General features: G+C 73.2%; 98 protein-coding genes and 2 tRNA genes (1 of these 100 cut by a window edge). 51 read left to right on the top strand and 49 right to left on the bottom strand.

Going from position 1 to position 114,688, the window contains the following annotated elements; all coding sequences use genetic code 11:
• Positions 1-147 precede the first annotated feature (147 nt).
• The 3 genes from ACWHYA_RS05400 (at position 148) to ACWHYA_RS05390 (ending at position 3,402) form a co-directional block, all read left to right on the top strand.
• Positions 148-1,242, top strand: coding sequence for an ABC transporter substrate-binding protein (locus ACWHYA_RS05400; RefSeq protein ID WP_425943330.1), 1,095 nt, complete (start codon positions 148-150; stop codon positions 1,240-1,242).
• An 82-nt stretch (positions 1,243-1,324) separates the two neighbouring features.
• Complete coding sequence (locus ACWHYA_RS05395; protein WP_425943331.1) at positions 1,325-2,410, top strand: FecCD family ABC transporter permease; 1,086 nt, start codon at positions 1,325-1,327, stop codon at positions 2,408-2,410.
• Positions 2,407-3,402, top strand: a complete 996-nt coding sequence (locus tag ACWHYA_RS05390) for an ABC transporter ATP-binding protein (RefSeq protein ID WP_425943332.1) — start codon at positions 2,407-2,409, stop codon at positions 3,400-3,402. Before ACWHYA_RS05395 ends, ACWHYA_RS05390 begins: the two co-directional genes overlap by 4 nt.
• Before the next feature lie 115 nt (positions 3,403-3,517).
• Here the strand turns inward: ACWHYA_RS05390 and ACWHYA_RS05385 are convergent, their stop codons facing one another.
• The 3 genes from ACWHYA_RS05385 to ACWHYA_RS05375 are packed head-to-tail and all read right to left on the bottom strand — an operon-like array spanning position 3,518 to position 4,370.
• Positions 3,518-3,907: a type II toxin-antitoxin system VapC family toxin gene (locus ACWHYA_RS05385; RefSeq protein WP_448095561.1), complete on the bottom strand. Its 390-nt coding sequence runs from the start codon at positions 3,905-3,907 to the stop codon at positions 3,518-3,520.
• Between the two features lie 8 nt (positions 3,908-3,915).
• Positions 3,916-4,140 carry a type II toxin-antitoxin system Phd/YefM family antitoxin gene (locus ACWHYA_RS05380; protein ID WP_425943334.1) on the bottom strand — a complete coding sequence of 75 codons (225 nt, stop codon included), beginning with the start codon at positions 4,138-4,140 and terminating at the stop codon, positions 3,916-3,918.
• A 32-nt stretch (positions 4,141-4,172) separates the two neighbouring features.
• The gene (locus tag ACWHYA_RS05375) at positions 4,173-4,370 is read right to left on the bottom strand and encodes a hypothetical protein (protein WP_425943335.1); all 198 of its coding nucleotides are present in this window, start codon (positions 4,368-4,370) and stop codon (positions 4,173-4,175) included.
• 149 nt (positions 4,371-4,519) lie between these two features.
• Here ACWHYA_RS05375 and ACWHYA_RS05370 point away from each other — a divergent pair, with 149 nt between their 5' ends.
• From ACWHYA_RS05370 to ACWHYA_RS05345, 6 genes are all read left to right on the top strand, one after another.
• On the top strand, positions 4,520-5,071 hold the full coding sequence (locus ACWHYA_RS05370; protein WP_425943462.1) for a bifunctional adenosylcobinamide kinase/adenosylcobinamide-phosphate guanylyltransferase: 552 nt from the start codon (positions 4,520-4,522) through the stop codon (positions 5,069-5,071).
• A complete protein-coding gene (gene cobT / locus ACWHYA_RS05365) occupies positions 5,068-6,168 on the top strand; it encodes a nicotinate-nucleotide--dimethylbenzimidazole phosphoribosyltransferase (protein ID WP_425943336.1) in 1,101 nt (366 codons plus the stop codon). Before ACWHYA_RS05370 ends, cobT begins: the two co-directional genes overlap by 4 nt.
• Before the next feature lie 7 nt (positions 6,169-6,175).
• Positions 6,176-7,060, top strand: coding sequence for an adenosylcobinamide-GDP ribazoletransferase (locus ACWHYA_RS05360; protein WP_425943337.1), 885 nt, complete (start codon positions 6,176-6,178; stop codon positions 7,058-7,060).
• Positions 7,061-7,274: 214 nt separating this feature from the next.
• A complete protein-coding gene (locus ACWHYA_RS05355; RefSeq protein WP_431473284.1) occupies positions 7,275-7,550 on the top strand; it encodes a DUF4212 domain-containing protein in 276 nt (91 codons plus the stop codon).
• Positions 7,550-9,292, top strand: a complete 1,743-nt coding sequence (locus tag ACWHYA_RS05350; RefSeq protein WP_425943339.1) for a sodium:solute symporter family protein — start codon at positions 7,550-7,552, stop codon at positions 9,290-9,292. Before ACWHYA_RS05355 ends, ACWHYA_RS05350 begins: the two co-directional genes overlap by 1 nt.
• A 194-nt stretch (positions 9,293-9,486) precedes the next feature.
• A complete protein-coding gene (locus tag ACWHYA_RS05345) occupies positions 9,487-9,900 on the top strand; it encodes a hypothetical protein (protein WP_425943340.1) in 414 nt (137 codons plus the stop codon).
• 248 nt (positions 9,901-10,148) lie between these two features.
• Here the strand turns inward: ACWHYA_RS05345 and ACWHYA_RS05340 are convergent, their stop codons facing one another.
• Positions 10,149-10,514 carry an ArsR/SmtB family transcription factor gene (locus ACWHYA_RS05340; protein WP_425943341.1) on the bottom strand — a complete coding sequence of 122 codons (366 nt, stop codon included), beginning with the start codon at positions 10,512-10,514 and terminating at the stop codon, positions 10,149-10,151.
• A 54-nt stretch (positions 10,515-10,568) separates the two neighbouring features.
• On the opposite strand from ACWHYA_RS05340, the gene ACWHYA_RS05335 reads away from it, so the two are divergent.
• Positions 10,569-11,720 (top strand): cation diffusion facilitator family transporter, encoded by a 1,152-nt coding sequence (locus ACWHYA_RS05335; RefSeq protein WP_425943342.1) that lies wholly within the window; start codon positions 10,569-10,571, stop codon positions 11,718-11,720.
• An 85-nt stretch (positions 11,721-11,805) separates the two neighbouring features.
• Here ACWHYA_RS05335 and ACWHYA_RS05330 read toward each other — a convergent pair whose 3' ends face one another.
• Entirely contained in the window at positions 11,806-12,771 is a 966-nt protein-coding gene (locus tag ACWHYA_RS05330; protein ID WP_431473287.1) for a succinylglutamate desuccinylase/aspartoacylase family protein, read from the bottom strand.
• Between the two features lie 53 nt (positions 12,772-12,824).
• Positions 12,825-13,313 carry an ATP-dependent zinc protease family protein gene (locus ACWHYA_RS05325; RefSeq protein WP_425943344.1) on the bottom strand — a complete coding sequence of 163 codons (489 nt, stop codon included), beginning with the start codon at positions 13,311-13,313 and terminating at the stop codon, positions 12,825-12,827.
• 25 nt (positions 13,314-13,338) lie between these two features.
• Here ACWHYA_RS05325 and ACWHYA_RS05320 point away from each other — a divergent pair, with 25 nt between their 5' ends.
• Complete coding sequence (locus tag ACWHYA_RS05320; RefSeq protein ID WP_425943345.1) at positions 13,339-14,538, top strand: RimK family alpha-L-glutamate ligase; 1,200 nt, start codon at positions 13,339-13,341, stop codon at positions 14,536-14,538.
• Positions 14,539-14,642: 104 nt separating this feature from the next.
• Here ACWHYA_RS05320 and ACWHYA_RS05315 read toward each other — a convergent pair whose 3' ends face one another.
• The 3 genes from ACWHYA_RS05315 to ACWHYA_RS05305 form a co-directional block, all read right to left on the bottom strand.
• The gene (locus ACWHYA_RS05315; protein WP_425943346.1) at positions 14,643-15,245 is read right to left on the bottom strand and encodes a hypothetical protein; all 603 of its coding nucleotides are present in this window, start codon (positions 15,243-15,245) and stop codon (positions 14,643-14,645) included.
• A 102-nt stretch (positions 15,246-15,347) separates the two neighbouring features.
• The gene (locus ACWHYA_RS05310) at positions 15,348-17,075 is read right to left on the bottom strand and encodes a GMC oxidoreductase (RefSeq protein ID WP_425943347.1); all 1,728 of its coding nucleotides are present in this window, start codon (positions 17,073-17,075) and stop codon (positions 15,348-15,350) included.
• A 4-nt stretch (positions 17,076-17,079) separates the two neighbouring features.
• The gene (locus ACWHYA_RS05305; protein WP_425943348.1) at positions 17,080-17,544 is read right to left on the bottom strand and encodes an SRPBCC family protein; all 465 of its coding nucleotides are present in this window, start codon (positions 17,542-17,544) and stop codon (positions 17,080-17,082) included.
• A gap of 63 nt (positions 17,545-17,607) precedes the next feature.
• Between ACWHYA_RS05305 and ACWHYA_RS05300 the strand changes: the two genes are divergently transcribed.
• On the top strand, positions 17,608-17,886 hold the full coding sequence (locus tag ACWHYA_RS05300) for a DUF7218 family protein (protein WP_425943349.1): 279 nt from the start codon (positions 17,608-17,610) through the stop codon (positions 17,884-17,886).
• A 195-nt stretch (positions 17,887-18,081) separates the two neighbouring features.
• On the opposite strand, the gene ACWHYA_RS05295 is transcribed toward ACWHYA_RS05300, so the two are convergent.
• Positions 18,082-18,258: a hypothetical protein gene (locus ACWHYA_RS05295; protein ID WP_425943350.1), complete on the bottom strand. Its 177-nt coding sequence runs from the start codon at positions 18,256-18,258 to the stop codon at positions 18,082-18,084.
• Between the two features lie 145 nt (positions 18,259-18,403).
• Between ACWHYA_RS05295 and ACWHYA_RS05290 the strand changes: the two genes are divergently transcribed.
• Positions 18,404-19,339 (top strand): LysR family transcriptional regulator, encoded by a 936-nt coding sequence (locus ACWHYA_RS05290; RefSeq protein WP_425943351.1) that lies wholly within the window; start codon positions 18,404-18,406, stop codon positions 19,337-19,339.
• Positions 19,340-19,374: 35 nt separating this feature from the next.
• Here the strand turns inward: ACWHYA_RS05290 and ACWHYA_RS05285 are convergent, their stop codons facing one another.
• On the bottom strand, positions 19,375-21,723 hold the full coding sequence (locus ACWHYA_RS05285) for an excinuclease ABC subunit UvrA (protein ID WP_425943352.1): 2,349 nt from the start codon (positions 21,721-21,723) through the stop codon (positions 19,375-19,377).
• 44 nt (positions 21,724-21,767) lie between these two features.
• Here ACWHYA_RS05285 and ACWHYA_RS05280 point away from each other — a divergent pair, with 44 nt between their 5' ends.
• The gene (locus tag ACWHYA_RS05280) at positions 21,768-22,214 is read left to right on the top strand and encodes an iron chaperone (RefSeq protein ID WP_425943353.1); all 447 of its coding nucleotides are present in this window, start codon (positions 21,768-21,770) and stop codon (positions 22,212-22,214) included.
• Between the two features lie 177 nt (positions 22,215-22,391).
• Here the strand turns inward: ACWHYA_RS05280 and ACWHYA_RS05275 are convergent, their stop codons facing one another.
• Together ACWHYA_RS05275 and dnaB are read right to left on the bottom strand one after the other, a co-directional pair.
• The gene (locus ACWHYA_RS05275; RefSeq protein WP_448095558.1) at positions 22,392-22,640 is read right to left on the bottom strand and encodes a fibronectin type III-like domain-contianing protein; all 249 of its coding nucleotides are present in this window, start codon (positions 22,638-22,640) and stop codon (positions 22,392-22,394) included.
• 361 nt (positions 22,641-23,001) lie between these two features.
• Complete coding sequence (dnaB, locus tag ACWHYA_RS05270; RefSeq protein ID WP_425943354.1) at positions 23,002-25,776, bottom strand: replicative DNA helicase; 2,775 nt, start codon at positions 25,774-25,776, stop codon at positions 23,002-23,004.
• 487 nt (positions 25,777-26,263) lie between these two features.
• Here dnaB and ACWHYA_RS05265 point away from each other — a divergent pair, with 487 nt between their 5' ends.
• Together ACWHYA_RS05265 and ACWHYA_RS05260 are read left to right on the top strand one after the other, a co-directional pair.
• A complete protein-coding gene (locus tag ACWHYA_RS05265) occupies positions 26,264-26,770 on the top strand; it encodes an Hsp20/alpha crystallin family protein (RefSeq protein ID WP_425943355.1) in 507 nt (168 codons plus the stop codon).
• A gap of 76 nt (positions 26,771-26,846) precedes the next feature.
• Complete coding sequence (locus ACWHYA_RS05260; RefSeq protein ID WP_425943356.1) at positions 26,847-28,175, top strand: MATE family efflux transporter; 1,329 nt, start codon at positions 26,847-26,849, stop codon at positions 28,173-28,175.
• Positions 28,176-28,239: 64 nt separating this feature from the next.
• Here ACWHYA_RS05260 and mnhG read toward each other — a convergent pair whose 3' ends face one another.
• From mnhG to rpsF, 10 genes are all read right to left on the bottom strand, one after another.
• Entirely contained in the window at positions 28,240-28,641 is a 402-nt protein-coding gene (mnhG, locus tag ACWHYA_RS05255) for a monovalent cation/H(+) antiporter subunit G (protein WP_425943357.1), read from the bottom strand.
• Positions 28,638-28,946: a monovalent cation/H+ antiporter complex subunit F gene (locus ACWHYA_RS05250; RefSeq protein ID WP_425943358.1), complete on the bottom strand. Its 309-nt coding sequence runs from the start codon at positions 28,944-28,946 to the stop codon at positions 28,638-28,640. The genes mnhG and ACWHYA_RS05250 overlap by 4 nt, the downstream gene beginning before the upstream one ends.
• A complete protein-coding gene (locus tag ACWHYA_RS05245; protein ID WP_425943359.1) occupies positions 28,943-29,506 on the bottom strand; it encodes a Na+/H+ antiporter subunit E in 564 nt (187 codons plus the stop codon). The genes ACWHYA_RS05250 and ACWHYA_RS05245 overlap by 4 nt, the downstream gene beginning before the upstream one ends.
• A complete protein-coding gene (locus tag ACWHYA_RS05240) occupies positions 29,503-31,056 on the bottom strand; it encodes a Na+/H+ antiporter subunit D (protein WP_425943360.1) in 1,554 nt (517 codons plus the stop codon). Before ACWHYA_RS05240 ends, ACWHYA_RS05245 begins: the two co-directional genes overlap by 4 nt.
• The gene (locus ACWHYA_RS05235) at positions 31,053-31,598 is read right to left on the bottom strand and encodes a Na(+)/H(+) antiporter subunit C (protein ID WP_425943361.1); all 546 of its coding nucleotides are present in this window, start codon (positions 31,596-31,598) and stop codon (positions 31,053-31,055) included. The genes ACWHYA_RS05240 and ACWHYA_RS05235 overlap by 4 nt, the downstream gene beginning before the upstream one ends.
• Entirely contained in the window at positions 31,595-34,501 is a 2,907-nt protein-coding gene (locus tag ACWHYA_RS05230; RefSeq protein WP_425943362.1) for a Na+/H+ antiporter subunit A, read from the bottom strand. Before ACWHYA_RS05230 ends, ACWHYA_RS05235 begins: the two co-directional genes overlap by 4 nt.
• Before the next feature lie 179 nt (positions 34,502-34,680).
• Positions 34,681-35,127, bottom strand: coding sequence for a 50S ribosomal protein L9 (gene rplI / locus ACWHYA_RS05225; protein WP_425943363.1), 447 nt, complete (start codon positions 35,125-35,127; stop codon positions 34,681-34,683).
• Positions 35,128-35,144: 17 nt separating this feature from the next.
• Entirely contained in the window at positions 35,145-35,381 is a 237-nt protein-coding gene (rpsR, locus tag ACWHYA_RS05220; protein ID WP_075959211.1) for a 30S ribosomal protein S18, read from the bottom strand.
• 140 nt (positions 35,382-35,521) lie between these two features.
• Positions 35,522-36,151: a single-stranded DNA-binding protein gene (locus tag ACWHYA_RS05215; RefSeq protein WP_425943364.1), complete on the bottom strand. Its 630-nt coding sequence runs from the start codon at positions 36,149-36,151 to the stop codon at positions 35,522-35,524.
• 49 nt (positions 36,152-36,200) lie between these two features.
• Positions 36,201-36,488 carry a 30S ribosomal protein S6 gene (gene rpsF, locus ACWHYA_RS05210; protein ID WP_425943365.1) on the bottom strand — a complete coding sequence of 96 codons (288 nt, stop codon included), beginning with the start codon at positions 36,486-36,488 and terminating at the stop codon, positions 36,201-36,203.
• A gap of 243 nt (positions 36,489-36,731) precedes the next feature.
• Here rpsF and ACWHYA_RS05205 point away from each other — a divergent pair, with 243 nt between their 5' ends.
• Positions 36,732-37,898, top strand: a complete 1,167-nt coding sequence (locus tag ACWHYA_RS05205) for a nucleotide sugar dehydrogenase (RefSeq protein WP_425943366.1) — start codon at positions 36,732-36,734, stop codon at positions 37,896-37,898.
• A gap of 107 nt (positions 37,899-38,005) precedes the next feature.
• Entirely contained in the window at positions 38,006-39,628 is a 1,623-nt protein-coding gene (locus tag ACWHYA_RS05200; RefSeq protein WP_425943367.1) for a hypothetical protein, read from the top strand.
• 28 nt (positions 39,629-39,656) lie between these two features.
• On the opposite strand, the gene ACWHYA_RS05195 is transcribed toward ACWHYA_RS05200, so the two are convergent.
• On the bottom strand, positions 39,657-40,709 hold the full coding sequence (locus ACWHYA_RS05195) for a glycosyltransferase (protein ID WP_425943368.1): 1,053 nt from the start codon (positions 40,707-40,709) through the stop codon (positions 39,657-39,659).
• A 7-nt stretch (positions 40,710-40,716) separates the two neighbouring features.
• Positions 40,717-41,190: a GtrA family protein gene (locus ACWHYA_RS05190; protein WP_425943369.1), complete on the bottom strand. Its 474-nt coding sequence runs from the start codon at positions 41,188-41,190 to the stop codon at positions 40,717-40,719.
• Positions 41,191-41,229: 39 nt separating this feature from the next.
• Here ACWHYA_RS05190 and rffA point away from each other — a divergent pair, with 39 nt between their 5' ends.
• The 5 genes from rffA to ACWHYA_RS05165 all read left to right on the top strand — a co-directional run bounded on the left by rffA (position 41,230) and on the right by ACWHYA_RS05165 (position 49,377).
• Complete coding sequence (rffA, locus tag ACWHYA_RS05185) at positions 41,230-42,384, top strand: dTDP-4-amino-4,6-dideoxygalactose transaminase (RefSeq protein ID WP_425943370.1); 1,155 nt, start codon at positions 41,230-41,232, stop codon at positions 42,382-42,384.
• The gene (locus ACWHYA_RS05180) at positions 42,381-43,202 is read left to right on the top strand and encodes a GNAT family N-acetyltransferase (protein ID WP_448095556.1); all 822 of its coding nucleotides are present in this window, start codon (positions 42,381-42,383) and stop codon (positions 43,200-43,202) included. The genes rffA and ACWHYA_RS05180 overlap by 4 nt, the downstream gene beginning before the upstream one ends.
• Before the next feature lie 88 nt (positions 43,203-43,290).
• Positions 43,291-45,393, top strand: coding sequence for an acyltransferase family protein (locus ACWHYA_RS05175; protein WP_425943372.1), 2,103 nt, complete (start codon positions 43,291-43,293; stop codon positions 45,391-45,393).
• 109 nt (positions 45,394-45,502) lie between these two features.
• Positions 45,503-47,164: a glycosyltransferase gene (locus ACWHYA_RS05170; RefSeq protein WP_425943373.1), complete on the top strand. Its 1,662-nt coding sequence runs from the start codon at positions 45,503-45,505 to the stop codon at positions 47,162-47,164.
• 14 nt (positions 47,165-47,178) lie between these two features.
• Positions 47,179-49,377: a glycosyltransferase family 4 protein gene (locus ACWHYA_RS05165; protein ID WP_425943374.1), complete on the top strand. Its 2,199-nt coding sequence runs from the start codon at positions 47,179-47,181 to the stop codon at positions 49,375-49,377.
• A gap of 18 nt (positions 49,378-49,395) precedes the next feature.
• On the opposite strand, the gene ACWHYA_RS05160 is transcribed toward ACWHYA_RS05165, so the two are convergent.
• From ACWHYA_RS05160 to ACWHYA_RS05145, 4 genes are read right to left on the bottom strand one after another with little or no spacing between them, the layout of a single operon-like run.
• The gene (locus tag ACWHYA_RS05160) at positions 49,396-50,604 is read right to left on the bottom strand and encodes a glycosyltransferase family 4 protein (RefSeq protein WP_425943375.1); all 1,209 of its coding nucleotides are present in this window, start codon (positions 50,602-50,604) and stop codon (positions 49,396-49,398) included.
• Positions 50,601-51,452 (bottom strand): ABC transporter ATP-binding protein, encoded by an 852-nt coding sequence (locus ACWHYA_RS05155; protein ID WP_431473303.1) that lies wholly within the window; start codon positions 51,450-51,452, stop codon positions 50,601-50,603. Before ACWHYA_RS05155 ends, ACWHYA_RS05160 begins: the two co-directional genes overlap by 4 nt.
• 22 nt (positions 51,453-51,474) lie before the next feature.
• Positions 51,475-52,389: an ABC transporter permease gene (locus ACWHYA_RS05150; protein ID WP_425943377.1), complete on the bottom strand. Its 915-nt coding sequence runs from the start codon at positions 52,387-52,389 to the stop codon at positions 51,475-51,477.
• A complete protein-coding gene (locus tag ACWHYA_RS05145; protein ID WP_425943378.1) occupies positions 52,386-53,645 on the bottom strand; it encodes a nucleotide sugar dehydrogenase in 1,260 nt (419 codons plus the stop codon). The genes ACWHYA_RS05150 and ACWHYA_RS05145 overlap by 4 nt, the downstream gene beginning before the upstream one ends.
• Positions 53,646-53,725: 80 nt before the next feature.
• Here ACWHYA_RS05145 and ACWHYA_RS05140 point away from each other — a divergent pair, with 80 nt between their 5' ends.
• The 4 genes from ACWHYA_RS05140 to ACWHYA_RS05125 all read left to right on the top strand — a co-directional run bounded on the left by ACWHYA_RS05140 (position 53,726) and on the right by ACWHYA_RS05125 (position 59,384).
• Complete coding sequence (locus ACWHYA_RS05140; protein ID WP_425943379.1) at positions 53,726-54,811, top strand: glycosyltransferase; 1,086 nt, start codon at positions 53,726-53,728, stop codon at positions 54,809-54,811.
• Positions 54,808-55,467: a hypothetical protein gene (locus tag ACWHYA_RS05135; protein ID WP_425943380.1), complete on the top strand. Its 660-nt coding sequence runs from the start codon at positions 54,808-54,810 to the stop codon at positions 55,465-55,467. The genes ACWHYA_RS05140 and ACWHYA_RS05135 overlap by 4 nt, the downstream gene beginning before the upstream one ends.
• A gap of 91 nt (positions 55,468-55,558) precedes the next feature.
• Entirely contained in the window at positions 55,559-56,653 is a 1,095-nt protein-coding gene (gene wecB / locus ACWHYA_RS05130) for a non-hydrolyzing UDP-N-acetylglucosamine 2-epimerase (protein WP_425943381.1), read from the top strand.
• Between the two features lie 7 nt (positions 56,654-56,660).
• The gene (locus ACWHYA_RS05125) at positions 56,661-59,384 is read left to right on the top strand and encodes a hypothetical protein (RefSeq protein ID WP_425943382.1); all 2,724 of its coding nucleotides are present in this window, start codon (positions 56,661-56,663) and stop codon (positions 59,382-59,384) included.
• On the opposite strand, the gene ACWHYA_RS05120 is transcribed toward ACWHYA_RS05125, so the two are convergent.
• The 3 genes from ACWHYA_RS05120 to ACWHYA_RS05110 are packed head-to-tail and all read right to left on the bottom strand — an operon-like array spanning position 59,347 to position 65,230.
• A complete protein-coding gene (locus tag ACWHYA_RS05120; protein ID WP_448095555.1) occupies positions 59,347-62,502 on the bottom strand; it encodes a glycosyltransferase in 3,156 nt (1,051 codons plus the stop codon). The two genes, ACWHYA_RS05125 and ACWHYA_RS05120, sit on opposite strands and share 38 nt — an antisense overlap.
• The gene (locus tag ACWHYA_RS05115; RefSeq protein WP_425943384.1) at positions 62,489-62,845 is read right to left on the bottom strand and encodes a hypothetical protein; all 357 of its coding nucleotides are present in this window, start codon (positions 62,843-62,845) and stop codon (positions 62,489-62,491) included. The genes ACWHYA_RS05120 and ACWHYA_RS05115 overlap by 14 nt, the downstream gene beginning before the upstream one ends.
• A gap of 9 nt (positions 62,846-62,854) precedes the next feature.
• Positions 62,855-65,230 carry a glycosyltransferase gene (locus ACWHYA_RS05110; RefSeq protein ID WP_425943385.1) on the bottom strand — a complete coding sequence of 792 codons (2,376 nt, stop codon included), beginning with the start codon at positions 65,228-65,230 and terminating at the stop codon, positions 62,855-62,857.
• Positions 65,231-65,313: 83 nt separating this feature from the next.
• Between ACWHYA_RS05110 and ACWHYA_RS05105 the strand changes: the two genes are divergently transcribed.
• Positions 65,314-66,522 (top strand): hypothetical protein, encoded by a 1,209-nt coding sequence (locus ACWHYA_RS05105; RefSeq protein WP_425943386.1) that lies wholly within the window; start codon positions 65,314-65,316, stop codon positions 66,520-66,522.
• A 39-nt stretch (positions 66,523-66,561) separates the two neighbouring features.
• Here ACWHYA_RS05105 and ACWHYA_RS05100 read toward each other — a convergent pair whose 3' ends face one another.
• Both ACWHYA_RS05100 and ACWHYA_RS05095 read right to left on the bottom strand, forming a co-directional pair.
• Positions 66,562-68,652, bottom strand: coding sequence for a glycosyltransferase family 4 protein (locus ACWHYA_RS05100; RefSeq protein WP_425943387.1), 2,091 nt, complete (start codon positions 68,650-68,652; stop codon positions 66,562-66,564).
• A gap of 65 nt (positions 68,653-68,717) precedes the next feature.
• Positions 68,718-69,785 (bottom strand): inositol-3-phosphate synthase, encoded by a 1,068-nt coding sequence (locus ACWHYA_RS05095; protein WP_425943388.1) that lies wholly within the window; start codon positions 69,783-69,785, stop codon positions 68,718-68,720.
• A 190-nt stretch (positions 69,786-69,975) separates the two neighbouring features.
• Here ACWHYA_RS05095 and ACWHYA_RS05090 point away from each other — a divergent pair, with 190 nt between their 5' ends.
• Positions 69,976-72,375: a transglycosylase domain-containing protein gene (locus ACWHYA_RS05090; RefSeq protein WP_425943389.1), complete on the top strand. Its 2,400-nt coding sequence runs from the start codon at positions 69,976-69,978 to the stop codon at positions 72,373-72,375.
• Positions 72,372-73,745 carry a glycosyltransferase 87 family protein gene (locus ACWHYA_RS05085; protein WP_425943390.1) on the top strand — a complete coding sequence of 458 codons (1,374 nt, stop codon included), beginning with the start codon at positions 72,372-72,374 and terminating at the stop codon, positions 73,743-73,745. Before ACWHYA_RS05090 ends, ACWHYA_RS05085 begins: the two co-directional genes overlap by 4 nt.
• Here ACWHYA_RS05085 and ACWHYA_RS05080 read toward each other — a convergent pair.
• Genes ACWHYA_RS05080 through ACWHYA_RS05070 form a run of 3 tightly spaced genes read right to left on the bottom strand, consistent with a single transcriptional unit; the run spans position 73,660 to position 78,567 of the window.
• Entirely contained in the window at positions 73,660-76,152 is a 2,493-nt protein-coding gene (locus ACWHYA_RS05080) for an acyltransferase family protein (protein WP_425943391.1), read from the bottom strand. The two genes, ACWHYA_RS05085 and ACWHYA_RS05080, sit on opposite strands and share 86 nt — an antisense overlap.
• Positions 76,149-76,793, bottom strand: a complete 645-nt coding sequence (locus ACWHYA_RS05075; protein WP_425943392.1) for a hypothetical protein — start codon at positions 76,791-76,793, stop codon at positions 76,149-76,151. The genes ACWHYA_RS05080 and ACWHYA_RS05075 overlap by 4 nt, the downstream gene beginning before the upstream one ends.
• Positions 76,786-78,567, bottom strand: a complete 1,782-nt coding sequence (locus ACWHYA_RS05070) for an HDIG domain-containing metalloprotein (protein ID WP_425943393.1) — start codon at positions 78,565-78,567, stop codon at positions 76,786-76,788. The genes ACWHYA_RS05075 and ACWHYA_RS05070 overlap by 8 nt, the downstream gene beginning before the upstream one ends.
• A gap of 80 nt (positions 78,568-78,647) precedes the next feature.
• Here ACWHYA_RS05070 and ACWHYA_RS05065 point away from each other — a divergent pair, with 80 nt between their 5' ends.
• The 7 genes from ACWHYA_RS05065 (at position 78,648) to trxA (ending at position 89,108) form a co-directional block, all read left to right on the top strand.
• Entirely contained in the window at positions 78,648-79,130 is a 483-nt protein-coding gene (locus tag ACWHYA_RS05065) for an NUDIX domain-containing protein (RefSeq protein WP_425943394.1), read from the top strand.
• Between the two features lie 7 nt (positions 79,131-79,137).
• Positions 79,138-82,038, top strand: a complete 2,901-nt coding sequence (locus tag ACWHYA_RS05060) for a DUF6049 family protein (RefSeq protein WP_425943395.1) — start codon at positions 79,138-79,140, stop codon at positions 82,036-82,038.
• A complete protein-coding gene (gene murJ, locus ACWHYA_RS05055; protein ID WP_425943396.1) occupies positions 82,035-85,760 on the top strand; it encodes a murein biosynthesis integral membrane protein MurJ in 3,726 nt (1,241 codons plus the stop codon). Before ACWHYA_RS05060 ends, murJ begins: the two co-directional genes overlap by 4 nt.
• A 57-nt stretch (positions 85,761-85,817) precedes the next feature.
• On the top strand, positions 85,818-86,339 hold the full coding sequence (sigM, locus tag ACWHYA_RS05050) for an RNA polymerase sigma factor SigM (RefSeq protein ID WP_425943397.1): 522 nt from the start codon (positions 85,818-85,820) through the stop codon (positions 86,337-86,339).
• Between the two features lie 217 nt (positions 86,340-86,556).
• Positions 86,557-87,501: a hypothetical protein gene (locus ACWHYA_RS05045; RefSeq protein WP_425943398.1), complete on the top strand. Its 945-nt coding sequence runs from the start codon at positions 86,557-86,559 to the stop codon at positions 87,499-87,501.
• A 185-nt stretch (positions 87,502-87,686) separates the two neighbouring features.
• The gene (gene trxB / locus ACWHYA_RS05040) at positions 87,687-88,697 is read left to right on the top strand and encodes a thioredoxin-disulfide reductase (protein ID WP_425943399.1); all 1,011 of its coding nucleotides are present in this window, start codon (positions 87,687-87,689) and stop codon (positions 88,695-88,697) included.
• Between the two features lie 87 nt (positions 88,698-88,784).
• Positions 88,785-89,108, top strand: coding sequence for a thioredoxin (gene trxA, locus ACWHYA_RS05035; RefSeq protein WP_425943400.1), 324 nt, complete (start codon positions 88,785-88,787; stop codon positions 89,106-89,108).
• A gap of 111 nt (positions 89,109-89,219) precedes the next feature.
• Here the strand turns inward: trxA and ACWHYA_RS05030 are convergent, their stop codons facing one another.
• From ACWHYA_RS05030 to rpmH, 8 genes are all read right to left on the bottom strand, one after another.
• Complete coding sequence (locus ACWHYA_RS05030; protein ID WP_425943401.1) at positions 89,220-90,350, bottom strand: ParB/RepB/Spo0J family partition protein; 1,131 nt, start codon at positions 90,348-90,350, stop codon at positions 89,220-89,222.
• On the bottom strand, positions 90,347-91,126 hold the full coding sequence (locus ACWHYA_RS05025) for a ParA family protein (RefSeq protein WP_425943402.1): 780 nt from the start codon (positions 91,124-91,126) through the stop codon (positions 90,347-90,349). The genes ACWHYA_RS05030 and ACWHYA_RS05025 overlap by 4 nt, the downstream gene beginning before the upstream one ends.
• Before the next feature lie 748 nt (positions 91,127-91,874).
• A complete protein-coding gene (gene rsmG, locus ACWHYA_RS05020) occupies positions 91,875-92,642 on the bottom strand; it encodes a 16S rRNA (guanine(527)-N(7))-methyltransferase RsmG (protein WP_425943403.1) in 768 nt (255 codons plus the stop codon).
• 17 nt (positions 92,643-92,659) lie between these two features.
• Positions 92,660-93,751 (bottom strand): Jag family protein, encoded by a 1,092-nt coding sequence (locus tag ACWHYA_RS05015; RefSeq protein ID WP_425943404.1) that lies wholly within the window; start codon positions 93,749-93,751, stop codon positions 92,660-92,662.
• A 90-nt stretch (positions 93,752-93,841) separates the two neighbouring features.
• Positions 93,842-94,816, bottom strand: a complete 975-nt coding sequence (gene yidC / locus ACWHYA_RS05010; RefSeq protein WP_425943405.1) for a membrane protein insertase YidC — start codon at positions 94,814-94,816, stop codon at positions 93,842-93,844.
• A 7-nt stretch (positions 94,817-94,823) separates the two neighbouring features.
• Positions 94,824-95,207 carry a membrane protein insertion efficiency factor YidD gene (gene yidD / locus ACWHYA_RS05005; protein WP_425943406.1) on the bottom strand — a complete coding sequence of 128 codons (384 nt, stop codon included), beginning with the start codon at positions 95,205-95,207 and terminating at the stop codon, positions 94,824-94,826.
• On the bottom strand, positions 95,204-95,617 hold the full coding sequence (rnpA, locus tag ACWHYA_RS05000; protein ID WP_425943407.1) for a ribonuclease P protein component: 414 nt from the start codon (positions 95,615-95,617) through the stop codon (positions 95,204-95,206). Before rnpA ends, yidD begins: the two co-directional genes overlap by 4 nt.
• Positions 95,618-95,643: 26 nt before the next feature.
• Complete coding sequence (gene rpmH, locus ACWHYA_RS04995; protein WP_425943408.1) at positions 95,644-95,781, bottom strand: 50S ribosomal protein L34; 138 nt, start codon at positions 95,779-95,781, stop codon at positions 95,644-95,646.
• 367 nt (positions 95,782-96,148) lie between these two features.
• On the opposite strand from rpmH, the gene dnaA reads away from it, so the two are divergent.
• The 9 genes from dnaA (at position 96,149) to ACWHYA_RS04950 (ending at position 108,710) form a co-directional block, all read left to right on the top strand.
• Entirely contained in the window at positions 96,149-97,732 is a 1,584-nt protein-coding gene (dnaA, locus tag ACWHYA_RS04990) for a chromosomal replication initiator protein DnaA (protein ID WP_425943409.1), read from the top strand.
• 670 nt (positions 97,733-98,402) lie between these two features.
• On the top strand, positions 98,403-99,533 hold the full coding sequence (gene dnaN, locus ACWHYA_RS04985) for a DNA polymerase III subunit beta (RefSeq protein ID WP_425943410.1): 1,131 nt from the start codon (positions 98,403-98,405) through the stop codon (positions 99,531-99,533).
• Positions 99,534-99,633: 100 nt separating this feature from the next.
• Positions 99,634-100,725 (top strand): phosphogluconate dehydrogenase (NAD(+)-dependent, decarboxylating), encoded by a 1,092-nt coding sequence (gene gnd / locus ACWHYA_RS04980; protein WP_425943411.1) that lies wholly within the window; start codon positions 99,634-99,636, stop codon positions 100,723-100,725.
• Between the two features lie 24 nt (positions 100,726-100,749).
• Positions 100,750-101,973, top strand: coding sequence for a DNA replication/repair protein RecF (gene recF, locus ACWHYA_RS04975; RefSeq protein WP_425943412.1), 1,224 nt, complete (start codon positions 100,750-100,752; stop codon positions 101,971-101,973).
• A 59-nt stretch (positions 101,974-102,032) separates the two neighbouring features.
• Positions 102,033-102,317 carry a hypothetical protein gene (locus ACWHYA_RS04970; protein WP_425943413.1) on the top strand — a complete coding sequence of 95 codons (285 nt, stop codon included), beginning with the start codon at positions 102,033-102,035 and terminating at the stop codon, positions 102,315-102,317.
• Positions 102,271-102,819 (top strand): DUF721 domain-containing protein, encoded by a 549-nt coding sequence (locus tag ACWHYA_RS04965; protein WP_425943414.1) that lies wholly within the window; start codon positions 102,271-102,273, stop codon positions 102,817-102,819. The genes ACWHYA_RS04970 and ACWHYA_RS04965 overlap by 47 nt, the downstream gene beginning before the upstream one ends.
• A 228-nt stretch (positions 102,820-103,047) precedes the next feature.
• Positions 103,048-105,102, top strand: a complete 2,055-nt coding sequence (gyrB, locus tag ACWHYA_RS04960) for a DNA topoisomerase (ATP-hydrolyzing) subunit B (RefSeq protein WP_425943464.1) — start codon at positions 103,048-103,050, stop codon at positions 105,100-105,102.
• 108 nt (positions 105,103-105,210) lie between these two features.
• Positions 105,211-107,931 (top strand): DNA gyrase subunit A, encoded by a 2,721-nt coding sequence (gene gyrA, locus ACWHYA_RS04955; protein ID WP_425943415.1) that lies wholly within the window; start codon positions 105,211-105,213, stop codon positions 107,929-107,931.
• A complete protein-coding gene (locus ACWHYA_RS04950) occupies positions 107,928-108,710 on the top strand; it encodes a DUF3566 domain-containing protein (RefSeq protein WP_425943416.1) in 783 nt (260 codons plus the stop codon). The genes gyrA and ACWHYA_RS04950 overlap by 4 nt, the downstream gene beginning before the upstream one ends.
• A 19-nt stretch (positions 108,711-108,729) precedes the next feature.
• Here the strand turns inward: ACWHYA_RS04950 and ACWHYA_RS04945 are convergent, their stop codons facing one another.
• From ACWHYA_RS04945 to ACWHYA_RS04935, 3 genes are read right to left on the bottom strand one after another with little or no spacing between them, the layout of a single operon-like run.
• Positions 108,730-108,969 carry a helix-turn-helix transcriptional regulator gene (locus tag ACWHYA_RS04945; RefSeq protein ID WP_425943417.1) on the bottom strand — a complete coding sequence of 80 codons (240 nt, stop codon included), beginning with the start codon at positions 108,967-108,969 and terminating at the stop codon, positions 108,730-108,732.
• A 4-nt stretch (positions 108,970-108,973) separates the two neighbouring features.
• Positions 108,974-109,861 (bottom strand): ABC transporter permease, encoded by an 888-nt coding sequence (locus tag ACWHYA_RS04940; RefSeq protein WP_425943418.1) that lies wholly within the window; start codon positions 109,859-109,861, stop codon positions 108,974-108,976.
• The gene (locus ACWHYA_RS04935; RefSeq protein WP_425943419.1) at positions 109,858-110,871 is read right to left on the bottom strand and encodes an ABC transporter ATP-binding protein; all 1,014 of its coding nucleotides are present in this window, start codon (positions 110,869-110,871) and stop codon (positions 109,858-109,860) included. The genes ACWHYA_RS04940 and ACWHYA_RS04935 overlap by 4 nt, the downstream gene beginning before the upstream one ends.
• Before the next feature lie 69 nt (positions 110,872-110,940).
• Between ACWHYA_RS04935 and ACWHYA_RS04930 the strand changes: the two genes are divergently transcribed.
• The 5 genes from ACWHYA_RS04930 (at position 110,941) to ACWHYA_RS04910 (ending at position 113,488) form a co-directional block, all read left to right on the top strand.
• On the top strand, positions 110,941-112,251 hold the full coding sequence (locus ACWHYA_RS04930; protein ID WP_425943420.1) for an MFS transporter: 1,311 nt from the start codon (positions 110,941-110,943) through the stop codon (positions 112,249-112,251).
• Complete coding sequence (locus ACWHYA_RS04925; protein ID WP_431473325.1) at positions 112,248-112,979, top strand: PIG-L deacetylase family protein; 732 nt, start codon at positions 112,248-112,250, stop codon at positions 112,977-112,979. Before ACWHYA_RS04930 ends, ACWHYA_RS04925 begins: the two co-directional genes overlap by 4 nt.
• Before the next feature lie 118 nt (positions 112,980-113,097).
• Positions 113,098-113,174: transfer RNA gene (locus ACWHYA_RS04920), tRNA-Ile, on the top strand.
• A gap of 30 nt (positions 113,175-113,204) precedes the next feature.
• A complete protein-coding gene (locus ACWHYA_RS04915) occupies positions 113,205-113,336 on the top strand; it encodes a DLW-39 family protein (protein WP_425943422.1) in 132 nt (43 codons plus the stop codon).
• 79 nt (positions 113,337-113,415) lie between these two features.
• Positions 113,416-113,488, top strand: a tRNA-Ala gene (locus ACWHYA_RS04910).
• Positions 113,489-113,708: 220 nt separating this feature from the next.
• On the opposite strand, the gene ACWHYA_RS04905 is transcribed toward ACWHYA_RS04910, so the two are convergent.
• Positions 113,709-114,688, bottom strand: the 3' portion of a protein-coding gene (locus tag ACWHYA_RS04905; RefSeq protein WP_448095551.1) for a Fic family protein. It continues 70 nt past the right edge of the window; 980 of the gene's 1,050 nt are visible here — the last part of the coding sequence; its start codon lies off the right edge, out of view; it ends in the stop codon at positions 113,709-113,711.

Genomic DNA, 114,688 nt, shown 5'->3' with positions numbered 1-114,688 from the left:
AGCAGTCGGAGGCCGAGTCCGGTCGAACTGCACGGTGATCCGCACCACACGCCCTCGAGGACCCAGGGCCGGTTCGGACGACGGCCCCGGAACCGCAGGGCCCTGTCGCTCGAGCGAAACCCCACCTCGACCGACAGGAGGACCCCCATGACCGACGCACGCACACCGCATACCCCCGTCCCTCCCCGCTCCGCACGCGCCCATCGCGCACCCCGGACCCTGGCCGCCGCCGCAGCCCTGGGGCTGCTGCTGGCCGGGTGCGCCACCGACGACCCGGACGAGGGTGCGGGTGCACCGGCGACCTCCGCCGGGGACGACACCGAGGACGACGCCACTGGTGAGGCCGCGGGGGCGACCGCGGCGCAGGACGGGAACACCGCCACGGCCGGCGCCGGGGCCGCCGAGGGCGGTGGCGACTTCCCCGTCACCGTCGACACCCCCACGGGTGAGCTGACCCTGGATGAGCGGCCCGAACGGATCGTGTCGCTGTCCCCGGCGGCCACCGAGATCCTCTTCGCGATCGGCGCCGGCGACCAGGTGGTCGCGGCCGACGAGTTCTCGACCTACCCGGCGCAGGCCCCGACGACCGACCTGTCCGGCTTCGAGCCCAACGTGGAGGCGGTCGCGGCCTACGAGCCGGACCTCGTCGTCGTCGCCTACGACCCGGGCGACCTCGTCGCCTCGCTCGACGCCCTGGACATCCCGGTCTTCGTCAACGCCCCGCCGGCCGACGTGGAGAGCGGCTACGACGACATCGCCGCCCTCGGCCTGCTCACCGGGCACGTGGACGAGACCGCCGACGTGGTCGCGCAGATGCGCGCGGAGATGGACGATGCGTATGCCGCCGCGCCGGAGGGTGCGCAGGTGCGGGTGTACCACGAGGTGGACGACACCTTCTTCGCCGCCAGCAGCTCCAGCTTCATCGGCTCGGTCTACGCCGAGCTGGGTGCGGAGAACATCGCCGACGAGGCCGACACGGACGCCAGCGGCTACCCCCAGCTCACCGAGGAGGCGGTCGTCGCGGCGGACCCGGAGCTGATCGTCATCACCGACGAGATCGGCTACGGGCCCGAGGAGGTCGCCGCCCGTCCCGGGTGGTCGGAGGTGACCGCGGTGCAGCAGGACGCGGTGGTCGTGGTGGACGCCGACATCGCCTCGCGCTGGGGACCCCGTCTGCCGCAGCTCGTGCAGACCCTCGCCGAGGCGCTCTCCGAGGCCGCCGCCGTGCCGGCCGGTCGCTGACCGGGCGAGACTCGACCACCTCGACGATCACGACCATCACGACGATCACGACCAACCCCACGCGACCACGACGAGCTCCCCGATGACCTCCACCACCACCGCTCCCCGACCGGGCGACCCGCTGGACCAGGCAGCCGCCCGGGCCTTCCGGCTGACCTGGCCGGCCGTCCTGGGCGCGACCGCACTGCTGGCCCTGGCGGCGCTGGTGTCGGTCACCCAGGGGGCCGCGGGGCTGTCGGTGGAGGGCGTCGTGCGCTCGCTGGTCGGCGCGCTGCCGGGCGTCACGGTGGAACAGACCCTCACCGCCCAGCAGGAGGCCGTGCTGTGGCAGATCCGGCTGCCGCGCACGGCGCTGGCCGCGCTGGTCGGCGCGTCCCTGGCGGTGGCCGGCGCCGGCTACCAGGGGGTCTTCCGCAACCCGCTGGCCGACCCCTACCTGCTGGGCGTCTCGGCCGGGGCCGGGCTCGGCGCCGTGCTGGCGCTCGGCTTCGGGCTCGACCTGTCCTGGGGCCCGGTGGGCGCCCTGCCGGCGGCGGCGTTCCTCGGGGCGCTGCTGGCGGTGACCGGGTCGGTGATGGTGGCCCGCGGCTCGTTCCGCGACCCCGCCACGCTGCTCCTGGCGGGGGTGGCCATGGCCGCCCTGTTCTCCGCCTCGCAGACCTTCGCCCTGCAGCGCCTCGACCAGACCGCGGCCCGGGAGGTCCTCTCGTGGCTGTTCGGCCGGCTGGCCACCCACGGCTGGGCACCGGTCCTGCTGCTGCTGCCCTACGTCCTGCTCGCCGGGCTGGTGCTGGTCCTGCACGCCCGCCACCTGGACGTGCTGCGGCTCGGCGACGACGAGGCGCGGGCGCTGGGCCTGCGGCCGGCCCGCTCCCGCCTCGTCGTCGTGGGGGCCGCCACCCTCATCACCGCCGCCGCGGTGTCGGTCAGCGGCCTCATCGGCTTCGTCGGGCTGGTGACCCCGCACGTGGTGCGACTGCTCGTAGGCCACTCCTACCGGGTCCTCGTGCCGCTGTCGGCCCTCGTGGGCGCCGCGTTCCTCACGGTCGCCGACGTGGGGGCCCGCACCCTGGCCGCCCCCGCGGAGCTGCCCGTCGGCGTCATCACCGCCTTCGTGGGCGCCCCGTTCTTCTCCTTCGTCCTGTGGCGCGGAAGGCAGGATCCATGACCCCCCGTCCCCCTCCACCTCCGACCGCCCGGTCCCTGCCGCTGTCCTCCCGGCTGTCGGGACGGCGGGCGCCCGGGTCGACCTCCGGGGCCACCTCCGGGTCGACCTCCGGGTCGGCCTCCGGGGCCTCGGCCCGGTCGGCCGCGGCACCCCTGCGCCCGCTCGACGCGCTGCGGGTCCGGGACCTGCGGGTCGTCCACGACGGCACCGAGGTGCTGCGGGGCACCGACCTGGACCTGCGCACCGGCGAGTGGCTGGGGCTCATCGGTCCGAACGGCTCGGGCAAGTCGACACTGCTGCGGGCTCTCGTGGGCCTCGTCCCGAGCACCGGCACGGTCGAGCTGGGCACCGGGTCGCTGCCCGGCCCCACCGACCTGTCCCTCATGCCGCAGAGCCCCGAGCTGCCTCCGGGCATGAGCGTCGTGGAGTACGTCCTGCTCGGGCGTACCGCGCACGTGGGCTGGCTGCGCTCCGAGTCGGCCGTCGACCGGCGGGTCGCCACCGACGTCCTGCGCCGTCTGGGCCTCACCTCCTTCGCGGAGCGCTCCGTGCGCCGGCTGTCCGGCGGGGAGGCCCAGCGGGTGGTCATCGCCCGGGCGCTCGCGCAGCAGTCACCGGTGCTCCTGCTGGACGAACCGACCAGCGCCCTTGACCTGGGTCACCAGGTCGAGGTGCTGGAGCTGGTCGACGAGCTGCGCCGTCAGGACGGCCTCACCGTCGTCGCCGCCATGCACCACCTCGACTCCGCGGCCCGGTACGCCGACCGCCTCGCTCTGCTGGACCGCGGCCAGCTCGCGGCGCTCGGCACGCCTGTGGAGGTGCTCGAGCCGGAGCTGCTCTCGCGCGTCTACGGGCACCCGGTCCACGTCCACGAGGTCGCCGGCGACCTCGTCGTCGTGCCCGCCCCCCGGGCGCGTCCGACCCGTCGCAGCGCCGACCCACCGGTGGTGCTGGACGAGCGCCGGGGAGGGCGGACCCGGACCGTCTCCTGAGAGGACCCGCATGCGCTGTCTTCCAGCGCGACGGTAGGCGCTCTCCCCAGCACGGCGGGCGGCCTCTCCCAGCTCGACGGCGGGCGGCCTCTGCAGGTCAGGACCGCCGGCGCTGTCACCAGGCTGTGCGGACCGCCTCCAGCGCCGTGAGCGCCGGGTCTGCCGTCACCAGCACCGCGGAGCGGGTCACCGCCTGGGCGGCCAGCATCCGGTCGAAGGGGTCGCGGTGGCTCCACCCGAAGCTGCCAGCGAGGATCGCGTCCTCCGTCGTGATGTCGACGAGCTCCGCCCCCAGATCCTGTGCCTGCTGAGCGAAGGTGGCCACGAGCAGGGCTCCGCCCGGGAGCTTGCCCACCCGGTGCTTCGTGGCCAGCTCCCAGCCGGAGACGGCCGAGACGAGCAGCTGGCGACCGGGGTCGGAGACGAGCGCCCGGGCGTCGTCGGACAACCGGCCCGGCTCGTGGACCGCCCAGACCAGGACGTGCGTGTCCAGCAGGAGAGGCACGCCCGAGGTCACCGTCCCTCCCAGGCGTCCAGCTCCTCGGCAGGCAGGTCGTCGAAGAAGCTGTCAGGGAGGCGGTAGGACCCGGAGCCGAGCCGTCGGGGACGCGGGTCGACGGGAACGAGCCGGGCCACCACGCGGTCACCCCGGGCGAGCAGGATCTCCTCCCCGACCTCCACGCGGGCGAGCAGGGCCGACAGGTGGGTCTTGGCCTGCTGCACCTTCACGACCTCCACCCTCAGGAGACTAGGCTGGTCGACCGGGTTGGTCAACGTGGCTGTTCAGTCATCGCCCCCATGCGGTTGTCGCGACAGCGCGGCCATCGCGAGGGTGTCGTCGACGTGACAACGTCGTTCGACGTCTCGTCGAACCTCACGCCCGCCATCCGGTCGCCGGGGCGGATGTTCTCCGTCATCGTCCGACGCTCCCCTTCCAGGAACGCCGCCGTGTCGGGCGTGCTCTCCAAGGTCCCTCCCCTCCCGCGCACCGCACGCACCGCGCCTCGCGCCGCGTGCCCCGGCACCTCCGGCCGGTGCACGCGAGGCACGGTACGCCGACCCGCCGCGCGGACGGTCGGTCCGTCCACAGGTCCGCGATAGGTTGCCCAGCGTGCCGATGACCTTCCTCACCGGCGGCGCCCGCAGCGGCAAGTCGTCCCTCGCCGTCCGCCGCGCCCGCAGCACCGGGGCCCCCGTGGTCCTCGTCGCGACCGGACGGGCCGACGAGGGTGACACCGAGATGGCCGACCGCATCGCCCGGCACCGGGCCGAGCGGCCCGGTGACTGGCGCACGGTCGAGGAGCCCACCGAGCTGGTCGCCGCGCTGACAGACCTCGACCTCGACCTCGGCGCCGGACCAGGTCCCCGCCCCACGGTCGTCGTCGACTGCCTCTCGCTGTGGGTCTCCCACCTCATGGCGCGCGGCGACGACGAGGCCGGCACCCTCGAGCAGGCGCACGCCCTGGGCCGGTGGGGCGCGGCATACCCCGGGACCGTGCTGGTCGTGACCAACGAGGTCGGCTCGGGCATCGTCCCCATGCACCCGGTCGCGCGTGAGTACCGCGACCGGCTCGGCCGGGTCAACGCGACCGTGGCCGGGTACGCCGACCTGGCCCAGCTCGTGGTGGCCGGGCGCACCCTGACCCTCGACCCCGTGGAGGAGACATGACCCGCCCCGAGCACGACCGGGAGGCGCTGGCCGTCGTCGAGCAGGCCGTGGCCGCGATCCGTCCGCTGGACGCCGACGCCGCAGCCGCTGCGGCGGGAGCCATGGACGGGAAGGTCAAGCCGCTGCGCAGCCTCGGCGAGCTGGAGCGGCTGGCCGCCCGCCTCGCCGGCATCCAGGGCACCGCGCAGCCCCACGTGGACGCTCCGGCGATCGTCGTCTGCGCGGCCGACCACGGCATCGCCAGGAGCGGGGTGAGCGCCTACCCCCAGGAGGTCACCGGGCTGATGCTGCAGGGGTTCGCGGCCGGCACGGCGGCCGTGGGGGTGCTCGCCCGCCAGTCCGGCGTCCGGCTCGTGGTGGCCGACCTCGGTGTCGTCGACCCGCCGCGGATCGAGCCCGGCCAGAACCAGGTGCTCGACCGCCGGGTGCGCGCGGGCACCGCCAACAGCCTGGAGGGGCCGGCGATGAGCGTCGCCGAGGCCCAGCGCGCCGTGGCCCACGGCGTCACGCTCGCCGCCGACCTGGTGGACGAGGGGGCCGACCTGGTCGGCCTGGGGGAGATGGGGATCGGCAACACCACCACCGCGAGCGCGCTGACCGCTGCGCTGCTGGGCCGCGACCCGGCCCGCGTCACCGGACCGGGCACGGGGGTGACGGGCGAGGTGCTCGCCGCCAAGGTCCGTGCGGTCGACGCGGTCCTGCGTCGGCACGAGGGGGCCGGCGGGACCTGGGAGGTGCTGGCCCGGATGGGCGGGCTGGAGATCGCGGCGCTGGCCGGGGTGGCGCTCGGCGCGGCGGCCCGGCGGGTGCCGGTGCTCCTCGACGGGTTCATCAGCACCGCGGGGGCGGTGGTCGCGACCCGGCTGGCCCCGCGGGCCGTCGACGCGATGGTCGCCGCCCACCTCTCCCCCGAGCCCGGGCACGCCGTCCAGCTGGAGGAGCTCGGTCTGGAGCCGGTCCTGCGGCTGGGGATGCGGCTGGGCGAGGGCACGGGGGCGGCGCTGGCCGTGCCGGTGCTCCGGTCGGCGGTCGCGGTGCTGCGCGAGATGGGCAGCTTCGCCGACCTGGGCCTGGCCCAGGACCGGCCGACGGTCTGACCCGGCGGTGGGCACCGGGTTCCTCGACGCCGTCGCGTTCCTGACCCGCGTCCCGGTCCGGCGACGGGCGGGAGGCGGTGGCACGGCGGGTGGGGGCGGGAGCGGTACCGCGGGTGCGACCAGGGGCGGCAGCTCGGGCGAGGGCACGGACCGCGCGGCTCCCGTCGACCTCGCCCGGGCGGCGGTGTGGTTCCCGGTCGTCGGGGCCCTGCTCGGTGCGACGGCCCTGCTCCTGGGCCTCCTGCTGGCGACGTGGACCGGGGTCCTCGTCGCGGTGGTCCTCGTGCTCGTCGTCGAGCATCTGCTCACCGGCGCGCTGCACCTCGACGGCCTGGCAGACCTCGCGGACGCCTCGGGCGGCCGGGACCGCGCGGCGCGCCTGCGGATCATGAAGGACCACGCCACCGGCGTCTACGGGACGACCGCCGTGGTGCTCGCGCTGCTGCTCGAGGGGGCTCTGCTGGTCGAGGTCCTGACGGCCGGTGCGGTCACGGGCCCGGCGTCCGGGATCCTGGGCACCGGCCGGGGTGCGGACGGCCCCGCCGGGTGGCTCGCGGCCGCCCTGCTCGGCGCGACGGCCTGGTCCCTGTCCAGGGCGGCGATGCTGCCGGTCGCCCTGCTGCTGCCCTACGCCCGAGAGGACGGGACCGGCCGGGCGGTGGTGCAGGGACTGGCGCTGCGCCATACCCTCCTCGCCTGGGTCGTGCCGGTCCTGCTCTGCGCGCTGCTGGGGTGGACCGGGGCGGCGATGCTCCTGGCGGCGCTGGGAGCGGCGCTCGTGGTGGGCGCCCACGCCCGGCGGACCCTCGGCGGTGCCACCGGCGACGTGCTCGGCGCCACCGCCCAGCTGGCGCTGCCGGCCGCTCTGCTGGCCGCCGTGCTGACCCTCTGAGGCGCCTCCGCCCCCGACCGTTCGTCCCGCCAGGACGACCGTTCGTCGTCCGGTGGGCGCCGTCGGACGACCCGCGGTCCGGCGGTACTCACCAGGGGGGTGACCCTGGCCCTACCGTGGCGCGGGTCACACCGCCGGGACGTCGGCGGGCCGTCCCCGTCGAGGAGGAGATCACCGTGAGTCCCACCTTCCCACCAACGCCCGAGGTCACCTGATGGACATGGCACAACGCAAGGCCTACTGGCGCCGCAACCTGCGCCTGATGGCGGTCCTGCTCACGATCTGGGCCCTCGTCTCCTTCGGGGCGGGGATCCTGTTCGTCGAGCCGCTGAACGCCGTCAACTTCCTGGGCATGCCGCTCGGCTTCTGGTTCGCCCAGCAGGGTTCGATCCTCACCTTCCTGATCCTCATCGCCGTCTACGTGTGGCGGATGGACAAGCTGGACAAGGCGTTCGGGATCACCGAGTACGAGATGGAGGTGCACCACTGATGGGCGCCGTGCAAGCCTGGACCCTCGTCTTCGTCGTCATCACGTTCAGCCTCTACATCTACATCGCGTACGCCAGCCGGGTGTCCGACACCGCTGGCTTCTACGTCGCCGGCGGCGGCATCCCCGCACCGGCCAACGGGGCGGCGATCGCCGCCGACTGGATGAGCGCCGCGTCGTTCATCTCGATGGCCGGGATCATCGCCTTCAGCAGCAACGGGTATGCCGGTTCGGTCTACCTCATGGGGTGGACGGGTGGCTACGTGCTGCTGGCCCTGCTGCTGGCGCCCTACCTGCGCAAGTTCGGCAAGTTCACCGTTCCCGAGTTCGTCGGCGACCGGTTCTCCGAGACCGCCCGGATCATCGCCGTCATCTCGGCGATCGTCGTCTCCTTCGTCTACGTCGCCGGCCAGATGGCCGGTGTCGGCCTGGTCTTCCAGCGGTTCCTGGGCGTCAACCAGACGCTGGGCGTCATCATCGGCATGGCGATCGTCTTCGCCTACGCCGTCTTCGGCGGCATGAAGGGGATCACCTGGACCCAGGTGACCCAGTACTCCGTGCTGATCGTGGCCTACCTCATCCCCGCGGTGGCCATCTCGCAGAGGCTCACCGGGATCCCGATCCCGCAGATCGGCTTCGGCCAGATCATGGGCGAGCTCAACGCGCTGCAGACCGAGTTCGGGCTCAACGCCTACACCGGGGCGTTCACCCAGATGAACATGCTCAACATGCTGCTCATGACGGCCACGCTGATGTTCGGCACCGCCGGTCTGCCCCACGTCATCGTGCGGTTCTACACCGCCCGCAGCGTGCGCGCCGCCCGGTTCTCGGCCCTGTGGGCGCTGTTCTTCATCTCGCTGCTCTACCTGACGGCTCCGGCCATCGGCGCGTTCAGCAAGTACAACGTGCTCAACCAGATCCCCGGCACGGGCGTCGACGACGTCCCGGCCTGGTTCGCCTCCTGGCGCGACGTCGGCCTCATCACGGTCAACGACCTGAACGGCAACGGCACGATCGACGTCGCCGGCGGCCTGGGCGAGGGCTTCGAGCTCGCCATCAACAACGACATCGTGGTGCTGGCCGCGCCGGAGATCGCGGGCCTGCCGGCCCCGATCATCGGCCTGGTCGCCGCCGGCGGTCTGGCGGCGGCGCTGTCCACCGCCTCGGGCCTGCTGCTGGTCATCAGCTCGGCGGTCGCCAACGACGTCTACTACAAGCGGATCAACCCGCAGGCGACCGAGGCCCGTCAGCTGATGGTCGGGCGGTTCGCCATGGGTGGAGCCATCATCATCGCCGGTTACCTGGGCATCAACCCGCCCGGGTTCGTGGCGCAGGTGGTCGCCCTGGCCTTCGGGCTCGGGGCCGCCAGCTTCTTCCCGATCCTGTTCCTGGGGATCTTCTGGAAGAAGTGCACCGCCAAGGGTGCCGCGGCCGGCATGGCCGCCGGTCTGATCATCACGTTCGCCTACATGATCTGGACGATCCCGATCTACGGCGGCAGCGAGGGCATCTTCGGCATCGCGGCCACCAGCTTCGGATTCGTCGGCATGCTCATCAACTTCGCCGTCACGATCGTGGTGTCGCAGTTCACCGAGAAGCCGACCGAGGTCATGCAGCAGCTGGTCGAGGAGGTCCGCTACCCCGGGCGCAGCGAGCTCGTCGCCGCGCACGCCACGGGCGCCCTGGACGACGAGCTCCTCCACGGGGAGCACCACGACCACGACCCCGACACCCGTCACCCCTGACGGACGTCACCGCCGGTCACCGTGGACCGGCACCATCCGCAGGCCGGCACGGTCGGGGCACCCGCCCCGGCCGTGCCGGGCCGGACCGGCAGGGCGGCGGAGGACCCCCGTCCCCGCCCACCCGCCGGACGGGCCCTCCGGCCCACAGCACACTCCATACCCCTGCAGCACCCTTCGCGTTAGGCTGACTCCCGATGGCGACCCAGACCGCCCCCGTTCGCACCCGCCGCGGCAAGATGCCCGGCCAGATGCGCCTGCTCGCCGCCAGCCTGATGATCCTCCTCGGCGCGTTCGTCCCCTGGCTCTACACCCCGCTCGGCACCATCACCGGCATGCGCGGCCCGGGTCTGTGGACCGCGACCGTCGCCATGCTCGCCCTCGCCGGGGCCCTCGTGCCCGCCCGGTTGCGCCTCCTGGCGATCGTCCAGGCCCTGGCCGCCGCGGCCATCTGCGTCGTGCTGCCGGTCTGGCAGTTCTTCCACATGTTCAGCCTGGTCGGCATGGCCGGCTGGATGCCCGGCCCGGGCCTGCTCCTCACCTTCGCCGGCGGCATCCTCTGCGGCGTGGCCGCCTGGCAGCTCTGGACCATCCGCCCCGTTCAGGCCTGAGCCGGACTGTCGGCCCGGGCGGCCGGCCGCCGCACGGTCACCCGTCGGCAACGGACGCCCCGTGGGCACTGTGCGGCCGAGTGTCGTCCGGTTCGTCCACGAACCTCGGACACCGACCTGCGGAAACGCGCGCCGGGCCCGCACGAACCGGACGACGGTGGGCTCCCGGCGCCCGGCTCGGCCGTCGACGCCATCCGGCGGAGCGCCCCAGGCCACCCGACCCTCGGTCCGGCACCGTTCGGTCCCGCTCAGGCGCGGTAGCGGTGCTGGCCGGGCTCACCCTCGCCGGCGGTGCCGGTCGCGTGCTCGGCGTGCGAGAGGGCCTCGGTGAGGAGCCGCCGCACGTGGTCGTCCTCGGCCCGGTAGAAGACGTAGGTGCCCTCGCGGCGGGTGTGCACGAGGCCGGCGAGGCGCAGCTTGGACAGGTGCTGGCTGACGGCCGTCGGACCGGCCTCGACCAGCTCGGCGAGCGCTCCCACGCTGTGCTCCCCGTGCAGCAGGGCCCAGAGGAGCTTGACCCGGGTCGGGTCCGCGAGCAGCCGGAAGGTGTCCGTCACGGCCCGTGCGTGCAGGTCGTCGGGGACCTGGACCGTCTGGATCGGTTGCTCGTGCACAGGTCCACCTTAGCGAATTCACTATCTTCGCAGATATGCAGATATGCTGGCCTCGTGCGCGAGGACCAGGAGCAGCCCGGTGCGGGATCCGTCCGTGCCCAGGACCCGACCCAGGAGCAGGCGCAGAACCAGCCCCGGCGCGAGGGCCAGGGGCGGCCCCGGCGAGAGGGCGTGATGGGAACCACCACCCGTGGACGCGACGACCACGACCACGACCACGACCACGACCACGACCACGACCACGACCACGACCACGACCAGAGTCTGCTCGGCCGGCTGAGGCACGCGCTCACCCCGCACAGCCACGACCACGCGGAGGCGATCCAGTCGGCGGAGGAGTCCAGCGCCGAGGGCATCCGGGCCGCCTGGATCAGCCTGATCGGGATGGGCGCCACCGCGGTGGTCCAGGTGTTCATCGTCTGGATCTCCGGGTCGATCTCCCTCCTGGCCGACACGGTGCACAACCTCGGGCACCTGGCGACGACGATCCCGCTGATCATCGCCTTCCGGCTGGGGCTGCGCGCCCCCACCCGCCGCTACCCCTACGGCTTCCGACGCGCCGAGGACCTCGTCGGGCTCTTCATCGGTCTCATCATCGCCCTGTCGGCCGCCCTCATCGTCTGGGAGTCGGTGCGGGCGATCGGGGAGCCCCGTGAGCTGACCAACCTGGGCTGGGTGGCGGCCGCGGCGCTGGTGGGGGCGGCCGGGAACGAGGTCGTGGCGCGCTACCGGATCCGGGTGGGGCGCCGGATCAGCTCGGCGGCCCTCGTGGCCGAGGGTCAGCACGCGCGCACCGACGCGCTCACCTCGCTCGCCGTGCTGCTCGGCGTCGGCGGGGCGATGCTCGGATACCCCCAGGTGGACGCTGTCGTCGGACTGCTCATCGCGGCCGTCATCCTTCTGGTGCTGTGGGCCTCGATGCGCACGACCGTGCACCGGCTGATGGACGGGATCGAACCCCAGGTGCTGACCACGCTGGAGGAGGTCACCGCGGCGGTCCCCGGCGTGCGGGCCGTCCGGCAGGCCCGCGCCCGCTGGTCGGGTCACCGGATGGAGGCCGACCTGGAGGTCGACGTGGACCCGGGCCTGACCGTCGGTGAGGCCGACGCGGTCGCTCACGAGGTCAGGAAGGTCCTCACGGCCACGGTGCCGAACCTCGACGGGGTCGCGGTCCACACCTGCGCCGCCCGGGCCGTCCAGTCCTGAGACCCGCCGGGGCAGCGCAGTCGATCGTGGCCCCACCCGGGGCACTGGTCGACTGCACTCCGGCGGGGCCGCGCGAGCGGGCCGCTCAGACGATGACCGGCACCTCGGCCCCGTCGGGTTCGTCGTCGGGGTCGCTGGAGGCGATGTGGACGAGCGCGTCCCCGCTGTTGACCAGCGGGGCCTCCGTCCGGCCGATGACGATGCCGTCCCGGTCTGCCTTGACGATCGCCAGCCGTCGGCCGAACGAGTCGTGCAGCTCCCCCAGCCGCTCGCCGGCGACCACCCGCTGGCCCAACGACACCTCGAGGCCGAGGATCCCCGTGCGCCGGGCGCGGACCCAGCCGCTGCGCCAGCACACCACGCTGGGCCCACCTGGAGGGACCACCTGCTCGTCCTCGGGCAGCATGCCGAGCGCGTGCAGGACCCGCAGCACCCCGTCGACGCCCGCGGTGATCGCCCACTCGTCGAACCGCCAGGCCTCCCCCGCCTCGTAGAGCAGCACCCGGGCGCCTCGCTCGCGGGCCGCCGAGCGCAGGGAGCCGTCGCGCAGCCGGGCGTGGTAGAGCACCGGGGCGCCGAACGCCTCCGCCAGCTCGCGGGTGCGCGGATCCTCCAGGTCGCACCGGATCTGCGGCAGGTTCGACCGCCGGTCGGAGGCGGTGTGCAGGTCGATGCCGACGTCGCACTTGGCCACGATCTCGGTCATCATCAGGTGCGCGATCCGGGCGGCCAACGATCCACGGGCGGCGCCCGGGAAGCTGCGGTTGAGGTCGCGCCGGTCGGGGAGGTACCGGTCGCGGGACATCACCCCGAGGACGTTGACGATCGGCACCGCGATGAGCGTCCCCCGGATCCGACGGGCGGACACCTTGGCCAGCACCCGCCGGATCACCTCGATCCCGACGACCTCGTCACCGTGGATCGCCGCGTCCAGCCACACGGTCGGCCCGTCCTCGCGGCCGTGCAGCACGTGAACCGGCAGGCTGACCTCGGCCCCGGTGACGAGCCTGCTGATCGGCAGGGACACCTCCTGCCGGGACCCCGCACGCACCCGGACGGTGCCGATGGCGAAGGAGGGTCGGGGGCGCCGGCGGGCGGGGGCCACTAGCGGCCCCAGTTCCGCCGGCGCACGGCCCGCTCGGGTCGACCCCCCGCGTAGGAGAGCGCCGGATCGACGAGGAACCCCTGCACGAGCGCCTCCCGGCCGACGAGCATGCGGAAGCCCATCTCGTCCCGGTCGGTCAGGGTCACCTCCGCGTCGACCGAGCGACCGCACAGGAGGAGCTGCAGGAGCACGACATACCTCGTCTCGGTGTGGCCCGAGCTGCTGCGCACGGTGCGCTCGTCGTGCACCGGCAGCTCCACGGTCACCGCGTCCTCGGGGCCGGCCTGCCAGGGGTGGACGTCGAAGCGGACCCACGGCCGTCCGTCCACCGAGACGGGCTGCAGGTCGAACGCGTGCAGCGAGGAGGTGCGCGCCCCGGTGTCCACCTTGGCCTTGACCCAGGGCACGCCGACCGCGTCGAGGCGTACCCACTCACGCCAGCCGACGACGACCTTCGACGGGGTGGTTTCATGGGTCTGCCCAGGCACGTCCCCATCTTGTCAGGAACACCCGATGAAGCTCGCCATCCTCTCGCGGTCGCTGCGCGCCTACTCCACGCAGCGGCTGCGCACGGCCGCCCTCGACCGCGGCCACCAGGTCAAGGTCCTGGACACGCTGCGCTTCGGCATCGACCTGTCCGGACCCGAGCCGGACCTGCACTTCCGCGGCCGGCCGCTGTCGACCTACGACGCCGTGCTGCCGCGGGTGGGGGCGTCGGTGACCTACTTCGGCACCGCGGTCGTGCGGCAGTTCGAGCAGATGGACGTCTACACGCCGAACACCGCCAACGGCATCATGAACAGCCGGGACAAGCTGCGTGCCAGCCAGATCCTGTCGCGCCACGGCATCCCGATGCCGGCGACCGTGCTGGTGCGCAACCGCTCGGAGATCCCGCACGCGATCGAGATGGTCGGCGGCGCGCCCGTCGTGCTCAAGCTGCTGGAGGGCACCCAGGGCATCGGCGTCATCCTCGCCCCCGAGGCCAAGGTCGCCGAGGCCATCGTGGAGACGTTGCACGGCACCAACCACCAGGTCCTCATGCAGAGCTTCGTCAAGGAGAGCAAGGGCACCGACGTGCGCGCCCTCGTCGTCGGCGACCGGGTCGTGGCCGCGATGCGCCGCCGGGCCCAGGGCGAGGAGTTCCGCTCCAACGTGCACCGCGGCGGGACGGTCGAGGCCGTCGACCTCGACCCGGAGTACGCCGAGATCGCCGTCCGCAGCGCCCACATCATGGGGCTGCGGGTGGCCGGCGTGGACATGCTCGAGGGGCGGGACGGACCGCTCGTCATGGAGGTCAACTCCTCCCCCGGGCTGCAGGGCATCGAGGCGGCGACCAAGCTCGACGTCGCGGGCGCGATCGTGGACTACGTCGCCGACCAGGCCGACTTCCCCGACATCGACGTGCGGCAGCGGCTCGCGGTCTCCACCGGCTACGGCGTGGCCGAGATCGCGGTGCTCGCCGGGTCCGAGATGGTCGGTCGCACGATCGGCGACTCGGGCCTGCGCGAGCGGGACGTCCAGGTGCTCACCCTGCACCGCGGCACCCGCGTGATACCCAACCCGGGGGCGAGCAAGGTGCTGGAGGAGGGTGACCGGCTGCTCTGCTTCGGGCGCCACGAGAGCATGCGCTCCCTCATCCCTGCCCGGCGTCGGCGGCCCAAGCGGGTGCGGCGGCTCCCGAAGGAGCCGATCCACGACGTCGTGGAGGCGTGACCGGGACACGGGGAAACCGCGGGCGGGCCCCTGGTGGCGCGCCTCAGGAGGCGCACCGCTACCTGGCCCGTCCGAGCCCGTGGGTGCTGCTCGGACGTGCGACCTCAGTCGGCGGCCCCTCCGCACACCGCCGGGATCGAGACCTCCAGAGGGGAGCCGAGCATGCCGTCCTTGTCGAGGTCGATCCCGTGCACGACGACCTGGAAGCGCTCGGCCATCTGGACGTTGGCCGCGGTGGTCCGGAACGTCCGCTCGTAACGGATCCGGCCGCGCGAGTCCGCCACCGCGTAGTCACCCGAGCCGTCGGTGGCACCCGTGGTGTTCAGGTGCACCTGCACGGGGCCGTAGTACGGAGCCCCCTCGCCGACGCTGATCAGACCGTCGCCGTTCGCATCGGCCATGGGCGTGGTCTTCATGGAGGGGCACCCCATGTCGGGCGCGCCCGGGAACCCGTGGAGGTGCTGCATGTGGAGCACGCTGCCCGGGGTCAGGCCCTCGACACGCACCCGGACGTGCATCATGTCGTTGGGCAGGGTCCGGATGCGAGCCTCGCCGGAGGCCTGGCTGACGGAGGCCTTCTGCACCGCTATGAGCTCGTGGTCGACCCGCACGCTCTCGAACCCCCTGTCGTGGGCGAGAGCCGGGGCGGCGGCCGCGAGCACCAGCGCGGTCGAGGCGAGGGCCAGGGTCCTGGTGACGTTCCTCATGGATGTCCTCCTCGTGCGTGGGCCGGCCGGGGTGGCGGGTCCACAAGGTTGTTCGTCCACGGAGCCCTCAGGGATTGCTCAGGGCAGGGCCGGGTGTGACGGTCAGCCCGCGTCAGGGTCGGTCTCGGTGTCCAGGCGCCGGTATGCCGCGCCGGGCGCGGGGCGGGGGTCGGGCGCCCCCTTGCTCGGCCACATCGACATCGCCCGCTCGGCCTGCGCGGTGATCGTCAGCGACGGGTTGACGCCGAGGTTCGCCGAGATCGTCGACCCGTCGACGACGTGCAGCCCCGGGTGGCCGTGGACCCGGTGGTAGGGGTCGACCACGCCCGTGGCCGGCGAGTCGCCGATGACGCAGCCGCCGAGGAAGTGGGCCGTCATCGGCACGTTGACGACGTCGCCGACGGCGCTGCCGGGTCGTCCGGACAGGTGCCGGGCCATCCGCCGGACGGCCTGGTGGGCGACCGGGATCCAGGTCGGGTTGGGCGCCCCGTGGCCGGGGCCCGAGGTGAGCCGGTAGCGGCCGAGCAGCCCGCGCGCCGCCCGGACGGTGATCGAGTTGTCGAGGGTCTGCATGACCAGCGCGATCGTCGTGCGCTCCGACCAGCGGGACAGCCCGAGCACGTGGTCGACGAGCCCACGGGGGTCGGCGGCGGCGGCCCGCAGCCACCGGCCCGCCCGGCGGACCCGCGCGGGAAGGCCGGCCGCACCGGGGTCGGCGTCCCCGTCGGCGAGGTAGGGGGTGCTGAGCAGGCCCATCGCGTTCTGTCCGCGGCCGTAGCGGCACGGCTCGACGTGGGTGTGCTCGTCGGGGTGGAAGCTGGAGGTGATGGCCACGCCGCGGGTGAGGTCCGGCCCGGCGGCGCCCCGGGGGCGGGTGGCGCCCAGGAGGGCCTCGGAGTTGGTCCGGGTCAGCTCGCCCAACCGGTCGGACAGGTGGGGCAGGTCCCCGTCCCGCCGCAGGCGGTGGAGCAGGTGCTGGGTCCCCCAGGCGCCGGCGGCCAGGACCACGTGGTCGGCGGTGCGGGTATGCCGTGCTCCCGGGCGCAGGCGGGCCAACCGGGTGCCGGTGGGGACGGTGGTGACGGCGTAGCCGCCCTCCGGGCGGGGCCGGACCCGGGTGACCGTCGTGTCCGGCACGATCCGGGCACCCGCCCGCTCGGCGAACCACAGGTAGTTCTTGACCAGCGTGTTCTTGGCACCCACCCGGCATCCGACCATGCACCCGCCGCACTCGGTGCACCCGGTGCGTCGCGGCCCGTCGCCGCCGAAGTAGGGGTCGGCCACCTCGACGCCGGGCTCGAGGGCCCCGTCGCGCCCGAAGAAGACGCCGACGGGGGCGCGGCGGAAGGTGTGGCCGACCCCCATCTCCTCGGCGACCCGGCGGTAGAGCGCGTCCACGGGGGTGAGGGTCGGGTTGGTCACGACGCCGAGCATCCGCTCCGCCGTGCCGAAGTGGGGGTCGAGCTCGGCCCGCCAGTCGGTGATGTGCGCCCACTGGGGGTCGCGGAAGAAGGCGTCCGAGCGGGGCCGGTAGAGCGTGTTCGCGTAGTTCAGCGAGCCGCCACCAACCCCGGCGCCGGCCAGGACGAGCACGTCGCGCAGCAGGTGGATGCGCTGAATCCCCCGCAGTCCCAGCGCGGGCGCCCAGAGGAAGCGGCGCAGGTCCCAGGACGTCGCGGCGAAGTCCTCGTCGGCGAACCGGCGCCCCGCCTCCAGGACCGTGACGGCATACCCCTTCTCCCGCAGCCGTAGCGCGGCGACCGAGCCCCCGAAGCCGCTGCCGACCACGAGGACGTCGCTGTGCTCGGGCTGGCGGCCCTCGGCGACCACGTGTTCAGCGCCCGTCGGCCACGACGGTCTCGAGGCGCTCCAGCGTCTTCTCCATGGACCGGCGCGTGTAGCCCGCGAGCCGACGCACGGCCGGACGGCCCAGGGGCGCCTCGGTGCTCACGTCCCACGTCTCGGTGACCCGGGTGCCGTCCTCGACGGGGACGAGGTCGTAGCGCCAGGTCCGTCCGGTGAACAGCAGCCGGAGGGGGAAGGGGGCCAGCGTGCGCCAGGCGATCGTCCGGTCGGGGTCGAGCGCGACGACCTCGTTGCGGGTGGCGTAGCGCACGCCCCACCGCATGTCCATGCCGAAGCTGTCCCCCTGGCGGAGGGTGCGCGAGCCCCCGCGCGCCGTGGTCACGGTGCCCGATCCGTCGATCTCGGCGTGGCGCGACGGGTCGGCCAGGACCGCGAAGATCTTCTCGGCAGGAGCGGGGATGGTGCGGGTGACGCTGACGCGGTCGGTGCTCATGGGTCAAGGGTCGCACCGCCCTCCCGGGTGGAGGGCAGGGGGCCGTTGCGCGACAGTGGATCCATGGCTGAGAAGCAGAAGGACCAGGACCCCGGACCCAGCGTCAAGGACCCGGAGATGTACGAGGCCCTGCGTGACGACGGGGCCAGCAAGGCCAAGGCTGCCGCGATCTCCAACGCGGCGGCCAACAGCTCCCGGGAGGAGGTGGGGCGCCGGGGCGGGGAGAGCGAGGCGTACGAGGAGTGGACCGTCGAGGAGCTGCAGGAGCGGGCGCGTGAGCTCGACGTCGAGGGCCGGTCCTCGATGACCAAGGACGAGCTGATCGAGGCGCTGCGGTCCTAGCAGCGGGCACGACCGGTCGACCTGCGACCGCCGGCACGCGACAGGACGGAAGACCGGACCGCGGCCACCCCGGCCCCAGGACGACCGGACCGCGGCCACCCCGGCCCCAGGACGACGAGACCGGCGCCGCCCTCGTGAACGAGGACGGCGCCGGTCGGGTCGTGCAGGGCCGGTTCGCAGAACCGGGGGCTGGGATCAGCCGCGCAGGTGCTCCACCGGGCGCCAGGAGGAGCCGGTCTGGGTCAGCACGCGGGTCCCGCGGGCGACACCACGCCCGAGACCGGCCGGCGAGAGCTCACGCGCACCGGCGGCACGGCCGATCACGAGCAGGGTGATGAGGGCCAGGGCGACCAGCAGGGTCAGTTCGAGCATGGGGTCAACCTCCTTGGAGATGATCGGGGGTACGGGGCGACCACCTCCGGCAAGGGATCCGGCTGGTGATCTGTCCCCTACCTTGACAGGGACGTTTCATAAGGACAAGTCACGTTTTCTGGTCGATACCTGTCAGTATTGCTACATGTTCAATCCCGAGCACCTGGTCACCCTCCGCGCCGTGGTCGAGGAGGGGACGGTGCTCGCGGCCGCCGACCGCCTGCGCCTGACCCCCTCGGCGGTGAGCCAGCAGCTCACCCGGCTGCAGCGGCAGGTCGGCCAGCCCGTCATGGTGCGGCAGGGCAGGGGCCTGGTCCCCACCGACGCGGCCGACGTCCTCGTCCGGCTCGCCGAGCGCGTCGTCGACCTGGACGAACGGGCGCGGGCTGAGCTCGAGAGCCTCCGGGAGGAGGTCTCCGGCCCCCTGGTCGTCGCGGCGTTCGCGACGGCGCTGCGCGGACTGGTCAGCCCGGCCGTGACGCTCCTGACGGACCGCCATCCCCACCTGCAGATCACCCTGCGCGAGCACTCGCCCGAGGAGTCGATGCCCGCCCTGCTGCGCGGCGAGGTCGACCTCGTCGTCGTCCACGACTGGACCGACCGGCAGGCCTCGCCGCGCACCGGTCTGCAGGCCCACCTGCTGGGCCTGGACCCCGTCGACCTGGTCACCCTGCGCGACGAGGACCTCACGACCGGTCCCGACGGTGTCGACCTGGACGACCTCGGCGGCCGGGTGTGGATCGACGACACCCCCGGGGTCTACAGCGACTGGCTCCTCGCCGCCCTGGCCCAGCGGGCGCTGCCCCACCGCATCGGGGCGACCGTCGACAGCACCGGGGCCCGGGTGACCCTGGTGGCCCAGGGCTTCGGCATCTGCCTCCTGCCCCGGCTGGGCCGTGACGTCCTGCCCGAGGAGGTGGTGGCCACCCCGCTCGTCGAGGCACCCACCCGGCGCATCCACGCCGTCCACCGCGACGCCAGCACCCGCCGACCCGCGGTGGAGGCCGCCGTGGAGGCCCTGAGCGAGGTCTGGCGGGCGCGGGAGGAGCTGCCCAACTCCCCGGCGGTCGCGCAGGCCTGACCCGCCGGACGGTGGGCCAGCACGGCCACGACGGCTCAGGTCCTGGCCACCGACCCACCGCCGACCGCGGCCCGCAGGTGCTGCGCGGTCAGGGTGTCGGAGCCGTCGACCATCGCCTGCGGGGTGCCCTCGAAGACGATCCGGCCACCCTCGTGACCGGCCCCCGGCCCCAGGTCGACGACCCGGTCCGCCTGGGAGACCACAGCCAGGTTGTGCTCCAGGACGATGACCGAGGTGCCGCCGTCGACGAGCCCGTGCAGCATCTGCACCAGCCGGTGGGTGTCCGCCAGGTGCAGGCCGCTGCTCGGCTCGTCGAGCACGACCACCTCGGCCTCGCGCAGCTGGGCGGCCAGCTTCAGCCGCTGGCGTTCGCCGCCGGACAGCGTGGTCAACGGCTGTCCGAGCCGCACGTAGCCCAGGCCCACGTCGAGCAGGCGGCGCAGCACGGTCGCCGCCTTGCCGGTCGTGAACACCGCCGAGGCGTCCTCGACCGACAGGTCCAGCACCTCGTCGATGGTCAGCCCGTGCAGGCGGTGCTCCAGCACCTCGGGCCGGAAGCGCCGGCCCCCGCACTCCTCGCAGGGCGTGCTCACCCCGTGCACCATGACCAGGTCCGTCCAGATGACCCCCTGGCCCCGGCACACCGGGCAGGCACCCTCGGAGTTGGGGCTGAACATCGAGGCGGGCACCCCGTTGGCCTTGGCGAACGCCGTCCGGATCGGGTCGAGCAGTCCGGAGAAGGTCGCCGGGTTGGACCGTCGTGACCCGCGGATGGAGGACTGGTCGACGATGAGGATGCCGTCGCGTCCGGCCAGCGAGCCGTGCACGAGCGAGGACTTGCCCGACCCGGCCACCCCCGTGACCGCCACCAGCACCCCCAGGGGGACGTCCACGTCGACGTCGCGCAGGTTGTTGGTGCTGGCCCCCCGGATCTGCAGGTATGCCGTGGGCTCGCGCACCTGGGTGCGCAGGCTCGGGCGGTGGTCGAGCCACTCCCCCGTCACCGAACCGGAGGCGGACAGGCCCCCGGGCGCACCGGCATACACCACCTGTCCTCCGTCGCCGCCGGCTCCGGGGCCGATGTCCACGACGTGGTCGGCGAGGGCGATGACCTCGGGCTTGTGCTCGACGACGAGCACGGTGCTGCCGCTGTCCCGCAGCTGGAGGAGGAGCTGGTTCATCCGGGCGATGTCGTGCGGGTGCAGGCCGACCGTGGGCTCGTCGAAGACGTAGGTGACGTCCGTGAGGGCCGAGCCGAGGTGGCGCACCATCTTCACGCGCTGACCCTCGCCGCCGGAGAGGGTGCCGGTGGCCCGGTCCAGCGAGAGGTAGCCCAGGCCGACGTCGATCATCGAGCGCAGCACCCCGGCGAGCCCCCTGGTGACCGGTGCGACCGACGGCTCCTCGAGCTCCTCCACCCAGGCCAGGAGGTCGCCGAGCTCGTCCGAGGAGCACTGGGGCAGGGTGCGGCCGTGCACGGTGGCGGTGCGCGCGGCCTCGTTGAGGCGGGTGCCGTCGCACTCGGGGCAGGGGCCGGTGGTGGCGATCCGCTCCTTGAACCGCAGCACGTGCGCCTGCTTGGGCTCCACGTCGCCGAACCAGCTGCGGCGGAAGCGGGTGACAAGGCCCTCGTAGGTCATGTTGATGCCGGCGACCTTGACCTTGGTGGCCGGCTGGTGGAGGAGCCAGTCCCACTCCTCCTGGGTGTAGTCCCGCAGCCGCTTGTCCGGGTCGATCCGCCCGCTCTCGGCGTAGCTGCGCCACATCCAGCTGCCCACCCCGAGGTTGGGCGCCTCGATCGCCCCCTCGTTGAGCGAGCGGTCCCGGTCGAGGAAGGTGTCCGGGTCGATCCGGGCGACCGTCCCCAGACCTTCGCAGGCCGGGCACATCCCCCCGACCACCGAGAACTCGCGCACCTCGGCCTGGGCGCCGCCCTTCTCCACGGTCATCGTGCCGCGGCCGGAGGCGGAGGCGAGGTTGAACGAGAAGGCCGAGGTGGGGCCGACGTGCGGGACGGACAGCCGGCTGAAGATCACCCGCAGGTAGGTGAGGGCGTCGGTGGCCGTGCCGACGGTGGACCGGGCGTTGGCGCCGATCCTCTCCTGGTCGACCACGATCGCGGCGGTGAGGTTCTCCAGGTGGTCCACCTCCGGCCTGGCCTGCGGAGGCATGAAGGACTGCACGAAGGTGGAGTAGGTCTCGTTGATGAGCCGCTGGGACTCGGCCGCGATCGTGCCGAAGACCAGGGACGACTTGCCCGACCCGGACACGCCCGTGACGACGGTCATCCGTCGCTTGGGCAGGTCGACGTCGATGCCGCGCAGGTTGTTGACACGGGCGTTGCGGACGCGGATGGTGTCGTGGGAGTCGGCCGGGGTGGTCATCCCCCGATCATGGCAGCCGGCACTGACGGGCGAGGAGCCACGACATGACTGCGGACAGCGACCGGACCGGAGGCTTCAGCGAGGCCGAGCGGGGGGCGATGAAGGCCCGGGCCGAGGAACTGCGGGCCGAGAAGGGCGGCCGGAAGAAGGCCACGGACCTGGAGAAGCTGTTCGAGGTGATCGAGGCGATGCCGGAGCAGGACCGCGCGATCGCGGCAGGACTGCACACCCTCGTCTCCGAGACCGCCCCGGGGCTGGACGGTCGCACGTGGTACGGCATGCCGTCGTGGGCGAGGGACGGGGAGATCCTGATGTTCATGCAGCCGGCGGGCAAGTTCGAGACGCGGTACGCCACGGTGGGCTTCAACGACGGGGCCGCGCTGGACGACGGGGACATGTGGCCGACCTCGTTCGCCGTCACCCGGCTCACGCCCGAGGTGAGGAAGCGGGTCGTCCAGCTCCTGGAGCGGGCGGTGGGCCAGGACTCCTGACCCCTGCCGCTCGCTCAAGGGGGGACGAGCTCCGACGCCGGGGTCGTAGCCCCCGAGAGCGCAGACACCTCGGCCATCGTCCGGCGCTGCGCCCTCCGACCGCACGAGTGCACGACTTGCTCGGCAGATTCCCTCGATCGGGCCGAACGGTGCGTGCAGTCGTTCCCTACCCCCTCGTCAGCCAGCGACCGCGAGGGTCAGCTCGTGGGGCGTGTCCTCGCTGGAGGTGCCGACCAGCACCCGGTGGTCACCGGTTGCGACCCGGAAGGAACCTGTCGCGTAGTCCCAGACCGACAACGGCTTGGCCGTGGCCCGCGGGTCGATGGTGACGGCCACCTCGGCAGACTCCCCGGGCTCGAGCCACACCTTCTGGAAACCGACGAGCCGCTTGGGCGGCTGGCCCGTGGCGGGGATCGCGACGTACACCTGAACCACCTCGGCTCCCCGCCGGTCACCGGTGTTGGTCACCCGGGCCCGGACGTGGACCGGCTCCGTCCCGTCCGTCGTCGCTGCCGACAACGACACGTCCCCGACCTCGAAGGTCGTATAGGAGAGCCCGTAGCCGAAGGGGAACACCACGAAGCCCTCCGCGCCCTGGGCAACCGCTGGATCGGAATCCTGCACGGCTGCCTCAAGCACCGCACCCCCTACGACGAACACACCGCCTGGGCCCACCGCCACGCCACGGCAGCTTGACACGTTAGACCCCTGGGATATCTAGGGGAGCGCGGCAGGAACCTTCAGGTCGCGGCACCGCCGTCCCGGGCTGATCGCAACCTAGGAGCAGTCAGAAGTTGCTGGCCATGTTGGTGAAGCGGGAGTAGTGACCCTGGAACGCCACGACCACGGTATCCGTGGGGCCGTTCCTGTGCTTGGCCACGATGACGTCGGCCTCCCCCTCCCGGGGTGATTCGCGCTCGTACATCGACTCGCGGTGGAGCAGGATGACGACGTCGGCATCCTGCTCGATCGAGTTGTGGACGGCGATGCCGTTGGCCACGAAGTTGTGGTTGCCCAGGACCGTCGCGTCGAAGACCTCCTCGACGCCGTCCAGCTCGACGGACACGACGTCGTCGAAGAGGACGTCGTTGACGGCGGCGAGATCCAGGTCCTCGGTGTCCAGCACGTCCACCACGGTCGCGAGAGCACCGCCCGTCGTCTCCCGCTGCAGGACCCGGGCCATCTCCTGCCACAGTGGCGCAGGCTGATCGAGGACGGCACGCGGCTCCGTGCGGACGTCGCCCGCTTCGACCAGGGCCAGCGCACGAGCGACCTCCGGGCCCAGGTCCACCTGCGGCGCGATCTCGCGGAGGAACCGCCGCTGGTCGTCCTTCTCCACCACGGCCAGAGTCACCGTCGCGGCCATGCCCCACTGGCGCGTACTGATGCCGAACCGGAGCAGCTGCCGGGACATCTGGTCGGCAAGGGCAGAAGGCCCTGTCCAGTCGATCACGACACCGCCGTCAGTGACACGCACGGCACCTCCGAGCTTCCAGAGCGAACCGACGAACAGGCCGATCTGGCGCTTCGACATGTGAGCGGCGCTGTCGGGCGGCGAGTCGAGCTTCCCGCTGTCGAGGTCTCGGGCCATGGCCCGCACCTGGTTGTCGTCGCTCCACGGCTCGTGCTTCTCCGGGGCGGGCACGTGCCTGGGCACCGCGATCCTGTCACCGGCGCGGAGGTCGCCCAGCTGCTTCCACCCGTCGTAGGTCAGGAACGGGTGGTTCTCGGTGGCCCGGACGGTCTTGCCGGAGGTCAGCGTGAGACGGAAGACCGGCCGGGTGCCTGTCGGGAAGACATGGGTCAGGTGCCGCCGCACGTAGCGCAGCGACTCGTCCAGCGACCACACGGGCACGTCCCGCTCACCGGTCTCATGGAGATCGCCCATGGTCACCTCGGCCCCGGTGTCGGCCCGCAGGACCCTGGTGTCGGCCGTCAGGCAGCCCGACTCGCGAAGGTCGCTCATCTGCGGCTTCTTGTCCGTCCGCTGCTCCGGCCCACGGTTGAGCTGGGACAGGGCGATGAGCGGGACCTCGAGCTCTTTGGCGAGCAGCTTCAGGGCCCGGCTGAACTCGGCGACCTCCTGCTGACGGGACTCCACGCGCTTGCCCGAGCTCATCAGCTGCAGGTAGTCCACGACGACCAGCTTGAGGTCGCTGCGCTGCTTGAGACGGCGACACTTGGCACGGATCTCCATCAACGACATGTTCGGCGAGTCGTCGATGAACAGGGGCGCGTCGTGGATGCGTCCCTGCGTCTCCGCCAGTCGGGTCCAGTCGCGGTCGCGCATGTTGCCCTTGCGCATGTTCTGCAGCGGGATCTCCGACTCCGCCGAGAGCAGTCGCATCGTGATCTCGGTGCGGCTCATCTCCAGGGAGAAGACGACGGTCGGCAGCCGGTGCTTGATCGCTGCCGCCCTGGCCACGTCCAGGGCGAAGGTCGAGTTGTGGGTCGGAATCATCGAACGACCCGCGAGGTAGAGGTGCTTCTCGTCGTCGACCTGCACGCACCGCACGGGGACGGTGTCCACCGTCTCGACCCTCGTCACCGTCCAGGCCGCCGCCTCCTGCGCACCCCCGGGCCGCGCAACGGTGACAGTGGCTCCCGACGCGACGGCCCGATCCACCTCGGTCGTCGTCACGGTGGAGGCAGCAGCTCCCTCGGTCAGGCTCAGGTGCCAGAGGTGTTCGGCGTCGGCCGTGATGACCGACCCGTCGGAGAACTCCACCTCGTAGCAGGGACGGTCGAGCATGACCTCCGTCGCCGCCACCACGGTGGTGGGTCGGCCGTCGGCACCCAGCAGCTGGTCGCCGACCCGGACCTCGCCCATGGTCGTCCAGCCCCTCGGCGTCGGCAGCGGCGTGTCCAGCGCCAGGGCCTTCCCCACAGCCGGCCTGGCCGCCACGATCACCATCTGCCCGGGGTGCAGCCCGTTCGTCAGCTCGTCGAGCTCGGTGAACCCCGTCGGCACCCCCACCATCTCCCCGGTGGAGGAGGCGTTGTGCTCGATCTCGTCCGTCGTGGGCTGGATGAGGTCGGCGAGCGCGTGGTAGTCCTCCCCGCCCCGCTTGTCGGCGACCGCGTAGATCTCCGCCTGGGCGGTGTTGACGCTCTCCTCGACGTCCCCGCCGCCGTAGCCGATCTGCACGATCCGCGTCCCCGCCTCCACCAGGCGGCGCAGCACCGCCCGTTCGGCGACGATCTCGGCGTAGAAGGAGGCGTTGGCCGCGGTCGGGACGCCCGCGATGAGCTGGTGCAGGTATGCCGTGCCGCCCACCCGGGCGAGCTCGCCCCGCTTGGTCAGCTCGTCGGCGACGGTGATGGCGTCCACCGGCTCGCCGCGGGAGAAGAGGTCGACGACGGCCTCGTAGATCCGCTCGTGCGCGGGCCGGTAGAAGTCGACGGGCCGGATGAGCTCGGAGCACTCGCCGATGGCGTCCTTGGACAGGAGCATGGCCCCCAGGGCGCTCTGCTCGGCCGCCACGTCCTGCGGCGGCAGCCGTTCCTCGGGCGAGCCCTCCCCCGGAGGCCCGTACGTCCGTTCCAGCTCGCTCAGCGACATACGCCCTCCTGCTCTCTCGCCCCGACAGGTCCCAAGGTCACCACGGCCCACCGACAGACCATCGACGCGTCACGGTACGCCGCCCGGGGACCTCCCCCAAGACGCCCCTGTGGACAGACTGTGGAGCACGTGTGGACCCGCGGTGGACGACACGCGACGGCGAGGGCGGCTCCTGTGGACGGACCTTGTGGACAACGGTGCGACACAACGGTCGCAGCCCCCCTGACCTGCAACTCCTTCAGCCACATCCTGTGGAGGAAAGATCGTTCCGACAATCTTCTGCGACCCCTCCCGGACCACCCCCGGGCGTGTCGCCGGTCTCGCGCGAGGTGTCGGGAAGAGATGCGGACCCCGCCGACGTTTGGCACTCTAGAAGCAAGAGTGCTAATCCTGGAACGAACCAGCAGGTGAGGCACTCGCCCACCAGGACCGAGGGCGGATCCGGTGCCGCCGGACCACCTCCCTCGACCGCACAGAAGGAGGAAGCATGAGCCGTTTCGACCCGTTCCGTGACCTGGACCGCCTCATGTCGGAGACGATGCGCACCCCCGCGGCCTCGGCGATGCCGATGGACCTCTTCCGCGCCGGAGAGACCTTCGTCGCCAGGGTGGACCTGCCCGGTGTGGACCCCGGTTCCATCGACGTCGACGTCGAGGACCGGACCCTGACCATCCGCGCCGAACGGCGCGAGGAGTCCGACGCCGAGCAGTGGCTCTCCCACGAGCGCCCCGCCGGGACGTTCGCCCGCCAGCTGACGCTCGGCTACGGCGTTGCCCTGGACCGCATCGAGGCCGACTACACCGACGGGGTGCTCACCCTGACCATCCCGGTGGCCGAGGAGGCAAGGCCGCGCAAGATCCAGGTGGCGCACCGCTCCGGCCTGGGCGGCGGCGACAGCGTCCGCGGCGAGGTCACCCAGCACGGGGACCGCTCCGAGGACGAGTCCGGCGAGCAGTCCGACCGCTCGGGCGAGGAGCAGGCCCGGAGCGCCTGATCCCACGCCCGGCGCGACCCCGGGCCCGGCACCGCACGGTGCCGGGCCCGTCGTCGTGCTGGCACACTTGCCGCTCGTGAGCAGCGCCCCCGATCCCGCCGCCCTGCGCCGGGAGGTGCTGCGTCTGGCGGTCCCGGCGTTCCTGGCCCTGGTCGCCGAGCCGCTCTTCCTGCTGGCCGACTCGGCGATCGTGGGCCACCTGGGGACCGCCGCCCTGGCCGGCCTGGGGGTCGCCAGCGCGGTCCTGCTCACCGCCGTCAACATCTTCGTCTTCCTGGCCTACGGCACCACGGCGGTCGTGGCCCGCCGCCTCGGTGCCGGTGACCAGCGGGGTGCCCTCAGCGCCGGCATCGACGGCATGTGGCTGGCGGTGCTCCTCGGGGTGCTCGCCGCCGCCGCGACGGCCCTGTGGGCCCAGCCGGTCGTCGAGATCTTCGGGGCGACCCCGACGGCCACCGCGGAGGCGGTGACCTACCTGCGGGTCTCCACGATCGGCATACCCCCGATGTTGCTGGTGCTCGCTGCGACCGGGGTGCTGCGGGGGCTGCAGGACACCCGGACCCCCCTCGTCGTCTCCGTCGTCGGCTTCACCGCCAACGCGCTCCTGTCGCTGCTCCTGGTCCACGGCGTCGGCTGGGGCATCGCGGGCGCGGCGTGGGGCACGGTGATGGCCCAGACCGGGATGGCCGTGGCCATGCTCGCCGTCGTCGTGCGCGCCGCGAGGCGGCTGGACGCCCCGCTCGGTTTCGCCGCCTCGGGCGTGCTGCGCGCCGCCGCGGGAGGGGTGCCCCTCCTCGTGCGCACCCTGTCCCTGCGGGCGGTCCTGCTCGTCACCACCTGGGTGGCCGCGGGGCTGGGGGAGCCGGAGCTGGCGGCCCACCAGGTGGCGATGACGGTATGGAGCTCGCTCGCCTTCGCGCTCGACGCGCTGGCGATCGCGGCGCAGGCCCTGGTCGGCAAGGCGCTCGGCGCCGGCGACGTGGCGGGGACCCGGGCGGCGACCGCAATGATGGTCCGCTGGGGGGTGTGGTTCGGGGTGCTCCTCGCCGCCGTCATCGTGGCCACGCACCGCGTCGTCCCGCTCGCCTTCTCCACCGACCCGCAGGTGCACGCCGCCCTGGGCGCCGCGCTGCTCGTGGTCGCCCTCGGCCAACCGGTCGCCGGGATCGCCTTCGTGCTCGACGGGGTGCTCATCGGGGCCGGGGACGCCCGCTGGCTCGCGTGGGCCCAGACCGTCTTCCTGCTGGCCTACCTGCCGCTGGCGCTCGCCGTCCGGGCCCTCGACCAGGTCGGGGTGACCGGGCTGGTGTGGCTGTGGCTGGCCTACACCGCCTGGATGGCCGTCCGCGCCGCCGGGCTGACGTGGCGCTCCCGGCAGGACGCCTGGATGGTCACCGGCGCCTGACCGACGCGGGGGGTGGTGCGGGGTGCCGGCGCCCGTGCCAGCCTCGCCGCCGGCGCCGCGCGGCTCACCCCTCGTCCAGCTCCCGTCGCGGCTGCGGCGGGCCCGGCTCGGCACCCTGCACGCCGGGCACCGGTCCGGCCGACCGCCGGGCCAGGTGGATGTCCGCCGGCTCGACCTGGCCGGTGCGGAAACCGGCCCGACCGGCCATGTGGGCCCCGGCGGGGATCGTCAGCAGCTGGAAGACGCCGATGAGCAGCAGCATGCCCACGTCGAGGCCGGAACGGGTGCGCAGGCCCACCCCCAGCAGCACGAGCAGCACGCCGAGCACCTGCGGCTTGGTCCCCGCGTGCATCCGGGTCAGCAGGTCGGGGAAGCGCAGCAGGCCGATCCCGGCGGCCAGGCACAACAGCGCGCCGGCCAGGAGCGCGACCAGGCCGAGCAGGTCGGCGACGTCGGTCCAGCTCATGGCTCCAGCCGCCCTTCCTGGGACGTGGGATCGCGGTCCCGGGCGACGAACCGCGCCACGGCGACCGAGGCCAGGAAGCCGACGAGGGACAACGAGATGAGCAGGGGCAGCGTCGTCGACCCGCTCGTCAGCGCGGCGTGCGCACCGAGCGCGCAGACGACCACCGAGACGAGCACGTCGGTGGCCACGACCCGGTCGAGCACGCTGGGGCCGATGGTGATCCGCACGAGCGTCAGCGCCGCCGCCACCGCCAGGACGCCCCCGACCGCCCAGGCGAGCACGCTCTCCACCACGTCCAGGGTCATCGGGGCTCCTTGCGGGTCCGGGGGTTCAGCAGCTGCTCGGCACGGGGGTCGAAGGCCCGCAGCACCCGGGCCTCCTGGGCCAGCACCCGCCGGCGCACCGCCTTGGCCTGCCGGGGCGTGGACACGTCCAGGGCGTGCAGCGTCAGCAGCCGCTCCGACGGCTCCAGGTCGATGACCACCGTCCCGGGCACCAGCGCCGTCATCTCCGCGGTGATCGTCTGCAGCAGCTCGTCGTCGCCGGCGAGCTCGAGGTCCATCACCACGCCGCGCACCGGTGGTCCGGGCCGCACCGTCAGCCAGGCCACCTGGAAGGAGGCCGCCACCACGTCGGCGAGGAACCGGCTGACGAGCACGGTGAAGGCCCAGGGCTTCAGGCGCAGCCGTACACGCACGCGGGGCAGGGGGAAGACCACGAGCACGAGCACGGCCGTCAGCACCCCGCCCGCGAGGACGACCGGGGAGGGGTTGCCCCACAGCAGCACCCAGACCACCGTCAGCCAGGTCACCGACCACCACGACAGGCGCCGAGGGGTATGCCGTCGCGTCACCGGGGGACTCACGGGCTCACCCCCGATCCCAGCACCGCGTCGAGGTAGGGCGTGCGCAGCATGAGGTCGACGGCCGCCCGGGTGGTGACGTCGTAGAGCGGACCCGCGACGACCACGAGCGCCACCCCGAGGGCCACGAGCGCTCCCGTGGGCAGGAGCACGCCGAGCCCCAGCGCGCCGTGGTGCCCGCCGCGCAGGGGTCCGCTGCCGGTGATCCCCTCGGGGTTCTCCGACCAGAACGCGCGCCCCCAGACCCGCGCGACGGCATACAGGGTGAGCAGGGAGGTGACCACGGAGGCGACGACGAGCGCCCAGGCCAGCCAGCGCCCGTCGTCCACGCCCGCCTGGATGAGGCCGACCTTGCCCAGGAAGCCGGTGAACGGCGGGATGCCGGCGAGGTTCATCGCCGGGATGAAGAACAGCACGCCCACGATCGGGCTGATCCGCGCCAGGTCGCCCAGGCGGGCGGTGTCCGTGGAGCCTCCGACGCGCTCGACCAGGCCGGTCACGAGGAACAGGGTGGTCTGGACGAGGATGTGGTGGGCGACGTAGAAGATGGCCGCGGCCAGGCCGATCGTGCTGCCGAGCGCGATGCCGAAGAGCATGAAGCCGATGTGGCTGACGAGGGTGTAGGACAGCATCCGCTTGATGTCGTCCTGCACGATCGCGCCCAGGATGCCCACGACCATCGTCAGCAGCGCCGCCCACAGCAGCAGGTCGTCGAAGCGGGTGTCGGGGAACAGCAGCGTCTGCGTGCGGATCATGGCGTAGATGCCGACCTTGGTCAGCAGGCCCGCGAAGACCGCAGTCACCGGCGCGGGCGCCGTGGGGTAGGAGTCCGGCAGCCAGCCGGACATCGGGAACACGGCGGCCTTGACCGCGAAGCCGATGAGCAGCATGACGTGCAGCAGGGCGGCGGTGCCCGGCTGGATCTCCCCGAGCCGCTGGGCGAGCAGGGCCAGGTTCACCGTCCCCGCGGCGGCGTAGACCAGGGCGATGGAGGTCAGGAAGATCATCGAGGAGAGCAGGCTCACCAGGACGTAGGTGGTGCCCGCCCGCACGCGCTCGGCCGTCCCGCCGAGGGTGAGGAGGACGAAGCTCGCGGCCAGCAGCATCTCGAAGCCGACGTAGAGGTGGAACAGGTCCCCGGAGACGAAGGTCGTGGTCACCCCGGCCGCCAGCACGAGGATCGAGGGGTGGAAGACCGGCAGCGGGGAGTGGCCGTCGGACTCGTCGTCGAAGGAGCTCGCACCCTGCCCCACGGAGTAGGCGAGCACGCCCATGGTCACCGTCGTGGAGACGATGATCATCAGGGCCGCCAGGCGGTCGACGATCAGGACGATGCCCTCCCACGGCAGCCAGCCGCCCACCATCATGACCTGGGGGCCCTGGGTGTCGGCGGCCCAGAGCAGCCAGCCGGCCAGGACGAGCATCGCGGTCAGCACGCTCATGCTCACCACGCGCTGGACGGCGGTGCGCCCGGTCGCGGCCAGCGTGATGCCCGCGCCGATGAGCGGCAGCACGACGAGCAGGGGCACCATCCAGGCCCAGGGGGTCGTCATCGGCGCTCCCCCCGCTCCTGGTCGGCGTCGCGAGGGTGGTCGTCGTCGTCGTCCTCGTCGAACTCGTCGTGCGCGTGGGCGGGCGGCACCTCGGAGTGGTGGGAGCTCTCGGTCCGGTACCCCTCGGCCTCGATCTCCTCGCTGGTCTCCCGCGCCGACGGTCCCGAGCCCACGTCGTCGGCCTCGGCCCGGGCGTGGATGCGGGCGGACTCGGTGTCGTCGTCCACGAGGTCGACGCCGGAGAGCTGGCGGCCCCGGTGGGCCAGGGCGAGCACGAACGCCGTCATCGCCAGCGTGATGACGATGGCCGTGAGCACCAGGGCCTGGGGCACCGGGTCCGACATCTGCTCGCCCGGCTCCGCCGCGCCGACGATCGGGGGCGCCCCGGGAGGACCGGAGGCGACGATGAACAGCAGGTTGATCCCGTTGCCCATGAGCAGGAAGCCCATGAGCGCGCGCACCAGCGACCGCGACAGGAACAGGTAGGTCCCGGTCCCGACGAGCGCCGCCGAGGTGAGCACGAGGGTGAGGTTGGGGATCATCGGCCGGCCACCCGCTTCTTCTCGTCGAGGGCGATCTCGTCGATCCCCGAACCGAAGCTGCGCAGGATGTCGAGCATGAGGCCCAGCACGACCAGGTAGACGCCGACGTCGAACAGGAGCGAGGTCACCACGTGGACCTCCCCCAGGAGGGGCACGTGGACGTCGGTGATCCAGGTGCGCAGGGCGGGGGAGCCGAAGAGCATCGGCAGCACGGCGGAGCCGCCGGCGATGAACAACCCGGTGCCCAGCAGCGACGCCGGGCGGACCGGCAGCGCGGCGCTGAGCTCGGCGCCGTAGCCGGCGAGGTAGCGCAGGCACAGGGCCAGCCCCGCCACGATGCCGGCGGCGAACCCGCCTCCGGGCTGGTTGTGTCCGGAGAGCAGCAGGTAGATCGACCAGACCATGATCGTGTGGAAGACCAGGTGGGTGACGATCTCCAGGATGGTCGAGCGCCGGTCCGGGTCGAGCAGGTCCACCCGTGCGATCCACGGGGTGACCGGCGCCGGCTCGTCCTTCCCGACCTCCAGGGGCTCCCCGCCCGGACGGGCCCACTGGTCCCGGGCGCGCAGGATGCCCTCGGCCGCGCGGCGCAGGTTCTCGTCGCGCAGGAAGATCAGGCTGGCCACGCCGGTCGCGGCGGCCAGGATGACCGACAGCTCACCCATCGTGTCCCAGGCGCGCACGTCGACGAGGATGACGTTGACGATGTTGTAGCCCCCGCCGTAGTCGACCGCCCGTTCCGCCAGACCCGCGCCGGCCGGCTCCTGCACGCGCGACCCGGCGGCGATCACCGCCGCGGTCCCGACGACACCGGCCGCCGCCGTGCCGATGAGCGCGCGCACCCGGCGGTTGGTCCGGGTGGGGTCGTCGGGGAAGCGTCCGGACAGGCGGCGCAGGACCAGGACGAGCACGACCAGCGTGACGGTCTCCACGAGCAGCTGGGTCAGCGCGAGGTCCGGGGCGCCGTGCAGGAGGTAGAGGTAGGCCGTGCCGTAGCCGGTCACCCCCACGAGGAAGACCGCCCGCAGCCGGCGCCGGGCGCGGGTGGCCAGGTACGCGGCGGAGACGACGAGCACGGCCGTCGCGACCTGGGCGGCGGAGTCCGCGAACCGCACCGAGGGCCAGGAGACCTGCCGGGTGAACATCGTCACCGTGGGGACCACGACGATCACGGCCACGATGGTGCCGAGCAGGACGGGCAGCGAGCCCCGCTGCAGGAAGCCGGTCACCTCCAGGGCGACCCGGTCGGTGCCGCGCATCAGGTGGTGGTAGCCGCGCCCGGCGTCGAAGGGCGACAGCGGCACCGGCACCTCGACGGGGCGGCGCGACTGCACGCCCCACCAGAGGGCGCCCAGCACCCACACGAGCACCGAGACCCCCAGCGCCGGGGTCAGCCCGTGCCACAGCCCCAGGTGCACCTCGGGGCCGGGAACGTGCGCGACCAGCGCCGTGTGCGGGGCCAGCACCTCCTCGAGCGCGGTCGAGGTCACCCCGAGCACCAGACCGCCGACCCCCAGGACGACCGGCACGGCGACGAGCACCCACGACGGCCGGTGCCAGTGCGGCGGGGACGGGTCCCCCAGGGGCGGGCGCGAGCGGTCGGTGAACGCCCCCCACAGGAAGCGGAAGGAGTATGCCGCGGTGAGGACCGAGCCGAGCACGACCGCCACTGCGGCGCCCCCCTGCAGCGAGACCCAGCCGTCGGCCGGGTCGAGCACCGCGGTGAGCGCGGCCTCCTTGCCGACGAAGCCGAGGAGCACGGGCAGCCCGGCCATCGACAGCGCCGACAGGGTCGCGCCCGCCGCGAGCCACGGCATACGTCCGCGGACCCCCGTCAGACGGCGGATGTCGCGGGTGCCGGTGGCGTGGTCGATGGTCCCCACCGCCAGGAAGAGCGAGGACTTGAACAGCGCGTGGGCCACGAGCAGGGTCAGCCCGGCGAGGGTGGCCCCCGTGCTGCCGTAGCCGAGCAGGATGACGAGGAAGCCCAGCTGGCTGACGGTGCCGTAGGCGAGGAGCAGCTTGAGGTCGTTCTGCCGGGTGGCGCGGAAGGCTCCCAGCAGCATGGTGGCGCTGCCCAGGACCAGCACGGTGACCTGCCAGGCCGGCAGGTCGGCGTAGGCGGGGGCGAACCGCGCGACCAGGTAGACGCCGGCCTTGACCATCGCGGCGGCGTGCAGGTAGGCGCTGATCGGGGTCGGCGCGACCATGGCGCCGGGCAGCCAGAAGTGGAAGGGCACGAGGGCCGACTTGGTCACCGCGCCCACGAGCAGCAGGACCACGCCGACGCTGGTGGCCGTCCCCGCGGTGGGGAAGGCGACCAGCTCGCTGATCCGGTAGGTCCCCGCGGCGTTCCCGAGCAGGACGATGCCCACGAGCATGGTCAGGCCGCCCGCGGTGGTGACGATGAGCGCCTGCTTGGCCGCGCGCGTGCTCGCGGGACTGCGCGAGAGGTAGCCGATGAGCAGGTAGCTGAGGATCGTCGTCAGCTCCCAGAACACGTAGAGCACGAGCAGGTCGTCGGCGGTGACCAGCCCGAGCATGGCCCCGGCGAAGGCCGTGAGCGAGGCCGCGAGCAGACCGACGTTGCCGCGGGTGTCGTCGCGCAGGTAGGAGGCGCAGTAGACGAGGACGAGCGTGCCGACGACGGAGACGACGAGGGTGAGCACCCAGGCGAGGGTGTCCATCCGGAAGGACAGGTCCATCCCGAGGTCGTCGACCCAGCGGATCCGTTCGGTGTGGGGCTGCGCACCGCCGGCGGTGCCGATCTGGGTGGCCGCCCAGACCGCGGTGAAGGAGGGAGCCAGGGCCAGGCCCCAGAAGACCCGGGTGCCCAGCCGCCGGACCAGGCTGGGCGCCACCAGCGCCGCCGCCAGGTGCAGCACCAGCAGGGCAGCGATCATGCGACGGCCCTCCCGGGGTCTGACGTGTGCGGTCCGGCGAGTCTACCGGCGGGCGCGGACGGCCCCGACCCTCCTGGGGGTCCGGGGGAGGCGGCCGCACCACGCTGACGGCCCCGGACCGCTGCTGCGGGGCCGGGGCCGTCCGGTGGTGCGGTGGTGCGTGGTGGTGGCGTCCCGCCTCAGGAGGCGACGACGGTCACCGTGACGTCGGCGGAGACGTCGTCGTGCAGGCGCACGTGCACCGGGTGGTCACCGACGGTGCGGATCGGGGTGGGGACCTCGATCTTGCGCTTGTCGACCTGCGGGCCGCCGGCCGCGACGATCGCCTCGGCGATCTCCGCGGGCGTCACGGCGCCGAAGAGCCGCCCGCCCTGGCCCGCCCTGGCCGAGACGGTGATCTCGGCGGACTGCAGCCTGTCCTTGGCGGTCGAGGCCTCCTCGGCGGTCTTGACGGCGCGCTTCTCGCGGCCGCGGTTGATCGCGTCGACCTGCTTCTGGCCGCCCTTGGTCCAGGCCATGGCGACCTTGCGGGGCAGCAGGAAGTTGCGGGCGTAGCCGTCCTTGACCTCGACGACGTCGCCGGCGGTCCCGAGTCCGGAGACCGGCTGGGTGAGAATGAGCTTCATCAGTTCTCCTCGTCGTCTCAGCGGGCGGAGCTGGAGTAGGGCAGCAGCGCCATCTCACGCGCGTTCTTCACGGCGTTGGCGATACGGCGCTGCTCCTGCACGGTCACGCCGGTGACGCGCCGGGCACGGATCTTGCCGCGGTCGGAGATGAACTTGCGCAGCAGCGCGGTGTCCTTGTAGTCGATCGCCTCGATCTTGGCGGCCTTGAGAGGGTTCGCCTTCTTCTTGGGCTTGCGCACAACGGGCTTGGCCATCGTGGTGCTCTCCCCTTTCGTGAGAGCCCGAGCAGAGCTCGGGATGGTGTGGTTCTTCAGGTATGCAGCGGGCGGGCGGCGGACCGTCCGTCCGGTGCGGAGCGGGCCGGGTCAGGTGCTCCCGGCCCAGGTGCGGGCGGTCAGAACGGCGGCTCGTCGTAGGACGGCGCGCCGCCCCACCCTCCGCCGCCGGACTGCTGACCACCGCTGGTAGCGCCACCGGTGGCCCACGGGTCGGAGTCGGGCTGGCCGCCGGCCTGCTGGCCGCCACCGGGCTGGGCCGGCTGTGCAGCCGGCTGTCCGCCCTGCTGGCCCCAGCCGGGCTGCCCACCCTGCGGGGCACCGCCGGGCGCTCCGCCCTGCTGGCCCCAGCCGCCGCCTCCGCCGCCCTGGCCGGAGCCGCCGCGCTGGGTCTTGGTGACCTTGGCGGTGGCGTAGCGCAGGGAGGGGCCGACCTCGTCGACCTGCATCTCCATGACGGTGCGGTTCTCGCCCTCGTTGGTCTGCCAGGAGCGCGAGACGAGCCGACCGGTGACGACGACGCGGGCGCCCTTGGTCAGCGACTCGGACGCGTTCTCCGCCGCCTCGCGCCAGACCGAGCAGCGCATGAACAGCGTCTCGCCGTCCTTGAACTCGTTGGCCTGGCGGTCGAACTGTCGCGGGGTGGACGCCACCGTGAAGTTGGCGACGGCCGCACCGCTGGGGGTGAAGCGCAGCTCGGGGTCGGCGGTGAGGTTGCCGACGATGGTGATGGGGGTCTCTCCGGCCATTCAGATCATCCTTGGTCCGTGGTCCTCGATGGGGGTGTGCGCGCGCGACTCAGGCGTCGCGACGCAGCAGCTTGGTCCGCAGGACGGACTCGTTCAGGCCCAGCTGGCGGTCCAGCTCCTGGGCGGTCGCGGGCTCGGCGGTCATCTGGACCACCGCGTAGATCCCCTCGGCCTGCTTCTTGATCTCGTACGCCATCCGGCGACGACCCATGACGTCGATGCTGTCGACGGTGCCACCGTCCTTCGGCACCACGGCGAGCATCTTCTCCAGCGTGGGCTGGAGGTTCCGCTCGTCGGTCTCGGGGTCGAGGATGATCATCAGTTCGTACTGACGCATGCGTGAACCCACCTCCTTCGGTCTCGTGCGGTCACGGTCTCTCCGTGACAGGAGGGCTTCATACGTCCCACCTCCCCGAGCCTGCCACGGTCGCAGCGACCGGGACCGGCGTCGTCCACAGGCGGGGCCTGCGACGGGGCGGTGAACCCGTCCACGGTACCGGGCACCGCGGACGGTGGCCTAATCCGCCCGCGCCGGGGCGCACGTCATACTGGGGCGGTTCGTCCGAGCTAGGGAGACCGTATGAAGATCGCCATCGCCGGGACCGGGTACGTGGGCCTGTCCAACGCCGCCGTGCTGGCCCAGCACCACCAGGTCGTGGCCCTGGACATCGACCAGGCCAAGGTCGACCTCATCAACGAGCGGCGCTCCCCGATCGTGGACCCCGAGCTGTCGCAGCACCTCGCGACCAACCATCTGGACCTGCGCGCGACCACGGACCCCGCCGACGCCTACGACGGCGCCCAGGTCGTGGTCATCGCCACCCCCACCGACTACGACACCGAGACCAACTTTTTCGACACCTCCACCGTGGAGAAGGTGGCCACCGACGTCCTGGGCCACGCCCCGGGCGCCACCATCGTCATCAAGTCGACCATCCCGGTCGGGTTCACCGAACGGCTGCGCTCCGAGCACCCCGGGGCGACCATCCTCTTCTCCCCCGAGTTCCTGCGCGAGGGCCGCGCCCTGCACGACAACCTGCACCCCTCCCGGATCATCGTCGGCGACACCGGCGAGGCCGGCCGCCTGGTCGCCGACCTGCTCCTGGAAGGCGCCCTGGACAAGGACGTGCCCGTCCTCCTCACCGGCTCCACCGAGGCCGAGGCCATCAAGCTGTTCGCCAACACCTACCTGGCCATGCGGGTGGCCTACTTCAACGAGCTGGACACCTACGCCGCCACCCGCGGCCTGGACACCCGCCAGATCATCGAGGGCGTGGGCCTGGACCCCCGCATCGGCGCCCACTACAACAACCCCTCCTTCGGCTACGGCGGCTACTGCCTGCCCAAGGACACCCGCCAGCTGCTGGCCAACTACGGCGACGTCCCCCAGACCCTCATCACCGCCATCGTGGACGCCAACACCACCCGCATGGACTTCATCACCGCCGACATCCTCGACCGCCACCCCCAGACGGTCGGCATCTACCGGCTCATCATGAAGGCCGGCTCGGACAACTTCCGGGCCTCCTCCATCCAGGGCGTCATGTCCCGCCTGCAGGCCCGCGGCGTCGACATCGTCATCCACGAACCCGCCCTGGCCGAGGACACCTTCCAGGGTGCCCGTGTCCTCGGCGACATCGACGAGTTCACCACCACCGCCGACGTCATCATCGCCAACCGCCTCGACGAGCACGCCCGCTCCTTCGGCGACAAGCTCTACACCCGTGACCTCTACGGCCGGGACTGACCGACGACGACCGGTCCCGGGACCCTGCACGGGGGGGCCGGTCCGGCATCTCCCGGGACCACGTTGCTGACGGGCCCGGGGCCCTCGGAGGCATAGGCTCCTGCTCCATGCGTCCTGACCACCGCCCCACCCCGCTGCTGGTCCTGCTGGCGGCTCTGGTCCTGGGGGCGGGGCTGCTGGTCATGTTCTGGCCCGTGCTCACGAACCCGATCGTGGCCGACGACCGCTACTGGTACCCGGACGCCGCCGGCCTGACCGACGGGTCCTACGTGGGGGTGGTGGCCTACCACCTCGCGGACCTCGACCGCACGGCGACGACCTTCGGCCGGGTCACGGTCCTGGCCTTCATCGCACGGTCCCTGACGATGCTGCTCGTCATGGACCTGGCGGTGTGGTCGGGCACCCCCCTGGTCGTCGGCCAGGCTCTGCTGAAGATCGTCCTCCTGGCCCTGATCGTGGCGACCATCGTGGCGTTCCTCCGGGTGCTGCGGCACCGTGGCCCCGACGGGTCCCTGCGCAGACTGTCGTGGCGGACCGTGGCGACCGTGACCCTCCTCGCGACGGTGCTGACGGGCGCCGGGGCGCAGGCGCACGGCCAGTTCCGCAACGGGTGGACCTCCTACGCCGTGCTCACCTGGGGCGCCGTGCTCGTGCTGATCGGGACCGTGGGCCTGATGCTGTGGCTGACCGGACTGGTCGCACGACGGGGGAACGCCGCGAAGGTCCTGGCGGTCACGACGGCGGTCCTGGTCGGCCTGTTCCTCAACACCAGCTACGAGCTCTACTACGTGGCGGTCCCGCTGGTCCTCGTGGCGCTGCTCCAGCAACCGGTGCTCGCCACGGACGCCGACCCGCGGGGGAGGCGGAGCCGGCATGCCAGGCTCTGGGTCGGCGGCGCGTTCCTCGCCAGCTTCGCGGTGGTCTTCGTGGGGATCCGCGCATGGATCGCCAACCTGTGCGCGGACCGGAGCTGCTACGAGGGCTCCCAGCTGGACCTGGGACCGCAGACCCTCGTCACGGCCACCCGCAACCTTCTCACCGCCGTGCCGGGCGGTGCCCGCACCGAGGTGAGGGCCGACCTGCGGGAACAGGGCCTGGCGGACCAGTTCCCCGGGTGGGTGACCCCGGGATCGGTGCTGCTCGCCGTCCTCATCGCCGTCGCCCTGGTCGTGCTGGTCCGGGTCACCGAGTCCCGGGACCACGAACCGCAGCAGCGCCGGGCGGAGGCCCGCCTCCTCCTCGTGACGGCCGTGGTCCCGGGCGCGGCGGCGGTCGGCACGGCACTGGTCATGGGACTGTCGAGCCTCTCCCACGAGATCGTCGTCTCGGTCGGCAGTCCTTACCGCAGCACGATGGTCACCTGGACGATGATCGCGCTCACCCTCGCCATGGTCGCCACGGCCCTGCAGACGGCACGCCCCCGGCGCCCAGCACCGACGCTGGTGGCCGCCGCGCTCGTCGTCGTGCTGTGTTCTCAGACGCTCGCCCTCAACTACCCGGCGCTGCGCGCCTCCCACATCGACCCGGACAACCAGGCGGTGGGCGCGGTGCACCGGGAGATCGTCCTAGGAGATCCTTCGCAGCAGGCCGACGAGCGGCGCTGCCGGACGGTGAAACAGCTGCGCAGCACGATCGGTTCGCAGTTCAGCCGGGACCGCATCCTGGCGGCGGCCGAGTCAGCCTTCCGGCACTACCACGGTGGGCCCTACTGCAGCGAGGCACCACCGTAGAACGACCCAAGACCGTCTCGGGGCACGTTCAGTCCCCCGGGAGGGTCTCGGCATTCGGGTAGCGGCGCCGCAGGGCGGTGGCCACGGCGTCCGGTGGTTGCGACCCCGCCGGGTCCAGCCGTCCGCCGCGGCGCGGGTCGTCCGCCCGTCCCGGCTCCCCGTCCACGCGGACGAGGAAGGTCGGCTTGTGCATGCTGCGGAAGTGCAGGCGCCCCACGTACTCCCCCAGGATCCCCACGGAGAGCATCTGCGCCCCCGAGAAGAGGGCGATCATCGACGCCAGGGTGGTGAAGCCGCTGACCGTCGTCCGCCCCACGACGAAGCCGTACAGGGTGAACGCGAGCAGCCCCATCCCGAGGACGAAGCAGGCGATCCCGAGCCAGCTGACCATGCGCAGGGGGACGGTGCCGTAGCCGGTGACCATGTTGAGGGTGTGCCGCACCAGACGCCGCAGGCCGTACCCGGACCGTCCCACGGTCCGCTCGTCCATCACCACGTCCACCCGGCGGACCCCCAGCGTCGTCCAGGAGAGCACGACGTCGAGGGAGACGAAGGCGTCCGCCGCGTGCGCGAACCCGTCGCGCAGCTGGGTGCGGAAGGCGCGGAAGGCACTGACGTCGTTGGCGTTGGGGACCTCGGCCAGAGCCAGGCCCGCCTTGACGCTGCGGCTGGCGAGCGAGCGCCAGAACCCGTGCTCCTCCTCCACCGCCACGCCGTAGACGAGGTCGACCATCGGGTCCTCCAGGGGCACCAGAAGCTTGTGGACCTCGCTCGGCCGGTGCTGCAGGTCGTCGTCCATCGTCACCACGACCTCGTACCGGGCGCGCAGGATGCCGGCGAGCAGGGCGTTGTGCTGTCCGTAGTTGCGCCGCAGCAGCAGCGCCCGGACCCTCGGCGACTCGCGCTCCAGACGCCGGGCGACGGCATACGTGGCGTCCGGGCTCCCGTCCACGACCAGGATCACCTCGTAGTCCTCCACCTGCGGGTGCGAGGGGTCCCCCAGCTCCTGGTGCAGACCCTCGACCAGGTCGGGAAGGGTCTGCTCGGAGCCGTAGCACGGGATGACGACGGAGACGTTCACCCGGACATCATCCCCCTGCCGTCCGGTCCCGGTGCCGGAAGGAGACGTACCGGTGGCCCAGGTAGCTGCCCACGGCCACCACCGCGATGGCGACGACCTGCGCGGGCAGCGGAGCTATCCCGGCCAGCTCCACGAGAGCGGGCGTGGCCACGAACCCGGCCACCATGCCCGAGGACCAGACCGAGAGGAAGCGGGCCAGGTCGCCCCGCCAGTCGCCACGTGAGGCGAAGACGAGGGTGCGGTAGGCCGGGAAGGCGCCGGTGATGGTGATGACCTGAGCCGCGGCGATCGCGACCATGTAGTGCAGGCCGAGGGCGAGACCGGCGGCGACCAGCGAGAGGTAGAACAACGAGGTGGTGCCAGCCACGAGCAGGTAGCGGACCTGCTCGACGTGGACGAGGCGGTCCAGCGGTGGGGGCAGGGCGGCCGCCAGGCGCGACCAGGCGTCCGGGCGGCGAGGCGCCTCGTCGTGGTCGGGCACCGCCCCAGGATACGTGCGCCGCTGTGCCATGCTTCCCGGATGACCGAACCCGTCCTCGTGTTCAGCCGACCCCACCGCGCTCCAGGGGAGGACACCTACGTCTCGGAGGTCCTCGCCTCCGGCCACGTCCACGGTGACGGACCCTTCACGTCTGCGGCGTCCACGCTGCTCAGGGAGATCACCGGAGCCCCGCAGGCCCTGCTCACCACCTCCTGCACCCACGCCCTGGAGCTGGCCGGCGTGCTGCTGGAGATCGGCCCCGGCGACGAGGTGGTCGTGCCCAGCTTCACCTTCTCCTCGACGGCGGCGGCCGTCGCCATGCGCGGAGCCACACCCGTCTTCGTGGACGTCGATCCGACCACCCTCTGCCTGGACGTGGACCTCCTCGAGGCGGCGATCACCGAGCGCACGCGCGCGGTCTACACCGTGCACTACGGCGGGGTGGGCCACCGGCTCGACGAGCTCACCGCCCTCTGCGCCCGCCGCGGGATCGACCTCGTGGAGGACAACGCCCACGGCCTGGGCGCGCGGTGGCGGGGCAGGCCGCTCGGGACCTTCGGCGCGATGGCGACACAGAGCTTCCACGACACCAAGAACGTCCACTGCGGCGAGGGCGGCGCCCTGCTCGTCAACGACGTCGACCGGTTCGCCCAACGAGCGGAGATCGTGCGTGAGAAGGGCACCAACCGTGCCATGTTCCTGCGCGGTCAGGTCGACAAGTACACCTGGGTGGACACCGGGTCCAGCTACCTTCCGAGCGACCTGCTGGCGGCCGTGCTGCGCGCCCAGCTGGAGGACTTCGAGCGCATCCAGGCCGGCCGGACGGCCGTGTGGGACCGCTACGCCCACGACCTGCCCTCGTGGGCGGAGGACGTCGGAGCCACCCTCATGCACGTCCCCGAGGAGGCCGAGCACCCTGCGCACCTGTTCTACCTGTTGATGCCGGACCACGAGGGTCAGACGGGACTGCTGGGTCACCTGCGCGAGCAGGGCATCGTCGGCACGTTCCACTACCAGCCGTTGGACTCCAGCCCCGCAGGGCAGCGCCTCGGCAGGACCCCGGTCCCCTGCACCGTCACCGCCGACGTGGCGGCCCGGCTGGTGCGTCTGCCGCTGTGGCCCGACCTCACCGACGCCGACCTGGACCGGGTCGTGGCCGGCGTCACCTCCTATCCGGGCGGTCCCCGGTCGTGAGCTGGGACGGTCTCCAGGGCGGCGGGGTGACCTGGGCCGCGAGCCCGGCCGAGAGCGCCCGGTTCGGTCTGGAGATGACCCGGCTCACCGTGGGCTGGGACGTCCGGCCGGACGGACCCGTCGCGGTGGGTCCGGTGGCGGAGGAGGTGACCGGGCGTCTGCGGGGGGACGACGCCGAGGTGGTGGTGGTGCGCTACCCCGCCGCGTCGCTCGAGCTGGCCTCGGCGGTGGCGCGCTCGGGGCGTCAGGTGCTCCCGGCCGGCTCGCTCACCTACTGGTCCGCGCCCTGGGCCGAGGTGGCCCGGCCCGAGCCGGTCCCCGGGCAGGAGGTCCTCGCCCTCGCGGACCTGCCCGGCGGGCAGGCCGAGCGGTCCACGGTGGTCGACGCCGTGGTGGCCGACTCCTTCTCCGGCTACGGCAACCACTACGCGGCCAACCCGCTGCTCGACCCCGCGGCTGCCCTGGCGGGTTACCAGGAGTGGGCTCGTCGGTCGGCTCTGGCCGATCCTCACGACGCGCTCGTCCTGGTTCTGGACGGCGCGGTCGTGGGCCTCGCGACGCTGGTGGACAGTCTCTCCCCCGAGGGGCACCTGGAGGTCCTCCTGGCCGGGCTCACCACGGCGGCTCAGGGCCGGGGCCGCTACGCCAGCCTCCTCGCCGCCGTGGCCCGAGCCGCTCGCGCCAGAGGACGACGGAGCGTGGTCATCTCGACCCAGTCGCACAACGTCCGCGTCCAACGGGCCTGGGCACGGGCCGGGCTGCGGCCCTTCGCCGCCGTCGAGACCGTCCACGCGGTCCTACCGGGCCTGATCCCCTAGCGACGCAGACGTGGCGCCGCCCCGGTCCGCCGGGCGCGTGAGATCATCGACCGTCCATCCAGTCCCGTCGGAGAGCAAACCTTCCCCCGTGACCTCCCCCTCCCCCGTCCGTGCCGCCACGAACCACCGCCCGCTGCGCGGTGACATCGAAGGACTGCGTGCCGTCGCCGTGGGCACGGTGCTGCTGTACCACCTCCACGTCCCGTGGGTGCCCGGGGGCTTCGCCGGCGTCGACGTCTTCTTCGTCATCTCCGGCTTCCTCATCACCTCGCTGCTCCTGCGCGAGGTGATGAGGACCGGAACGGTCTCGCTCAGCGACTTCTACGCCCGTCGGGCCCGGCGTCTGCTCCCGGCCGCCTCGGTCGTCATCGTGGCCACCCTGGTCGCGGGCTGGCTGGTTCTGCCTGCCCGGACCCGACCGGACCTGCTGGCCGACGTGCTGGGCTCCACCCTGTACGTCGTCAACTGGGTGCTCGCGGCGCGCTCGGTGGACTACCTCGCCGAGGACGTCGACCCCTCACCCCTCCAGCACTACTGGTCGCTGTCGGTCGAGGAGCAGTTCTACGTCGTGTGGCCGCTGCTGATCCTGCTGGCGGTCCTCGTGGCCGGGAGGTACCGGCTGCGGCGGGGCCGCGTCGCGTTCGTCCTGCTGGCCGCACTGGGGGTCACGTCGTTGGTGTGGTCGGTGCTGCGCACCGGCTCCGAACCCGCCACCGCCTACTTCGTCACCACGACCCGGCTCTGGGAGCTCGCGGCCGGGGCGCTGCTCGCGTTCGCCGTCCCCCGCCTGCGCTCGCTGCCCCGAGGGCTCAGCGAGATCGGCGTGCTGGTCGGTCTCGGCCTCATCCTGCTGGGCATGGTGGTGTTCAGCACGGCCACCCCGTGGCCGGGGTCGGCAGCCCTGCTTCCGGTGGTCGGTTCGGTGCTGGTCATCGCCGCCGGCGTCCCCGGTCACCCGACCCTGGGCAACCGGCTGCTCAGCCTTCCTCCCATGGTGTGGATCGGTGGACTGTCGTACGCCATCTACCTGTGGCACTGGCCCGTCGTCGTGCTGGCCGAGGCCCGGTGGGGCGAGCTGTCCCCGACGACCCTCGCAGGCCTGGGACTGCTCTCGGTCCTGCTGGCCTGGGCGACCAAGCACCTGGTCGAGGATCCGATCCGCTTCCAGCGGTCGCTGGCCGCAGCGCCCTGGCGCTCCCTGGTCGCCGGAGGGGCGACGATGGCCCTGATCTGCACCGCCGCCCTCGTGGGTCTCCTCACCCGCCCGTCCCTGGAGGGCGGGACGTCGGCACCGGGGCCGGCCGCCCTGGTGGCGGACCCTGACGCTCCTGCGTGGGAGCTCCGTGACGACCCCTCCTCGGCCTTCTCCTCGACCGGTCCCCTCTCGCCCGACCCCATCCTGGCGACCAAGGACGTGCCGGGGTACTACGCCGACGACTGCCAGATCCAGGAGGGCGACCCGGAACCGCGGGAGGACTGCGTCTACGGGCAGGTCGGCTCCACCGCCGAGGTCGTGCTCTGGGGGGACTCCAAGCTCGGGCAGTACTTCACCGCGCTGGAGGCCATCGCCCAGGACGAGGGGTGGCGCCTGACCACCTACCTCAAGAGCGCCTGCGCACCCACGGTGGCCGGCGCCCAGGAGGAGGAGTGCAACGAGTTCGGCCGCACGGTGGTCGACCGGATCCTCGCCCGGGACGTCCCGCCCGAGGCCGTGATCGTCTCGACCGGCAACACAGCGACCGAAGAGCTCGAGGCGGGCATGCTGGAGGGGGTCACCGCCCTGCGCGACGCCGGCGTGCCAGTGGTCGTGCTGCAGGACAACGCTGCGCCCACGGTCCCCGAGGACGCGGACTACGACACGGCCTACGACTGCGCGGTGGAGCACGCGGACGACCTGCGGACCTGCGACTTCCCGCCCAGCGAGCCGCGGGGGTCCGAGCTTCTCGGTCGTGTCGCGGACGAGGCGCAGCTGCCGGTCGTGGACCTCAACCGGTGGCTGTGCCCTCCGGGGAACCCCTGCCCGGTGGCCATCGGCGGCATCCTGGCCTACCGCCAGGGGAGTCACGTCACCGAGACCTACGCGCGGGCACTGACCCCGTTCCTGCACCGCGCGCTCGTGGACGTGGGGGTGGCCGCGGCGGAGCCGTCGAGCATCGCCCTGGAGGACGTGCCGCCGGGACCGGGCTCGTGAGCGGCGACACGCCCTCCCCCGGTCGCCCCACCGTGACCGTTATGCTCGATGACCGCGACGCGCCGGTTGTGCGGTCCTGCCACCGTCCCCCCACCAGAAGGACCACGCCATGCCCCCGGTGACCGAGAGCGGCAGCCGTGCCGACGTGCTCAGGGCGCTCACGCAGCGGTCGTCCACCGCCCGTCGACCGATCAGCCGCGCCACGGTGGCCTTCGGGGGGTCCGACCGCCTGCGGGAGGGGTTGGCCTGGGAGTGGGAGCAGACCACGCTCGACCCGGGAAGCTGGCGCGGCCAGCTGTCGGCCGAGCACTCCCTCCTCGTCCTCGAGCTGGACGGTGGGGCCGTCAGCGGATGGCCACCAGGAGCGGTCCCGCGTGACCTCGCCGCGGCGGCGGGCGACCTGGAGGTGCCGACGGTCGCCTGGCTCACGGGCGCGGCGCCGTCGGCGGACGATCGGGCGCTGGAGGCCTTCGACGCCGTCCTCGTCTCCGATCCGGAGGTTCTCGCGGAGGTCCTGCGCAGCCACCCGTCGGTCGAGGCCAGGCTGCTGCTGCCCGCGGTCGCCGTGCGGAGGCACAGCCCCGTCCGGTCCCCAGGACAGCAACGCCCCGCCGACGTCCTGGTCCGGTCGGAGAGCGGCCCGGCGGGGGCACCGGACGACGAGTCGGCGGCGGCCGACACCGTGGCCAGGAGCAGCCTGACCCTGCACCGTTGGGACCACTCCCGGAGCAGCACGCCCGGCCCCGCGGAGGCCCTCTCGTCCGCCTACCAGGTGTTCCTGGACGTGGGCCGCCGTGCGCCTGGGGCGACCTGGCCGGTGCTGGAGGCCCTGGCCTCCCGGACGGCCGTGGTCACCGTCCCGGAGCGTGCTGCCCGCCTGCCGGGCGACCTCAAGGAGGTCGTGGCCGTGGCGGAGCCGCACGACCTGAGGCGGCACGCCTCGGTCCTGGCGCACCAGCCGGAGTACCGGGACCGGGTGACCCACCTCGCCCACCGTGCCGTGCTCGCCGGGCACAGCTTCACGGACCGGGCCAGGACCATCCTGTCCGCCGGGGGGAGGCACGTCTCTCCCGCGGCCCGGACCGTGTCGATCGTCGTGCCGACCAACCGGCCCCACGAGCTCCGCAACGTCGTGGAGAACGTCGGTCGGCAGCGTGGGGTGGACACCGAGCTGGTCCTCGTGGCCCACGGCATCGACGTGGACGAGGCGGACCTTCGGTCGCGAGGGCTGGACCTGGGGATCCGGGAGGTGACCGTGGTCCGGGCGGGTGCCGAGCTGACCCTCGGCGCAGTCCTCAACCGTGGTCTGGAGGTGGCCTCCGGTGCGTACGTGGCCAAGATGGACGACGACAACTACTACGGCGCCCACTTCCTCGACGACCTGGTGGACACCTTCGCCTACACCTCGGCCGGCATCGCCGGCAAGTGGGCCCACTACGTCTGGTTGCGCACGTCCAACGCCGTCGTGCTGCGCTTCGAGAACTACGAGCACGCCTACCACCGGCTCGTGCAGGGCGGCTCCATCGTCGCCCAGCGGGACGTCGCCCACGACATCCGGTTCAGCAACATCCCCCGCGCGGTCGACTCCGACTTCCTCAACCGGGCCATGGCCGCCGGGGTGCAGACCTACTCCGGCGACCGCTACAACTACGTCAGCATCCGCGGCGACGACCGGCTCAGCCACACGTGGAAGATCGACGACCTCGCCTTCATGGCCGGGTCGGGACGCGTCGTGACCTACGGCGACCCCCGCGACCTCGTGTCCCTCTGACCCAGGAGAGAACCATGACCTCCCTGATGCGCCGCAGCCGCCAGCAGGTCCGCCGCCTCTCCGCCGGCCTGGCGGCCCGTCTTCCCGCCGACGCCGGCCCCGAACGGTGGACCAGCTTCGTCGTCCGCACACGGGTGCGGCGCGCCACCCGGCTTCTGGCCACCGATCCTCGGGCGGCCCTGGACCTGCTGGGCCCGGTGCTCGAGACGGACGCCGACCCGGCCGCCTGGTTGGTCGCAGCGAGAGCCCACGAGCGCCTGGGCGACGCCGCCCTGGCCAACAAGATGGCCGACCGTGCCGTCGCAGGTGGCCGGGGCACCTTGTCCGCGCTGCAGGAGCGACGCCGCCTCGCGGTCCGGACCGGTTTCGCCGAGCACTCGTCGACGACGCTGGAGGCCATCGCCGCGACCCGTCCGACCTCCGCCGCCGAGCTCGCGACCGCCGTGAAGGAGCTGCGTCAGGCTCCCCGTGAGCTGCTGGAGCGGTTCGCCGCCACGGTGGGTCAGGTCGGGCCTGGCGGGGAGGGGACCGAGGCCCACGAGGCGGCCCAGGAGCTCCTCGACGAGGACGCCCTGGTGACGGCCCACGAACAGGACCACGCCACCTTCGAGAGTCTCACCGAGCAGGTGCTGAGCTCCCGCACCCATCCGGTGGCCGTCGTGACCAGGGCTCTGGTCCGGTGCCGCGCATGGCAGGAGGCCGCCGACTTCGTCTGCGTCACGCCCGGTAGCCAACGGGTGGGACCGCAGGCGAGCGGCGCCTTTCCCACCCGCGACGTCGTGGACGCCGCCACGCGGGCTCTCCGGGCGGGACACCCCACGCCCGCGGCCATGCTCGCGGCACGGGCCCTCGCCGCCTCACCCCGGTCCAGAACCGCGCAGGAGACGTTCACCGCGGCCCACGACCAGATCCGTATCGTGCGCAACGGCTGGACGTTCCCGCCGCGCGCCGCGGCCCCGGCCTACCCCGTGGACCAGACGTCCGCGCTCGCCGTCCTCTCGCAGTCCCTGCCGCACACCTCCGGCGGGTACGCGACCCGCACCCACGGCATCCTCACCGGCCTCGCCGCGAGGGGCCGGCACCTGGAGGCCGTCACCCGGCTGGGTTTCCCGTACGACCGGTGGAGCGGCAGCGACCGCACCGTCGCGCCGTACGACGACGTCGACGGGATCCGCTACCACCGGCTCCTGGACGACCGACGCCGCTACCCCCAGCACCCGCTCACCGACTACGTCGAGGAGACCGCCGCCGGGATCGAGCGGCTGGCCAGGAACCAGCGCGCCGGACTGATCCATGCCTCCAGCTTCTACGTGGCGGGCATGGCGGGACTGACCGCGGCCCGCCGGCTGGGCGTCCCGTTCATCTATGAGATGCGCGGCCTGGAGGAGCTGATGAAGGTCTCCCGCGACCCCGACTTCGCCGGGTCAGGACGCGAGGCGTTCCTGCAGCTGCTCGAGACCCAGGTGGCCGCCGAGGCTGACGCGGCCCTCATCATCACGCAGGCCCTCCGCGACGAGATGGTGAGACGAGGGGTGCGCGAGGACCGGGCCTTCGTGGTGCCCAACGGCGTGCACACCAGCATGTTCCGACCGATGGAGCGGGACGTCGAGCTGGAGCGGCGGCTCGGCGTCACCGGGAGGACGGTCATCGGGTACGTCGGTGGCCTGGTCGACTACGAGGGGGTCGACCTGCTCATGGACGCCGTCTCCCGGTTGCGCGGCCGTCGCCCGGACGACTTCCGCGTGCTCATCGTGGGCGACGGACCGTTCGAGAGGTCGGTGCGCGAGGCTGCCGTCCGTGGCGGGGTCCTGGACATCGTCACGTTCACGGGACGGGTGCCGCACGCCGAGGTCAACCGCTACCTCTCGCTCGTCGACATCGCCCCGTTCCCCCGGCTGCCCCTGCCGGTGTGCGAGCTCATCTCCCCGATCAAGCCGTTCGAGTCCATGGCCATGGGCAAGGCGGTCGTGGCCTCGGACGTGGCGGCGCTCGCCGAGATCGTGGACGACGGTCGGACGGGGCACTTGTTCCGCAAGGGGGACGCCGACCACCTGGCCACCGTCCTGGAGACCCTGATCGACCATCCTGACCACCGGAGGGTCGTTGGCGAGGCGGCGCGGCAGTGGGTGGTCGCGGAACGGGACTGGGACCGCATCACGGGCGTCGTCGACGAGGTCTACGCGGAGGTTCTGCAGCGGCGCGGAGGAAGCTGACCGGGACGGTCGAGTCCGTCAGGCACCCTCCGTCGGCGCTCCCGGGCCGACCACGGGCAGGCTCCCCGTCCGGGCGACGTGCTGCAGGAGGTCGACGAAGAGCGCGGCCTGACGCCTCCAGTCCAGGTGGTCGGCCGCATACCGATGGCCCGCCGCACCCAGCTCGACGGCCCGCGCCGGCCGGTCCGCCCAGCCCAGCAGCACCCGGAGCACCGCCTCGGTGTCACCGAACGGGACGACGACCCCTCCTCCGCTGCGACGGACGAGGTCGGCGGCCACTGGCAGCGGAGTCGTCACGACGGGCACCCCGTGCGCCAGGTACTCCACCACCTTCGTGGGCATGCTCGGCCTGAAGTTGGCCTCGTCGTGCAGGAGCGAGAGACCGGCGAGCGCCCCGTCGATCCGCGCGAGGGCGGCGGGGTTGGCCACGAATCCCCGCCAGTCCAGGACGTCGCGACGGTCGGCGTCCGCCATCAGCTCCCGAGCGGGACCGTGCGCGGGGCCGAGCACCTCCAGCCGGACCGACCCACCGGTCTTCTCGCGGAGGCCCCGGCCCACGTCCACCAGCTCCCGTGCGCCCCGCTCCAGGGTCACGCTGCCGAGGTAGACGACCCGCCGGACACCCTCGACCTCGCGTCCGGCGGGGGGGACGTCCTGGGGCACGGTCGTGGCGTTGGGCACCACGGGGTGGGACCGTCGGAACCGGTCCGCGTAGCGGTCGTCGGCCAGCAGGAGCAGCATCCGCCTCTCGGCCAGCCGTTCGACCCCCCGCACGGCCCACGAGAGCGCTGGGCGGACCCGGTCCGGCACCCAGGGACGGACCGAGATCGCGGCCGGGGTGTCCTCGTGCACGTCCCACACCACCGGCGGCAGCCGCAGGCCGGTCGTCGTCGGCACCAGCTCGGGGTCGTGCAGCAGGACCACGTCGTGCGCCGGACCCAGGTGCCGGAGCAGCGAGCGGGCCGCCCGCTGCGCCCGCCAGCGGGAACGGCCGACCGCACGCTCGACGTCCACGCAACGCAGACCGGGCACCCCCCGCTCCGGCTCGACGTCGTGACCGGCCCAGGGGGCGACGTAGGTGACCTCCCACCCGGCCTCGAGCAGGGCCCGCACCTGTCGGTGCCGGATCCGCGCGTCCTGGGGGTGGTGCACGACGGTGAGGACGAGGGCCCGCAGGGGCCGTTCCCGAGCACCGGCAGGAGGTCGCGGTTGCGCGCCTGCGCTCATGGCGAGGCGTCCTTGTCCCACCGGCGCAGGTAGCGGGCCGCAGCCTCGGGACCCTCGGTCTCTTCGATCCGCTGCGCCTCCTCGAACCGCTGCCGCCAGACCTCACGGTGCTTGCCGTACTTGCGCGCATACAGTCCGATGACCGCCCCCGGGGGTCCGTCGGCCAGCAGCCGGCCCCTGTCGAGCCAGAGCGCCCGGGTGCACATCTTGCGGATCGTCGAGTCGCTGTGGCTCACGACGAAGACGGTGCCGGCCTCCTCGCGGATGCGTCGGACCCGGTCCTTGGCCCTGGATCGGAAGTGGGCGTCCCCGGTCGAGAGGGCCTCGTCCACGATGAGGATGTCCGGCGTCGTCGCGGTCGAGATCGCGAACCTCAGCCGGGCCCCCATGCCGGAGGAGTACGTGGACATGGGCAGGTCCAGCGCGTCGCCGATCTCGGCGAATTCGACGATCTCGTCGAAGCGGGCGCGGACCTGGGCCGGCGTCATCCCCATGGCCTGGGCCCCGATCCAGATGTTCTCCCGGCCGCTGAGGCGCGGCATCAGTACCGCGTTCACGCCTAGGAGCGAGGCCTTCCCGCCCAGCCACAGCCGACCGCTGGTCGGCGGTACCAGGCCCGCGATGGTCCGCAGCAGGGTCGACTTCCCGGAACCGTTGCGCCCGACGATGCCGATCGACTCCCCCCGGTGAGCCACGAACGACACGTCGTCGATGGCCGTGACCTCACGCACCCCGACACCCTGCGTCCCTCGGCGGAGCAGCCGTCTGGCGACCGTCGCGCCGTCCTCCTCCCTGGCGTCCCTCCCGGAGCCGAAGATGCGGTAGCTGATCGTCACGTGGGACGCCACGACCGACGGCGTCCGTCCCGGGTCAGGCTCGACCATAGGTACCCTCACCGCGCCAGAAGAGGAGGAAGCCCACGGAGGTCAGACCCACCGCCCAGCCGCCGGCCACCGCCCAGGTCTCCCAGCGGACCGCGTACTCCCCCATGAGCGTCTCGCGGACGAGGGTCAGGCAGACCGCCACCGGCTGATACTCCAGCACCCAGGCCAGCCACCCCGGAGCTGCGGCGAGCCGCTCCGTGAGCGCGTACTCCAGGCTGAAGAAGACGCCCGAGACGTAGCGCAGCAACCGGGTCAGCACCGGCATCAGGTTGGCGGCGTCGCGGACCGCGTGGATGAGGGGAGCACCGATCATCGCGGTCCCGAGACCGACGAGACCGACGACCATCAGCGCCACCGGGAAGAGCAACCACTCCACCGACGGACGTTCCCGGGAGACGAGGGCGATGAGGACCAGGACGATGAACGCCGGCACGGTCGCGAGCAGCTCGGCCAGCACCACCGTGATGGGCAGCATGACGCGTGGGAAGGTGAGCGAGCGCATCATGCTCACCTTGCTCAGCAGGGACCTCGTGCCCGAGGTGAGGGACACCGCCAGGGGGGTGAACGTGAAGAGACCGATGGTGAGGAAGGCGACGAAGTTCTCGATGCCGGCCCGGGTGGGTACCAGGACGCCGAAGATGAGGTAGTAGGCGGCCGCGAGCATGATGGGGTTCAGCACCGCCCACAGCAGGCCGAGATAGTTGTCCCGGTGGGCGGAGACGAACTCCCCCCTCGCCATCGACCACATCAGGTGGCGGTGGCGCCACAGGTCGCGGACGTAGGCACCCAACGAGGGGCGGCGCCCGACGAGCTGCATCCCGTGCCGCCGAGCCAGCGCGGCGGCCTCCTCGACGGGCAGGACCGGCGGCAGCCGCCGCGGGTCCGGCCCCACGTCGGTCACAGCCGGGTGACCTTCTCCCCCTCGGTGGCCTTGCCGCGGGTGTCGAAGAAGGCCTGGGCCGCGGAGGCGAGGGCGTCGATGTCGTACTCACGGTGGTTCTGCACCAGGATCGTCAGGTCCGCCTCGGCGACCGAGCTCGCGGCGTCCTGGGCCTTGACCGCCTCCGGCACGGAGGTCCACTCGCCCACGTGCGGGTCGTGGTAGGCCACCACCGCACCCTTGGCCATCAGCTGCCGCGCCAGCGGCACCGCCGGAGACTCCCGCTGGTCGGCGATGTTCGGCTTGTACGTCACCCCCAGCAGCAGCACCGTGGACCCGTTCAACGGCTTGCCCTCGGTGTTCAGCACGTCCTGGGCCCGCGAGACCACGTACGCCGGCATCTGGGAGTTGATCTCCTGCGCCAGCTCCACGAACCGGAACGGATACCCCAACCGCGCCCGCACGTTGTGCGAGAGGTAGTTCGGGTCGATCGGGATGCAGTGCCCACCCACCCCCGGCCCCGGGTAGAACGCCTGGAACCCGAACGGCTTGGACTTCGCCGCCTCGATCACGTCCCACAGGTCGATCCCCAGCTCGTGGCAGAACCGGGCCATCTCGTTCACCAGCGCGATGTTGATGTGCCGGTAGGTGTTCTCCAGCAGCTTGGCCGTCTCCGCCTCCCGCGTCCCCTTCGCCCGCACCACCGAGTCCACGAACGCCCCGTAGAACGCCGCCGCCGCCTCACCGCACGCCGGCGTGTGCCCACCCACCACCTTCGGGGTGTTCTTCGCCCCGAACTGCTCGTTCCCCGGGTCGATCCGCTCCGGGGAGAACGCCAGGTGGAAGTCGCTCCCCGCGACCAGCCCGCCGGCCTCCAGCGCCGGGCGCACCACCTCGTCCGTCGTCCCCGGATAGGTCGTGGACTCCAGCACCACCAGCATCCCCGGCCGCAGGTTGCGCGCGACCGCCGCGACCGCCGCCTCCACCGCCCGCAGGTCCGGCCCACCGTCCTCCGACAACGGCGTCGGCACGCAGATCACCGCCGTAGCAGCCTCCCCGATCCGCGACTCGTCCGTCGTCGCCTCGAAACCCCCCTCCAGCATCTCCGCGACATCCCCGTCGGACAGGTCGTCCACGTGCGAACGACCACCGTTCAACGCATCCACCACACCCTGGTTGATGTCGAAACCCAGGACCTTCCGCCCAGCCCGCGTCGCCTCCTGCGCCAGGGGCAGACCGACGTAGCCCAGTCCGATGATGACAGCGTCCACAGCCACGATGGGGAACTCCTTGGGGTTGGGGGAGGGGCAGGACAAGCGCGCCGGCAATGCTATCGCGCTGTGACATCATCCCCCGTATGGCGTCGGTCCTGCTCGTCTCCAGCAACGGCGCCGGGATGGGGCACCTGACCCGGCTGCTGGCCTACGCCCGGCGGATGCCCGTGGCGACCCGCCGACACGTCCTCTCGTTGTCGCAGGCCGTCCCCGTGGTCGAGCACGAGGGCATCCCCTGGGAGTACCTGCCCAGCCAGGGAGCATCCGGCCTGCTCCCGGCCACGTGGCGCCAGCTCTTCGCCGAACGGCTGACCGAGGTCCTGCACCGCCTCGATCCCGACGTCCTCGTGTTCGACGGCACCCACCCCTACCGAGGGCTCGACACTGCGCTGGCCGCTCATCCCCGCACCAGGGCGGTGTGGTCCCGGCGGGGGATGTGGAAGCCCGGCCGCAACGTCGACCAGCTGGCCAAGGCCTCGTGGTTCGACGCGGTCGTCGAGCCCGGCGACCTGGCGGGAGCGGCCGACCGCGGTGCCACCGCGCAGGTCGACGACGTGCTCCGGGTCCCTCCGGTCACCCTCGTGGACCGGGACGACCTGAGCCCGCGCGCCGCTGCCAGGTCCGCCCTCGGGCTCCCGCCGGACGGCCCCCTGGCCCTGGTGTCGCTGGGCGCGGGCAACATCAACGACACGGACGACGAGGTCGGTGCCGCCGCCACGGCCCTTCGCGACCGGGGGATCGGCGTGTGCGTGACCGCCCCCTCGATCGCGGAGAGGGCCTACGCGGGCGGGGGTGTCCACCTGGTGCGCCACTTCCCCCTCTCGGAGCACTTCGCCGCCTTCGACTACGCCGTGGCGGCCGCGGGGTACAACTCCTTCCACGAGACCCTGCGTCTGGGCGTGCCGAGCGTGTTCGTGCCCAACGCCGACACCTCGCTGGACGACCAGGTCGGCCGCGCCGAGGAGGCGGCGCGGCGGGGGTGGGCGCTGACCACGCCGACCCTGACCGGTGGACGCGCCGCGGCCGTGGTCGACGAGCTGCTGGCCCGGGGGGAGGAGCTGGCCCGGCGGGCCCGCGCCGACGACCCGGACAACGGTGCCGGGGCAGCGGCCGGCGCCATCCTCCAGCTGGCGCAGGACGGCGCCCGAGGACGGGGGCGACGGTCGTGACCAGGGGTGACGGCAGGGGATCATCTGCGGCCCGGCGTCGCCAGCAGCAGCTGGCCCGGTGGGTGCGGCGCACCCCCGGGTGGCACCACGTCACCGACACCGTCCTCCCGCGGGTCCGTAGCAGCCCGCTGCTCACCGACCTGGCGACCAGGGTGTTCACCCCCGGGGTGGGCGCCGGGCAGGTGCCCGTCGTGCTGGCTCCCGACCGGCACCTCGAGGGGCCCGGCGTGCCGCGGCTGCCCGTCGTGGGCGTCCTCGGGGTGGGACTCAGCACCGAGCAGGCTGCTCTGCTCGTCGACCGGGTCGCCGAGCTCCAGGACCAGACGCGGTCCTTCCGACCCGTCCTGGTCCTCGACCGTCCCGTCTTCGCCGCCGCGCGGACGCACGGCTACGTGCTCGAGCACGTCGTGCCCAGGAGCACCTGGGCGGCCGGCGGCTGGACGTCCGAGGAGGTCCCCGCCGACGGGTCCTGGGAGGACTACCTGGCCAGACGGCTGGGGTCGGTGGTCGACCGCTACCGCCTCTGGTTCCTCGCCAGGGCCGTCGTGCCGCCGTTCGACGGGTCGGCGGTCGGCCTGGACCCGGTCGACGCCGCGGTCCTGCGGCACCTCGCCGAACGCTTCCCGGACGACCTGCGGGTCGGGCGTCGGACGTGAGGGGACCCACCTGCCACCGGGCCGGACCGACGACGGGCCTGTGCCAGCATGGACGACGTCCACCCACCCCGCAGCAAGGAGATCCTCCACCGTGAGCGACCGCCCCCTCGTCGTGCACATCACCGGTGCCCGTCCCAACTTCCCCAAGGCCGCCCCGGTGATCGCCGCGCTGGACGAGCACCCCGTCGAGCAGCTCCTGGTGCACACCGGCCAGCACTACGACGAGCGGATGAGCGAGGTGTTCTTCCGTCAGCTCGGACTGCCCGAACCCGACGTCAACCTCGGGGTGGGCTCAGGCGCCCACGGCGCCCAGACGGCGGCCACCATGGTGGGGTTGGAGACGCTGTTCACCGAGCGCCGGCCCGACCTCGTGGTGGTCTACGGCGACGTCAACTCCACGGTCGCCGCGGCGCTGGTCGCGAGCAAGATGGGCATCTCCGTCGCGCACGTCGAGGCCGGGCTGCGCTCCTTCGACCGCACGATGCCCGAGGAGATCAACCGTCTCCTCACCGACCGGATCTCCGACCTGCTGCTGGTGACGAGCGTCGACGCGGTCGCCCACCTCGGCAACGAGGGCGCGGACCCCGACAGCATCCACTTCGTCGGGAACCCGATGATCGACACGCTGCTGCGGCACCTCGACGCGCTGGACACCGCCGGGGCCGCCGCCCAGGTGGGGGTCGACCCGGCCCAGCCCTACGTCGTGGCGACCCTGCACCGGCCCGGCAACGTGGACGACCCGGCCGACGTCGCCGCCCTGGTCGGCGCCGTGCACGCCGTCGCGGACCAGGTCCGCCTCGTCGTGCCCCTCCATCCCCGAGGCCGCCAGCGGCTGGCCGACGCCGGCTTCATGGACCACGAGAACGTGCTGGTCGTGGACCCCCTCGGCTACGTGGAGTTCCTCTCGCTCGTCAAGGGCGCGGCCGCCGTGGTGACCGACTCCGGGGGCGTGCAGGAGGAGACCACCGTCATGGGGGTGCCCTGCCTGACCCTGCGGCCGAACACCGAGCGTCCCGTGACCATCACCCACGGCACCAACCAGCTGGTCACCCGTGAGAGCCTGCCCGGGGCCCTCGCCGACGTCCTCGCGGCCGGCCGGGGGGACACCTGGCCGGTCCCCCCGCTGTGGGACGGGCAGGCCGGGCCCCGGATCGCGGCCGTGCTGGCGCGCCACCTGGGCCTCTGACCCTGCCGTGACCGGTGGCTGGGCGGTGCGCGGCTCGCCCGGGACGGTCGATCCCGACCTGGTCCTGGACGGGGCGCACCCCCACGGGTGGCTCCTGCGGGCCGGCGTGCCCCACCCGGAGGTCCCGGAGGACGTGGCCGGCTGGCGCACCGACACGACCTCCGTCCCGGGGGCGGTCCTGCACCTGCAGCCCCGCACGGTCGCCTCCCTCGGCCGCTCCGGCGTCGGGACGGTCCTGCTGCTCGGCCACCCGGTCGACGTGGAGGCCGGCACGGCCGACGGCACGGTCGTCGCCTCCGCGCTGGCACGGGCGTGGGCCGCGGGTGAGGACGCACTGGTCCGTCACGCCGCCGAGCTGGGCGGACGGTGGACGCTGCTGGCCGTCCGCGACCGGCCGCGCCCCGACGTCGGTGACGCACCTGCCCCGTTCCTCGTCGTCCCCGACACGCACGCCACCCAGCCGGTCTTCTCCGCCACCGAGGGGGGACGCCTTGCGCTGGCGAGCTCCGCCTCCCTCGTCGCCGCCGCCCTCCGCCTCCCCGAGGACGAGGACGCGCTCGCGCTGCTGGGAGAGCTGCGCTCCCGCCGGAAGGGCGCGGTGACCTACCTGCCCGGACGGCGCACGGCATACCAGGGCCTCGACCAGCTCCTGCCCAACTCCCTGCTCAGGGTCCAGCCGGGCCGACCGGGCGGCTCCGCCCCCAGGGTCGAGCACGAACGGTTCTGGCCGTGGCGCGAGCGGGTCGGGACCACCGACGTCGACGCGGTCCACGAGACCTTCCGCACGCGGTTCGCGCGCCACGTGGAGCTGCTGGCCGGCCTGGGCCGGCCGGCGGTCAGCCTCACCGCCGGCGGTGACAGCCGGGCCACCGCGGCCGTCGCCCGGCACGTCCTGCGCGAGCGCGACGGGTTCGCCTTCACCTACGTCAACCCGCGCGACGCGCGCACCGGGCCGGCGGCGATGACCGACGTCACGGGCGCCGGCGCCGTGGCCGCCCAGCTGGGGCTTCCCCACCGTGTGCTGCGCTGGCGCCAGCCTCCTGCCGGAGGCACGTTCGACGTGCTCCACCGCCGCACCTACGCACCGCTGCTGCCCTCGCGCGGTGCGGCGCACGCGATGTGGGCCGACCTGCCGAAGGACCTCGTCCAGCTGCAGTCCAACTGCGCCGAGACCGGGACCACGTTCGTCCGCCGGCGCACCGACGAGCCGCTCTCGCCCCTGCGGCTGGCGAGGATGATGATGAACGCCACGGACGGGCTGGAGGACCTGGCCGAGCGGATGTACGGCGGTTACGTGGAGCACGCGCAGATGGCTCCCGGGCGTCTCCTCGGCTACGACCACCACGACCTCTTCTACTGGGAGCAGCGCATCGGCCGGTGGGGGTGGCAGAAGTTCGTCGACGGCGACCTGGGCCACCGCATCCTGCTGCCGTTCAACGACCGCGTTCTCCTGGAGACCATGCTGTCCCTGCCGTACCCCGAGCGGGAGAGCAAGGTGCTGCTCCGACGCCTCGTCGAGGAGGTGCCCGCGGCCCGCGTCCCGGGGCGGCGGGAGCCCCCCGGCCGGCGGCGGGTGCGGTCGCTGTCCGGCCGGCTGCCGGGACCGCTGGGGCGGCGCGTCACGGGTGCGGTCGGCCGCCGGCAGCGCGCGGCCGACCTGGAGCGGCTCACCTGGTCCAGGGGGTATGCCGTGCTCCCGCGCCGTGAGGGAACGGGGCCGTCGGTCCCGGTCCTGACCCCCCGCCGCTGGGCCCGGCTCGTCCTGCCCGGGGGCCTCCACGAGCTGCGGCACCACCCCGGTCTGGCCCGGGCCGTGGCCGGCTCCGGCGACCACTGGGTGCTGGTGCTCGGCGACCCCGTGGACGTGGACCGCCGTGCCGTGGGTGGCCGGCCGGTCGCGGCCCACCTGCACCGCCTCCTGGTCGGGGCGCCCTACCAGGCCGCGGCCGCCGTCGCCGCGCTGGCCGGCAGCTGGCTGGTCCTGCTCAGGTCTCCGGGACGCACCGTGGTGCTGGCCGACCCCCTGGTCAGCCTGGGGCTGCAGCCGCTGGCCGACGGAACGGGACTGGTGTCCCACGCCACCCTCGCACCCGGGATCTGCTCCGACCCGCTGCCCGGGACGCACGCGCTGTCCACCACCGGGTCGGCCACCACCGCACCACTCGCCCCGGTCCGGGTCGGCGAGCTGACCGGCCCCGTCGGCCCCCCCTCCCCCGGGGACACCCGGAAGGCCCGGTTGGCACGGCACGCCGGCCTCCTGCTCGGCCGCGGCCCGGCCTGGCCGGCGCTGGACGGCGGCGCCGCCGACCTGGAGCTGCTGGGTCTGATCACCGGGTCGGCGGACGGAGGAGCCGTCACCTGGTGGGACCGGCTGGCCGACGACAGCGCCGCCGAGCGGGTCTTCGACGCCAACCGTGCGGCCACCGACCTCGGCCTGCCCCACCGGGTCGTCGGCCTGCGCGAGGACGTGGACGGGTCGGCGGGAGGCCCCGGCCGGCGGGCCCGCGAGCTGTCCCAGGAGGCGCTGCGCCGCACCTGGGGTGACGTCGACCTCCCCCTCCCGGTCGGGGACGCGCTCGACCAGGCGCTCCCGCCCGACGCGGTCCTGTGGTTCGGGTCCACCCCCGACGCACCGCCCGGCCGGCCACACAGCTGGGACCTGGTCCAGGGGGTCCGGCCGGTGGCCCTGCCCTTCAGCGACCGGCTGCTGGCCCGTCTGCCCCGCTCCTGATGCTCCTGGTCAGCCGGACCGTCCTCGACCCGCCGGCCAGGCGCACGGGCCCGTCCTCGTCGACCCGTGTCCCCCCGGTGGGAACCACGCAGATCTCTCCGTCGCGGCTCAGGACGAACCCGGCCACGTCCGGACGCCCGGCCACGGCCGCCCGCACCGCCGTGTCGACGTCGGCCTCCGCCGGCACGTCCAGTGCGGCCCCGAGCCGCTGCAGCGTGGTGGTGGACCAGGGCGGGCGGTGCAGGACCACCAGCTGGTCCGCCCGGGACCCGTCGGCCTCGCTGCGCAACCGCGCCGTGTGGGCGCTCAGCGGGTCCCCGGCCACCGTCTGCAGGGTCACGGCCAGGGGCAGGGTGGGGTCGCCGGAGGAGTGCAGCTCCAGCCTCACCTCGCCGGTCCACGGGGTGGTGCTGGCGGCGTCGTCGGCCCGCGTCCCCGCCCAGGTCGTGCCGACGCCCTCGAGCGAGGACAGCCTGTCCACGAAGGACCTGTGGGAGTACCTCTCCCGCACGAGGGCCTGCTGCTCGCAGGACCTGTCCCGGTACCTCTCCGGCGAGGCGAGGTAGGCCGCGACCAGCTTCCGCGTCTCCGCACCGGGTTCGGCGTAGTCGAGCACGTCCCCGAACACCGCCCGGTGCTTGGGGTCGGCGATCGTCACCACGCCGGAGGCCGCCGCCTCGAGCAGCACGCGCCCGAACGCCTCGTGCCGGTCGGGGTTGTCGTGGTAGACGACCAGGTCCAGGTCGCGGACGAACTCCCGGGGGTCGACCGACCCCGCCCGCAGCACGTCCCACCCCGCAGGAAGGGGGGTGTCCTCCGGGAGACCCGCCTCCGCCGCGAGCCGTCTCCAGGTGGCCCGTCCGCCCAGCATCCGCACCCGCACCCCCGGGCCCAGGTCGTAGGCCGCGAGCAGCTCGGCGTGCGTACGGGGGAACTTCAGCGGGTGGTCGCGCGACCAGCGGCCGACGAGGGGACGGCGCCCCTCCCCCCCGGTGCCACGGCGGGCCACGTGCGGCACGGACCACTGGTCGACGTCGATGAGCCCGGGGTTGTCCCACTCCGACAGCCGGATCCGGGGATCCTGCTCGCGGAGCACCTCCCGGACGACCGGCCCCTGAGGCACCCAGACCGGGTCCGCGCCGAAGAGCTCGCGCGCCCGCGCGGTGACGTCATCGACGACGTACCGCTGGTCGCTCCCGTCCGGTTCCAGCGGCGCCTGGTTGGCCACGACGAGCAGGTGCCGGGGTCTCAGGGCCCTGCCCGAGGGCACGTAGGGCGGATGCTGGAGGACGGGCGGGTAGCGGACCATCAGCACGTCGACCTCGACGTCGTCGTCCAGCTGGACCCACTCCACCTCCCGCCGCCGGAGCAGCTCGACGAGGGGGGTGCACAGGGGCAGGTCCCGCGTGGTGGCGAAGCGCAGCGCCTCCAGGTGCAGGACGCCCACCCGCAGGCCCTCCTCCCGCGCCGCCCTGATCTCCTCGAGCATCGAGCGCTGCGGCCCCCCGTAGCGGCGCCAGTCCCCCCCGAGCACCAGGTCCAGGTGACGGGGCGCGGGCAGCCCGGGGTCTCGCGGGGTCGTCCACCGCCGCGGCTCCGGCACCGGTCGGTCCGACCACGGATCGAGGTATGCCGTCGCGCCCGCGGCGATCTCCTCGTGCCAGGGGGCGTAGAGGGTCTTGTAGGCGTGCCGGGCACCGTGCCGCCAGCCCCGTCCGAACTCGGACGCGGAGAGGGTCTCGCCGGAGCGCAGCAGCAGGAGGCAGTCGTCCACCGTGTGCACGGCCGACGGGCCGAACGCCGCGTGGAGCCGGCGCGCGTACTCGGTGTCGGCCGCCTTGCGCGTCGGGTCGAAGAACCCTACCCGGGGCAGGACCCTGTCCAGACGCACCATGAGCGTGGGAGCCGCCAGGACCCGGTGCCGGTAGCCCGGCCGCACCAGCGCCAGGTTCTCGTCCACCCGTGCGCCCCTGGCCCTGACCGCGACCCTGCGGGGGTCCTGCTCCAAGGACCGCACGAGATTCTCGACCGCCTGGGGGTGCAACCAGTCGTCGGAGTCCAGCGTCGTGAAGAGGGCTCCGCGCGCCTGTCGCAGCGCGGTGTTCCGGGCGCGGTAGGTCCCTCCGTTGACCGCCTTGCGGATCACCCGGACCCTCGGGTCGAGGCGCTCGGCACGGTGCAGCCAGGGTTCGGCCTCCGGTCCCGAGGCGTCGTCCACCACAAGGACCTCCAGCCGGTGCCACGTCTGGGCCAGCAGGGAGCGCACCGCGGTGAGCAGGGCAGCCCCGGGGCGGTAGCAGCTGACCGCCACCGTCACCGAGGGGGCGCCGGGCCGGTCCGCGCGCGGGAGGGGGTCGGTGGCGAGCCGGTCGAAGGGCGTGCCGGGGACCCGGGGATCCAGCCGCACGGGTGCTGTCCCGGGTCCGTGCAGGGCGGTCCTGAACAGCGTGAGCCAACGGTCGTGCGCCGGCTCGACTCCCCGACCGCGTCCCCCCTCGACCCCCCGGTCGCCCGCCGCCTCGGCTCCCGGGTCTCCCGGTCCGTGTCCGGCCGGGGCTGTCACGAACGGGTTGGCCAGATCGGCCCGGACCGCGGCGGCCACGTCGTCGGGGACGTGTTCGTGGTCGAGGAGGCGCGCGCAGCCGTCCGCGTCCCGGTCCTGGCAGCGCAGATGCAGCAGGAGCTGCACGGCCTGAGGGTGCAGTGACGTCAGCGCGTCGTCGCCCCCGGCTGCCAGTGCCTCCAGGAGGGTCCGCCCGCGTGTCCGGTCGGCCGGGTCGCCCGTCTGCAGGACGAGGACGCGGGCGTACTGCCCCAGGTGGAACGGTTCCATCCCCGGCACGAGAGGTGCGGCGTCCACGTCACGCCGGCGGGCCGCCCAGGCGTCGATCTCCTCCGCCCCGTGTCCCGGCCAGGCGCTCTCCACGAGCACCTCGCGCGCGTGCACCGACCTGGTGCGCAGGGCGGTCACCGCGAGCGCGTCCGGGTGGTCGAGCAGGATCGAGTTGCCCGCGGTGTCCCGGGTGACCCCCGCCCGGGTGGCCCGCACGTGGCCCCGCGTCACCGACGGGGCCGTGGACCCAGGAGCTGTCCGCCCGGTCCCGTCAGTCCCGGTCATCGCGGCGCAGCACCTCGTCGACGGCGTCCTGCAGCCGGTCGAGTCGCCCCGTGTACTGCGCCTGGAGCGCGCGCACCGTCCCGACGACGTCCTCGGTCGTGGGAGCCGCCCGGCCCTGCGAGGCCCCGGCGACCTCCAGCCGACCCAGCTCACGGTGCAGGAAGCGACGCGTCTCGCGGATCCGCCGGTCCGCGTCCAGGGCCACCACGAGCGTCGCAGCCACCAGCAGCGTCACCACCAGCACGACCACCCACCAGAGGCCGGCGACCGCGGCCAGGGTCGCGCCCAGGCTGAGAAGGCCGGCTACGCCGGCTCCGACGACGGGGATCAGCAGCGCGGGCACACCGACACGCTACCGGGCACGCTCGGCCAGCCGGCGGTAGATCTCCGCGTACCGCGCGGCGTTGTGGCCCCAGGTCCGCTCGGCCACGACCCACCGGCGGGCGCGGGCGGCGACGTCGTGCCGCAGGTCCGGGTCGTCCATGAGCCGGGCCACGACGGCGGCCAGCCCGCCCGGATCACCCGCGGGATAGGACCACCCGCGTTCCCCGTCGCCGATGACCTCCAGCAGGGCCGGCTGGGCCGAGACCAGCACGGGCACCCCCATGGCCATGGCCTCGTAGGGCTTGAGGGGGGTGACGAGGCGGGCGGCGCGCTCTGAGCTCCGGGGGACGACGAGCAGGTCCAGGAGGCCGTAGTACCGCCCCACGTCCGCGTGCGGCACCGCTCCCGTGAAGATGACCACGTCGTCGGCACCCAGGTCGGTCGCCAACCGGCGCAGCTGCTCCTCGCGCCGGCCGGTCCCCACGACGAGCGCACCGACCTCCCGGCCCTGGTCCCGGAGCAGCACCGCGGCACGGACCAGGTCCTCCACCTGCTCCCGCGCGTGGTCCAGGTTGCTGATGTACCCGATGACCAGACGCCCCTCGACGCCCAGCCGCCGGGCCAGGTCCTCGTCGCGGGGGTGCGGACGGAGGGCGGTGGGGTCGACCGCGTTGGGGACGACGTGGACGTCGCCCTCCGGGACCCCCCGCACGGCCAGGTCGGCCCTCATCGTCTCCGACAGGGTCACCACCGCGTCCGCCTCGGCCGCCAGGACCGCCTCCCGGGCCCCCCGACGGGTGAAGAGCTCTCCTCGCTCGGCCCGGACCTCGTCCTGGCTCCACGTGGACTCGAACAGTCCCCTCATCTCGTAGACCCACGGCAGACCGGCCGCGCGGGCGACCGCTGCGCCGACCACGCCAAGGTCGTACCCGCGGTGCCCCGAGTGGACGTGGAGCACCGAGGGCCGTTCGGCCACGACCACGTCCAGCAGGGTCCGGGCGGCCTCGGCCAGCTGGGCGGGTCCGCCGGTCGAGGCGGTGGGCGGCGGGACGAGGTAGCGGACACCGTCGAGCCGGTGCTCCTGCAGCAGCCCCGGACCGTCGTCGCCGCCCCCCGCCACCGGGAGGGACGCGGCGACCACGTCCACGCCCGCCTGCCTGAGGGCCACGAGCGTGTGGTGCCCCCGCACGCTGTACCCGGCCTGGCGCTGGGGCAGCGTGGTCTTCAGAAGGTGCAGCACGCGCCCGGGGACGGGGTCGAGGTCCACCGGTGGAAGGTCGGGGACCCAGGCGGGGTCGGTCTCGAGGAGCCGGTCCTCGACGCGTCGCAGCGCGGCCGACAGCCTGGGCCCGTGGACCCCGGTGGCGGCGGTGGTCCGCAGGACCCGGCGCTCCAGCGTCAGGGAGCCCGTCACGCGCGTGAGGTAGGTCATCTCCCGCCGCAGGAGCGGGTCCTCGACGGCCCCACCGTCCAGCAGCTCCCGGACGAGCCGCAGGGCCTCCTCGTCCTGGTGCTCCCGGCCGAGCTGCACGAGCCGGTCGGTGTCGGGGCCGAGCAGCAGGGGCCGCAGCCCCGCGGCGGCCGGGAGCCCCCCTCCCTCGGCCAGGGGAGCCACCACGAGCGGTCGGCGGGGGACGGTCGCGCGACCTCCGAGGAGGATCCTCCAGGGCCCGACCTCGTCACCCGGGCGCGGGAGGTGGACCACCCGCACCTCCTCGCCGAGGCGGTCCAGCCGGGCGACGACGGGGCCCAGGCCGTCCAGGACCAGGACGTCGGTGTCCGTCGGCACCTCCTCGCCGGGTCCGAGCACCGTCAGCCTGCTGCGGAGCGTCGGGACGATCGAGACGACCTCGTCCCGGGGCGACGCTCCGTCCGGGGTCGCGACCACCACCCGGTGCATGGCACCGGGGTCGGGCTCGGAACGTGCTCGGCGCACCGATGGCCGGGCCGGCTCCGGCTGGTCGGCCAGCTGCCCCGCCAGCTCCACCGCCGCCGTGGCCCAGTCCGTCCTCGGCAGCGGCGTCGGACGCCCCCGGCGCGCGAGGGCGTCCAACGCCCGCCCTGCGGCCCCGTCGAGAGCCACGACCCGGGCCGTCGGCTCCCGGTCCAGCTGGTCCTGCAGCCACGGGTCGGCGCGCAGGGCCGCGACCAGGTCGCCCTCGAGGATGTCTGCACCGCGGGACCGGTCGAGAACCCGCGTCGGCCAGGCCCTCCTCGTCCGAGGGACCTGCAGGCCGTGCCAGCCGGGGGGGACGCCGCCGGAGGCCCCGTCCTCCTGGTGGACCGGCGGTCGGACGGCGGCGCGGGGGACGTCGAGGCCGAGCCTGGCGGCCAGCTCCAGGAGGGCGACGACGCCGGGGTCGACCACCTGCGAACCGACCACGACGAGGGGCCCGGACACCATGGACGTCATCCTCCCAGACGGGTCCTGGACGCGGCGGGACGCCAGCCGCGGGAGGCACCTGGGTCGGCCGTAGAGTTTGCATGATGTCGACGACCCAGGAGACCGACGTGCCGGTGGCGCACGCCCCCGCGCGGGACCTGGTCGTGTCCTACTGCTTCCCCCCCTACGCCGACACCTCCTCGATCGTGGCCGCCAAACGGGTCCGTGAGCGGGGACGGCCGGTCGACGTGCTGTCGAACGCGATGGCCGGGTTCCGTCCCACAGACCCGACGCTGGAGCAGATCGCCGGCGACCTGGTCCGGCGCCGGTCCGAGGTGGCCTCCCCCACCCACTTCGCGTCCTGGTCGTCCATGTCCAGGTTCTCCGCGCTGGGCATCCAGCAGGCCCTGGCCTGGGACCGGGAGGGGGACGGCTACGAGCGTCTCTACAGCCGCGCACAGTTCGCCGCGAGCCACGTCCTGGCCGCCCGGTTCGTGATCGTCCGGCCGGAGGTTCGCTGGACCGCGGAGTTCTCCGATCCCCTGTCCCACGCCGTGGACGGCTCGGTGCGGCGGTCGACGGCAGGTGACGGCGCCCTCCTGCGGCGTTTCGGCGAGCGGATCCGGGCCGCCGGTTTCGAGCCGCCTGCGACGGGGAACTCCTTCGACTGGGCCGAGCACGTGGCCTACGCGCTCGCCGACGAGATCCTGTTCACCAACGAACGGCAGCTGGAGCTCATGGCGGCCGCCATCCCGGACCGCGCCCTGGCGGCGCGGGTGCTCCGCACGGCGGTCGTCTCACCACACCCGACCCTGCCCCCGTCCTTCTACTCCATCGCGACACCGGGTTACGAGCTGGAGCCCGGGGTGCGGCACCTGGCCTACTTCGGCAACTTCTACGCCAGCCGCGACCTGGACACGGTCCTGGACGGGCTGGGGGCCCTGCCGCTGCACCTGCGCGACCGGCTCCGGCTGCACACCTTCGCCGGCGACAGGGCCGCGCTGCACGCCCGCATCGAGGCGGGCGGGCTGGGCCCGTGGGTGCGGACCCATCCGTTCGTGGGCTACCTGGAGTTCCTCGCCCTGTCCCGGGCGATGGACGTGCTGGTGGTCAACGACGCCGTCACCAGCGGTCAGCTCGCGGTCAACCCCTACCTACCCTCGAAGTGGAGCGACTACCGCGGGAGCGGGACACCGGTGTGGGGCCTGGTGGAGGCCGGGTCCCCGTTGTCCGGGCAGCCGCTCGACCACCGCTCCCCCGTCGGGCACACGACGGCTGCGGCCCAGGTGCTGGCCAGGATCGCCTGCGCCTGACGCGACGCCGTCATCGGCTCCTCCGGGCCGGTCTGCGCACTACCCACCTTCCAGCACCACCCGGCGCAGGGTCTCCATCGTGTCCCCGGGGTCGAAGCGGTACAGCACGTCGGCGCGCGCTTCCTGCGAGGCGGTCGTCCAGGCCGGGTCGTCGGCGTGCTCCCGGATCCGGTCCACCGCCTCCTCGACGGTGTCCACCACCCACTCCGGCGGGAACAACCGTCGGGCGCCGTCCAGGGTGGCGAACATCGGCCAGTTGCGCACGACCGGAACCGCTCCCGAGGCCGCCCCCTCGGCCAGGCCCACGCCGAAGGACTCCCGCCGGCTGGTGCTCAGGACGAAACCGGCCGCGGCCAGGTGGGGGCGAAGGTCGTCGGTCCAGCCCACGAAGTCCACCGCGTCCCGGACGTCCTCGTGGAGCAGCCGGGCGACGAACTCGTCGGCGTACCGCTGGGTGGTGGTCACGTCGTTGCGGAGGAAGTCGGCCCCCACCAGCGTGAGACGCCACTCCGGGTCGTCCGCGCGCAGCGAAGCCAGGACCTGCAGGGCCCACAGGGGGTCCTTCACCCGCTGGGCCCAGCCGATCATGAGCAACCGCCGGCGGTGACCCTCCACCTTGCCGTCCGGCACCCGGGTCAGATCCAGGACGTTGGGCACCACGTGCACGCGCGTCCGCCGCAGGCGTCCACCCAGGATCCCGACGACGACGTCCCGCAGGTGGTCGCTGACCAGCACCAGGTCCCGCACCCGGGTCCAGTCGATGAGGTGGATCCAGGCTGACAGGGCGTCCATGCTGTGGATCCGCAGCACGACCGGCAGGCCCTCCGGGGCCGTCATCACCAGCTCCAGCGCTCCCCGGTCGGCCCAGTCGACGAAGGCGACGTCGCACCGCTCCAGCTCTGCCCGCAGCTCCAGGTCGGTGGTGTGTCGACGACCCAGCGCCTGCCGCAGACGCTTCTCCACCAACGTCTTGCTCACCCCCAGCCACCTGAGGTCGGGTCTGGCGGCCAGCTCCACCAGCCGCACGTCCGCCCCCTCGCCCAGCGCGTCCGCGACACCCGTGGCGAACTGGCCGAACGTGCCGGGGGAGAGCAGGACGAGCGGCCTGGTCCCGTCGCCGGCCGGGGGCGTGACCCGGTCACCCGGTCGGAGAGGCGGTTCCTGCGGGACGGCCTCCCCCAGCAGCGCCCCCACCCTCGAGGCGCGCAGGTCGGCGAGGAAACCGTCGGGGTCCTCCACGAGCGGGGAGGACAGCTCGTCCGCGTGCAGCTCACGGTGGAACAGCAGCTGCAGGGCGAGCGTGGCCAGCTCGACGGCCTGCCCCAGCCTTCCCCGCTCCAGCGAGTCGTCGGCCCTGCGCAGCAGCTCGGCGGACGCCTCGCGCAGGTCCTCGTCGGCCGCCCCGTCGGCCGACGTCCGGACCAGCGCCTGCAGCCCGCGGCGCATCGCCGCCTCCCCCTCGTCCGGGGCCGCGCCGGGCAGGAGGTGTTCCACCAGCCGTCGCGCCACCGCATACCGTCCGGACCGGTGCAGCTCACGGACCAGGGGAAGCAGGTGGCCCTGCTGCTCCGGGGGCACCCGACCCCCGAGCAGGTCGATGCGGGCGAGCAGGTCCTCGGCGACCTCCGCGTCCAGGGTGCCGCCCTCCTGGAGCTCCTTGTCGAGGAGCTTCCAGGTGTTGGCCACGCCCCGCCACCACGCGAGCTCCTCGGGTCCGACCCGGGGACGGCCAGCCGCGACCTGGTCCTCGGCCGCCGAGGCCTCGCTGCCGACGACGACCACGGCCGTGGCCCCGGCGACCACGGAGACGGCCTCGGTGTCGGCCTGCAGGACCGCGGGGAACCCGGGCTCCTCGACGCGCCCGGCGAGCCGGCGCACGGCGCGGACGGGGGAGGGCGCTCCTGCCGGGGGCACCACCTGGCGACGGGTCGGGAAGGACCGCAACCGCTCACCCGGCTCGCCGCGCCACCACACGAGGACGACCTCGTGCCCGGCCCGGGAGATGCCCCTCAGGGGTCGCGCGACCTCGTCGAGCTCCGCCGCGTCGGCGGCGACGGCCACCACCCGGCAGGTGGAGGTCGTGGGGACCACACCACCGTCGAACGGTGCGAGGTTCTCGGTGATGGTCACGGCACGACGATAGGCGAACCGGCCCGCGTCGGTGCGGCCACCGCGGTCCCGTCCGCGCCTCCGGATCAGCCCCGGATGAACGCCTCGACCTCGGCGCGCCCCAGGTCGTCGTGCATCTGCACGGGCGGGGACTTCATCAGGTAGGCCGAGGCACCGATGACCGGGCCGCCCTGGCCGCGGTCCTTGGCGATCTTGGCGGCGCGGATGGCGTCGATGATGATGCCGGCCGAGTTGGGCGAGTCCCACACCTCGAGCTTGTACTCCAGGCTCAGCGGCACGTCGCCGAAGGCGCGGCCCTCCAGGCGGACGTAGGCCCACTTGCGGTCGTCCAGCCACTGCACGTAGTCCGAGGGGCCGATGTGCACGTCGCGGTCGGCGAACTGGTGGGCGACGTTGGAGGTCACCGCCTGCGTCTTGGAGGTCTTCTTGGACTCCAGCCGCTCGCGCTCGAGCATGTTCTTGAAGTCCATGTTGCCGCCGACGTTGAGCTGGTAGGTGCGGTCAAGCGCCACGCCCCGGTCCTCGAACAGCTTGGCCATGACCCGGTGGGTGATGGTGGCGCCCACCTGGCTCTTGATGTCGTCCCCGACGATCGGCACGCCGGCGTCCTCGAACTTCTTGGCCCACACCGGGTCGGAGGCGATGAAGACCGGGAGGGCGTTGACAAAGGCCACCCCGGCGTCGATCGCGCACTGGGCGTAGAACTTGTCCGCCTCCTCGCTGCCGACCGGTAGGTAGGACACGAGCACGTCGACCTCGGCGTCCTTGAGGACCTCGACGACGTCGACGGGTTCGGCGTCGGACTCCTCGATGGTCAGGCTGTAGTACTTGCCCAGACCGTCGAGGGTCGGCCCGCGCTGGACCGTGATGCCGGTCTGCGGGACGTCGGCGATCTTGATGGTGTTGTTCTCGCTGGCACCGATCGCGTCCGCCAGGTCGGTCCCGACCTTCTTGGCGTCGACGTCGAAGGCGGCCACGAACTCGACGTCGCGGACGTGGTACTCGCCGAACTGCACGTGCATCAGCCCCGGGACGGGGGCCGACGGGTCGGCGTCCTTGTAGTACTCCACACCCTGGACCAGGGAGCTGGCACAGTTGCCCACCCCCACGATCGCCACGCGCACCGACGTCATACATCTCTCCTTGAGGCTCACTGCTGGGTCAGCCCGACGGGGCTGACCGGAAAACGACTCTCCAGGGCGCCCGCAGGGCCCCGGCACGACAGAGGCGGTCCCGCACAGGGCCGCCCTCCGCGACGGTCAACGGCCCAGCCTACCCGGGCATTCCGGCAGGGCCGTCAGGGGACGCAGGCACAATGGGGCGGTGAGCACCTCCCGCACCCAGCCCGCCCGACGCTCGGCGAAGGGCCGACGCCGTCGCCGTCCCGGCCGTCTGCGTCGCGTCCTGCTGTGGCTTCTCGGCCTCGGCCTGCTGGCCGTCCTGCTCGTCGTGGCCGCCGTGGCGTACGCCTACGCGCGCACCGACGTACCCGAGCCCAACGACTTCGCCGAGGCCCAGAGCACCATCCTCTACTACGCCGACGGCGAGACCGAGATGGCCCGCTTCACCGGCGGTTTCGACCGGGAGTCCGTGCCTCTGGAGGAGGTGCCGGAGCACGTGCAGCAGGCCGTGCTGGCCGCCGAGGACCGCTCGTTCTACGAGAACGAGGGCATCTCGGTCACCGGTCTGGCGCGGGGCGCCTGGCGCACGCTGCGCGGCGACGGCGTGCAGAGCGGGTCGACGATCACCCAGCAGTACGTCAAGAACTACTACCTCACCCAGGAGCAGACGCTGGAGCGCAAGTTCCGCGAGCTGGTCATCTCGGTGAAGATCGACAACGAGCAGTCCAAGGACCAGATCCTGGAGAACTACCTCAACACGGTCTACTTCGGCCGGGGCGCCTACGGGATCCAGACCGCCAGCCAGGCCTACTTCGACAAGGACGTCTCCGAGCTGAGCGTCGGCGAGGGGGCCTTCCTGGCCGCCGTGACCAACGCGCCGTCGCTCTTCGACCCCGACTTCGCCGAGGGCAACGAGGAGCGCGCCCGCGACCGGGTCGACTACGTGCTGGGCGGGATGGTCGAGGAGGGCTGGCTCGGCGAGGGCGAGCGGGACTCCACCTCCTTCCCGGAGGTCGGTCCCACCCCGCCGTCCACCGCGGTCCAGGGGGTCCAGGGGTATGTCGCGCAGCAGGTCCGCGAGGACCTGCGCGACCTCCTGGGGCTGGAGGACGCGGCCATCGACTCCGGCGGTCTGCGGGTGACCACGACGATCGTCGAGCAGCACCAGGACGCCGCGATCGAGGCCGTCGACGCGTTCGCCCCGACCGGGGAGAACGCCGAGGACATCACCACGGCGCTGACGGCGGTGCGTCCCGGGGACGGGGCGATCACCGCGATGTACGGCGGGGAGGACTACCAGCAGACCCAGCTCAACGCCGCGACCGACGCCCAGGTCCAGGCGGGGTCGCTGTTCAAGCCGATCACGCTGGCCGCGGCCGTGGGCGAGGGGATCTCGACGAACACCGAGCTGCCCGGTCCCAGCCCGATGACCTTCGGCACCGGCGGCGGTGAGGTGGAGGTCCGCAACTTCCGCGACATCTCCTTCGGACTGCTCGACCTGCGCGTGGCGCTCGCCGAGTCGGTGAACACCTCCTACGTGCAGCTCAACGAGCAGGTCGGCCCGGAGAAGACGGTCGAGACCGCGGTGGACCTGGGCCTGCCCGAGGACACCCCCGGTCTGGGGGAGGACCTGACCAACGTCCTGGGCACGGCCTCCCCCACGCTGGTGGAGATGACCAACGCCTACGCCACCATCGCCGCCGAGGGCGAGCGCGCGCAGCCCTACCTCGTCGAGCGCGTCGAGACCGCCGCCGGCGAGACCACCTACGAGGCCGAGCCGGAGACCGAGGAGGGCATCGAGGCGGACGTGGCCGCCGACGTCATCGACGCCATGACCTACGTCATGACCCAGGGGTCGGGCACCACGGCCGGGGACCTGGGACGCCCCAGCGCCGGCAAGTCCGGCACGAGCGAGAACAACGTCTCCGCGTGGTTCGACGGCTTCGTTCCCCAGCTGGCCGCCGGCGTGGTGATGTACAAGGGCGACGGCACCGTGCCGATGCAGGACGTCGCCGGCCTCGACCAGGTCACGGGCGGGACGTTCCCGGCCCAGGTCTGGGGCGAGTTCATGCGCCTGGCCCTGGACGGGGAGGAGGTGCTGCCGTTCCCGGAGCGCGCCGGCGTCGGCGACCAGGTGGTGGTGACGCCCGAGCCCACGCAGGAGGTCGCCCCGACCACGCAGGAGCCGGCCCCGGCGCCGGCCCCGACCCAGGAGACCGAGGACCCGACCACCGAGGAGCCGACGACCGAGGAGCCCACGGAGACCACGAAGCCCACGCAGGAGCCGGAGCCCACGACCCCTGAGCCGACCACCCCGGCGCCCACGACCCCGGCACCGACGACCCCGGCGCCCACCGAGCCGGTGGATCCGGCACCTCCCACCACGGAGCCGGCCCAGCCCACCCAGCCGGCCCCGCCGCCGGGGGACGCCGGTGGAGGCGACGGCGGGGGCGACGGCGGTGACGCGGGCGGAGGTGACGGCGGCGACGCCGGCGGGAACGACGGTGACGCCGGCGGGAGCGGCGGCGGCGGATCCGGTGACGCCGCCGGGCAGCCCGGGGACGGCTCCTCCACGTCGGCGAGGGCCACCCCGGCCGCGTGACCGGAGTCCCGTCCCGCGAGCGCCGACGCCGCGACGTGCCCTGGCGGGTGCCGTCGTGGCGCGACCCTCTCGTCGCCCGGGCCACGGGGTTCGTCGGCGGGCCGCTGGGACGGCACGCCGTCGTCGGCCGCCACGGCCTGGCCGGCGTGGCCGCCGCCCTCGTGCTGCTGGGCTCGGGCATGCTCTCGCTCGGCGTCTGGCAGAAGGGCCACTGCCTGATGAAGGGGTGGAGCACCCCGGACCAGTTCTGGCGGGCCTGCTACTCCGACGTCCCGGTCGTCCACGTCAGCTCTCCGCTGGCCGACCGGCTCCTGCCGTGGAGCGGCGACATCCCCTCCAGCCAGCCACCCCTGCCAGGGCTGGTCATGTGGTTGCTCGCCCAGGTCTCCCCGCAGGCCGGGACCGGTCTGGGCGCCCAGCAGGGCGTGTTCGTCGGCTGGATCCTGCTCGCGCTGGTGCTCCTGGGGGCGGGGGTCGTGGCCGCCGTCGCCCTGCGCCCCCGCGACCCGTGGCGGGCGGCGCACCTGGCGCTCAGCCCGGTGCTGGTGCCCCTGGCGCTGGTCTCGACCGACCTGCTCGGGGTGGTGCTCACCCTCCTGGCCCTGTGGGCGTGGCAGCGCGGACGTCCCTGGCTGGCGGGCGCGCTGCTGGGCTGGGCCCTGCTCGTGCGACCGTTCCCCCTGCTCGTCCTCCTCGCGCTCGTGCTCGTCGCCGTCCGCGACGGCCGCCCGCTGCGTGCCGCCCAGGCGGTCGTCGGGGCCGCCCTCGCCGCCCTCGTCCTGCTCGTCCCCCTCGTCGCCGTGCAGCCCCGCGCGCTGACGGCCGCCGAGCAGTGGTGGTCCCAGGGTGCGGGCTACGGCGCGCTCCAGATGCTGCCCCGCCTCGTCGGGTTCCCCCTCCTGACGACGGCGTCGACCTGGGTGGCCGTGGGCGGCTGGGTCGCCGCGGTCGCCCTGGCCGTGCTTCTCTCCCGGCGGACCAGGCTGGGCGCCGTCCAGCTCGCCGCGGCGAGCACCGCCGTGGTCGCCCTGACCGCACCGTCGCTGTCGGTCCAGTCCGGCATGTGGCTGCTGCCACTGCTGGTGCTCTCGGTCCGCCCCTGGTGGGAGCACCTGGTCTGGGCCGCGGCGGAGACCCTGCACTTCGTGGCGACCTGGTTGCACATCGCCTTCGACAGCGACCCCGGCCGCGGGCTGCCTCCCCTGGCCTACGCCGTCGTCGTCCTGCTGCGCGCCCTGGCCTGGGCCTGGCTGCTGTGGCGGATCGCGGACGAGCGGGCCCCGTTCAGGACGCCGCCCCCAGGCGGGTCCCCTCCAGCAGCACGGTCCGCGCCGGTTCCGGCAGCCGGGAGGCCTCGACCAGCGGCGTGACCTGCTCCTCGACCAGGTCGCGCAGGGAGCGCACGTAGGTGGCCGAGAGGTGGTTCGTGTCCCGCCAGACCACGACGCCGCCGAGCACGGGGGAGCACACGGTCCCCGGGCAGACGGCGTCGTTGAACTCCAGGACGGGCATGCTCGGACGCATCGCCGCCAGCTCGTCCTGACCCACCCCCGAACGCACCATGCCCTCCTCCCGGGGGAAGGCGCAGGCGCTGGCCGCGTCGGGATTGTCGAGCAGGCACTCGGGCAGGTCGAACGGCACGCGGGGGACGTCCCGGACCATCCCCACGACCGCGCCCCCCGCCCGCAGGCTGTCCACCCGCCGGGCCATGCCGGCCGCCAGCTCGTCCGGAGGGACGTCGTAGGCGGCCGAGGAGAGCAGCACCACGTCGGGCTCCAGCGCCGCGAAGCGTTCGTCGACGCCGACCTGGTAGGCGGTGCACTGGTCGTAGGTCCCGCCGCGCTGCCCGGGACGCTCGACCTCCACGCCCGCGGCAGGTGGACAGGAGGACTTCGTCAGCGACACGATCCGCCAGCCACGGTCCCGCCCGATCTCGTCGAGCGCCGTGATCCACATCCCCGCGTGGCTGTCTCCGTTGAGCCCCACGGTCACGTCACCCTCCGGGTCACCCGCCTCGCAGACCCCCACCTCGCTCCCGGAGATGCCGACGAAGCAGCCGTCCGGCTCCATCACCGGGCGGTCGTCGGCCACCTGCTCCAGCGGCACGGCGAGGGTGGGCAGCACGTCGGGGATCTCGGGCTGCGCCGGCGCCGGGGCCGCCGTCGCGGTCGTGGTCGCGGTTCCATCGTCCCCGCCCTCACCGCTGCCGCCCGCCCCAGCGGCGAGGCCGTCGCCGTCGGCGGTCGCCGTCCCGCCGTCGCCTGCGCCGTCACCGGCCTCGGCGGACGCCGACCTGCCCAGGCCGGCCGAGGCCAGGGCCCCGACCTCCCCGGTGCCTCCCGCCAGGGTGCCCGCCCCCAGGGGGGCACGCACCTCGTCCACCACCTGCGGCGTGCGCCACGCGACGGTCCCCGGAGCCAGCGACGTCGGACCGAGGGCGACGAGCGCCATACCGAGCAGCACCCCCGCCAGCGAGCAGTTCAGCCCGAGCCGCAGCCCCCGCTGGGTGACGACGCCGGGCGGCACCCGCCGGGCCAGCACCCGCCCCCGCACCCTCACCGGCTCCTCGACGTACCGGAAGGACAGCCATGCCGGCACCACCGAGACGAGCACGGCGCCCAGCCCCCAGGCCACCGGGAGCGCGTCCGGTCCCCCGCTGCCCACGCCCACGACCGAGGCCGCGGCCGCCACGAAGGGCCAGTGCCACAGGTACAGGCTGTAGCTGATCCGTCCGACCCACTGCAGGGGACGGGCGCGCAGCAGCCGCTCGGGCCCCCAGCCACCTGCGGCCGCCCCGGCCACGATCACCAGCGCCGTGCCCACGGTGGGCAGCAGCGCCCACGTCCCGGGGAAGGGGGTGGTCAGGTCGATGACGAGCAGCGACGCCACGATCATCCCCAGCCCGAGCCACCCCACGGCGGCGGCGGCCACTCGCGGCAGGCGGGGCCACGCGGCCGCCCCCAGGGCGACGACCGCTCCGAGCATGAGCTCGTGGACCCGGGTGAAGGTGACGAAGTAGGCCTGCGAGGGGTGCTCCTGGGTCCACCACCAGGACAGTCCGAGCGACCCCAGGAGCAGGACCGCGGTGAGGGTCCACACCCAGGTGGTGAACACCCGGGCGCGTCCACGCGCGACCACGAGGACGACGAGCAGCAGGACCGGCCAGAGGATGTAGAACTGCTCCTCCACCGCCAACGACCAGTAGTGCTGCACGGGCGAGGGTGCCCGCTCCAGGTCCAGGTAGTCCACGGCCCGGTCGGCCAGCCGCCAGTTGATCAGGTAGGCCGCCGACGCCACGAGGTCGCCGCCGATCTCCCCCCACCGGGTCCGCGGGATGAACGCCACCGTCAGCAGGGCGGTCCCGGCGAGCGCGGTGAGGGCCGCCGGCAGCAGCCGTCGGGCGCGTCGGGCGTAGAACCGCCCCAGGTCCACCCGCCCGCGGGCACGCGCCTCCTCCAGCAGCAGGGCGGTCATGAGGAAGCCGCTGACGACGAAGAAGACGTCCACGCCCACGAAGCCGCCGGGCAGCAGGGTCACCCCGGCGTGCCAGAGCACCACCCCGATCACCGCGATCGCGCGCATGCCCTCGATGTCGGCGCGGAAGTCGCGCGGCACCGGCGGCACCCGCAGGGCGTGCCGGTAGGCCCGCATCGCCCGCAGGCGCGCCCGGGACGGCAGCGCCTCCTCCCCCGGGGGCACCGCGGTGGCGCCGCCCGTGCCGGAGGTGCCCCCGGGGTCCGGGGCCGCCTGCGGACCGGGGTATGCCGTGCCGCTCACGTCGGGCTCCCGCCGGGGCGTTCCCGCCGGGCACGGGCGTGCTCGGCGAGGGCGGCGGCGAGTAGGAGGGGCAGGGCGACCACGACCCACCAGCGCGGGCCCTCGCCGACGGGACGGGTCGGCACCTCGGCCGGCGCGCTGAGGGTGAGGTCCTCCGGGGCGTCGGCCACGGCGAGGGACGCGGCGGTGTCCGCGGCCAGCGCAGCGAGCCGCGGGTCGCCGGCGCGACCCTCGACGAGGACCTCGGGGCCGCCGTCGGCCCGGTCCACGTCCACCCGGACCCCGCCGCGCCACGCCTCCTCCAGCTCGATCCGCTCCTCCACCCGGTCGACGACGTCGGTGCGGGTCAGGTCGACCGCGGCCCGTGCCGCCGAGGAGTCCGACCCGGCGGTGATCGTCGTCGTGGCGGCGTAGACGGCGGGGCGGAGCAGGTCGACAGCAGCGACGGCGACCAGGGCCAGCAGCACCACCGTGACCCACGGGACCGAGAGCAGGGCCTCGCCGAGGGAGCCGGCGCGGACCCGTCGACGACCACGTCGCCGGTCGCGGCGTGCACGGACGGCGCGGGCTCGCCCGGCGTCGGGACCCGGGGCCTCGACCGCCGGCGCGGGGCGCTCCTGGAGGAGGCGGTGTCTAGCCATCCCCCGGCTCCGGGGCGTCGGCGGCGGGGCCTCCCTGGGCGGTCGGCGCGGCCACGGCGCCGGCGGTGCCGGGGCCGGTGCCGGTGCCGGTGCCGGTGCCGGTGCCGGTGCCGGTGCCCTGCAGGGTTGCGGAGGGAGCCTGCCCCACGGCCCGACCGGCGCCGGTGCCGGTGTCACCAGGTGGGGCGGACTCGGGCTGCTCGGCCCACCAGCGCAGCAGCTCGGCCCGGGCGGCCTCCTCGTCGAGCGGTCCCTGGTCGAGCCGGACGGCCAGCAGGTGCTTGTAGGCGCGGCCCAGCACCGGGCCGGGGCGGATCCCCAGGACCTGCCCGATCTGGTGCCCGTCGAGGTCGGGGCGCACGGCCCGCAGCTCCTCGTCGGAGCGAAGACGGTCGATGCGCCGCTCCAGGTCGTCGTAGGCGGTCGCCAGGCGTGCGGCCTTGCGGCGGTTGCGGGTGGTGCTGTCCGACCGCGTGAGCCGGTGGAGGCGCCCCAGCAGCGGGCCGGCGTCGGTGACGTAGCGCCGCACGGCCGCGTCGGTCCACTCGCCGTCCCCGTAGCCGTGGAAGCGCAGGTGCAGCTCCACGAGCCGGCTGACCGCCTTGACCGTGTCCTTGTCGAAGCGCAGCGCCCGCAGCCGGGTGCGGGCCATCCGGGCGCCGACGAGCTCGTGGTGGTGGAAGCTGACCCCGCCGCCGGGCTCGAACCTGCGGGTCGCGGGCTTGCCGATGTCGTGCAGCAGCGCGGCGAGCCGCAGCACCAGGTCGGGGCCGGGGACGCGGTCGTCGTCCGCCTGGTCCGTCTGGTCCCTCTGCTCCCTCTGGTCCCTCTGCTCCCTCTGCTCCCTCTGGTCCGTCTCGTCAGTCTTGTCCGCCTGGTCCGCCTCGTCCGCGTCGTCCGTCTCGTCCGCGCCTTCGGGAAGGGGCGGGTCCTCGAGGTCGATGGCCTGCTGCAGGACGGTCAGGCTGTGCTCGTAGACGTCCTTGTGCCGGTGGTGCTCGTCGACCTCCAGGCGCAGGGCGGGCAGCTCGGGCAGCACGTGGTCGGCCAGGCCGGTGTCGACCATGACCTCCAGACCGGCGCGGGGGTCGTCGCCCAGCAGGAGCTTGACCAGCTCGTCGCGCACCCGCTCGGCGGAGACGATGGACAGGCGCGACGCCATACCCTCCATCGCCGCCAGCACCTCCGGGGCCGGCGTGAGCGCGAGCTGGGCCGCGAACCGGGCCGCCCGCATCATCCGCAGGGGGTCGTCCCCGAAGGAGATCTCGGGCGTGGTGGGCGTGCGCAGACGTCCGGCCGCGAGGTCCGCCAGACCGTCGTAGGGGTCGACGAAGACCATGTCGGGCAGCCGCAGGGCCATCGCGTTGACCGTGAAGTCGCGGCGCACGAGGTCGTCCTGCAGGTTGTCGCCGAAGGCCACGAGGGGCTTGCGGGACCCGGGCTCGTAGGCGTCGGCCCGGTAGGTGGTGATCTCCAGGGTCTGCGCTCCCCTGCGGGCCCCGATGGTCCCGAACTCGCGGCCCACGTCCCAGGTCGAGTCGGCCCAGCCCGCCAGGACAGCTTCGATCTGCTCGGGGCGGGCGGAGGTGGTCAGGTCCAGGTCCGGGGAGGTCCTGGCGAGGAACGCGTCGCGCACCGGTCCGCCCACGAGGGCCACCTCGTGGCCGGCGTCCACGAAGCGCCCTCCGATCTCGGTGAGCAGCGGGAGCGTGGGGGTCAGATGACGCAGGGCGCGCAGCAGCAGCGCGCCGTCGGCGGTCGGAGGAGTGGACATCGCCCCCCAGGGTAGGCGACCCCGCTGGAGGGCCCGCGAACCTGTGGGCAGCCTCTGGGACGGGTGGTTACAGTGTGAGGATGACCACCACTCCCCGGCACCAGGGCGTCAGCAGACGCCTGCCGTCGGTGAGCGAGACCTCCGCGGGCGGGGTGGTCATCGACGTCCACGAGGGACGGGCGCGGATCGCGATCATCGCCCGTCGCAACCGGTCCGGCCGGATCGAGTGGTGCCTGCCCAAGGGCCACGTCGAGCCGGGCGAGACGCTCGTGGAGACGGCTGAGCGGGAGGTCGAGGAGGAGACCGGGATCCGGGGGCGGGTGCTCATCACGCTGGGCACGATCGAGTACTGGTTCACCACCCCCTCCCACCGGATCCACAAGATGGTCCACCACTACCTGCTGGAGGCCACGGGCGGGCACCTCACCATCGAGAAGGACCCCGACCAGGAGGCGATCGACGCCGCCTGGGTCCCCCTCGACGAGGTGCACCGCAAGCTGACCTTCCCCAACGAGCGCCGGATCGCCCGCGAGGCGTGGCAGCGCCTCACGCGGAGCGCCTGAGCACGACGTGCCGCGTCCAGCCCGCCGAGCCGCGTGGGCGGCCCGTCCCCGGGCTGCCGCCCTCCGCGCCGTCGTGCGCCCGCGCGACGCCGGCCGGGTCGCCCGGTCGGTGTCCACCGGTCTCCTGGCCGGCCTGGTGCTCCTGTCCTCCGGGCAGCCCGGAGCCGTGGCCGGACCGGGAGGAGCCTCCTCCCCGCGGGTGGCGGCACCGGGCAGCGCGCCGGTCCCGTCGCCCACCCCCGTGCCGGCCGCCTCGGTCCAGGACGAGGACCCCACCTCCACCGAGGGCGTGCGCATCGTGCTGGACGAGGTCGACCCGGCGGTGGCCCGGGCGGGTGAGCCGCTGGAGCTGCGGGGCCGGGTCGTCAACGACGGGCAGCGGCGCCGACGGCTGACCAGCCTCACCGTCGCGGCGACGTGGGAGCCGCTGGGGACCCGGCAGGCGGTGACCGACTGGGTGGAGGCCACCGACCCCGGCCTCGTCGCGGGCCGCGTCCTCGGGGACGACGCCATCGGTCCGGTCGTGGCTCCCGGTCGTGAGCTGCCGTTCTCCGTCCGGGTGCCTGCGGAGGCGCTGGCGGGGAGGGTCGCCGACCGCGGAGTCCTGGGGCTGCGGCTGACGGCCGAGGACGCCGAGACCCGCACGGACCCCACCGCCGCGGACGCGGTCAGCCTGCGGACCGTCCTGACGGTGGAGGCGTCCCAGGAACCGCCCGCGGTGCCGCTGTCCCTGGCCTGGGTCGTGCCGCTGACGCTTCCGGCCGACCCGGCCCTCGTCAGCCCGGACCCGCAGGTGCGCAACCCCGCCTGGTACTCCGCGGTCGGCCCGGCGTCGACCCCGCGGACCTGGCTCGACGGTCTCGACCTGCCGGGGGTCACCTGGATGGTGGACCCGGCCCTGCTGCGGACGCTCTCCCCCGCGGACTCGCTGACCGGGCCGGGGGAGACGGTTCCGGAGGAGACGGAGGAACCGGACGGCCGGCCGGAGGACGGGGGGACGGAGGACGACCAGGTGACGGATCCCACGGAGGACGATCCCTCGCGGACCGCCGTCCCGGCCCCGGCGCCTGCCCCGACCTCGGACCCCGAGGACGGGGCCCAGGGCGGTGCCACCCAGGCTCCGCCGGCCACGTCCTTCCCCACGGCCTCGCCCGCGCCGACCACGTCGTCGGACGAGGCCACCGCCACCGCGGTCCCGGCCCCCGCGCCCTCGCCGGAGGGCGGGGTCGACGACCCCGGACCGGGCGGGGACGACACCACCGACGGCGCCGGGACGGGCACCGACGACCCGGACGCCGACGGTCCTGACCTCGACGGCCTCGACGCCGAGGACGTGGAGACGGCCCTCACCCGTCTGCGCGGACGGCTCGCCCGGGTGGACGGACCACGCCTGTGGTGGTTGCCGACCGACGACCCCGACCTGTCCACCCTCGTCGACCTCGGCGTCGCGGACGGCACGGCCCAGCGGCTGCTCGACCGGCAGCCCGTCGACCCGCCCGCCCAGCTGACCCGCCTGCTGCGCCGCGGCACCTCGACGGTCGCCTGGCCGGTCTCCGACGCCCCGTCGACGGACGAGATCTCGACGCTGGCCGGGTGGTGGGACGCCCGCACCGACCCCGACGAGGGACCCGGCGCAGGGAGCCTTCTGCCGGCGGACGACGGCGGCAGCGTGCTCGAAGGGGTCGTGGTTCCACGTGAATCCTTGACGGGCAGCTCGACCGCACCGGTGGGTGCTGCCGCGGTGCCCCTCGCCGACGTGCCGGGAGTGACCGCCCTCGGGAGCGACTCCCGCATGGCCGGCCTGCTGGCCGACGCCGGTCCGGACACCGCCCAGGTCGGCGCCGGAGCGGTCACGCAGCGCCTGCTCGCGGACACCCTCGCCGCCCACCAGGAGGCCCCTGACACGGCCCGGTCGATGGTCCTGGCGCCACCCCGCGGCACCGTGGTCCCGCTGCGTCTCCTGGACCAGGTGGTCGAGGGGTTCGAGGCCGCCACGTGGACCGAGCCGGTGCGCGCCGCCGACCTGGTGGCCGCCGCCGGGGACCTGCCCCCCGCCACGCTGACCGTGGTGGCCCCGCAGGAGGACGTCCTCGGCGGGCTCACGGCATACCTCGCACCCGCGGCGTCGCCGCTGGACCCCGGTCGCGCCCGCAGCCTGGTGCGGATCGAGGACGAGCTGGACGGGCTGACCGAGGTGCTGGCCGACACCGACGCCGTGCGCTCCTGGCAGCCGGTGCTGCCCGGGCTGTGGTCGGCGCGGTGGCGCGGCGCGCCCGACCCGTGGTCACGGACGTGGAGGACGCTGCGCGACCTCAGCGCGGAGACCCGTGCGCGGGTGCACGCCAACCCGAGCACCATCAACTTCCTGTCCGACCAGGGCCTGATGCAGGTCACCGTGATCAACGACCTGCCCGTGGCCGTGCACGACGTGCAGGCCCGCCTGGTCCCCGACCGAGCCCTGCTCCGGGTCGTCGACCAGCCCGGCCCGGTCTCGATCGGGCCGGGCAGCCGCGCGACCGTCTCCTTCAGCGCCCGGGCGGTCACCCGGGGCCAGACGCAGGTCACCGCCGAGCTCACCACCCCCAACGGCACCGAGCTGGGTGACGACGCCGTCGTCGACGTCCGCGTCCAACCGACCGGCACCTGGATCTACTGGGTGCTCGGCGGCCTCGCCGGGGTGCTGCTCGTGATGGGGACGGTCCGCGCCCTGCGCCGCCCTGGACCGGACCGGGCGGCACCGGCAGCAGCGACAGCCGCGCCCACCACCCCGACCACCTCGGCCACGCCGGGCACCTCGGCCACGCCGGGCACCTCGGCCACGCCGGGGACGCCGGCACCCCCCAGCACGCCGGGCGCTCCTAGCACCCCGAGCACCCCGAGCACCCCGACCAAGGAGCAGCACCCGTGAGCGGTTCGACCTCGGCGTCCCTGGCCCGGTCCAGCGCCGTCATGGCCAGCGGCACGCTCGTCTCGCGCGTGCTGGGGCTGGCCCGTGCCGCCCTGCTGGCGGCCGCGATCGGGATCATCACGCCCGCGGCCAACGTGTGGCAGGCCGCGAACACCCTGCCCAACACCATCTACGTGCTGCTCGCTGCGGGCGTGCTGAACGTCGTCCTGCTGCCGCAGCTGGTCAAGGGCCTGGTCCGCGGCGACGAGGGCCGCGACTATACCGACCGGCTGCTCACCCTGGCGGTGGCCATCCTCGTGGGCGGCACCGTCCTGTTCGTCGCGCTGACCCCCTGGGTCACCAAGGTCTACAACCTCAGCTGGGAGTGGGGCGGCCCGGAGCTGTCCCTGGCCATCCTGTTCGCCTACCTGTGCATCCCGCAGATGCTCTTCTACGGGCTGCACACCCTCCTGGGCCAGGTGCTCGCCGCCCACCAGCGCTTCGCGGCGTTCATGTGGTCGCCGGCCCTGGCCAACGTGGTGGCCATCACCGGGATCGTCGTCTTCATGCGGCGCTACCCGCAGGCGGCCGACCCGGCCGCCCTCCCGCTGGAGGCCTGGACCGCCGGCATGATCTGGCTGCTGGCCGGCTCGGCCACCCTCGGCATCGTCGTCCAGGCGGTCGTGCTCGTCCCGGCCGTGCGTCGCACCGGCTTCCGCTGGCGACCCCGCTGGGGGTTCCGCGGGGTCGGGCTGGGGTCGGCCTCCAGGATGGCGGGATGGTCCCTGGCCGACGTCGGGGTGAGCCAGGTCGGCCTGCTCGTCGTCTACAACCTGCTGGCGTGGGTCGCCGTCGCGGCGCCCACGGCTCCGGCACGGGCGGCCTACGACAACTCCTTCCTCATCTTCATCCTGCCGCACTCCCTCGTGGCGCTGTCCCTGCTCACGGCGATCTACCCGGTGCTCTCCCGCTCCGCCGCGCAGGGCGACCTGGCCTCGATGGCCGACAGCACGGCCCGCGGCCTGCGCCTGCTGGGCACGGCGATGGTGCCGATCAGCGTGGCCATGATCATGTTCGCGCCGTACCTGATCCGGGTGATCTTCCCGACGAACGCCGACCCCTCGGCCATGGCCCCGATCGTCATGGTCCTGAGCCTGGGCCTGGTCCCGTACGGCGTCTACCTGCTGTGCGCACGGGTGTTCTACTCCTTCGAGGACGGCCGCACCCCCTTCGGCTTCCAGCTGTCCATCACCGCGATCCTCCTGGTCGTCCTGGTGCTCGCCTTCGTCGGGCCCCCGGAGCGGGCGGCGGTCACGGCGGCCGCCGGACAGGCGACGGGCCAGCTCACCGCCGCCGTCCTGGGCCTGCGGGCGGCCCGGCGGCGCCTGCCGGGCCTCGGGCTGCGCGAGGTCGCCCGGACGTTCCTGGCGGCCTCCGGCGCCGCGCTGCTGGCCGCCGTCCCCACGTGGCTGCTGCTGCGCTGGCTGCCCAGCGGTCAGCTGGACGCCGAGAGCGTGGGGTGGCTGGGCTGGACGGGCACCGTCCTGTCCCTGGGCACCGCCGGTCTGCTCTACCTGGCGATGTATGCCGTGCTGGCCCACCTCCTCGGTGTGCGTGAGCTCGCCGAGGTGGCCCGACCGCTGCTCGCCAGGATCCCCGGGGTGTCCCGACGGGTCGGTCGCGGCGGTCCGGGCGGGGCGGCCGCGGCCCAGGAGGCCACGCCGGACGCGACCGCGGCTCCCGGGGCGGCGGCCCCCGGCACACTAGGCTGGGACGACGTGGCCCCGTCCGGGGTCGGCGACCGGAAGGACAGCGACATGGACCGGCTCGAGGTGGGCACCGTCCTCGGTGACCGCTATGCCCTCGACGAGCTGCTCGCCCGCCGCGAGGGCGGCACGCTGGACTACTGGTCCGCCCGGGACGTCACGCTCGGCCGGTTGGTCGCGGTCACCGTGCTGCCGGCCGGCGGGGAAAACGCCGGTACGGCCCAGGCCGCCCTCGACGGAGCCCGCCGGGTGGCCTCCGTCGACGACCCCCGGCTCGTCCGGGTCCTGGACGTCGGGAGCGAGGACGGCCTGAGCTGGATCGTCGAGGAGGGCCTCAGCGAGGCCGAGTCGCTCGCCTCCCTCGTCTCCGAGGCCGCCCTGCCGCCCGAGGAGGCCCGCCGCATCGTCGGGGAGGCCGCCTCCGGCCTGGAGTCGGCCCGGCGTCGCGGCCTGCACCACCTGTACCTGAACCCGCACTCCGTCCTGCGCACGAGCGACGGCACCGTGAAGGTCTCCGGGGTGGGGGTCGCCTCGGCGCTGGAGGGCACCGACGACGTCACCGCCGACGAGGCCTCGATCATCGACACCGCAGACCTGGTGAGCCTGCTCTACACCGGGCTCACCGGCCGGTGGCCGGGCGAGGAGATGCCCGGTGTCCGGCTGGCCCGACGGCTGGCCGACGACTCGCTGCCAGCCCCGTCCGAGCTTGTCGGCGGCGTTCCCGGGGACCTCGACGCCCTGTGCCGGATGGTGCTGGGGACGGGCGCCGACCTGGGACGGGCGCCCCACACCCCGGGCGAGCTGGCCCGCCAGCTGTCCCCCTGGGCCTCGGAGATAGTGCACGGCTCCCGTCCGCCGTCGCTGAGCGCCCCGACACCCGACCGGGGCGGCGACCCGGCCTCGGGGGCGCTGACGGGTGCCGCCGGTGCCACGGCGGCCGCCGCGGCGGCGCACCCGGCCGACACCGAGCACCTGCGCGGCGACGACACCGCCGCGGAGGGCTCCGACGTCACGGCCGTGGTCCCCCGCCCCTACTACCGGGTGGACGACGGCGACGACATGGGTGACCTGCTCGACGCCGGCGCCGACCGCACCGGCCCGGGCCCACGGGTCACGGCCGCGGGAGGACCGGCGGTGGACCCCTCGTCCGAGCGGCCCTCCACCGCCGAGATGCTGGGGGTGCGCAGCACCGGGGAGCGGCCCTCCCCCCGTCGCCGTTCGACGGGCGCCCGGCCCGCCGCCGCCCCCGGTCCCGTGGGGCTCGAGGAGGAGCGCTCCACCGGAGCCCAGACCGCCGTGGTGGCCCTGGTCCTGGTCGGGCTGCTGGGACTGGCAGGGGTGCTCGGCTGGAGCGCGATCCGGGGGATGGGTCAGGACGAGCCCGACGACCCGGCGGCCCCCGTGGCCACCGCGACCGACGACAGCGGCGCAGCGACCGACGACGCGGCAGCCACCACCGGCGCGGGCGGTGACGACGGAGCCGCGACCGACGCCGCGGCCACCACCGAGGCCGGCGAGGCCGCACCCGCCCCCGCCCCGGCCGACGGCGCCGGTCCGACCGTCCAGGGCATCACCTCCTTCGACCCAGAGGGGGACGGGGACGAGCGCAACGACCTGGCCCCCCTGGCCGTCGACGGCGATCCCGGGACCGCCTGGACCTCGCACACCTACCTCTCCCCCGGCTGGGGCAGCCTGAAGACCGGGACCGGTCTGGTCCTCGACCTCGGCGAGGGCGCCGAGGTCTCCGAGGTCGTCGTCGAGCTGGCCGAGGGTGACATGGGCGCGACCCTCTACCTCGCCGACGAGCCGACCATCGACGGCGCGACGGCGCTCGGCAGCGACGAGGCGGCCACCGGCACCTGGACCGTGAGCCCGGAGGAGCCCGCCACCGGTCGCTACCTCGTGCTGTGGTTCGACCGCGCGTGGACCTCGCCCGCCGGGGAGATCGTCGGCGTGCGGGAGATCACCGTCGGCTGATCGACGAGGGTGGTGGCACCGGTGCGGGGGTGGGTGGACGTGGACGACGCGGAGCTCATGCGTCTGCACCAGGCCGGGGACCCGGACGCCTTCGGTGAGATCTTCCGCCGGCACAAGGACCGCATGTGGGCCCTGGCCCTGCGCACCACCCGGGACCCGGAGGTGGCCGCCGACGCCGTCCAGGACGCCTTCCTGAACGCCTTCCGGCGGGCCGGCACCTTCCGCGGGGATGCCCGGGTGACCACCTGGCTGCACCGGATCACGGTCAACGCGTGCCTGGACCGGCTGCGCCGCGTGCGTCCCACCCTGGACATCGCCGACCACGAACCGGTGGAGCCGCGCGACGGTCACCACGCCGTCGACGTCCGGCTGGACGTGCGGGCCGCCCTGGCGCAGCTGCCGCAGGGCCAGCGGCTGGCCCTGACGCTGGTCGACATGCACGGGCTCTCCGTGGCCGAGGCCGCCGCGGTGCTCGAGGTCGCCGAGGGCACCGTGAAGTCCCGCTGCTCCCGCGGCCGGGAGGCCATGGCGCGGCTGCTGCGGCCGACGGCGGACGGCGCCCCGGAGGGTCGGCGATGAGCGCCCCGCGACGTGCTGCGGCCCGGGCCCGATCCTCCCCCCGGCCCGCCACGAGGTCCTCGGCCTCCGGAACGCACCCGTCGGGAACCGTGGCGCCGGGCCGCTCGTCCTACACCCGTGGGCCGGACCCGGCCCGCCACCACCGTGCCGGACCCCCCGGCCGGTCCGCCCCCGGCCGGAGCACCCCGGCCCGTACGTCGCGCGAGGAGGCCGCCCTGTGACGCCCACCGACGCATCGCACCCCGGTTCCTCCGGTCCCGGCTCCGAGGCGGACCCCACCGGTATCCGTGCGCTGCTGTCCTCCCTGCCCGACCCGGGTCCGATGCCGGAGGACCTGGTCCGCCGGATCGAGGCCAGGCTGGCCGTCGAGGCCCACGCCGCTGCTCGGCCCTCGTCCCGACCCCGGCCCGCGGACCACCTCGTGGACCTGGCTGCCGAACGCTCCCACCGCCGTCCTGGCCGGGCCGTGGCCATCCTGGGCGTGGCGGCCGCCGGACTGCTCGCCACCACCGTTGGTCTGGGCCAGGCCCTCGACGGAGGCATCTTCGGTTCGCGCCCCGCGATGGACACCGCGGCCCAGTACCCCTCCGGTGCCGACGCCGCCGGCGCGGGTGGGCAGGCGGACGCTGGTGCCGGGCAGGACGACGCCGGCGACGACGGGTCCGGCGCGGACGAGGACGCCGTCACCGACCAGAGGTCGGGCGACTCCGCGACGGAGATGGACGACGGGGCGGCTGCCGGAGGTGCACAGGGCGGAACCGAGGATGCGGCCGGCTCGATGATGGCGGCCGACGCGCCGAGCCTGCCCGAGGACGTGCAGATCCTGGGCTCGCTGGGCACCGTGACGCGCGAGGACTACCTCGGGCGTGTGCAGCAGGTCGCCGACGGGAGCACCCCGCAGGCCGAGGCGGGGCGACTGACGTGGTCGCAGGTCGCCGGGTGCTGGTCCGCCACCGGTTCCCCCCACCGGTGGGACTCGGTGCACGCCGCCGAGGCGGAACTGTCCGACGACCCCGTCGTCGTCCTCCTGGGCACGTCGGGTGACCGGGGAGAGGCCTTTCTCATGCCGTGGCCCTGCACCACCGTGGCGGAGTCGGCGGGCGACGCCGCCGCGCCTCCTCCGCTGCCGCTGGACCACGCCGCCTGGCCCTCGGACCCCTGAGGGCGCCCGTCCCCGCACGCCGGGGGCGGACCTAGGAAGCCGACCGTCGGGAGGAGCCTCCAGGAGACGGGTCGACCGTGCGGCCCACCGCTCGACGGGCCGGGAACAAGTCGGGCGCGGGCGGGGTTTTGGGAGTACACGATCCGCACGGCCCGCGCCCCGGCGCGCCCTCCAGGAAGGACCTCATGACCAACTTCATCGATCCGGTCGGCCTGACCCCCGCCGTCCAGCCCTCGAGCGACGGGCTGCGTGAGGTCATCATCATCGGGTCCGGCCCGGCCGGGTACAGCGCCGCCGTCTACGCCGCCCGCGCAAACCTCGCTCCGCTCGTCTTCGAGGGGTCGGTCACCGCCGGCGGTGCGTTGATGAACACGACCGAGGTCGAGAACTACCCCGGTTTCGCCGACGGGATCATGGGACCCGAGCTCATGATGAACATGCGGGAGCAGGCGGAGCGCTTCGGTGCCGAGCTGGTGCGGGACGACGTCGTCGAGGTGGACCTCGCCGGGGAGATCAAGACCGTCACCGACGGGTCCGGCCAGGTGCACCGCGCCCGTTCGATCATCCTGGCCATGGGCTCGGCCTACCGCGAGCTCGGCCTGCCCGACGAGCACCGGCTCTCCGGGCACGGCGTCTCCTGGTGCGCCACCTGCGACGGAGCCTTCTTCCGCGACCAGGACATCGTCGTCATCGGAGGCGGCGACTCCGCGATGGAGGAGGCCACCTTCCTCAGCCGTTTCGGTCGCACGGTCACCGTGATCCACCGGCGCGACGAGCTGCGTGCCAGCAAGATCATGGCTGAACGCGCCCAGAACGACCCCAAGATCTCGTTCATCTGGAACACCGAGGTCACCGCCCTGAACGGCGACCCGAAGCTGTCGTCGATCACGTTGCGGGACACAGTGACCGGTGACACCCGCGAGCTGGAGACCAAGGGGCTGTTCATCGCCATCGGGCACGACCCGCGCAACGAGCTCATCACCGGTCAGGTGACGCTGGACGACGAGGGCTACGTCGTGGTCCAGGGGCGCACGACCGCCACCGACGTGCCGGGCGTCTTCGCCTGCGGAGACCTCGTGGACCACAGCTATCGCCAGGCCATCACGGCGGCCGGCACGGGGTGCTCCGCCGCCCTCGACGCCGAGCGCTACCTGGCCACCCTCGACGCCCACCAGGACGTGGCCGTCGCGGTCTGAGCCTCCCTCGGACCCCTCCTCGACGAAAGTCCGACCCACGGTCGACTACCCTCGACCCCGTACCCGAGACCGAAGGAAACACCACCCATGGCCATCATCCAGACCAGCGACGCCACGTTCACCGAGGACGTGCTCCAGCACGACGGCCCCGTCCTCGTCGACTTCTGGGCCCCCTGGTGCGGCCCGTGCAAGATGATCGCGCCCGTCCTGGAGGAGCTCTCCCAGGAGTGGGGCGACAAGCTGAAGATCGCCAAGCTCAACACCGACGACAACCCTGAGACCACGCGGGCCTACGGCATCACCGGCATCCCGACGATGAACGTCTACCAGGGTGGCCAGGTCGTGAAGACCCTCGTGGGCGCTCTGCCGAAGAAGAAGCTGGCCAAGGAGATGGAGCAGTTCACCTCCTGAACCACCGGGCAGCGCGCCCGACGCGGCACTGAGCCGCGGACCGAGGCCGTCCACACGGGTTGTCCACAACCCTGTGGACGGTCTTCGTGTTTCTGTGGATGAACGACCCCGTCAGGTGCGGCCCAACGCCTCCAGGATGCGCTCGAGGTCGTCCTTGCCGGCGAACTCCACGGTGATCTTGCCCCGTCGCCGCCCCATGGTGACCTGGACCCTCGTCTCCAGGCGTTCCGAGAGCGACTCGGCCACCTCCTGCAGCTCGGGAGCGGGCGTCGTCGTCGAGCGGCCCCGTGGCCGCGGCGTGGTCCGGTCCTCACCCAGGACGACAATCTCCTCCACGGACCGCACGGACAGCCCCTCGGCCACGATGCGCTGCGCCAGGCGTTCCATCGCGGCACCGTCCTTCAGACCGAGCAGCGCGCGGGCGTGGCCCGCGCTCAGGACGCCGGAGGCGACGCGCCGCTGGACCAGCGGCGGCAGCTTCAGGAGGCGGATCGTGTTGGTGATCTGCGGGCGGGAGCGGCCGATCCGGGTGGCCAGGTCCTCGTGCGTGCACCCGAAGTCGTCGAGGAGCTGCTGATAGGCCGCGGCCTCCTCGAGCGGGTTGAGCTGGGCGCGGTGGAGGTTTTCCAGGAGCGCGTCGCGAAGCATGTGCTCGTCGTCGGTGCTGCGGATGATGGCGGGGATCGTCGTCAACCCGGCGTCACGGCTGGCCCGGAGCCGCCGTTCGCCCATCACCAGCTCGTAGGCTGCCTGTGGGTCGCCGTCCTGGGTCGTCGCCGCCTGCGAGGTCACCGCCCGCACCACCACGGGCTGCAGCACACCGAGCTCGCTGATGCTGGCGACGAGCTCGGCGAGCTCGTCCTCGTCGAAGACCTGTCGGGGTTGGCGGGGGTTCGGACGGATGGCGTCGACCGGGACCTCGGCGAACGTCGCTCCGGGCACCGGGCCCAGTCCGAGGTCGGACGGGGATCCACCGCCCGCCCCTACCGTCCGACCGTCCTCGGAGCCGTCGGTGTTTCCCGTGAAACCGTCGGTGTACGCGCGCGCCCCGGTCGCGACGCCGGAGTCCTCCAGCACCGCGACGCCCATCCCGTGGTCCTGGTCCCGGGCACGGTCCTGCTCCTCGGTGGATCGCTGACCACCGGGCCGGGGGAAGAAGACGTCGGTCGGGCGGTCACCTCCTGGTCCGGAGGGGATGAGGGCACCGAGCCCCTTCCCCAGGCCACGACGGCGGTCAGTCATGCGGACACCTCCTGCTGCCGCATCTGCGCGGCAGCCTCGACGTAGGACAGGGCACCCGTGCTGGCCGGGTCGTAGGTGATGACGGTCTCTCCGTGGCTGGGCGCCTCGCTGATCCGGACCGAGCGGGGGATCGCAGCCTTGAGCACCCGGTCGCCGAAGTACTCGCGGACCTGCTCGGCGACGTCGGCGGACAGTCGGGTGCGGGCGTCGTACATCGTCAGCAGGATCGTGGAGATGGTCAGTCCTGCGTTGAGGTGCTGCTGGATGAGCTCGACGTTCTTGACCAGCTGGCTCAACCCCTCCAGTGCGTAGTACTCGCACTGGATGGGGATGAGCACCTCGTCGGCGGCCACGAACGAGTTGACCGTGAGCAGACCGAGGCTGGGCGGGCAGTCGATGAGCACCAGGTCGATCTCCTGTCCCGGCGGCCGGCTCTCGAGGAACGTCTGCAGGGCACGACGCAGACGGTTCTCGCGTGCCACCAGGGGCACCAGCTCGATCTCGGCCCCCGCCAGGTCGATGGTGGCCGGCGCCCCGAACAGTCCGGACACGTGGGGTGACTCCACAACCACGTCGGCGAGCGGCACGCCGTCGATCAGGACGTCGTAGACCCCCGTGGTGCCGCTCGCGTGCGGGATGCTCAGGGCGGTGCTCGCGTTGCCCTGCGGGTCCATGTCGATCAGCAGGACCCGCAGGCCCGCACGGGCCATGGCGGCAGCCAGGTTGACCGCCGTGGTGGTCTTGCCGACGCCACCCTTCTGGTTGGCGACGGTCATCACCCGGGTTCCGCTCCAGGAATGGGTCGACGGTGGATCAACGGTCGACAGAGGCGCAGGAGGGGGTGACGGCCTCGACGACGTCGAGCGCCTCATCGGCTCTGCGCCCAGGGGCGGTGCTGCTGGGGCGCCGGCCGGCCTGCTCGACGGAGCGCGGAATTCACGGGCGACTCCGGTGTCCTGTTCTCCCGGGGTCCTGCTCGACGGTGATGTTTCACGGGAAATGCTGGATTCTCGTTCCTTCGGTCCGCCCGGGGACGATGTTTCACGCGAAACGCTGGTGTTCCGATCCTCGACCGTCGTGCTGAACGACGACGTTTCACGCGCAGCGGCCGGACCCGGAGCCGCGCGACCGTTCGTCCGAACCTGGCCGGTCTTGGCCCCCCATGTTTCACGCGAAACCTCGTGACGGTCCCGCGTCGCCCACGCCACCTGCTCCAGGGTGGTCCCGGGCCACCCCAGCGGCGGATGCGCGGCGAACGTCGTCGACCAGCGGGCGTCGACCCAACGATCGCGGTCAGGACGTCGCGGCCATCCCAGGGCCTCGCGGTGAGTACTAGACATGAGGGCCACATCATCGCCGATGTGGGCGTCCCCACCAAGCCGCCATCCCCAGGGACGGCCAGGTGAAGCCACCATCGTCCTCTCGACCGAGCACGCGCACCCATCAACCGCCCGAGCAGTCGAGGAAATGGGCGCCGGCCCCGTGGTCCCACGACCGGTTTCACGTCCGTCGGAGGACAGCGGATCAGCCCTTCCCGCGCAGTCCCTGGGCCCGCTTGCCACCCGCACGTCGGGTCCTGGCCCGCCCCCCGCCGGCGGGTCCACCCGCGGCGGGTCCGTCGGCGAGGAGCTGCTCCGGACGGACGATCTGCACGACGTTGACCGGATCCACCCCCTCCTCCTCCAGGCGCAGGACCCTGGCCCCCTCGACGCCCATGGTCCGCAGCAGGGTCCCCGCGGCGGCCAGCTCCCCCTCGGCAGCGGCTCCCTTGAGGGCGAGCAACCGTCCCTGGGGCTCGAGCAGCGGGAGCGTCCACTGCACCAGCGTGGGCAGGGCTGCGACGGCACGAGCCGTGACCACGGGGGCACTGAGCTGCACCTGTTCGGCACGTCCCCGGTGCACGACCGCGTTGTCCAGCCCGAGGAGGTCGATGGTGCGTTCCAGCCAGGTGGTCCGCCGCAGGAGGGGTTCGACCAGGTGCACCGTCAGGTCGGGACGCGCGACCGCGAGCACGATGCCGGGAAGCCCGGCACCGGAGCCCACGTCGATGACGGAGGACCCAGGAGCCAGGAGCCGCTCCAGCAGGACGCAGTTCAGCACATGACGCTCCCAGAGACGGGGTGCCTCCCGTGGCCCCACGAGACCGTGGGCGATCCCCGTGGTGGCCAGCTCCTCGGCATACCTTCGCGCCAGCGGCGCACGGTCGCCGAACAGCCGCGCCACCGTCGGCGGGGTCTCGGGCAGGCCGCCAGGGCCGGCCGTGCCTGCGGGCTCCGTGCCGTCGTGGGTCATGCTGGTCGGTCCGCGGGTCAGGAGGGCAGGACGACCACGTAGCGCGACGGCTCCACGCCCGCCGACTCCGAGCGCAGACCAGCGGCGAGCACCTCGTCATGGACGACCTTGCGCTCGAACGCCGTCATCGGCTCAAGCTCCTTCGGCGTCCCCGACTCCGTCACCTCGGCCACCGCGCGGCGCGCGGTGGTCACCAGGGCGGCCCGGCGGTCCGCACGGTAGCCGGCGACGTCCAGCATGAGCCGGCTCCGCTCGCCGGTCTCGGCCTGAACGGCCAGACGGGTCAGCTCCTGCAACGCGTCCAGCACCTGACCTCCCGGGCCCACGAGCCGACCGGGGGCCACACCGTCCTCGGAGTCCACGATGGCCACCGCGGCGCGGTCGTTCTCGATGTCGACCTCCAGGTCCCCGGACAGGTCGGCGATGTCCAGCAGGCCCTCGAGGAAGTCTGCGGCCACCTCTCCCTCACGGACGAGCTCTTCGGTGCGCTCCTTGCCGAGGGCACGACGGGGAGCGGTACCGCCGGGACCGAGGTCACCAGACGTCTCGTCCGTCTCGTCCGTCTCGGTCGTCTCGTCCGAATCATCAGAAACGCTCGCCTCGTCCGTCTCGTCCGAGACATCAGAAACGCTCGCCTCGTCCGTCTCGTCCGAGACATCAGAAATGCTCGCCTCGTCCATGTCGTCCGAGACATCGGAAACGGTCGTCTGGTCCGTGCCGGCTGAACCAGCAGCGACCGCCGCGTCCGTCTCTCCGGCACCCTCAGAACGGACGGGCCCGTCACCGTCGGCGCTCTCGGGGTCCACCGCGTCCCTGACGTGAGCGGGGGCCGAGGTCCCGGCGTCGACCGACTCGTCTGCCTCGCCCTGCTCGCCTTCGGTGGTCGCGCCGTCCTCGGCACCCCCCTCGTCCCCTGCGGTGGCCGTGCCGCCCCCCGCGGTCAGAGCGTCCGACGCCACGGACGCCGCCTCGTCCTGCCCGGACGCCTCGTCGTGCCCGGGCGCCGTTTCATGCGACGCCGTCGTGGCACCGTCCTGGTCGGGCTCCCGCATGCCGCTGTCCGGGTTCTCGTGGGTGCCGCTGTCCGGGTTCTCGTGCGTGGTGCTCATCTGATCTCCTCGGGTGGTCCGTGCGCCGCCGCGGCGCTGCGTGGACGGGGGTCTGGGGTGGTGCACCGGGCGGTGGGTGCCCGGCCGGGGTCAACGCTTCTTCGCGCGCTTCTTGCTCTTGGGCTGGGCCCGCTGACCGGGCTTGCGCTGCTGCTCCGCCTGGGACGCCGCCTCGCGCTCGGCGAGCAGCTTCGGGTTCTTCAGCTGGATGCCGGTGGCGTCTCGGCCCTTGCGCGCCATCCGCTCGCGGTAGGCCTTCTCCGCCGGCGAACCGGGGGCGGGCATGTTGCGGATGACGAAGAACTGCTGACCCATGGTCCAGAAGTTGCTCACCGTCCAGTAGATGAGCAGGGCCACCGGGAAGTTCACACCGGTGACCGCGAAGACGACGGGCAGCACGTAGATGAGCATCTGCTGCTGCTTGGCCATCGGGCTGTTGAGCGCCTCCGGCGACATGTTCTGACGCATCAGCTGGTGGCTGGTGATGAACTGCGTGCCCGACATCACCAGGATCAGCACGAGGGACAGGATCTTGGCCGACATGTCCTGGTCGTGCAGGAAGGTCGAGGTCAGCCCCGCCCCGAGGATGTCGGACTCTGCCATCTTCGTGGCCAGCTCGCGGGTGAACAGCCCCAGCGGCTCGGACCGGCCCTGGGAGACCGCCTCGGCGCTGTTGAGCAGCCGGAAGAGGGCGAAGAAGAACGGCATCTGGATGAGGATCGGCAGGCAGGCGCCGAACGGGTTCGCACCGGCCTCCCGGTAGAGCCCGAAGGTCTCCTCCTGGAAGGCCTTCTGGCTGGCCTGGTCCTTCTTGCCCTTGTACTTGGCCTGGATCTTGACCAGCTCCGGCTGCACCATCTGCAGGCGCCGCTGGCTCCTGATCTGCCGGATCATCAACGGCGTCAGCAGGGCACGCAGGGTGACGACCAGCCCGATGATCGCCGCCACCCAGGTCCACCCGCTCGTGTCCGACAGGCCCGCCTGGGTCAGCAGCCACTCGAAACCGACCAGGATCGCGGAGTCGAACCAGATGAACGGGAAGAGGATCGTGTCGAAGAATCCCATGGGGTCCTCAGTCTCGGCGGCGGGGCTGGCCCACCGGTGGGGTGGTCCGGGGCCGGTCCTCGTGGTCCGGTCCGGAGTGGGTATGGGGTGTGTCGGCGCCCTCCCGCGCCGGCACGTGGTCGACGCCACCGCGGGCCCAGGGGTTGCACCGCAGCAGACGCAGCGCCGTCATCCAGGTGCCGCGCAGGGGTCCGAACCGCTCCAGGGCCGTGACGGAGTAGGCCGAGCACGAGGGGTAGTAGCGGCACACCGGCCCCAGCAGGGGGGACAGGGTGCGCTGGTACAGCTGCACGAGCCACACGAGGGGTTGCCCCAGGCGGCTGCGCCGCTCGCCGGCCGGCACCCCTCCGCGGTGCACGTCCCGCATCGTCCCCGGCGTGCCCGCCGTCATCGGTCCGCTCCCGTCCCGGTGCCGCGGTCCCCGCCGGGGCTACCGGGGCTGCTGGTCGGCGCCGGGAGCACGCGTTCCAGCGCACGGTCCAGGTCCACGCCCAACGACGCCGAGGTGGCCGTGGACGCGGGCGGCTGGGCCCGCACCACGAGGTCCCACCCCGGAGGGAGGCGGTCCAGACGGTGCGCCACCAGGGCCCGAAGGCGACGGACCACCCGGTGGCGCACCACGGAGTTGCCGACCGCCTTGGACACCACAAAACCCACGCGCGGCCCGCGCGTGGGTGTGGTCGGTGCGGCGTGCACGACGAGCAGCTCGGTGCCCGACCGGCGCCGCGCGGCCCCCTGCCGTCCCCTCAGCACGGCCCGGTAGTCCTCGGGCCGGGTCAGCCGGTGACGGCGCGGCAGCATCGACAGCGCCGAAGGGGCCGTCGGACTCAGGCCGACAGGCTGCTGCGGCCCTTGGCGCGGCGGGCGGCCAGGATGGCCCGCCCCGCGCGGGTCCGCATCCGCAGACGGAAGCCGTGCTTGCGGGCCCGGCGACGGTTGTTCGGCTGGAACGTGCGCTTGCTCATTGCTGTGCTCCGGGGAGACGGGGACGCGGTGACGTCCGTGGTTCATGGGTGGCCCCGGGCGGTACGGCGCCCATGGGCAGGCGGAAGCGACCGGAAATCGGCCTCGGTCAACGGTACGGGAGCCGTCCCCGGTGGTCAAACCACCAGCGAACGGGCGGTGACCTCGGGGCAACCCGCCATGGTCTCGCGTGTGGCGCCGAAGGAGCCGGAGACACGCCGAGGGCCGGTGGATCGGTCCGGACCCCCCACTTGCCGGGGCTGGTCGAGCCTGTTAGCGTCGCGCTTTCCGACCCTCGTCATCCACGGCTCGTCCACAGCTGTGGACAACCATGTGGACAACGGCAGGGGACCCACCGAGCATGAGGGGATGAGCAGGTCAATGGCGAACGGTGGCTCCCCGGTCGACACCACGCAGGTGTGGCGGAGGGTCGTCTCCGAGCTCGAGGACTCCGGCCTGGGAGCACGCGAGCGCGCCTTCCTGCGCCTCACCCGTCTCGTCGGCGTCCTGGACTCCACCGTGCTCCTGGCCGTGCCCTACCAGCACACCAAGGACACGCTCGAGACGACGCTTCGCCAGCCGATCGTCACCTCCCTCTCCGAGCAGCTCGGTGAGGACGTCCGCCTGGCGATCACCGTGGACGAGGACCTGCGCCAGCAGGTCGAGGACGAGAGCGACGAGCCGGCCGGCGGCTCCTCCGGCACGGCCGCCGAGGACGCCACGGCATACCCCAGCCCGACCGGGGGGCACCCCGGGAGCGAGGCGGGCGATCCTCTCCACGACGGACACCCCGGGGCCGCGGGCATCCCGGGCCGGCCATCGGGACTGGGCGGTCATCCAGACCGGGCCAACGGCCACGGCGGCACCGGGCGCATGCCCGAGGCGGCGCGCGGGGTCGAGCGCGCGGCGCTCGAGGAGGCCAGGCTGAACCCGAAGTACACCTTCGACACCTTTGTCTCCGGCTCCTCCAACCGGTTCGCCCACGCCGCCTCCCTGGCGGTCGCCGAGTCGCCGGCGCGCGCCTACAACCCGTTGTTCATCTACGGCGAGTCGGGGCTGGGCAAGACGCACCTGCTCCACGCGATCGGCCACTACGCGCGGACGCTGAACCCCGGGGCACGCGTGCGCTACGTGAACTCCGAGGAGTTCACCAACGACTTCATCAACTCCATCCGCGACCAGAAGGCCGGAGCCTTCCAGCGGCGCTACCGCACCGTCGACTTCCTGCTCATCGACGACATCCAGTTCATGCAGGGCAAGGAGCAGACGGTCGAGGAGTTCTTCCACACCTTCAACACGCTGCACAACAGCGAGAAGCAGGTCGTCATCACCTCCGACCAGCCGCCCAAGCGGCTGTCGGGGTTCGCCGAGCGGCTGCGCAGCCGCTTCGAGTGGGGTCTGCTCACCGACGTGCAGCCACCCGACCTGGAGACCCGCATCGCGATCCTGCAGAAGAAGGCCGCGCAGGAGGGTATGCAGCTCCCCGACGAGGTGCTCGAGCTCATCGGGACGAAGATCACCACCAACATCCGCGAGCTGGAGGGCGCCCTCATCCGGGTCATGGCCTTCGCCTCGCTGTCCGACCGTCCGCCGGACGCCGATCTGGCCGCGCACGTGCTCAAGGACATCATCCCCAGCGCCGAGTCGGCCGCGATCACCCTCCCGGTGATCATGGAGGAGGTGGCGACCTACTTCCGGATCAGCCCGGACGACCTGTGCGGCTCCTCCCGCTCGCGCACGCTCGTCAACGCGCGCCAGATCGCGATGTACCTGTGCCGCGAGCTCACCGACCTCTCCCTGCCCAAGATCGGCCAGGCCTTCGGCGGGCGCGACCACACCACGGTGATGCACGCCGACCGCAAGATCCGTCAGCTCATCGGTGAGCGCCGGGCCCTGTTCGACCAGATCACCGAGCTCACCGGGATCATCCGCAAGGCCGCTGCCGCCCGCTGAGGCTCGGCAACCGGCGGCCCCGCTCCGCCACGGAGGGCCACCGTGCGCGTGCGCCCCGCTGGGGCTCGGACGGCCCCGTGCCCCCGTTCCGCATCGGCCGGTCGTCCACAGGTGTGGACAGACCTGTGCGTTGTTGCTCACCGTTCACCGTCGCCCCACCGGCACCCCCTCACGCCCTCCCCGGCACCCGACGTCGACGGGGCACGACCCCGTCCGCGGCTGTGGACGACCTGTGGACGGACGGTGGATCGGCGCAGGTCAGCCTGGGGAGGGATGGGGGACGGTGCCGGACCTCGCTGGGGACGGCGCAGCACCGTCCACACCGGACCCCGACGGTGCACCGACGTGTCCACCAGGTGTGCACAGGGTGAACGACCTGCCCGCCACGCCGTCGGACCTGCACCGGAGCACCCGGCAGGCGGGGGTTGTCCACAGCGTCCACAGCCCCGATGACGATGACGACTCTCTCCATCTGTGGCAGATCCGTCCTGCGTCCCTGGGGACGGGGCACGACCCCGCGCGGACCGTCCGTGGCAGAGTGGGGCCGGCGGAGCCGACGAGGACCCGCAGGTGCAGGGGTGCTCGGGGCGTGTCATGCTTCTTCTCCGCGCGCCGCATCCCTCGGTGGTGCCGCTGGTCGTGATCCCTGTGAGCCGAAAGGCCGTGTGACGTGAAGTTCCGTGTCGAGCGCGATGTCCTCTCCGAGGCCGTGGCCTGGGTGGTCCGTGGCCTGAGCAACCGCCCGCCCGTGCCGGTCCTGGCCGGCGTGCTGATCACCGCCGACGAGGAGGGCACCCTGACCCTGTCGGCCTACGACTACGAGGTGTCCGCCACGGTCACCGTCGAGGCCGAGGTCACCGAGGGGGGCCGGGTGCTCGTCCTGGGCCGGCTGCTCGCCGACATCTCGCGCAACCTGCCGGACCGGCCCGTCGACGTGGCCACCGAGGGTGCCAAGGTGCAGCTGACCTGCGGGTCGAGCCGGTTCGCCCTCATCCAGATGCCGGTCTCGGACTACCCCCAGCTCCCGGCCCAGGTCGAGCCCGACGGGACCATCGAGGGGGACGTCTTCACCCAGGCGGTCCACCAGGTCTCGATCGCCGCCGACCGCGGTGACACGCTGCCCATCCTCACCGGGGTGCGGGTGGAGATCGAGGGCGAGAAGGTCACCCTGCTCGCCACCGACCGGTACCGGCTCGCGATGCGCGAGCTGACGTGGAGCCCGCGGTCCTCCGACGCCGCGCACGTGACCCTCATCCCGGCCCGCACCCTCTCGGAGACGGCCAAGTCCCTCGGTGCCTCGGCCTCCGTGGGGGTCGCCTTCGGCGACGCCGCCCGGGGGGACGGCCTGGTCGGCTTCGAGGCCGGTCGCCGGCGCAGCACCACCCGCCTCCTCGACGGCGAGTACCCCAAGGTCACCTCGATCTTCCCGACGAGCGTCGACACCGTCGCGGTGGTGGACACCCAGTCGCTGGTCGAGGCAGTTCGGCGGGTCGCCCTCGTGGCCGAGCGCAACACGCCGGTGCGGCTGCGCTTCTCGGAGGACCAGGTCGCCATCGAGGCGGGGACCGGGGACGACGCGCAGGGCTCGGAGGCGGTGGAGGCCACGCTCACCGGTCCCGAGATCGAGATCGCCTTCAACCCCCAGTTCCTGCTCGACGGCCTGGGCGTGCTCAACGCCCCCTTCGCCCGCCTCTCCTTCACCCAGCCGTCCCGGCCGGCCGTGCTGTCCGGGCAGGCCGAGGTCGACGGGGAGTCCGACGAGTCCTACCGTTACGTCCTGATGCCGGTGCGCACGTCCTGACGGTCGTCCGCACCCGCCCGGCACCCGTCCGCGGGGTGGTGGCCAGGCGTCGCAGCGGCGTCGCAGCCACGAGGAAGACCCGACCCATGAGGAGCAGCAGATGAAGATCGGCATGATCGGCCTGGGCAAGATGGGTGGCAACATGCGGGAGCGGCTGCGCCGCGCCGGCCTGGAGGTCGTCGGCTACGACCTCGACGAGAGCGCCCGCGACGTGGACAGCCTCGAGGAGCTGGTCGAGGAGCTGGAGGCCCCCCGGGTGGTGTGGGTGATGGTGCCGCACGGCGACCCGACCCGCTCGACCGTGGAGGCCCTGGGGGAGCTGCTCTCCGAGGGGGACATGGTCATCGAGGGGGGCAACAGCCACTTCACCGAGGACCGCGAGCTGGACGAGATCCTGGAGCCCAAGGGCATCGGCTACGTCGACTGCGGCGTGTCCGGCGGGATCTGGGGCCTGGACAACGGCTACGGCCTCATGTGCGGCGGACGCAAGGAGCACGTGGAGCTCGCGATGCCGGTCTTCGACGCGCTGCGGCCCGAGGGCCCGCGCGAGGAGGGCTTCGTGCACGCCGGCGACGTGGGGGCGGGCCACTACGCCAAGATGGTCCACAACGGCATCGAGTACGGCCTGATGCACGCCTACGCGGAGGGCTTCGAGCTGCTCACCGCCAAGGAGATCGTCAAGGACGTCAAGGGTTGCTTCCAGGCCTGGACCCGCGGCACGGTCGTGCGCTCCTGGCTCCTTGACCTGCTGGTCAAGGCGCTGGACGAGACCCCCGGCCTGGAGGGCATCAGCGAGTACACCACCGACTCCGGCGAGGGTCGCTGGACCGTGGAGGAGGCCATCGAGATGGCCGTGCCGATGCCGGTCATCAGCGCCGCCCTCTTCTCCCGGTTCGCCTCCCGCCAGGAGAACTCCCCGGCCATGCAGGCCGTCGCCGCCCTGCGGGGCCAGTTCGGCGGACACGCGGTCGAGATGCTCGACGACCCGGACACGCGGACCGAGGGCGAGGTCGAGGTGCACGGTGGCGCCGAGCCCAAGGAGGACGACGCGGACGAGCGCCGGGTCGGTGCGGAGGACGGCTCCGGCTCCTCGGACGAGGCGGCCACCGAGGCGGGGCCCTCCTCCGGCACCGGCAGGACCGAGGACGGTCAGGGCCCCACCTCCGGCAGCGGCGACACCGACCCCGCCTGAGCGGGCGGACGGCCTGACGCACCGGTGCACCTGCGCGAGCTCTCGGTCACCGACTTCCGCAGCTACCCCTCGGCGACCGTCGCGCTGGCACCCGGTGTGACGGTGCTGCTCGGCCGCAACGGGCAGGGCAAGACCAACCTGGTCGAGGCCGCCGGCTACGTGGCCACGCTGGGGTCGCACCGGGTCGCCCAGGACGCTCCGCTGGTGCGCGCCGGGGCCGACACCGCGATCGTGCGGGCCACCGTCGTGCACGACGGCCACGAGACGCTGGTGGAGCTGGAGATCGTGCCCGGGCGGGCCAACCGGGCCCGGGTGAACCGCTCGCCGGTCGGCCGGCAGCGGGAGGTGCTGGGCCACCTGCGCACGGTCCTGTTCGCCCCCGAGGACCTGGCCCTGGTCAAGGGCGACCCGTCCGAACGGCGTCGTCTGCTGGACGACCTGCTCGTGGCCCGGCAGCCCCGCTGGGCCGGGGTCCGGGCGGACTACGACAAGGCGCTGAAGCAGCGCAACGCGCTGCTGCGCCAGGCCTCCGGACTCTGGCGCGCCGGCCGCCGGGGGTCCGGACCCCGGCTGACCCCGGGAGAGAGCCTGGAGGAGGCGCGGGCCTCCGCCTCGGCGACCCTGGCGGTCTTCGACGACCAGCTGGCCCGTATCGGTGGGGCTCTGATCTACGCCCGGCTGCGCCTGCTGCGCGACCTGCGCCCGTACCTGGCCACGGCATACCGCACCATCGCGGACGCCGACACCCTCGCGGCCGCGACGTACCGCTCCTCGCTGCGGGCGGAGGTCGCCGACGCGATCGCCGAGGGGGCGGTACCCGACCAGGAGGAGCTGGTGGGCCACCTGCTCGCCACGCTCGAGGAGGTCCGTCCGCAGGAGCAGGAGCGCGGGGTCAGCCTCGTCGGCCCGCACCGGGACGAGCTGGTGCTCACGCTGGGGGACCTGCCGGCCAAGGGGTACGCCAGCCACGGGGAGTCCTGGAGCCTGGCCCTGGCGCTGCGGCTGGCGGGCTTCCACCTGCTGCGGCACGACCTGGGGACCGACCCGGTGCTGGTGCTCGACGACGTGTTCGCCGAGCTCGACAGCGGTCGCCGCCGACGGCTGGCCGAGCTGGTCGCCGACTGCGAGCAGGTGCTCGTGACCGCCGCCGTCCCGGACGACGTCCCCGCGGGCCTGCTCGCGGACGGGCAGGTTCTCGACGTGGTCCTGGGGTCGGTCGCCCCGCGGTCGCCGCAGACGCAGGAGTAGCGTAGGAGAGGCAGCAGCGAGGCCGCCTCACCCGACCGCGGCCCGGAAGGTGGGAGAGCATGGCTGGTCCGCGGGTGACGCCCACGCAGACGGGCATGATGTACGGAATGATCGCGGGGGCGGGGATCGGGGCGGTGATGTTCGCCCTGTCCGGCGACGTCCTCTGGATCGTCCTGGCCGGGGTGGGGGTCGCCCTCGGCCTGGGGATCGGGGCGACGGTCGAGCAGAGCCGGCGTCGCCGGGACGCGGATGGGAGAATCGCCGAGGACGGACACCGGGACGACGCAGGAGCAGACGATGGGCAGCGGAGCGACCCCTCCGGGGGAACCGGCGCTGCCCGGTGACGACGACCCGGGCCCGCTCGCGGCGGCGCACGAGGCGCTCGCCCGCGCGCGCCGGGCGGCCCGGGACCGGGGGCTGCGCCCCGGCTCACCCGCCGGCAGCCGGCGCCAGCGCCGGTCCCCCGCCACCTCGACGACCTCGCGCGACGACCGGGACCCGCACCCCGTGGGGGCCGAGATCGACCGCCTCGTCGCCGCCCGCGGCTGGGACACCGACGTGCAGGTCGGCTCGGTGGTGGGCCGGTGGTCCTCGATCGTCGGCGACCGGGTGGCCGGCAACGTCGAGGTCGTCGCGTTCGAGGGCACGACGCTGACCGTCCGGGCCGCCTCGACGGCCTGGGCCACGCAGATGCGCCTGCTCGTCTCCACCGTGCTGGGGCGCATCGAGGAGGAGGTCGGCGGGGGCGTGGTCACCGAGATCGTGGTGCGCGGACCCGGCGGACCGTCCTGGCGCAAGGGTCCGTTGTCGGCCGGTGGCCGGGGGCCGAGGGACACCTACGGTTGACGGCCTCGCAGAGGTCTCCGGACCCCCAGGGACGTGGTGGGGGTGGTCCCGCTGGTCGTTGCGGCCCCAGAACGCCGGCGACCGGCCGGAAAAGGCCTGTGGAATGCGGCTTCGGGGCCGTCCAACGGGTAACATCGACCTGTTGTCCGTTCCACGTCCCGTGGTCCCCCACCCACCCCGAGGAGCACCGTGCCCCAGGTCGGTCCCGAGATCCCTGACGAGCCGGCGATGCCGGAGCTGCCGGAGGCGACACCAGCAGAGGGGGATCCCGGGTCGCTGGCCACCACGCCCGCCTACGACGCCTCGGCGATCACCGTGCTGGAGGGGCTGGAGGCGGTCCGCAAGCGCCCGGGCATGTACATCGGCTCGACCGGTGAGCGCGGTCTGCACCACCTCGTCTACGAGATCGTCGACAACTCCGTCGACGAGGCCATGGCCGGCTACGCAGACGGGGTCCAGATCACCCTGCTGGCCGACGGTGGTTGCCGGGTGGTCGACAACGGCCGTGGCATCCCCACGGGCATGCACGAGGGTGAGGGCCGCCCGGCCGTCGAGGTCGTGCTGACCGTCCTGCACGCGGGCGGGAAGTTCGGCGGCGGCGGCTACAAGGTCTCCGGAGGCCTGCACGGCGTGGGCTCCTCGGTCGTCAACGCGCTGTCGGACCGGCTCGAGGTGGAGGTGCGCCAGCACGGGCGGGTCTTCCGCCAGGCCTACGAGCTGGGCGTCCCGGTGGCCCCCCTGTCCGAGGACGAGGAGATCCCGGCCGACGAGACCGGCACGACGATCACCTTCTGGCCCAGCCCGGACATCTTCGACGCGGTCGTCTTCGACTTCGAGACCCTGCGCGCCCGGCTCCAGCAGATGGCCTTCCTCAACAAGGGGCTGGCGATCACCCTCACCGACGAGCGCCCGGTGGAGACCGACGAGGACGTCGAGGCGGTGGAGGAGACCCAGGACGAGGCCGCGAAGGCCGAGAAGGACCGCAGCGTCACCTACCGATACGCCGACGGCATCCTCGACTACGTCAAGCACATCAACCGCTCCAAGCGCGCCGAGCCGATCCACGAGGAGGTCATCGCCTTCGAGCTGGAGGACAAGGACCGCGCCCTCAGCCTCGAGGTGGCGATGCAGTGGACGGCGGCCTACAGCGAGTCGGTGCACACCTACGCCAACGCGATCAACACCTACGAGGGCGGCACCCACGAGGAGGGCTTCCGCGCCTCGCTGACCCGCCTCGTCAACGACTTCGCCCGCACCAACAAGGTGCTGCGGGAGAAGGACGACAACCTCACGGGCGACGACGTCCGCGAGGGCCTCACCGCGGTCGTCTCGGTCAAGCTCGGCGAGCCGCAGTTCGAGGGCCAGACCAAGACCAAGCTCGGCAACTCCGAGGTCAAGGGCTTCGTCCAGGCCGCGATGACCGAGCGTTTCGGCGCCTGGCTGGACGCCCACCCCCGGGAGGGGCGCGCCATCGTCAGCAAGGCGGTGCAGGCCGCGCACGCCCGGATGGCGGCCCGCAAGGCGCGCGACGCCACCCGGCGCAAGGGCCCGCTGGAGAGCCTGGGTCTGCCCGGCAAGCTCAAGGACTGCCAGTCCAAGGACCCGGCGAAGTCCGAGGTCTTCATCGTCGAGGGCGACTCCGCCGGCGGCTCGGCCGTCTCGGGCCGCGACCCGCACACGCAGGCGATCCTGCCGATCCGCGGCAAGATCCTCAACGTCGAGAAGGCCCGGCTGGACAAGGTCCTGGCCAACCTGGAGGTGCAGGCCCTGATCAGCGGCTTCGGCACCGGGATCGGCGAGGAGTTCGACATCACCAAGGCCCGCTACCACAAGATCGTGGTCATGGCGGACGCCGACGTCGACGGGATGCACATCCGCACCCTGCTGCTGACCCTGCTGTTCCGCTTCATGCGCCCGCTCATCGAGCACGGCTACGTCTACCTGGCCCAGCCGCCGCTCTACCGGCTCAAGTGGACCAACGCCGACCACGAGTTCGCCTACACCGACCGCGAGCGCGACGCCCTCATGCAGGAGGGTCTGGCCAAGGGCCGTCGACTGCCCAAGGACTCCGGCGTGCAGCGCTACAAGGGTCTGGGCGAGATGAACCCCCAGGAGCTGTGGGAGACGACCATGGACCCCGAGACCCGCGTGCTGCTGCAGGTGACGATCGACGACGCGGCCGCGGCCGACGAGATCTTCGCAGTGCTCATGGGCGAGGACGTGGAGTCCCGGCGCGGCTTCATCCAGCGCAACGCCAAGGACGTCCGGTTCCTGGACATCTAGACCTGGAGCGCCCTCCGCCGCAGGCGTGCCGGGGGGTGGTCGGGGGGCGGAGCCCCCTGACTGACGGCATACCCGACCTGATCCGACCGAGCGCACCTGAGAGAGACGATGGCTGACGACGAGACGCCCGACGACGTGACGACCGACCTCCCCGACGAGGAGGGCGACGTCGAGGTGGACGTGGACGTGAACCCCGACCCGCGGACCGCGCCGGTGGACCGGTCCCCGGGAGACAGCGACCGGACCGAGGCGATCGACCTCAACGCCGAGATGCAGCGCAGCTACATCGAGTACGCGATGAGCGTGATCGTCTCCCGCGCCCTGCCCGACGTCCGCGACGGCCTCAAGCCGGTGCACCGCCGGGTCGTCTACGCGATGTTCGACGGGGGCTACCGGCCCGACCGCGGCTTCAACAAGTGCGCCCGTGTCGTCGGCGACGTCATGGGGCACTACCACCCGCACGGCGACAGCGCGATCTACGACGCCATGGTCCGGCTGGTCCAGCCGTGGTCGCTGCGCTACCCGCTGATCTCCGGGCAGGGCAACTTCGGCACCCCCGGCGACGAGGGCGCCGCCGCCCCGCGGTACACCGAGTGCCGGATGGCGCCGCTGGCCCTGGAGATGGTCCGGGACATCGACGAGGGCACCGTCGACTTCGTCGACAACTACGACGGCAAGACCAAGGAGCCCTCGGTCCTGCCCTCGCGCTTCCCGAACCTGCTGGTCAACGGCTCGGCCGGCATCGCCGTCGGCATGGCCACGCAGATCCCGCCGCACAACCTGCGGGAGGTCGCCAGCGCCGCGCAGTGGCTGCTGGAGCACCCCGAGGCCAGCCGCGAGGAGCTGCTCGAGAAGACCCTGGAGCTCGTGCCCGGGCCGGACTTCCCCACCGGCGCCCAGGTCCTGGGCAAGAAGGGCATCGAGGAGGCCTACCGCACCGGCCGCGGTTCGATCGTGCAGCGCGCGGTGGTGGAGGTCGAGGAGATCCACGGCCGCCAGTGCCTGGTCGTCACCGAGCTGCCCTACCAGGTGAACCCGGACAACCTGGTCCGCAAGATCGCCCAGCTGGTCAACGAGGGCCGCCTGGCCGGCATCGCCGACCTGCGCGACGAGACCTCCGGCCGCACCGGCCAGCGCCTGGTCATCGTGCTCAAGCGCGACGCCGTCGCCAAGGTCGTGCTCAACAACCTCTACAAGCACACCCAGCTGCAGGCCAACTTCAGCGCCAACATGCTCGCCCTCGTCGACGGGGTGCCGCGCACCCTGCCGATCTCGGCGTTCGTGCGCTACTGGGTCGAGCACCAGGTCGACGTCATCGTGCGCCGGACCCGCTACCGCCTCGACGAGGCCGAGAAGCGCATCCACGTGCTGCGCGGCTACCTCAAGGCCCTCGACATGCTGGACGAGGTCATCGCCCTCATCCGGCGCAGCCCGTCGGTCGACGACGCCCGCGAGGGGCTGATCCGGCTGCTGCAGATCGACGACATCCAGGCGCGGGCGATCCTGGAGATGCAGCTGCGGCGCCTGGCGGCGCTGGAGCGCCAGCGCATCATCGAGCAGCACGACGAGCTGCAGTCGATGATCGAGGACTACCACGACATCCTCGCCCGCCCCGACCGGCAGCGCACGATCATCAGCGAGGAGCTGGCCACCATCGTCGAGCGCTTCGGCGACGAGCGCCGCACGCGGATCGTCCCGGACGAGGGCGACATGTCGATGGAGGACCTCATCCCCGAGGAGGACGTGGTCGTCACGATCACCCGCGGGGGCTACGTCAAGCGGACCCCGGTGCGGGAGTACCGCCCGCAGAACCGTGGCGGCAAGGGCCGCCGTGGTGCGGCCCTGCGCGCCGACGACGTCGTGGACCACTTCTTCATCACGAGCACCCACCACTGGATGCTCTTCTTCACGAACAAGGGCCGGGTCTACCGCGCCAAGGCCTACGAGTTCGCCGAGGGCGGCCCGACCGGCAAGGGCCAGCACGTGGCCAACCTGCTGGCCTTCCAGCCCGACGAGCAGATCGCCCAGGTGCTCACCGTGCAGGACTACCAGCAGGCGCCCTACCTGCTGCTGGCCACCCGCAACGGGCTGGTCAAGAAGTCCCGGCTGGGCGACTACGACTCCCCCCGCTCCGGCGGCCTCATCGCGGTCAACCTCCGCGAGGGCGACGAGCTGGTCGGCGCCGGGCTCGCCTCGGCGCAGGACGACGTGCTGCTGGTCTCCCGCCAGGGCCAGTCCGTGCGCTTCACCGCCACCGACGAGCAGCTGCGCCCCATGGGGCGCGCCACCTCGGGCGTGACGGGTATGAAGTTCCGCGGCGACGACCACCTCCTGTCGATGTCCGTGGTCCCCTCGGGCGAGGACCCCTACGTCTTCGTCGTCTTCGAGACCGGGATGGCCAAGCGCACCCCGGTGTCGGCCTACCGGGTCCAGGGCCGCGGTGGGACGGGCATCAAGGTGGCCAAGGCCAGCGAGCGCGGGGGCGTGCTCGTCGGGGCGCTCACCGTCGACGAGGGTGACGAGGTGCTCGTCGTCATGGAGCGCGGCAACGTCGTGCGCTCCTCGGTGGACCAGGTCCGGATCACCGGCCGCGACACCTCCGGGGTGCAGTTCGCCAAGCCCGGTCGCAACGACTCGATCGTGGCGGTCGCGCGCAACACCGAGAAGAACGCGGTGGAGAACGTCGAGGAGATCGCCGCCGACGTCGACGACGTCGAGATCAATGTCGCGGACGGCGGGGATGACGTGCTCGCGCAGGCCGATGGCGTACCGTCGGACGAGGAGACGCAGGCCACCGACACCGACACCGGCACGGGAGACGACGCATGAGCACGACCCACGGCGCCCAGTCGGGCCCGCCCTCGTCCGGCGACGAGACCCAGGTGCACCCCCGGGTCCGTCCCGACGACGAGGGTGAGCGTGGGTCGGCGCCCGCGGCCGGGGAGGGCCGTCCGGCGGCGCCCGCCGCCGACGGCGACCAGCGGTCGACCGCCGAGAAAATGCGCGACGGTGCCATGGCCCGCACGGCCCAGGGCCGTGACCTGGCCGCCCGCAAGGCCCGCGCGCTGCGCGGCGCCACCGCCGGGCTGGCCTCCGGGTCGGCCGCCGGTGCCACGGCCGGGCGGGCCGCGGCCCAGCGACAGGGCGGTGGTGGACCGGCGGCCGGGACCGCCCGCACGACCGGCAACACCCGCCCCGGGGGCGCTCCTCGCGGTCGCCCGGCCCCTCGGCGCACCGGTCCCCGCCGCGTCCGCCTGACCGCCCAGCGGATCGACCCCTGGTCGGTGCTCAAGATCAGCTTCCTGGTCTCCGTCGCGCTCGGGATCGCCGGCGTCGTCATGGTCGCGGTGCTGTGGACCGTGCTCTCGGGCATGAACGTCTTCTCCACCATCAGCGACTTCTTCGTCCAGGTGACCAGCGGCGAGGCGGGCGGCCCCTCCTTCGACCTCATGGACTACTTCGGCTTCGGCCGGGTCGTCTCCCTGGCAGCGGTCCTGGGCGTGCTCAACGTCTTCCTGCTCACCGCGCTGGCGACGCTGACCGCCTTCCTCTACAACATCTGCGCCGCCCTCGTCGGCGGCGCCCAGGTGACGCTCTCCGACGAGTGACCTTGCCCGCCCGCCAGGCTCAGGCCCCGCTGCCCAGCCGCGGGAACGGATCCAGCGCGAAGACCACCTCGACCGGTACGTCGAAGAACCCTGCGATCCGCAGCGCCAGGTGCAGGGAGGGGCTGTACTCGCCCCGCTCCAGGTAGCCCACCGTCTGGTAGTGCACCCCCAGCGCCTCGGCCAGCTCGCGGCGGGACACCCCGCGTTCGGCCCGCAGCATCGCGATCCGGTTGTGGACCACCTCGCCCGTGGGTGCCATCGCCTCAGTAGCCCCGGCTCAGCACGCGCTGCCGCGCCTCGGCCACGGTGCTGCCCGACTGCCGCCGGGCCATCCGCCGCAGCAGCACGGGCGCCACGGCCAGCCCCACCACGGCCCAGGCGAGCAGCACGATCAGCGTGAGCCCGGTGCGCCACTCGCCTCCGATCTCCACCGCGGCGGCGGCGTCCGGCAGCACGACGGCACGCACCGCCAGGCCGATCCAGTAGAGCGGCGTGACCTGGGCGACCCACTGCAGCCAGGTCGGGAAGACGGTGACCGGGTAGAACACGCCGGAGACCGCCGCCATGGCGTACATCGCGATCATCGCCCACGCCAGGCCCATCATCGAGCGGAACGCCGACCCCAGGATCGCCCCCCAGGGCATCATCGCAGCCACCGCCAGCAGGTACACCAGCGCCAGCATGAGCCAGGAGCCCAGGTCGGCGGGCATCACCCCCGGCAGGAGCACGGCCGCCCCGACGACGGCGGGCACGACGGGCACCAGGGCGTCGACGGGGGTGACGACGAGCTTGGCGAGCAGGTGCCCGGTCATCCCGTGCGGCACCGCCTTGGCCCGCAGCAGGGTGCCGTCCTCCCGCTCGGTCTGCAGCTCGCCGGCGACCCCCATGACCGCGGCCGCGACGATGCCGAAGGCGAGGAACCCGGTGAGGATGTAGCCGCTCGTGGCCACGGCTCCCCCGCCCAGGTCCCGGTCGCGCAGCACCCACAGGACGACGAGCAGGACGGCGGCCAGCACGAGGGTGGAGATCCCGCCGGCGGTCGTGTACTTGCGCACCAGCGTCGTGCGCGCCTGCCGCAGGGCCGCCCCGAGGACGGCGCGCGGCACGGGCGTGCGGGACGGCCCCGGACGGGGCGCGGTCTCGGCGGTCATCGCAGGTCCTCCTGACCCGTGGACGGGGTGGGTCCTGCTGCGGCCGCTGCAGGGGGTGGCGCGCCGGGTGTCGCGGCGGGCTCCGTGTCGGGCCCAGGCAGCACCTGCAGGTCGGCCAGGTCCTCCCCGGCCTCGCTGCGCCGGACCAGGTCGAGGTAGACGTCCTCGAGCGAGGCCGCCCGCACCTCCAGCACCTGCACCTGCCCGGGACGGGCGGTGAGCACCTCGGTCAGGTATGCCGTGGGGTCGGGGGCCGCGTGCACGCTTACCCGGCCCGACCCCAGGTCGCGCAGGCGCACCTCGCTGGATCGCGACAGCTGCAGCCGCAGGGCGTCCGGCGTGCCGTCGGCCACGATCGACCCGCCGGCGAGGATGAGCAGCCGGTCGGCGACCTTCTCCGCCTCGGCCAGGTCGTGGGTGGTGAGCAGGATCGTGGTGTCCAGGTCGACGAGGTCGGCGACCAGGTCGTGCACGTCGCGGCGTCCCTCCGGGTCGAGCCCGGTCGTGGGCTCGTCGAGGAAGAGCAGCTCGGGCCGGCCGACCAGGCCGATCGCCACGTCCAGGCGCCGTCGCTGCCCGCCGGAGAGCCGGTCGATGCGCTGCCGGGCGTGCTCCCCCAGGCCGACCCGGTCCAGGAGCTCCTCGGTGGGCCACGGTCGGGGGACGGCCGCGGTGGCGTAGGGGGCGTAGTAGGACCCGGTGACCTCGAGCAGGTCGCGCACCCGCCAGGTGCCGTGGTCGCGCCAGCTCTGCAGCACCACGCCCACCCGCGACCGCCAGGCCTCCGGCGCGGACGCGGGGTCCTCGCCCAGCACGGTGACCGTCCCGGCCGAGCGGCGGCGGAAGCCCTCGAGGATCTCCACGGTGGTCGTCTTCCCCGCGCCGTTCGGCCCCAGGAGGGCCACCACCTGCCCGCGCGGCACGTCCAGATCGACCCCGTCGAGCACCACGTGGTCCCCGTACGCCATCGTCAGTCCCCGGCAGCTGATGACCGGCCCCGTCGCACCCATGGGACGGAACGTAGCAGACCTGCTACATGCGCGGCATACCCCCTGGGGTTCCATGGAACACTGGACGGTATGCCGCCCCGCACGCCCCCCGACCCCGCTCCGCCGCGCCTGGGGCTGGGCCCCAACCTGCCGCAGTTCGTCCTGCTCGTGGTCGTCAACGCCCTCGTCGGCGGCATGGTCGGCCAGCAGCAGACGGTGCTGCCGCTGCTGGCGGAGCAGGAGTTCGGGCTGACCGGCTACACGAGCGTGTTCACCTACGTCGTGGCGTTCGGCATCACCAAGGCCGCCGCGAACTACGTCGCCGGGACCGCGTCGGACCGCTGGGGGCGCCGCCCGGTCCTGCTCGTGGGGTGGCTGCTGGCCCTGCCCGTGCCCCTGCTGCTCATCTGGGCGCCGAGCTGGACCTGGGTCGTCGTCGCCAACGTCCTGCTCGGCCTGAGCCAGGGACTGACGTGGTCCACGACGGTCATCATGAAGATCGACCTCGTCGGACCGCGGCAGCGCGGCCTGGCGATGGGGCTCAACGAGGCCGCCGGCTACGGGGCGGTGTCACTGACCGCGATGGCCGCCGGCTGGCTGGCCGCCGAGCACGGCCTGCGCCCGGCGCCGTTCCTGCTCGGCCTGGCCTACGCGGTGCTGGCGATCGCGCTGGTCGCCCTCTTCGTCCGGGAGACCCGTGGCCACGCGCACCTCGAGGCGGCCGGGCACACCCCCCGGGCCGACGGGCTGCACGACCACCTGCACGCCGACCTGACCCCCCGCGAGGTCGCCGTGCAGACCAGCTGGCGCGAGCCGGCGCTGTCGTCGGCCAGCCAGGCGGGGCTGGTCAACAACCTGAACTTCGGCCTGTCGTGGGGGCTCTTCCCCCTGCTCTTCGCCTCCGCCGGACTGCCGGTCGCCCAGATCGGGGTCCTGTTCGCGCTCTACCCGGGGGTCTGGGGCGTGGGCCAGCTCCTCACCGGGGCACTGTCGGACCGGTGGGGGCGCAAGCACCTGGTCACCGGCGGCATGCTCACCCAGGCGGTGGCGCTCGTCGTCGTCGCGCTCGCCGACGGGTTCGGCGGGTGGGCGGTCGGCACGGTGCTGCTGGGCGCCGGCACCGCGATGGTCTACCCCACCCTCCTGGCGGTCGTCGGCGACGTGGCCCACCCCGCCTGGCGCGGTCGCGCCGTCGGCGTCTACCGCGTCTGGCGGGACCTGGGGTATGCCGTGGGCGCGCTCCTCGGCGGGGTGGTCGCCGACCTGTGGAACCTGCGCGCCGCGGTGTGGGCGGCCGCGCTGGTCAGCCTGGTGTCCGCGGTCGTCGTGGCCGTGCGGATGTACGAGACCCACCGCCCGGAGTCCGTGACCCCCAGGGCGCGGGCCGACGAGGAAGGATGAGGACCGTGGACGAGCAGCTGCAGGATCCCGCAGACCGGGTCGAGGACGGGGACTCCCCGGGCACGGGGGGCACCGGGCTGCCTGGTTGGGACTCGGTGCTGGCCGTCGTCGCGCACCCCGACGACGAGTCGTTCGGCCTCGGTGCGGTGCTCAGCGGGCTGGCCGACGCCGGTGCCGAGGTGTCCGTGCTGTGCCTGACCCGGGGAGAGGCCTCCACGCTGCACGGCGTCCCCGGCGACCTCACGGCGCTGCGGGCCGGCGAGCTGACCGCGGCGGCGCAGGAGCTGGGGGTCGGTGACGTGACGCTCCTGACTCACCCCGACGGTGCGCTCGCCGACGTCGACACCGGCGAGCTCGCCGAGCAGGTCGTGGCGATCGCCCGGCGGTCCGGGGCGCAGGCGCTGGTCGGGTTCGACCTCTCCGGGGTCAGCGGGCACCCCGACCACGTGGCCGCCACGCAGGTGGCGGTGCAGGCGGCGGACGTGCTCGGCATACCCGTCCTGGGGTGGACCCTGCCGGTGGGGGTCGCCCGGCAGCTGCGGGAGGAGTACGGCGCGCCGTTCGACGGGCACGAGGAGGTGGACGTCGACGTGGTGCTCCCGGTCGACCGGGAGCGGCAGCTGCGCGCGGTGCGCTGCCACGCCAGCCAGGCCGTGCCGGGGTCGGTCCTGTGGCGCCGGCTGGAGCTGCTCGGCGACACCGAGCACCTGCGCTGGCTGCGGCGGTGAACAGGGTCGGCGACCAGGCCGGACCCGGCCGTCGCGGAGGGCCTGCCGTTTTGGAGTCGGCCGCGTTGGTACGGTAATCTCGTGCGTCGCGTGCCGTGGTCCCCGGACCTGCTCGCACGGGCCTATAGCTCAGACGGTTAGAGCGCTTCCCTGATAAGGAAGAGGTCACAGGTTCAAGTCCTGTTAGGCCCACCAGACCATCCTCGACATCCCGGGAGGGACGAGATGAACCGCTTGCTCGTGCTGGCGGCGGCAGCCTTCGGGCTGGCGGCGCTGAAGAAGATGCAGGACACCCAGGCCGAGCGCGACCTGTGGGCCGAGGCCACCGACGAGGTGCCGACGAACCCTGGTCAGTGAGCGGTCCGTCCGACGCTGACGAGCGGCCCCGGCCGCCGCACAACTGAAACGGTGGTTCCCCGCGGCTGCGGCCGCGCACGGGGGCGTGGCGCAATTGGTAGCGCACCTGCTTTGCAAGCAGGGGGTTAGGGGTTCGAGTCCCCTCGCCTCCACCCAGGTCAGAGGCCCTTTCCGCTCCGCGGGGAGGGCCTCTTTCGTGCCCGTACCCCAGCAAAGTACGGCTGCAAACGCGTCGATTGTGCGCCTGACCTGCAGGTATGTGGTCACGCGCGTCCCCCCAGGCGTCCCCTGAGCTGACGGAGGGCGTCGTGCATGGCCTGGGACTACACCTCGCAGGTCCGCCCCGTACCCCAAGGAAAGTGCTGCAACGCCTCAGGCGCCCAGAAGGACGTCGAGGACGGCAGGGGCGAAGAAGCGGCGGCGGTAGGTCTGACCCGTTGACGAGAGGAGGCCGAGGTCGACCAGTTGTCCGACCAGGCCGTTGGCGCGGCCGTAGGAGAGGTCCAGGTCGCGCTCGACCTGTCGCACCGTGAAGGAGGGGTGTGCGACCGCGTAATCGACGAGGGTGTGGGCCTTGTCCGCGCGGAGAGACGAGGCGCGGATGGTCTCCTTCAGGTCGGACTGGACGTCGACGAGCCGCAGCATCTGTCCACGGGAGGTCTGCGCCGACTCCTCCAGCCCCTGGGCGAAGAAGGAGATCCACTGGTCCCACTCGCCGGCGCAGCTCACCGCCAGGAGACGGTCGTAGTACTCGGTGCGCCGTGCCTCGAACCAGGGCGACACCGTCAGCGTCGGCTCGCTGAGGACCCCGGAGGCGTAGAGCTGCAGGACGATGAGAAGGCGGCCGATGCGTCCGTTGCCGTCGTGGAAGGGGTGCAGGGTCTCGAACTGGTAGTGCGAGAGCGCCGAGACGACCACCGGGTCCATGGTGTCCCTGTGGTCCGCGGCCATCCAGCGCACCAGGTCGCGCATGTTCGCCTCGAGATCCAACCCGGGAGGAGGGGGGACGAACCTGGCGGCCTTGACCGGGAGCTCCCCGACGACGGCCGTCCGGCGTTGCCCGATGACGACCTGGATCGTCCTGATCTGCCCGGACGAAGGGCTCTCTGCCGGGGTGCCTCGGACCAGCGTTTGCTGGAGCTCGGCGAGCATGGGGACGGACAAGGTGCGCCCTTCGCTCACCCAGCGGAAGGCCAGATCGGCCATGGTCACGAAGTTGAGAACCTCGCGCATCGTGAGGCTCACCGGACCCTCGTCGTCGGCGGTCAGCACCGCGTGCAGTGGCTCGTACGTGCCCTCTAGCGCCGAGGTGCTCTGGGCCTCCCTCTGCAGTGAGGGTCGCCGGAGCAACT

It is taken from the genome of Ornithinimicrobium carbonis, assembly GCF_977012275.1.
Note: the sequence above shows the minus strand (reverse complement) of the source record. Positions and strands in the feature narration are given on the sequence as shown.

Excerpts from the sequence above, each read along its gene's own strand:
- ACWHYA_RS05400 (WP_425943330.1), top strand. The coding sequence starts at position 148 with ATGACCGACGCACGCACACCGCATACCCCCGTCCCTCCCCGCTCCGCA.
- ACWHYA_RS05395 (WP_425943331.1), top strand. The coding sequence starts at position 1,325 with ATGACCTCCACCACCACCGCTCCCCGACCGGGCGACCCGCTGGACCAG.
- ACWHYA_RS05390 (WP_425943332.1), top strand. The coding sequence starts at position 2,407 with ATGACCCCCCGTCCCCCTCCACCTCCGACCGCCCGGTCCCTGCCGCTG.
- ACWHYA_RS05370 (WP_425943462.1), top strand. The coding sequence starts at position 4,520 with ATGACCTTCCTCACCGGCGGCGCCCGCAGCGGCAAGTCGTCCCTCGCC.
- cobT (WP_425943336.1), top strand. The coding sequence starts at position 5,068 with ATGACCCGCCCCGAGCACGACCGGGAGGCGCTGGCCGTCGTCGAGCAG.
- ACWHYA_RS05355 (WP_431473284.1), top strand. The coding sequence starts at position 7,275 with ATGGACATGGCACAACGCAAGGCCTACTGGCGCCGCAACCTGCGCCTG.
- ACWHYA_RS05350 (WP_425943339.1), top strand. The coding sequence starts at position 7,550 with ATGGGCGCCGTGCAAGCCTGGACCCTCGTCTTCGTCGTCATCACGTTC.
- ACWHYA_RS05345 (WP_425943340.1), top strand. The coding sequence starts at position 9,487 with ATGGCGACCCAGACCGCCCCCGTTCGCACCCGCCGCGGCAAGATGCCC.
- ACWHYA_RS05320 (WP_425943345.1), top strand. The coding sequence starts at position 13,339 with ATGAAGCTCGCCATCCTCTCGCGGTCGCTGCGCGCCTACTCCACGCAG.
- ACWHYA_RS05315 (WP_425943346.1), bottom strand. The coding sequence starts at position 15,245 with ATGAGGAACGTCACCAGGACCCTGGCCCTCGCCTCGACCGCGCTGGTG.
- ACWHYA_RS05305 (WP_425943348.1), bottom strand. The coding sequence starts at position 17,544 with ATGAGCACCGACCGCGTCAGCGTCACCCGCACCATCCCCGCTCCTGCC.
- ACWHYA_RS05300 (WP_425943349.1), top strand. The coding sequence starts at position 17,608 with ATGGCTGAGAAGCAGAAGGACCAGGACCCCGGACCCAGCGTCAAGGAC.
- ACWHYA_RS05295 (WP_425943350.1), bottom strand. The coding sequence starts at position 18,258 with ATGCTCGAACTGACCCTGCTGGTCGCCCTGGCCCTCATCACCCTGCTC.
- ACWHYA_RS05290 (WP_425943351.1), top strand. The coding sequence starts at position 18,404 with ATGTTCAATCCCGAGCACCTGGTCACCCTCCGCGCCGTGGTCGAGGAG.
- ACWHYA_RS05285 (WP_425943352.1), bottom strand. The coding sequence starts at position 21,723 with ATGACCACCCCGGCCGACTCCCACGACACCATCCGCGTCCGCAACGCC.
- ACWHYA_RS05280 (WP_425943353.1), top strand. The coding sequence starts at position 21,768 with ATGACTGCGGACAGCGACCGGACCGGAGGCTTCAGCGAGGCCGAGCGG.
- dnaB (WP_425943354.1), bottom strand. The coding sequence starts at position 25,776 with ATGTCGCTGAGCGAGCTGGAACGGACGTACGGGCCTCCGGGGGAGGGC.
- ACWHYA_RS05265 (WP_425943355.1), top strand. The coding sequence starts at position 26,264 with ATGAGCCGTTTCGACCCGTTCCGTGACCTGGACCGCCTCATGTCGGAG.
- mnhG (WP_425943357.1), bottom strand. The coding sequence starts at position 28,641 with ATGAGCTGGACCGACGTCGCCGACCTGCTCGGCCTGGTCGCGCTCCTG.
- ACWHYA_RS05250 (WP_425943358.1), bottom strand. The coding sequence starts at position 28,946 with ATGACCCTGGACGTGGTGGAGAGCGTGCTCGCCTGGGCGGTCGGGGGC.
- ACWHYA_RS05240 (WP_425943360.1), bottom strand. The coding sequence starts at position 31,056 with ATGACGACCCCCTGGGCCTGGATGGTGCCCCTGCTCGTCGTGCTGCCG.
- ACWHYA_RS05235 (WP_425943361.1), bottom strand. The coding sequence starts at position 31,598 with ATGATCCCCAACCTCACCCTCGTGCTCACCTCGGCGGCGCTCGTCGGG.
- ACWHYA_RS05230 (WP_425943362.1), bottom strand. The coding sequence starts at position 34,501 with ATGATCGCTGCCCTGCTGGTGCTGCACCTGGCGGCGGCGCTGGTGGCG.
- rplI (WP_425943363.1), bottom strand. The coding sequence starts at position 35,127 with ATGAAGCTCATTCTCACCCAGCCGGTCTCCGGACTCGGGACCGCCGGC.
- rpsR (WP_075959211.1), bottom strand. The coding sequence starts at position 35,381 with ATGGCCAAGCCCGTTGTGCGCAAGCCCAAGAAGAAGGCGAACCCTCTC.
- ACWHYA_RS05215 (WP_425943364.1), bottom strand. The coding sequence starts at position 36,151 with ATGGCCGGAGAGACCCCCATCACCATCGTCGGCAACCTCACCGCCGAC.
- rpsF (WP_425943365.1), bottom strand. The coding sequence starts at position 36,488 with ATGCGTCAGTACGAACTGATGATCATCCTCGACCCCGAGACCGACGAG.
- ACWHYA_RS05205 (WP_425943366.1), top strand. The coding sequence starts at position 36,732 with ATGAAGATCGCCATCGCCGGGACCGGGTACGTGGGCCTGTCCAACGCC.
- ACWHYA_RS05200 (WP_425943367.1), top strand. The coding sequence starts at position 38,006 with ATGCGTCCTGACCACCGCCCCACCCCGCTGCTGGTCCTGCTGGCGGCT.
- rffA (WP_425943370.1), top strand. The coding sequence starts at position 41,230 with ATGACCGAACCCGTCCTCGTGTTCAGCCGACCCCACCGCGCTCCAGGG.
- ACWHYA_RS05170 (WP_425943373.1), top strand. The coding sequence starts at position 45,503 with ATGCCCCCGGTGACCGAGAGCGGCAGCCGTGCCGACGTGCTCAGGGCG.
- ACWHYA_RS05165 (WP_425943374.1), top strand. The coding sequence starts at position 47,179 with ATGACCTCCCTGATGCGCCGCAGCCGCCAGCAGGTCCGCCGCCTCTCC.
- ACWHYA_RS05160 (WP_425943375.1), bottom strand. The coding sequence starts at position 50,604 with ATGAGCGCAGGCGCGCAACCGCGACCTCCTGCCGGTGCTCGGGAACGG.
- ACWHYA_RS05140 (WP_425943379.1), top strand. The coding sequence starts at position 53,726 with ATGGCGTCGGTCCTGCTCGTCTCCAGCAACGGCGCCGGGATGGGGCAC.
- ACWHYA_RS05120 (WP_448095555.1), bottom strand. The coding sequence starts at position 62,502 with ATGACCGGGACTGACGGGACCGGGCGGACAGCTCCTGGGTCCACGGCC.
- ACWHYA_RS05110 (WP_425943385.1), bottom strand. The coding sequence starts at position 65,230 with ATGGTGTCCGGGCCCCTCGTCGTGGTCGGTTCGCAGGTGGTCGACCCC.
- ACWHYA_RS05105 (WP_425943386.1), top strand. The coding sequence starts at position 65,314 with ATGTCGACGACCCAGGAGACCGACGTGCCGGTGGCGCACGCCCCCGCG.
- ACWHYA_RS05095 (WP_425943388.1), bottom strand. The coding sequence starts at position 69,785 with ATGACGTCGGTGCGCGTGGCGATCGTGGGGGTGGGCAACTGTGCCAGC.
- ACWHYA_RS05075 (WP_425943392.1), bottom strand. The coding sequence starts at position 76,793 with ATGGCTAGACACCGCCTCCTCCAGGAGCGCCCCGCGCCGGCGGTCGAG.
- ACWHYA_RS05070 (WP_425943393.1), bottom strand. The coding sequence starts at position 78,567 with ATGTCCACTCCTCCGACCGCCGACGGCGCGCTGCTGCTGCGCGCCCTG.
- ACWHYA_RS05065 (WP_425943394.1), top strand. The coding sequence starts at position 78,648 with ATGACCACCACTCCCCGGCACCAGGGCGTCAGCAGACGCCTGCCGTCG.
- sigM (WP_425943397.1), top strand. The coding sequence starts at position 85,818 with ATGCGTCTGCACCAGGCCGGGGACCCGGACGCCTTCGGTGAGATCTTC.
- trxB (WP_425943399.1), top strand. The coding sequence starts at position 87,687 with ATGACCAACTTCATCGATCCGGTCGGCCTGACCCCCGCCGTCCAGCCC.
- trxA (WP_425943400.1), top strand. The coding sequence starts at position 88,785 with ATGGCCATCATCCAGACCAGCGACGCCACGTTCACCGAGGACGTGCTC.
- ACWHYA_RS05030 (WP_425943401.1), bottom strand. The coding sequence starts at position 90,350 with ATGACTGACCGCCGTCGTGGCCTGGGGAAGGGGCTCGGTGCCCTCATC.
- ACWHYA_RS05025 (WP_425943402.1), bottom strand. The coding sequence starts at position 91,126 with ATGACCGTCGCCAACCAGAAGGGTGGCGTCGGCAAGACCACCACGGCG.
- rsmG (WP_425943403.1), bottom strand. The coding sequence starts at position 92,642 with ATGACCCACGACGGCACGGAGCCCGCAGGCACGGCCGGCCCTGGCGGC.
- ACWHYA_RS05015 (WP_425943404.1), bottom strand. The coding sequence starts at position 93,751 with ATGAGCACCACGCACGAGAACCCGGACAGCGGCACCCACGAGAACCCG.
- yidC (WP_425943405.1), bottom strand. The coding sequence starts at position 94,816 with ATGGGATTCTTCGACACGATCCTCTTCCCGTTCATCTGGTTCGACTCC.
- yidD (WP_425943406.1), bottom strand. The coding sequence starts at position 95,207 with ATGACGGCGGGCACGCCGGGGACGATGCGGGACGTGCACCGCGGAGGG.
- rnpA (WP_425943407.1), bottom strand. The coding sequence starts at position 95,617 with ATGCTGCCGCGCCGTCACCGGCTGACCCGGCCCGAGGACTACCGGGCC.
- rpmH (WP_425943408.1), bottom strand. The coding sequence starts at position 95,781 with ATGAGCAAGCGCACGTTCCAGCCGAACAACCGTCGCCGGGCCCGCAAG.
- dnaA (WP_425943409.1), top strand. The coding sequence starts at position 96,149 with ATGAGCAGGTCAATGGCGAACGGTGGCTCCCCGGTCGACACCACGCAG.
- gnd (WP_425943411.1), top strand. The coding sequence starts at position 99,634 with ATGAAGATCGGCATGATCGGCCTGGGCAAGATGGGTGGCAACATGCGG.
- ACWHYA_RS04970 (WP_425943413.1), top strand. The coding sequence starts at position 102,033 with ATGGCTGGTCCGCGGGTGACGCCCACGCAGACGGGCATGATGTACGGA.
- ACWHYA_RS04965 (WP_425943414.1), top strand. The coding sequence starts at position 102,271 with ATGGGCAGCGGAGCGACCCCTCCGGGGGAACCGGCGCTGCCCGGTGAC.
- gyrB (WP_425943464.1), top strand. The coding sequence starts at position 103,048 with ATGCCGGAGCTGCCGGAGGCGACACCAGCAGAGGGGGATCCCGGGTCG.
- gyrA (WP_425943415.1), top strand. The coding sequence starts at position 105,211 with ATGGCTGACGACGAGACGCCCGACGACGTGACGACCGACCTCCCCGAC.
- ACWHYA_RS04950 (WP_425943416.1), top strand. The coding sequence starts at position 107,928 with ATGAGCACGACCCACGGCGCCCAGTCGGGCCCGCCCTCGTCCGGCGAC.
- ACWHYA_RS04945 (WP_425943417.1), bottom strand. The coding sequence starts at position 108,969 with ATGGCACCCACGGGCGAGGTGGTCCACAACCGGATCGCGATGCTGCGG.
- ACWHYA_RS04940 (WP_425943418.1), bottom strand. The coding sequence starts at position 109,861 with ATGACCGCCGAGACCGCGCCCCGTCCGGGGCCGTCCCGCACGCCCGTG.
- ACWHYA_RS04935 (WP_425943419.1), bottom strand. The coding sequence starts at position 110,871 with ATGGGTGCGACGGGGCCGGTCATCAGCTGCCGGGGACTGACGATGGCG.
- ACWHYA_RS04930 (WP_425943420.1), top strand. The coding sequence starts at position 110,941 with ATGCCGCCCCGCACGCCCCCCGACCCCGCTCCGCCGCGCCTGGGGCTG.
- ACWHYA_RS04925 (WP_431473325.1), top strand. The coding sequence starts at position 112,248 with ATGAGGACCGTGGACGAGCAGCTGCAGGATCCCGCAGACCGGGTCGAG.
- ACWHYA_RS04915 (WP_425943422.1), top strand. The coding sequence starts at position 113,205 with ATGAACCGCTTGCTCGTGCTGGCGGCGGCAGCCTTCGGGCTGGCGGCG.